Below are 112,669 nucleotides of genomic sequence, written 5' to 3'. Positions count from 1 at the left end.
ATCAGACCGATCCTCATCGGGCGTCACCGACTGCCGCTGGAACCTGCGCCGGGAGATGTGCCGCCCCGGCCATGCTCCCGGACGCGGACGCGGATGCGGACGCCGGCGCAGACGCGGATCCGGGCAGGGCCGCGAGTGACGTCGGCCGCTCGGTTCTCCCGGCATGAGCCAGGGCAAGGATCGCTCGCGCCACCCGTGCTGTCGCATCGGGCACCTGACGAAAGCTCGGGAAGTCGTTCACATCGACGACCACCGGGCCGTCCGGTCCCAAGAGGACATCCACGCCGTACAGATCGAGCCCGTAGACACTCCCGGCCTCGGCCACGAGACCGGCCACCTCCGCGCTGAGCGGCACCCGCTGTTCGCGGGCCGACAGCTCGGGGTGCAGGGGTGAGGCGCGTTGGGTGGCGAACAGCTCGCCGCCGACGCTGTACACCTTCAGGTCCACGCCGGAATTGGGCACGTACGGCTGGGCCAGCAGCACTCCCTCCCCGGCCAGTTCACCGCGCAGATACGGCAGCGCCTCCGGCGAAGGCACCAGGCGTACGGCCCGTCCCGCGCTTCCGTCGGCCGGCTTGACCACGAGCGGGAACTCCGCGTCGGGTATTTCCGCCAACGCCTCCGGACGTGCCGCCGCGTAGGTGACGGGCACGGGCAGGCCCCGGCTGCGGCCCACGGCCGCCGCGCGAGCCTTGTCCCGGACACCACGGATCGCCCGGGCGTCGTTGATCGTGGCCAACCCGACCGAGGCCGCCGATTCGAGCAGGGCCAGCCCTGGGCCGTCGGAGACCGTCTTGAGGACCCAGGCGTCGTGGCTGCCCGCCTGGATGTCCTCCGAGACCCGTACCAGCGAGCTGCCGGGCCGCAGCACGTCCACCCGGTGTCCCCAGGCTCTGAGCTGGCGAATGACCTCAACGGGCATCCCGTCGTGACGGTACTGCTCCTCCACCAGAAAACAGAGCCTCATCGGTTTCCGCCCCTCTGCCTGACCCCGAACGCCCGGAAAGCTGTCCGGCATGCTGCTGACATCCGAACTGCATGATCCAACCCATCGCCTGGCGGCCCGTCACCGCCCCGGAGGCGGGGCCGTGCCGGCACCCTGGCGATGGTCCCGGTTCTTCGGCCGCTCCGGAGTGCTTCGGCAGCGGACCGCGGACGCGGGGAGGGAGCAGAGGTTACGCGTGTACGTGTGCCCGTCAGTGTGCTGCCGCCAGTACTTCGCGGGCCAGGCGGACCAGTGCGGGGATCGCCGGGTGGGTGGGAATGTCGCGGTGCCACGCAAGGAACAGCGGCACCGGAGGGGCGTCCGTCAGCGGGCGGTAGACGATCGCGGGGTGCGTGTGCAGGCCGGGTGTCGCGGATGTGCTGATGCCCACGGCCCGGCCTGCGGCGATGGTGGTCAGCCACTCGTCCGTGTTGATCACTTCGATCGTCGTCCTGGGCCGCGCTGCAGCGGGCCAAAGGTCCAGGGTGGTGGTGCCCGCGACGGTGTTGAGGGCGATCGGCCACGGCGCGAGGTCTGCGAGCGTAAGGGTGCTGCGGTTCGCCAGGTCGCAGCCCTCGGGGAGCACCGCCACCCGGTCTTCCTCCGCGAGCAACTCGGTGGCCATTCCCCGCACCGGCAGCTGTCCGCGCAGCAGCGCGGCGTCGACTCTGCCCTGGGCGAGCCCGGCCGTCCGGTCGTCGACGCGGCGCAGTTCGAGCGGCACATCGGGGTGCTCCTGGTCCCAGCGGCGCAGCAGCGGAACGGTTTGGCTGCCGAGCGCGGCCCAGGGGTGGCCGAGACGCAGCGGCAGAGTCGTCAGCGAACGGGGATCCAGCGCTGTGTCCACGGCGGCGAGCGCGGCGGCGGCCTTGTCGCGGAAGGTGCGGCCTGCCGCTGTCAGCTCCAGGTGATGTGTGGAGCGGTCGACCAGCCGCACCCCGAGATGGGTTTCGAGCTGACGCAGCGTACGGGAGAGGGCGGGCTGGCCGGTGTGCAGCCGTGCTGCGGCGCGGGTGATGGTGCCTTCCTCGGCGATGGCGAGGAAGGCCCGCAGATGGCGCAGCTCCATAGTCATGCCCGAAAAGCATAACGGCAGGATGTTCGGCATTTCACACGCCGAGGACAGGTCCGTAGCGTGAGGGCATGACAAACGTGAGTTCCGGGGAGCAGACCCCGGGTGCCGGGTCCGCGACGGTAGGGAGCTCAGCCGCGGCCGGTCGTCTCCCTTCCGGTACCGCGCCTGCCGGTGTGGGCAGCTTCGGCGGTATCGGGCTGGTGCTGGCCGGCGCCTTCTCGGTGCAGTTCGGGTCCGCTGTCGCTGCTCTGCTCTTCCCCTACGCCGGAGCGCTGGGTGTGGTGGCGCTGCGGGTGACGATCGCGGCCGTGCTGCTGCTGGCCGTCTGCCGCCCCCGGCTCCGCGGCCACAGCCGCTCCGACTGGGCGGTGGTGGTCGCCTTCGGACTGGCGCTCGGCGGCATGAACATCCTCTTCTACCAGGCCGTCGACCGGATCCCGCTGGGCCCGGCGGTGACCTTGGAGGTACTCGGCCCGCTCCTGCTGTCCGTCGTCGCCGCGCGCCGGGCGATGAGTCTGGTGTGGGCCGGACTCGCGTTCGCCGGGGTCCTCCTGCTGGGGCAGGGCGGCTTCGACGCGCTAAGCCCCGCGGGCGCCGGATTCGCGCTGGGGGCAGGGGCGATGTGGGCGGCCTACATCGTCTTCAACTCCCGGACAGGAGCCCGCTTTCCCCGGCTGGACGGGCTGGCCCTGGCGATGGCCGTGGCCGCCCTCGTGAGCCTGCCGCTGGGTGTCGGCGCGGCGGGCAGCACGCTGCTCGAGCCGAAGGTGCTGGGGCTCGGGCTGGCCGTGGCGCTGCTGTCGTCCGGAGTGCCGTACACGCTGGAACTGCTGGCCCTGCGACGGCTGCCGGCGGCGACTTTCGCGGTGCTGATGAGCCTGGCTCCGGCCATCGCGGCGCTGGCCGGGTTCCTGGTACTGGGGCAGACGCTGTCGGCCGTGCAGTGCCTGGCGATTGCCCTGGTGGTGGGGGCGAGCGCGGGCGCCGTACGCACCGGAAGAGCGAGCCGGAACTGACGGGGCGCCCCAGGCGCGGGGCAACACACCCGCACCCCGCGGACGTCGGGCAGGGGCACCAACTCACCGGCAGGTCAAGATCCTCTAGAGTGCTCTCGATTTCGTACGTTGATCGGAGCACGACATGCCGCGCCTCGCCCTCACCCTCTCCGCTGTCGCAGCCGCAGCCCTCGCACTCTCGGGGTGTGCGCAGGACTTCGACCAGGGCCCCAAGGGGCGGGTCACCGAAAAGGCCAAGGACGGGAAGAAGTTCTACCTCGTGGTCGACCCGGCCAAGGGAGGCGGACCGCAGAAGTTCCGGGTCAGCAAGTACGACTACCACGACTGCAATCGGGGCGCGAAGTACCCCAAGTGTGTTGACGACTAGGGCCGCGGGTCTTGGCCGGCCCTCGCTGTTGTTCCGGTGAGGGTGCCCCTGACCGTCGCTTGCGGGCTGCGGGTTGTTTGTGGCTCGGGGAGGGGGGACCTCCCGGCCGGAGGCTGGGGGAGCAGTTCCCCGCGCCCCTTCGGGGCGCGTCCCCCTGCTGTGCTTGGGTAATCTGCTCCCCGTCGACCGTCGTCGGGCCCGCGGGATGCCGGGTGGCCGCGCGCGCCATACGCTCGCCATATGTCCGATTTCATCTCTGCAGGCGCGTCAGCGGAGGACCTTCCCGCACCGGCCGAGGGCCTGCTGCTCACGCACTTCCTCACAGTCGGCGACGTCCCCCGGTCGCGGGCGTTCTACGCGGATGTGCTGGGCGGGCAGGTGGTCCTGGACGAGAACCCCTGCATCATCAAGGTCGCCAACAGCTGGATCATCATGAACCCCGGTGGCGGGCCCACCGACGACAAACCCGATGTCCTCCTGCGCACACCGGAGGACCCCCATACCGTCTCCAGCTTCCTGAACGTACGGGTGGCGAACATCCACGAGTTCTACGCGGCGGCCCGCGACAGGGGAGCCGAGTTCCTCACCCCGCCCATCGACCGGCGCGCCGAGCTGCGCTGCTACATGCGCGACCCGGACGGCTACCTCATCGAAGTAGGACAGGCCACGGGCCTACTGGAGGGCATCCTGGCGCGCACCGGCACCGAACCTGACCGCTGAACGGCGCCTCACCAGAGAGGTATCCCTCACATCCGGCGCGGCATGGTGGCCCGCTTGGTGCATGGGCCCCGGGCTTGCTCGGTCAATGCAGCGTTACGCTGGGTGATGCTTCGGGTGGCGTCTGATGGCGGTCGGGGGGATGCTCAGGGGAGGGGGTCTTGTTCGCTGCGGTGAAAGGGCGCGCAATGCCGATCTGCACGACGCGAGACGGTGTCGAGATCTTCTACAAGGACTGGGGGCGTGGCCGTCCCGTGCTGTTCAGCCACGGCTGGCCGCTCAACGGTGACGCGTGGCAGGACCAGCTGAAGGCGGTCGCTGACGCCGGATACCGCGGGATCGCGCACGACCGACGCGGTCACGGCCGTTCGACGCCGGTGTACGACGGTTACGACTTCGACACCTTCGCCGACGACCTGAACGACCTGATCACGAGTCTCGACCTGCGGGACGTGACGCTCGTGGCGCACTCGATGGGCGGTGGCGAACTCGCCCGCTACATCGGCCGCCACGGCACCGGGCGGATCCGCTCCGCCGTCCTGCTGTCCGCGATCCCGCCGCTGATGCTGCAGGGTCCGGACAACCCGGAGGGTGTCCCGCAGTCCGTCTTCGACGACCTCAAGGCGGGCATCATCGAGGAGCGTTCGCAGTTCTGGAAGGACACCGCGGTCGGCTTCTTCTCCGCCAACCGTGACGGCAGCAAGGCCACCCAGGGCAACAAGGACGCCTTCTGGTACATGGCCATGGCGCAGACCATCGAGGGCGGTGTCGACTGTGTCGACGCGTTCGGTACGACGGACTTCCATGAGGACCTCAAGAAGTTCGACGTCCCAACACTCATCGTGCACGGCGACGACGACCAGGTGGTGCCGATCGACGCCACAGGGCGCAAGTCCGCCGACCTCATCGCGGACGCCGAGCTGAAGGTCTATGAAGGTGGTTCGCACGGCATCGCCCTGGTGCCAGGTGACAAAGAGCGCTTCAACAAGGACCTTCTGGAGTTTCTCGAGAAGTGACCTGCGTGTGCGCCGTCCGACACGGTCGCGGCGCATGGAGTCGGCCTGTTCGAGGTCGGCGACGATGCTCTGGACGGGAACCGCCGGGCAAGCGGATCACCACGTCGTGCAGCTCGCCGATGCCCCGGGCGGCGCCCTCCGGGCGAATCAGCGGGACGGTGTCGGCGACCAGACGCCCGCAGCGGTTCCGTCGCGGACGTGCTGCTCGTAGGCGAGGACCTTGTTGTGAATGACCTCCAGGTCTGCGTTCAGCTCGGAGATCTTGGCGCGCACGGCCTGTTCGTGCTCCCGTAGCAGCGCGAGGCGGTCCGCTTCATTGCCCGGGCCCGACCGGACGAGCCGGGCGAACTCCTTCAGCATGGCGATGGGCATGCCCGAGGCGCGGAGCCGGTTGCACAGCAGCAGCCACTCCACGTCTGCGCGTTCGTAAACCCGCCGTCCGCCGCTGGAACGGGGGATCGGGCGGAGGAAGAGGCCCTCGCGTTCGAAGAACCGCAGGGCGTGCACGCTGAGTCCGGTCGCTTCGGCGACCTCCCCGATCGACAGCTCACCGGCCTGTTTGCTCATGCACCGACAGTACCTTGACCTGGAGCGCAGTCTAGAAACTAGCGTCCCGGGCATGACATCACAGCAACACAAGTCCGGCACCGGATTCGGCGCACACAGCACGGCGGACGACGTCCTCGCGGGGGTCGACCTGTCCGGCAGGACCGCCCTGGTCACCGGCGGCTACTCCGGTCTCGGGCTGGAGACCACGCGGGCCCTCGTCCGGGCGGGAGCACACGTGATCGTCCCCGCGCGCAGGCCCGCCGCGGCGGAGGAGGCGCTGCGCGGCGTGCCCCGGGCGGAGGTGCAGGAACTCGACCTGGCGGATCTGGAAAGCGTCCGGGCGTTCTCGTCCGGCTTCCTGGACACCGGCCGTACCCTCGATCTCCTCATCAACGGCGCCGGCATCATGGCCTGTCCGGAGACCCGCGTCGGTCCCGGCTGGGAGGCGCACTTCGCGATCAACCACCTCGGCCACTTCGCTCTCGTCAACCGCCTTCGCCCGGCACTGACGGAAGGAGCCCGGGTGGTCTCGGTGGCCTCGTCCGGCCACTTCCTCTCCGACGTACGCTGGCACGACCTCCACTTCCGTGACGGCTACGACCGTTGGCCGGCCTACGCGCAGTCCAAGACCGCGAACGCGCTCTTCGCCGTACATCTCGACAAGCTCGGTGCCGACAGCGGGCTGCACGCCTTCGCGGTCCACCCGGGCAGCATCCTGACGCCACTGCAACGGCACATCCCCTACGACGAGCAGCGGGCCCAGGGCTGGATCACCCCGGACGGCACACCGGCAGCCGGATTCAAGACGCCGGCGCAGGGCGCGGCGACGGCCGTATGGGCGGCGACCTCACCGCTGCTCGACGGCCACGGTGGGGCGTACTGCCAGGACTGCGCCATTGCCGAACCCGCCCGCACCGACGACATGCTCGTCGGCGGTGTCAAGCCCTGGGCCGTCGACCCCGACGCGGCATCCCGGCTCTGGCAACTCTCCAGCGAACTCACCGATCTGGATCTGTTCTCCTGACCGCAGGCCGCTTCGCATACTGATCCGCATGGCCACCTACGACACGCTGGGCGCCACATACGCCCGAACGCGGAAGCCCGACCCGAGGATCGCCGCGCGGATCCACAGAGCACTCGGAGACGCCACGGACGTGATCAACATCGGCGCCGGCACCGGCTCGTACGAACCGTCGCGGACGGTGCTCGCTGTCGAACCCAGCCAGGTCATGCTCGCCCAGCGGCCGGCGGGATCCGCACCCGCCGTGCAGGCGGTCGCGGAGCACCTTCCACTGCGGGACAACGCCGCCGACGCGGTGATGGCACTGCTGACCATCCATCACTGGTCCGACCTGGCCGCCGGAATCAGTGAGCTGCGCCGGGTCGCCCGCCGCCGCATCGTCGTCCTGACATGGGATCAGCAGCTCTTCCGCGAGCGGTTCTGGCTCGTACGGGACTACCTGCCGGAAGCGGCCGCGTTCGACGACACCCGCGCCGTCCCGACGGATCAACTGGCCGACCTGCTCGGCGGTGCGCGGCAGGAACCGGTCCCGGTCCCGCACGACTGCACCGACGGATTCGGCGCCGCGTACTGGCGCCGCCCCCGCGCGTACCTCGACCCCGAGGTACGCGCGGGGATCTCCATGCTCAGCCAGTCCGGCGAAGACGTCATCGCGCCCGGCCTGACCCGGCTCGCGGACGACCTGACGACCGGCCATGGGGGTACCTCCCTGCTCGAAGAGCTTGGGGGAACACCCGCCACGCCGAGATGCTCAGGCTGGAAGAAGCCGACCTCGGTTACCGGCTGCTGGTGACCGACCTTTGACCCCACGCAGCCGACAGCCCCTCACGGCGAGGAGACGGCCATCGCGTGGACGCCGAGTACGACAGCGACGACAAGGCACGCGGCAGCGAGGCCGGCGGCCGTACGCTGCACCGCGGGACGCCGTCGCGGCAGTACGAGACTCAAAACCGTACCGCTCCACGCGCCGGCCACCGTCCACGGAAGCCACGTCTCGGCCCGCTCGTTCACCCGGTAACAGTGCTCGGCCCGCGGTCCGGCTTCGCCGAAGTGGAAGAGGCAGTCGCTCCCGAAATTCTCGGTCCCCAGCCCCACGAATCCCCACCATGCGGTGACGAGAACGGCAGCCAGCAGCGCGCCGCCACGGATCAAGCAGCTTCCTCGGTCATCCGACGCAGCAGACACGCCCATATCCGATCCCCCTGGCGACGAACTGTCCCGCTGACAGTACCGGTCAGGCATGCGCCGGTTGCCAGGTCAGGCCGTTCGAGGCGGTTCCGCGGGCCGTCCGCCGAGCGGCGCGGAGCCTCCCGCCCAGCCGCCACGAGGTGGCGGGCGGCGGGCGTTCCACCCCGGGGCCCTTTCGGGCCGGGGAAGCGCGTCACATTCTGCTCGTGCATCACGCCTACCCCTCAAGTACCCCTGGCCGATAGCCTGTTCGGCCTGCCGCTACTGTCGTGCTCGGGAGGCTGAGGGCCAGTGATCGTGCTCGGTTACAACGGATTCACCAGGGGTGCGGAGCTTTTCGGACGTCTCTTCGGGGCGACCGGTGTCGGCCGTAACCTCCTGGTGGGGCACGACGCCGCGGCAGCTCTGGTGATCGACGGCGAGCTCGTCGCGGCGGTCGAGGAGGAGAGGCTGAGCCGGGTCAAGAAGACCTCCGATTTCCCGGAGCACGCGATCAAGTGGTGCCTGAACTCCGCGGGTGTCGACCTCGACCAGGTGGATGTCTTCGCTTTCCCATGGCGCTTCTCGGAGGTCGTGGGCGAGGAGATGATCGCGCAGATATGCGACAGCGATCTGCCGGTCACGGCGAAGTTCGACTCCCTGCGGCGCACGGGCGAGCTCTACACCGACATGCTCAGCCGTGACGCGGTGTACAGCGACTTCGTCCAGCGCACCGGCTACGAGCTGGACCCCAACAAGCTCGCGCTGGTGCCCCACCACCTGGCCCATCTGATGTGCGGCGCCTACCTGGCGGGCGGGGACGACGCCGCGTTCCTGGTGAGCGACGGCCGGGCGGAGACCCTGTCCTCCGTCATGGGCGAGCTGCGGAACGGCGTGGTTCGGCTTTTCGACGAGAGCACCGTCGACATGGCCAACTCGCTCGGGGTGGCCTACGGGAGGATCACCCGCTATCTGGGCTTCGTTCCCAACAACGACGAGTACAAGGTGATGGGCCTCGCCGCGTACGCCCCGCCGCCGCAGCACAACCCCCTGCTCGAACGCGTCGTGCGGCTGCACGAGAACGGCTCGTACACCATCTCCATCCCTCCGGACCCGGAGTCCTACTACGCGCTGTTCGACAGCCTGTTCGGCGGCGACAGCAAGAAGCGCGAGGAGTTCGACTTCCGGGTCAGGGTCGCCGGACTGGCACAGCACATGGTCGAGGCTGTCACCGCTCACCAGCTCCGGACGCTGACCGCGGCCTCCAGCCTGGACACCCTGCTCTTCGAGGGCGGACTGGCGCTCAACTGCGTGGCGAACACCAAGATGCTGGAGAGGTCGTCGTTCACCGGCATGGAGGTCAGCTTCGGGGCCAGCGACCCCGGTGTCGCCATCGGCGCCGCCGTGTACACCGCCGGTCTCCGGAACCGGCCCGCCGACGCGGTCACCACTCCCTACCTGGGGCCCTCGTACGACGACGGTCAAGTGCTGGACACCTTGGCGGAGTACGCGGACCGCGTCGAGTGGCAGGAGGAGCCCGACGCGGCTGCGGTTGCCGAGAGGACGGCGGAGCTGCTGGCAGAGAAGAATGTCGTGGGCTGGTTCCAGGGCCGCGCCGAGTTCGGACCACGCGCCCTGGGGAACCGCAGCATCCTCGCCAACCCGGCCTTCCCCGACATCAAGGACATCATCAACCTCCGTGTGAAACATCGGGAGCCCTTCCGTCCGTTCGCGCCCGTTGTCCTCGAATCCGAGGCTCCACGTGTCTTCGAGATGGGGAAGAAGACCTCGTCCCCCTATATGACGTTCGTCTTCCCGGTGCGGAAGGAGTACCGGGAGCGGATCCCCGGCGCCTGTCACGTGGACGGCACCGCCCGGATCCAGACTGTCGACGAGGGACGGAACCCCGCCCTGGCAGAGCTGTTGCGCGCCTTCACGGCGCGGACGGATGTGCCCTGTCTGCTCAACACGTCCTTCAATGTGGCCGGCGAGCCCATCGTCTGCTCGCCGCGGGACGCGCTGGAGTGCTTCCTTGCCACGGAGATCGACTACCTGGTCATGGACCGGTTCGTGGTCACCAAGAAGGGCGGCTGAGCCGACGCCCAACGGGCTCCGCCGCGGCCCGACAGGGCGCGGGTGGGAGGGCCGGGGGACGCTCTCAGGTGTGGCTGAAAAATGAGGTAAGGTTCGCCTAAGTAACGTCCCCTGAGCTCCGGAGCACTTGATGTCGATACGCCCGAGCGGCAGCAGAAAGCGTGCTGTCACAGCCGTCGCTCTCTCCCTTGCCGCCGCGCTGACCCTGTCGGCCTGCGGCTCGTCCGACGGCGACTCAGGCGGCGGAAAGGGCAGTGCGAAGGAGAAGGTGGCGCAGGGCGGCGAGGACTTCGCCGGCGCCGCCAAGAAGACGGCCTCGTTCGGTACGGACGCCAAGCCGGGCGAGTTCCCGCGTACCGTCACCCACGCCATGGGCAAGACGGAGCTCAAGAAGCAGCCCAAGCGTGTGGTCGTGCTGGACGTCGGCGAATTCGACAACGCCGTCTCGCTCGGCTTCAAGCCCGTCGGCCTCGCTCCCACCGAGGGCGACAACGGGATCCCCAGCTACCTCAAGAAGAAGGCGGGCCACCCGAAGAACGTCGGCACCATCAACAACCTCAACCTCGAGGCCATCGCCAAGCTCAAGCCCGATCTGATCCTCGGCAGTCAGCTCCGTGCCGCCGACAAGTACAAGCAACTGGCGGCCATCGCGCCGACGGTCTTCTCCATCCGCCCCGGCTTCACCTGGAAGGAGAACTTCCTCCTGAACGCCGCGGCTCTCGACCGTACGAAGCAGGCGAAGGCCCAGCTCGGCGCGTACGAGAAGAAGGCGAAGAAGCTCGGCGACGATCTGGGGGACGACAAGCCCACCGTCTCGATGGTCCGCTATATGCCGGGCATGATCCGGCTGTACGCGAAGGCGTCGTTCATCGGCACCATCCTCCAGGACGTCGGCGTGCCCCGGCCCAAGAACCAGCAGGTCAATGATCTCGCCACAGAGATCAGCTCCGAGCGGATGGACGAGGCCGACGCGGACTGGATCTTCACCGGTTCCTACGGCGACCCGAAGGCGACGGACCGCGCCAAGGCGCAGGACAGCCCGCTGTGGAAGAACCTGCGCGCCGTCAAGGACGGGCACGCGAAGGATGTGAACGACGAGACCTGGTATCTGGGGCTTGGTGTGACCGCTGCCAATGTTGTTCTCGACGACCTGCGTAATTACCTCGCCAAGTAGCGGTTGAGGGAGTGCCCCTGTCTGGCGTTTGCGGGGCGCGGGTTCACCCGGGTTCCGGCTCCAGCCAGACGTAGCCCGCGAAGTCTCCGGTGGGGCCCTCTCGGCGGTAGGAGAAGAGTTCGGGGGACTCGACGGTGCAGCGTTGGTCGTGGCGGATGTCCTGGACTCCGGAGGCGAGGAGTTGGGCTCGTATGGCGGCCCGCAGGTCGATGGAGGGGGTGCCGGTGCGGGTGACCGCTCGGGCGGCCGGCCAGTCGGCCGCCATCTCCTCCCGTAGTTCGAGGGGCACTTCGTAGCAGTGCCCGCACACCGTGGGTCCGACGAGTGCTGTCATCCGTGCCGGATCGGCCCCGCAACGGACCATCGCCCACACGGTCTCGGCCACGACGCCCGCCTTCGTACCGGTCCGGCCGGCGTGGGCGCACCCCACTACCGCGGCGACCGGATCGGCGAGCAGTACCGGGCCGCAGTCGGCGACGAGGACGGCAAGCGCGAGTCCGGGCCTGTCCGTGCACATGCCGTCCGTCGGCGGCGGGTCGCTCCCGAACGGCTCGCTCACCCGCCGTACGTCCGCGCCGTGCACCTGCCGCATGAAGACGACCCGGTCGGGGTCGAGACCGAAGGCGGTCGCGGTACGCGCGCGGTTGGCACGGATGACGTCGTCGCAAGCAGGGCCGAGCTGTCGCATCTGATCAGGGGGGAGCCACAGTCCACTGTGCCGGTCGGTGAAGGCCATACGTGTCCGGCCGACGGCCAGCACGTCTCCGCCCTCGCGGCCCGCACGGTTCTGATCGCGTAGAGGCACGCGGTGCAGTTTGCCACGACGCCGATGCGCCCGGGCGGACGGCAGTTCGCAGGCCGCGAGCACCGAGGGGGCCGGGAACGTCGGCCCCTGCCGTGCCTACGGAGCTGCCGTCGCCTCGGCGTGCTTCTTGACGAGTTCGTAGGACTGGACGCGGTCACGGAGGTCGAAGACGGGTGTCGTCAGCATGAGTTCGTCCGCGCCTGTCTCGTCGGCCAGTTGTGTGAGCCGGTCCAGGACGGCTTCGGGCGTTCCCGAGGCCTGCTGGGCGCGGAAGGCGTCGAGTGCTTGTCGTTCCTGCGCGGTGAATGTGTGGGCGGCCGCCTGTGCAGGCGTGGGGAAGGGGATCTCGCTCGCCCCTTTGAGGAGCCCCGCCTTGATGACGTCCATGGGACCGGTTCGCCAGGCGGCTTCCTCTTCCGTCTCGGCGCATACGGTCTCCACGCACACCAGCACGCGGGGCTGCGGGCACCAGCGGGACGGGGTGAACGCCGCTCGGTAGCGTTCCAGGGCTGCGTGGGTGTTGTCGGGGCGGATGTGGTGGGCGAGGGCGATCTGCAGGCCGAGTTCAGCGGCGAGGGTGGCGCCCGCGGTGCTGGAGGCCAGGAGCCATGGCTCGGGAAGCGGGCCGAACGCGACCTCGTCGACGAGGAAGGACAGGATCGCGGCGATGTCCTCCCGGTACTCCGCGTCCGTCGTCGGTCCGGCTCCGCGGCGCAGTGCCCGTGCCGTGGCCTCGTCGAAGGTGCCGGGGCCGCGGCCGATGCCCAGGTCGACGCGGTCGGGGTGCAGGGCGGCCAGCGTGCCGAACTGCTCCGCGAGCATGAGGGGCGCGTGGTTGGGGGCCAGCACCCCGCCCGAGCCGAGGCGGATGGCCGTGGTCGAGGCCGCGGCATGCGCGGTGAGCACGACAGGTGGGAACGCGCCGATCGCGGGGGAGTGGTGGTGCTCGGCGTACCAGATCCTGTGGTAGCCCAGCCGTTCCAGTTCCTGTGCGAAGGCGGCGGTGTCCCGCAGGGTGTCCACGGGACGGGTCCCGTTCTGGACCACCGCGACTTCGAGCGCCGAAAGACGTATATCCACCATGTCGCCAGCATAGAGATCATGTGTTCGGCGAGGGGAAACATTGATCTTTTTCGCGCTACGCGACCAGGATCGCTCCCCGCTACACGACCGGGACCGCCCGCCCGGCGAGCCGGAGGGCGGCCGCCGGACAGCGAGCCTCTCAGCGGCCCGGCGGACTCCCATGGTTCGGGCGGCGACGGGGATACCGTCCGAGTCAGATCGGTTCGTCGGCGAGATATGGCGGAGCCGGGTCGTACTGGATGTAGCGGCGCACGGCGCGTGCGTGGTCGCGTCCGTGCAGCCGGCCGACGAGCCAGAGCGCGCTGTCGATTCCGGCCGAAACACCCTGGCTGGTGACGAGGTTCCCGTCCACGACGTAGCGGGCGTCGCGTACGACCGTCACGTCGCCGCGTGCCTCCAGGGTGTCCTCGTAGTTCCAGTGGGTGGCCACGCGACGGCCGCGTGCCGGACCCGCGGCGTGCAGCAGGTTCGACCCGGTGCACACTCCGAGCACCCAGTCGGTCTGCTCCGCGGTCTTGCCGATCCAGCCGGTCACCACCGGATTGTGCGGCTGGACCTCGCGGGCGCCCCGGCCGCCCGGCACCAGGAGCACGTCCAGCGCCGGATGGTCGTCCAGGGTGTGGTCGGGTACGACCCGCATGCCCTTGTTGCAGCGCACGGGGTCGCGCCGTTCGGCGACGAGCACTGCCGTGTCGGCCCAGTCGCGGAGCATGGCGGAAGCGGTGAAGACTTCCCAGGGGCCGACGAAGTCCAGTTCCTCGGCCTCGTCGAAGACCAGCAGTCCATAGGTGGTCATGCGGATTCGCGTTCCTTTTCGCTGAGGGATTCTCTGACGGGGTGTTCCGTGCTCGCTGGGGCAGTTGCACCGGCGAGCGGCCCGGTGGAGCGGAAGCGGGCCCGGTAGTCGGACGGCGGCACACCGAGCCTGCGGTGGAAGATGCGGCGCAGCGTCTCCGCGCTGGTGAAGCCGTAGCGGCGTGCGATGGACCCGAGCGGCTCGTCGCCCTCCGTGAGGGCACGCTGCGCGGCCTCGAAGCGCACCTGCTCCACGTAGGTCGCGGGTGGTACGCCGAGTTCCGCGGTGAAGCGGCGCTGGAGATGACGCGGGCTCAGCCCCGCGTGCGCGGCGAGCTCCGCGATGCCGTGCCGGGCACCGGGATCGGAGTGGATCGCCGCGACGGCGGCCCGCATCGGGTCCGTCGACGGCTGACGCGACCACAGGGCGACGCTGAACTGCGACTGGCCACCTGGACGACGCAGGAACAGCACCAGCTCCCGGGCCACCGCATGCGCGACGTCCCTGCCGAGATCGTCCTCGACCAGGGCGAGCGCCAGATCCATCCCGGCGGTCACGCCGGCCGACGTCCACACCCGACCGTCCCGGATGAAGATGGGGTCGCAGTCGACCCGTACCTCGGGATGCTCCCGGGCCAGCTGACGCTCGCGCGACCAGTGCGTGGTGACGCGGCGCCCGTCGAGCAGCCCCGCCGCCGCCAGCAGGAACACCCCGCTGCACACCGAGGCGACCCGCCGGGCGCCGGCCGCCGCGGCGGCGATCCAGCTGACCAGCGCCTCGTCGTGCCGTGCCTGGTCGACTCCCTTGCCGCCGACGACCATGAGCGTGTCCGTATTGCCGGGATCCAGCTGCGCCACGCTGTGTGTGGCGTGCAGGAGCATCCCGCTGCTCGACTCCACCGGTCCCGCGCGGGTCGCCACGACCTCGCACGAGAAGTCGCCGCCCAGGTTCGTCGCGTACTGGAACACCTCGTGCGGTCCGGTGAGATCGAGTGCTTGGAAACGATCGAAGATCACGAAGATGATGCGGCGCTGAGTCACCCCTTCACGGTCGCCCGCGCTGCGGAATGGCGTCAACGACACGCATCCCACAGTTCACGCCATCACCGCGGCTACGGCCGGAAGGTAGCCTGGCCTGCATCATGCAGCTGAGTGCGGCCTCCCTTCTGCCTGTCAACGCGACGCTCGCCGGGTTGCTCGTCGCTCTTCTCCTCGCGGCGGCCGGTGCGGCTGCCCTCTTCCACCTCTCCCCGGACGCTCTGCGCACCCGCCGAGCGCGGCAGATCCTGCTCGCCGGTGTGCGGGGCGCGGTCCAACTGGCGGCCGTCTCGGGGATCATCGTCTGGGTGGCCCGGTCGCAGGCAGCCACCGCGGGCTTTCTGATTCTGATGCTGGGCGTGGCCGTACGGACTGCCGGGCGCCGTATCACGCGGGACCGGACGTGGTGGACGACGGCCCTGCCCCTCGTGGCGAGCGTGCTTCCGGTCATGGTCGCGCTCCTGGCCACCGGCCTGGTCCCGCCCGAGGGCATCGTTCTCATCCCGGTCACCGGCATCCTCATCGGCGGAGCGCTGAGCGCGACAGTGCTGGCGGGCCGCCGGGCCCTGGACGAACTGCGACTGCGGCACGGGGAAGTGGAATCGGGTCTCGCGCTGGGCTTCACGGAGAGGGACGCCCGGATGGAAATAGCGCGGCCCGCCGCTTCCGAGGCGTTGATCCCCGGCCTCGATCAGACCCGCACGGTGGGACTGGTGACACTTCCGGGAGCCTTCGTCGGGATGCTCCTCGGCGGCGCCGGCCCTCTTGCCGCTGGAGCCGTCCAACTGTTCGTCCTCATCGCGCTGTTGGCCGTCCAGGCCGTGGCGGTGGCACTCACCGTCGAACTCGTTGCCCGCGAACACCTGCGCCCTCTCAGGGAGATGCCGGAGCGGCAGTGAGGCAGTCGCTTTTCTCCCACCCGCGCATCCATGACGCCTGACCAGCGGCGTGTAGCGCGTACTTGGAGCCGGAGCCGCCGCCGTACCGCCCGGTCGGTGTGGCACTATCATCGACATGCCCGGATTCATGACGCCCGACCAGCTCGCCGCCCGCAAGACACGTGCTCTGGACGCGGCCGTCGCCGCGGGACGCGAACTGGGGCTCACGGTGACCGACGCGACTGTGCTCTACGACGCGTTCTCCGTCGTCGTGCACCTCGCTCCGGCACCAGTGGTGGTCCGGGTGCCCACCGTTCTGCCGCCGTACGCCGACCCCGACACCCAGGCGGCGCGACAGCGGGTGGAGCTGGATGTGGTGGGCTGGCTCGCGGAACAGGGACACCCGGTGATCCCGCCGAGTCCCCTCGTGCCGCGGGAACCTGTGCAGCAGGACGGTTTCTCGATGACGTTCTGGCAGTTCGTCGAGCTGGACAAGAGCGCCGAGCCCGATTTCGCGCAGAACTGCCGCCTGGTCGCCGCCCTGCACGCCGCGCTCCGCGAGTACCCGGGTGATCTGCCGTTCCTGTCGGCGGCCGAACCACGGTTCGTCACCGAGGGGCTTGCCGCTCTCGAAGGGCATCCCGAACTCATCGAACCGGCTGATCTCGACCGTGCGCGCCGGGAGTGGGAAATCCTGGAACCCGTTGTCAGCTCGCGCGCGGGATTCGAGGCGACGTTCCCCGGAATCGACTTCCAGCCGATCCACGGCGACGCCCCGGCAGCCAACATCGTCACCACCGTGGACGGTGAGCTGTACTCCGACTTCGAGCTGGCCACGCTCGGACCGGTCGAGTGGGACGTGGCGGCCCTCGGCCCCGAGTGCGAAGCCGCCTACAACTCCGCCGCGCAGCGCCAGGGCATGCGGCAGCTGGACGAGGGAGTGCTGCGCGTCGTCAACGCCGTGGGCATGTCCCGCGCGGTGGCGTGCCTCGCGCTCGCCCCGCAGCTGCCCATGCTGGTCGAGGCACTGAAGCCGGCCATCGACCAGTGGCGGACGATGCCGTTCGCCGGTGGCCTGAGCGACTGAACACTCGTACGTCGAGTCGCGAGCGGGCCCGCACCTGAGACCCGGCTGGCGGCGACAGAACGTGACTGCTGATCGTCCTGCCGCTACGGGTGCGTCCGGAGTGTGTGGCGAAGCGTAGGCACACGCTGGTGGCGGGCGCTGGGCGCGCCAAGCCAAGTCGGTCACTTTACGTAATCGGAAGGCCGCACGCAGTCGCCCTCTGCTGAGCGGCGGCCGCCCACGCGCACATCGCCGAGAAAGCGTAGAATGTGGCGTATGTCCGCTATGTCCAGCAGGGCGGAAAACGTCTTCGTGCTGGGACTCGACGAGCGCAATCGTGAACTCCTGCACGATCTCCCGCATCTCGTCGGGTACCGCTTCCATGCGCTGCTCGGGCGGGAAGAGCTGATGCATGGCGAACCGGTGCCGCTGCACGACCTGCTGCAGAAGGCGGAGAGCAGGCTGGAGGCCTTCGACGGGCCGATCGACGCGATCGTGGGCTACTGGGACTTCCCGGTGAGCTCGATGGTGCCGATCCTGTGCCGACGCCGCGGCCTGCCGTCCCCACCGCTGGAAGCGGTCCTCAAGTGCGAGGACAAGTACTGGAGCCGGCTGGAGCAGCAGAAGGTCTGCAACGCGCACCCGCCCTTCGCCCTGGTGGATCTCGACAACCCGAAGCCGCCGCCGGGGATGGACTTCCCGATGTGGCTCAAGCCCGTGAAGTCCTACTCCTCCGAGCTGGCGTTCAAAGCGGACGATCCCGAGCAGTTCGCCGACGCGGCCGGGCGGATCCGGAAGCGCATCAGCCGGGTCGGTGAAGCGTTCGACTGCGTGCTGTCGATGGTGGACCTTCCACCGGAGGTGGCGGAGGCCGGCGGCCAGGCATGCCTGGCCGAGGAGGAGATCCGCGGCCACGAGATCACGGTGGAGGGCTACTGCCGGAACGGCAGGGTCCATGTGTACGGGGTGATCGACTCCCTGCTGTACCCCGGCGCGTCGAGTTTCCTGCGGTACCAGTACCCGTCGTCGGCGCCGGCCGAGGTCACCGAGCGGATGATCGACGTCGCCGACCGGGTCGTGCGGCAGATCGGCCTGAACAATTCGACGTTCAACATCGAGTACTTCTGGGATCAGGAACGGGACCGGATCAACATCGTCGAGGTCAATCCGCGACTGTCCCAGTCGCACGCACCTCTGTTCGAGTACGTCGACGGCCTGCCCAACTACCAGTGCATGGTCAGCCTCGCACTCGGCCGTGACCCCCAGCTGCCGTTCCGCCAGGGCCCGTACAGGGTCGCCGCGAAGTGGTTCCTGCGGCGGTTCTCCGACGCGTACGTACGACGGTGCCCGAACCGGGACGAGATCGAACGGGTGCGGCGCGAGGTACCCGACACGATCGTCGACATCGTCGCCAAGGAGGGCAGGCGGCTGTCCGGCCTGCCCTCTCAGGACAGCTACAGCTACGAGCTGGCGGCCCTCTACCTCGGGGCCGACGACGAGACCGAGCTCAACGAGAAGTACCAGCGCTGCCTCGAACTGCTGCCGTTCGAACTCGACGAGTAGGAGGGTCGCATGCGGACTGCGGGAATCAAGGAGGTCAGCTCCTCACCCCACGCCATCAGGGAAGAGGAGCACGTCTGGATCCCGGCCCGGGACGGTACCCGGCTCGCCGCACGCATCTGGCGACCACTCGCCTCCGACGCCGAACCGGTCCCGGCGATCCTGGAGTTCATCCCCTACCGCAAGCGCGATCTGACCGCCCTGCGCGACTCCATCAACCACCCCTACATCGCCGGGCACGGTTACGCCTGCGTACGGGCGGATCTGCGGGGCAGCGGCGACTCCGAGGGCCTGCTCGCCGACGAGTACCTCGAACAGGAGCTCCGCGACGGCGAGGACGTCCTCGCCTGGATGGCCAAGCAGCCCTGGTGCAACGGCCGCACCGGAATGATGGGGATCTCCTGGGGCGGCTTCAACGGTCTCCAGCTCGCCGCGCGTCGCCCCCCGGGGCTGGGCGCGGTCGCCGCGCTCTGTTTCAGCGACGACCGCTACGCCGACGACGTGCACTACATGGGCGGGTGTCTGCTCAGCGACAACCTCTCGTGGGCCTCGACCATGTTCGCCTACACCTCGTGCCCGCCGGACCCCCAGGTGGTCGGCTCCCAGTGGCGGGACATGTGGTACGAGCGGCTCGACGGGATGAGCCCGTGGCTGGCCGAGTGGCTGAACCACCAGTCACGCGACGAGTACTGGGAGCACGGCTCCGTCTGCGAGGACTACTCCGCCATCGCATGCCCGGTGCTCGCCGTCAGCGGCTGGGCCGACGGCTACTCCAACGCCGTCTTCCGGCTGATGGAGCGGCTCAAGGCCCCCCGCAGAGGGCTGATCGGCCCGTGGTCGCACAAGTACCCGCACCTCGGCGTGCCCGGCCCCGCCATCGGCTTCCTCCAGGAGCTCGTGCGCTGGTGGGACCACTGGCTCAAGGACGCGGACAACGGCGTGATGGACGAGCCGATGCTGTGCACATGGATGCAGGAGAGCATGCCGCCGTGCACCTCCTACGAGCAGCGTCCCGGGCGCTGGGTGGGGGAACCCAAGTGGCTCTCGCCGCACGTCGAACGGGTCCGGCACCCACTGGGCGACCACCGGATCGGACGGCCCGGTGAGCAACTGACCTCACCGCCGCTGAGTGTGGAGTCGCCGCTGTCGGTGGGCCAGTTCGCCGGGAAGTGGTGCTCCTACAACGCGCCTCCCGACCTGCCCTACGACCAGCGCGAGGAGGACGGCGGTTCGCTGGTCTTCGAGAGCGCGCCGCTGACCGAGCGCTGCGAGATCCTCGGCGGGCCGGTGCTCCATGTGACGCTGGAAGTGGACCGCCCACTGGCGATGATCGCTGTCCGGCTCTCCGACGTCGCACCGGACGGACGTGCGACGCGCGCGACGTACGGGCTGCTCAATCTCACTCACCGGAACGGGCATGACGAGCCCAAGGCCCTCGAACCCGGTGAGCGCTACCGGGTAAGTGTCCAGCTCAACGGTGTGGCGCAGGCCTTCCCCGCGGGCCACCGGATCCGGATCGCACTGTCGACCTCGTACTGGCCGCTGGCGTGGCCGCCACCGGAGCCGGTGCGGCTGACCGTCCATCCGACAGAGAGCGAACTCGAACTGCCCATCCGCTCGATCGACGACCCCGACGAGCTGCCGGCCCCGCAGTTCGAAGAACCCGAAGGCGCGCCACCGCTGTCGAGCACGGTGATCCGGCCGGGTGAGGGGCGCTGGACGGTCTCGCGTGATCTCGTCGACTACGAGTCGGCGCTGGAAGTCGTCAAGGACCTCGGCGTCATGTACATGGAGGACATCGATCTGCGGGTGACCCGCCGCGCCTACGAGCGCTACAGCTGGACCGGAGACGACTTCGGATCCGTACGCGGCGATATCGAGTGGGTCATGGGCTTCGCCCGCGACGGCTGGGACGTGCATACCAAGACCCGCACCGTGCTGACCTCCGACGCGTCGAACTTCTATCTGCACGCCACCCTGGACGCCTACGAGGACAACCGCCGGGTACGGTCCCGCAACTGGGAATGGACCATTCCGCGGGGCTACGTCTGAGAGGTCGCGCGGCGGTGCCGGCGTTCACGTTCGCGGCGGCTGTCTCGTACGGCCCGTTCGTCGGCGGGTCCGGAGCCGAAGGCGGGCACGACTGTCCCGGCCGGCAACCCTTGTCACAGTGCGTGCTTGATCATGCTGCAGATGTGCCGGTCACTTGCCGGTGGAGCTGACCGCGTCGCGGGCGCGGTCGAGGACGGAGGCGAAGGGGCCCATCGTCCACTGGAGAGCGGGGGAGCCGGCTGCTGTGGGGTGGGGGTGGGTGGGTGCGGTCTTCTCCACGGCCAGGAGGCGCTTGCCCATTTTGGTGCGGTCCTCCTGGCTGAGCCTGGTGCGCAGGGCGGGGAACTCTTCCTGCTCCTCGTGCTCGGCGTGGTCGCTGACGGACTGTTCGAAGTCGGCCAGCATGTCGGCGAACTTCTCGCTGCCGAACTCCAGCTTTTCCAGTTCGGCCAGCACCTTGTTCGCTTCCTTCTCCTCCTCGTTACGGGCCGCGGCCTCCCGCTCACCGGCGGCCTTCTTCGCCGCGGGCCGAACGATCATCTCCTCCGCCGTCTCATGCACCGCCAGCAGCGCCCGCAGCTCACGGAAACGCTCTTCCCGCTCGTCGGCAGGGCCGCTGCGCACGGCCTGGAACAGGTCCCGGATCCTGGCGTGCTGCTTGAGCAGAACGCCGACCACGTCGTCGGAAGGCATGCTCTCGGCCTCGGCACGCTCCTGCTCCGCACTACTCACTGCAACCTCCTGGGAAGATCAAGGGACGGCTCGGTCACGGCCCCGCCGGTGGGCCGCTGGGCCACCAGGCCGGCCGGGGCCGGTCCCACGGCGGGATGAAGGCCTGCGGGGAGCGGGTATCCCCCTCGCCTCTGGCTCAACCCGCTCCGGATGAAACTCCCGCCACTGGCGGGGCGAGGTCACCCGGGTGCCGCTGAGGACCCAGGTCCGGGCCCTCAGCGGCAGGCTCCGGGGACACAAAGGGGTGAGCGGCCTGCTCGTCGCAAGCGTGCCACCCAGTCCACAGAAAGAAGGCAGGCCAATGCCTGCCAGGGGCTCAGCCGGACTGTCCGCCTCCGCTGGTCTGGCCGCCCTTCTGGCCCGCCTTGGAAGCCCGCTGGGGGTCGTTGGCGAAGTTGCCCCCGCTTTCGTGTCCGCCCTTCTGGCCGGCTTGGGAGGCGCGCTGGGGATCGTTGGCGAAGTTGCCTCCGCTGGTCTGGCCGCCCTTCTGGCCTGCCTCGGAAGCCCGCTGGGGGTCGTTGGCGAAGTTGCCCCCGCTTTCGTGTCCGCCCTTCTGGCCGGCTTCGGACGCCCGCTGCCGGTCGTTCTCGAAGTTGCCGGGGTTCTCAGCCATGGCCGAGTCCTCCTCACTGATCCAGGTCGATCTGATCTTTCGAGGCGGCGGGTACCCGAGATGCTGGGCCGAAACAGGTCAATTGGGTAAATTCCATCAGCCCTGGCGCATGCGGGTCCCCCCCGCTGCGCAGCCCTCTGTGACGCCCTCCGGCTACGGCCGACCCGTCGGTCAGCCGGTGCCGCGGCTCGCCTCCAGCCGGCGGATGGCACGCTCCAGATCGGCGATGCGGTCGGCGAGTTCGGGGGCGCCGGGGATGTCGCGGCCGCGCAGCATCACCTCGACCCGGACGAGCTGTTCGGTGATGTGCGCCAGTTGCTCGGCGATGCTCTCCGCTGGGCTCTCCACCGGATGTCCGGCCCTGGGGGACGTGTGCTCGGCGGCCAGCAGACGCCGCAACTGCTCCGACTGGTCGGCGAGTTGCCGCTTCTTGCGGTCCAGGTCCAGAAACACGTTGACCTTCGTACGCAGCACCCAGGGGTCGATGGGCTTGGAGAGGAAGTCGGCGGCGCCCAGGGCGTAGCCGCGGTAGGCGTAGTCCCGGTCCACGTCGGTGCCGGTGAGCAGGATGATGGGGACGTCCTTGGTCTGGTCGAGACGCTTGATGTTGCCCGCCGTCTCGAAGCCGTCCATCCCCGGCATCAGCACATCGAGCAGTACGAGCGCGAAGTCCTGGCGGAGCAGCGCCTTCAGCGCCTCCTCGCCCGAGCGGGCGGTCACCAGCTGCTGCTCCAGCGGCCCGAGCACGGCTTGGAGGGCGATGAGGTTCTCCTCCATGTCGTCGACGATGAGGATGCTCGACTTCTCCGTCGGCGTGGTCATGGCGTCCGTCCCGGCGGCTCGGTGTCGGAGTCGGCGTCGGCCCCTGTTCTGGAGTGCGCGCCGGGCGTGCTGAGCAGGTCGTACATGGCCTGCAACAGCTCGTCGAGGTCGACCGGCTTGGTGATGTACACGTCCGCGCCGCTGTCCAGCGCCTTCTGGCTGTCGCCGGACATCGCCTTGGCGGTGAGCGCGATGACGGGCAGTCCGGCCAGCCGGGGAGTGCGCCGGATGCTCTGAATCGCCTCGTAGCCGTTCATCTCGGGCATCATGATGTCCATCAGGACCAGCGACACCTCGGGGGAACGGTCCAGGACCTCGAGCCCCTCGCGGCCGTTCTCGGCGTACTTCACGGAGATACCGACGCGGCCCAGTACGTGCGTCAGGGCGAATACGTTGCGGATGTCGTCGTCCACGATGAGCACGGTCTTCCCCGTCAGGACCTGCCCCTGCGGCCCGCCGAGCCACTGTTTCAGCTGCGTCGTCTCAGGCCAGGCGCCCTCATGCCCCTCGTCCCGCAGGGACTCACTCCGGGGGGCGGGGGAAGGCGGAGCGGCGGCGGGCGCGAAGGGCTCCGGCCCCCTCGCGGCAGTCGGCTCAGCCGGTGCAGCCGGCCGTTCGGGAGTGGCCGGTTCCGATGGCGGTGCGGCCGCGGGGCCGGGTGGTGCCGCGGGACCGGGTGGGGGCGCGGAGCCGGGTGGTGCCGCGGGGCCGGGTGGGGTCGCAGGACCGGGTGGGGCCGCGGGCCCGGGTTGCCCGGCCGTGGCCGTCCGGGAGGGCTCCGGTCCTTCCCGCTCGGGCAGTGCCGCGGGCGGAGACGGTTCCGGTGTGACGGCGCCGCCCTCGGGGAGGTCCACGCTGGGCGTCGTCGTCGCGGGCACCGGCGCGGGGGAGGGGGCGCTGCCGGGGTAGACCGACGGAATGTAGAGCGTGAACCGGGAGCCCACGCCCTCCGTGCTCTCGACGTCGATACGGCCGCCGAGCAGCCCGGCGATCTCGCGGCTGATGGACAGCCCGAGGCCGGTGCCGCCGTACCTGCGGTTGGTGGTGCCGTCGGACTGCTGGAACGCTTCGAAGATGACCGAGAGCTTCTCCGGCGGGATACCGCTTCCGGTGTCCTTCACGGAGAAGGCGAGAACGGACTCGGCATCGCGCAGCGTCGGTTCGCTGAACTCCACGCCGGTGGCGCGCTCCACGCGCAGCTCCACACCGCCGGAGGAGGTGAACTTCACGGCGTTGGACAGCAGATTGCGCAGCACCTGCTGGATGCGCTGCTCGTCGGAGTACAGCTCGCGCGGCACGTTCTCGCCCACCACGATGTCGAAGGCCAGTCCGCGATCGACGGTCACAGGCCGGAACGTCGCGTGCACATAGTCCAGCAGCTTGGTCAGCGGCAGCTTCCTGGGCCGCACATCCATCCGTCCTGCTTCGACCTTCGACAGGTCGAGGATGTCGTTGATCAGCTGCAGCAGGTCGGCACCGGAACGGTAGATCGTCGTCGCGAAGTCCACCTCCTGCTCGGAGAGCCGCCCGTCGGGGTTGTCCGCGAGCAGCCGCGCCAGGATGAGCAGCGAGTTCAGCGGTGTGCGCAGCTCGTGCGACATGTTCGCCAGGAACTCCGACTTGTACTGGGAGGAGGTGGCCAGCAGTGCGGCCTTCTCCTCCAGCTCCGCGTTGGTGCGTTGCAGTTCGTCCGAGCGCTGTCGCAGCTCCGAGGTGAGCCGCTGGGATTCCGCGAGCAGTACTTCCGTACGGGCGTTGGCCAGGATGGTGTTGATCGAGACGCCGATGGTGTGGGCGAACTGGTCGATGAACGTCAGATGGATGTCGTTGAACTTGCTGAACGAGGCCACCTCGATCACACCGAGCGGCCTGTCCTCGAAGAGGATCGGCAGGATCAGGATGTGTGCCGCGGGTGCGGAGCCGAGCCCGGATTCCAGCCGTACGTAGTCCGGCGGGGCGTCCTCGATGAGGATGCGCTTCTTCTCGGCGACTGCCTGCGCCACCAGGCCGTGCAGGGGCGAGTTGGTGTGCGGGCCGGTGTCGTCGCGTTCGCTGGTGCCGTAGCCGGCGATGAACTCCAGGTTCCCGTCCGGTTTCTCGCCCGGTCTTCCGCCGGGTTCCCCGCCGGAGTCGACCAGGAAGAACGCTCCGGCCTGCGCGTTCACCAGCGGCGTCAGCTCGCGCAGGATCAGGTCGGCGACTTGCGCCAGGTCGCGCTGGCCCTGCATCAGTCCGGCGATACGGGTCAGATTGGACTCCAGCCAGTCCTTGGTGCGGGTGGTTTCGCGCAGGTTGGCCACCATCACATTGATGTTGTCCTTCAGCTCGGCCACCTCGCCGCGCGCGTCCACCTGGATCGAGCGGGACATGTCGCCCTGCGTGACGGCGCTGGCGACCTCGGCGATGGCGCGGACCTGCGTGGTGAGGTTGAGGGCGAGTTGGTTGACGCTGGTGGTCAGCCCCTTCCAGGTGCCGGAGACGCCCTCGACGCGGGCCTGTCCGCCGAGCTGCCCCTCGCTGCCGACCTCTCGTGCGACACGGGTCACCTCCGAAGCGAAGGAAGACAGGGTGTCGACCATGGTGTTGAGGGTGGTCTTCAGCTCCAGGAACTCGCCGCGTGCGTCGACGTCGATCTTCTTGGAGAGGTCTCCGTTGGCGACAGCGGTGGCGACCTGGGCGATGTTGCGGACCTGGGAAGTGAGGTTCGTCGTCATGAAGTTGACGTTGTCGGTGAGGTCCTTCCAGAGGCCGGAGACCCCGTGGACCTCGGCCCGGCCGCCGAGATTGCCCTCGGTGCCCACCTCACGGGCGACGCGGGTGACCTCGTCGGAGAAGGCCCGCAGCCGGCTGACCATGGCGTTGACGGTGTCCTTCAGTTCGAGGATCTCGCCGCGTGCGTCGACGTCGATCTTCTTGGAGAGGTCCCCGTTGGCGACGGCCGTGGTCACCTGGGCGATGCTGCGCACCTGCGATGTCAGGTTCAGCGCCATGGAGTTGACGCTGTCGGTGAGGTCCTTCCATACGCCGGAGACGCCGCGGACCTGTGCTTGTCCGCCGAGGTTGCCTTCGGTGCCGACTTCGCGGGCGACACGTGTGACTTCGTCGGCGAAGCCGGAGAGCTGGTCCACCATCGTGTTGAGGGTGGTCTTCAGCTGAAGGATCTCGCCTTTCGCGTCGACGGTGATCTTCTGGCTGAGGTCGCCTCGGGCGACGGCGGTGGCGACTTGGGCGATGTTGCGGACCTGGGATGTCAGGTTGGACGCCATGAGGTTGACGTTGTCGGTCAGGTTCCGCCAGACACCCGAGACGCCGCGGACCTGTGCTTGTCCGCCGAGGTTGCCTTCGGTGCCGACTTCGCGGGCGACGCGGGTGACTTCGTCGGCGAACGCGGAGAGCTGGTCGACCGTCGTGTTCACGGCGCTCATCAGCTGGCGGATCTCGCCTTTCGCGTCGACGGTGATCTTCTGGCTGAGGTCGCCCTGGGCGACGGCGGTGGCGACTTGGGCGATGTTGCGGACCTGGGATGTCAGGTTGGACGCCATCAGATTGACGTTGTCGGTCAGGTTCCCCCACACGCCGGACAGCCCGCGCACCTCTGCCTGCCCGCCGAGGTTGCCCTCGGTGCCGACTTCGCGGGCGACGCGGGTGACTTCGTCCGCGAACGCGGAGAGCTGGTCGACCATCGTGTTCACGGTGAGCTTCAGGTCCAGCAGCTCGCCGGAGGTCTCGACCATGACCTTCTGGGTCAGGTCTCCATTGGCGACCGCGGTCGTCACACCAGCGATGTCACGAACCTGGCTGGTGAGCCGTTCCGCCATGGTGTTGATGGCCTCGGTCACCCGCCGCCAGTCGCCGGAGAGCTCCCCCACGTCCGCACGTCCGCCGAGGTTGCCCTCGGTGCCGACCTCCCGGGCGACACGTGTGACTTCCCCGGTGAACATGGACAGCTGGTCCATGAGGCGGTGCAGCCCCCTGTCCAGACGCCCGAGGTCGCCGTGGAGCCAGTGCTGGGAGGGAGACAGCTCCACGTGATGGGCCAAGTCCCCGTCGGCAATCGATTCCAGTACGTGAGTGGTCCTGGTCACCGGGCTCGCGAGGGCCTCGATCAGCTGATTGGTCTCGTCGACGTTGGTGGCCCAGGCGCCCTGGCCCGGGCTGGCGGTGAGCCGCTCGTCCAGCCGGCCGTTCCTGGCGACCTCGCGGCGGATCCGCTTCAGCTCGGAGGCCAGGTGTTCATTACGGGCGGCGATCTGATTGAACGCTCCGGAGATCTCCCCCAGAATGCCCTGGCTGTCGGCCCCCAAGCGCGCCGAGAAGTCCCCGTCGCTCAGCGACCTCATCGCTCCCAGCAGTGGACGGAGATCCCTCTCCCGCACAGCCTGGCCCTGAGGGTCCTCCATGGCATTCCATCCTAAGCGTCCTAATATGTACACTCTTGTCCTATTCTAAAGGGCTTAGCGCTGGTCATTCGAGTCAGGAGAGGCTTGTGCGACTGCCGTCCGCCGGCCTGAGCGATCCCGTGTCGCGGAGGGCCCTCCCCACGAGTCAGCTCGCGCCCTCCGCCGCGCGTGCGCTCGTCCGCTCGGCGATCGACAAGCAGGCCCGGTCCAGCAGGACGCCGAGTCGGCTGATCCAGCGGCTCACCGAGGACGCGGAGCTCCTCGTCAGCGAACTCGTCACCAACGCGCTCGTGCACGCCGGAACCCGGATCGAGGTCGCCTGCGGCGTGGAGAAGCAGCCGAGGCCCGCGCAGGGCGCCGCCCCGGGCGACGGCGAGGCGGCCGCGGACGTGCCGGAGGCGATCGTCGCCGTGCGGGTCGAGGTGACCGACGCGCAGCCCGCGGGCCGCGTCGTCGACGACTCGTCGGGCGCCCGCGTCGGTGGACGGGGTCTCGGCCTCCAGATCGTCGGATCGCTGGCCGAGTCCTGGGGCGTGGCCTACCGGCGTACCGAGAAAGTCGTCTGGTTCCGTATCGCCATCGCCGAGATGGCGCCCCGACCCTCGGGAACGCTCAGCGAGGGCATGCACCGCGAGCTGGAGGCCGCGGAGGTCTTCTCAGCCTCCAGACAGGAGGACCGCCGCCGCACGGCCGAGTGGACCGATCGGGGCAGCGCCTTCCTGGCCGAGGCCAGCGAGCTCCTCGCCGGACAGCTTGACGAGGACATGGTCGCCGCGCTGGCGGGTCAGCTGCTGGTCCCACGGCTGGCCGACTGGTGCGCGGTGTGGCTGACCACGGATGCCGGCGGGATGCGACTCTCCCGCGTCTGGCACTCCGATGAGCGGAAGGTCTCCGCGCTGCGCTTCGCCCTCGAACCCGATCCGCCGCCGATGGGGCTGCGGACCGTCGGCATCCCCTGGCCCTGGCCCGGGGAGGCCGAGGGCTCCGGACAGAGCGGTTCCGCGCTGGCCTTCTCCCTGGTCGCGGGCGGCACCTGTGTGGGCTCGCTGGTGATCGGCAGATCCGGTACGACGGAGATGACGGGCCCGGTCGCCCGGACGGTGGAGGACGTCGCGCGCCGGGTGGCACAGGCAGTCCTCACGGCCCGCCAGTACACCCGTCAGACCACCATCAGCCGGGCGCTCCAGCGCAGGCAGCTGCCGCTGTCACTCGCCGACCTCCCGGGCGTGGAGTCGGCGATCGTCTATGAGCCGCACGCCATGGGCCAGACCGTGGGCGGCGACTTCTACGACCTCTTCCCCCTCGGTCACAGCCGCTGGTCCTTCCTGCTCGGTGACGTTCAGGGCAAGGATCCGGAGGCGATGTCGGTCACCGGGCTCACCCGCCACCTGGTGCGGCTGCTCGCCCGGGAGGGGCACGGCGTCGAATCCGTGCTCGGCAAGCTGAACGCCGCGATGGTCGAGGAGGGTGCGGAGGCCGTGGCCGTGGCCGGAGAGAGCGCCCAGCCGCGCTTTCTGAGCCTTGTCTACGGAGAGCTGGAGCCCGATGAGCGGACGGGCGGGGCGCACTGCACCGTTGCCAGCGCCGGGCATCCGCCTCCGTTGAAGCTGTCCACGGACGGCGAGGTGGTAGCGGTGGCGGAGCCGCAGCTGCTGCTCGGTATCGACGACGACCCCGGCTTCGTGGCCTACCCCTTCGATCTCGCGCCGGGGCAGTCGTTGCTGTGTGTGACCGACGGGGTGACGGAACGCCGCAACGGATCGCGGCAGTTGGACGACGACAACGGGTTGGCGGAGATTCTCTCCGACTGCGTCGGCCTGGGTGCCGCGGCGGTGGCGGAACGGGTGCGTCAGGCCACGCACGATTTCGGCCCCGAACCGCTCGATGACGATCTGGCGATCCTCGTCCTGCACGCGGTGGCCGGCTGACCCGGGCCGGGCCCGCACCGGCTCCTCGCTGCCGGCCCTGCGGAACTGCACCGCATCCGACCCACCGGCCCCACGGAACGCCACCGCAACCGATCCACCGCGTCGGCGGCGGCGTCACTTCACCAGGTGCCTCGGGGGTACCTCAGGGAGTGCCGCCGCCGTATCGAACGCGTTCGCGAACCTGTCGAATGCCTTCCGTACGTGGTCGGTCATGGCCTGCTCGGCTTCCTCCGGGGCGCACCCGTTGATCGCCGCGCTGATCCTCCGGTGCTCGGTCACGGTGTTGGCGGTGTCGATGTCTTCGGGGTAGAGCCGGAAGGTGTGCAGATGGCAGTGCGTCTGCGTGTACGCCTGCTCCGCCACCGGATTGCCGGTGGCCTTGAGGATCGCCGCGTGGAACGCGGCATCGTGTGCCACGAGCTGCTGGCGTATGTCCCGGTGGGACTCCTCCCCTCCGGGCTCGTTCTCCGTGGCTGCCAGGACGCGTTCGAAGGAGTCCAGCTCCCGGTCGAGCAGTGGGCCGGGGTTGCTCAGCCGGTCGACCGCCGCCGCGCGCGCCGCCCATGGTTCGACCAGCAGGCGGAACTCGAACAGTGCGCGCAGGCCGTCCAGGTCGAGCAGCGGGGTGGTGCTGTAGCCCCGTCCCGGCTCGTAGGTGATCAGGTTGTCGCCCTCGAGCCGCTGGAGTGCCTCGCGTACCGGCGTCTGTGAGACCCCGAGGTCGCGGGAGAGGGCGACGATGTTGATCCGGGTGTCGGGCGGGAGCTCGCCGTCCATGATCAAGGAGCGCAGCGTCGTATAGACCCCGTTCGCAGCGGGCTTGGCCGCGTTCTTGCGTGGCACGCACACCTCGTCGGTCGAGCCGGTGGATACCTCTGTCACGTGATCGTAACTCCAGGTTGCAGCCGTCCGTATGGGACCGGGTATTGACAGCACCTCTATATGATCCCCAGGATCCTATAGAGCTCGGCCGAATGCTATACACATCAACGCCGATGTGAGGACATCCCATGGCTGCAACCCCCGTTCACCAGGACGCCGCGGTACGCCCGCCGCGGACCGCCACCCGCACTCGGTGGATCATCATCTGGCTCGCGTTCGCCGGGCTGACGATCAACTACCTCGACCGTTCCAGCCTCAGCGTCGCGCTGCCCTTCATGGGGGAGGAATTCCATCTCTCCGGCACCCAGAAGGGCCTCGTCTTCGCCGCATTCTTCTGGGCGTACGACTTCTTCCAGCTCGCGGCCGGCTGGTACGTCGACAAGGTCGGCCCCCGCCGGTCGTTCACCATCGCGGCCATCTGCTGGTCGGCCTTCACCATGGCGACCTCGCTGGCCAGGGGGTTCTGGAGCCTGATCACCGCACGGTTCCTCCTCGGCGTCGGGGAGGCTCCGGCCCCGAGCACGTCGGCGAAGGTCGTGGCCACCTGGTTCCCCCGGCGGGAGCGAGCGTTCGCCACCAGCATCTGGGACTCGGGTTCGCGCGTCGGAGCCGTCATCGCACTGCCCGTCGTGACGCTGCTCGTGGCGGTGACCTCCTGGCACATGGTCTTCGTCGTGATCGGCTGCGTCGGCCTTCTCTGGGCCCTGGCGTGGTGGAAGGTCTACCGCGACCCCGGGGAGCACCCGTGGGCCAACGAGGCGGAGGTCGAGTACATCCGGTCCGGGGGCGCCCGCGACGAGGCGAACGACGATGTCGAGGCCGCCGCCCTGCCCTGGAAGGCCCTGTTCCGGTACCGCACCGTGCTCAGCATGATGTTCGGCTTCTTCTGCCTGAACAGCGTGATCTACTTCTTCATCACCTTCTTCCCCGACTACTTGGTCAGCGAGCGCGGCTTCGACCTGCTGCAACTCGGCTTCTTCGGGGCGATTCCCGGCATCTGCGCCGTCGTGTGCGGATGGCTCGGCGGGCTGACCGCCGACCGGGCCGTCCGCCGCGGCCACTCGGTCGACCGCGTACGCAAGGTGACCATTGTCGGCGGCCTCCTCAGCGGCTCGGTGATCATGTTCGCCGCCGTCGTGCCGGAGGCATGGATGGCGCTCGCGCTGCTGTCCGTCGCCTACTCCGGGCTGACGGTCGCCGGAACCGGCATCTGGTCCCTCCCGGCCGATGTCGCACCCAGCTCACGGCACGTCGGGACGATCGGCGGGATGCAGAACTTCGCCTCCAACTTCGCCGGGATTTTGACCCCGATCCTCGTCGGGTACCTCGTCGACCGGACCGGCTCCTACATCGCCGCGCTCGGGGTGATCGGCGGCCTCGCCCTGCTGGGGGCGCTCAACTACCTCTTCGTACTGGGCAAGGTCCAGCCCCTCACCGTCCGTACGCGCTGACGCGCTGCTCCGCGCGCCCCCGGCGTACGGCTCACCGCCACCCGAGAACACCACCAGCGCTCCTCCGACCGAAGGAAATCGATGCCTCAGATCACTGCCGTGGACGTCCTCGACGTCCGGTTCCCCACCTCGTTGACGGGCGATGGATCCGACGCGATGAACAAGGACGGCGACTACTCGGCGACGTACGTCGTGCTGCACACCGACGACCCCCAACTGGCCGGATACGGATTCACCTTCACCATCGGCCGGGGCAACGACCTGTGCGTGGCCGCGGCCCGGCAGCGGGCGCGGCCGCTGGTGGGCAGGAGCGTCGAGGAGCTCACCTCCGACCTGGGCGGCATCTACCGTGAGCTCCAGTCGGACTCCCAACTGCGCTGGCTCGGCCCAGACAAGGGGGTGATCCACCTCGCGCTCGCGGCGGTGATGAACGCGGTCTGGGACCTCGCCGCCCGCCGCGCCGGCGTGCCCCTGTGGCAGTTGCTCGCCCGGATGACGCCCACCGAACTGGTCGACGCCGCCGATATGCGCTATCTGTCGGACGTCCTCACCCGCGACGAGGCCATCGACCTGCTCGCCCGGCTGGCGGACACCCGGGAGGAGCGCACAGCGCAGCTGGAGAAGGCCGGCTATCCCTCCTACACCACCTCCGCCGGCTGGCTCGGCTACTCCGACGACAAGCTCAGGGCCCTGTGCGAGGAAGCGGTGAGCCAGGGATACCGCCATGTGAAGCTGAAGGTCGGCGCGGACCTGGACGACGACATCCGGCGGTGTGCCATCGCCCGGGAGATCCTCGGCGACGACGCCCATCTGATGATCGACGCCAACCAGGTCTGGGACGTCCCCCAGGCCATCGAGTGGGTCAGCGCCCTCGCCAGGTTCCGGCCCCTGTGGATCGAGGAACCCACCAGCCCCGACGACGTACTCGGACACGCTCGGGTGCGCGAGGCGGTGGCCCCTGTCGGGGTGGCGACCGGAGAACACGGCATGAACCGGGTGCTGTTCAAACAGCTCTTCCAGGCCGGGGCCATCGACTACTGCCAGGTGGACGCCTGCCGCCTCGGCAGCATCAACGAGATCCTCCCCGTCCTGTTCATGGCGGCCAAGTACGGCGTACCGGTGTGCCCGCACGCCGGTGGCGTGGGGCTGTGCGAACTGGTCCAGCATCTGTCGGTGTTCGACTACGTGGCCGTCTCGGGCAGCCTCGAAGGGCGGGTCACGGAGTTCGTCGACCACCTGCACGAGCACTTCGTCGATCCCTGCGTCGTCCGCGACGGGGCGTATGTGCTGCCCCGGCAGCCCGGCTACAGCGCGCAGATGCATGACGCGTCGCTGGCCGAATTCTCGTTCCCGGACGGCTCGTACTGGGCCGGACGGTGACAACTGTCGATCACGAATTCCCAGCGGGACAGCGCGTGAGTTCCCAGCCGGGACAGCACGAGTCCCCAGTGCCGCAGCGCGAGTTCCCGGTGGGACGGCACGAGTTCCCAGTGGGACGGCACACGAGACGAAAGCAGCGCACCATGCATGCAGCCACGTACGTCGGCAACGGAACCCTCACCGTCGCGGAGGCCGAACCGGCGCCGCCCCCGGCGGGCCATGTGCAGATCGAGGTGGCTTACACCGGGATCTGCGGCACGGACCTTCATATCCTGCACGGCGCCATGGACGGACGCGTGACCCTCCCGGCCGTGATCGGACACGAGATGTCGGGGCGGATCGCCGCCCTCGGCCAGGGAGTCGAGGGCTGGGCGGTCGGCGCGCCGGTCGGTGTCATGCCGCTCGACTGGTGCGGTACGTGCCCCGCCTGCGCCGCGGGCCACCAGCACATCTGCCAGAACCTCAACTTCATCGGGATCGACTCGCCGGGATCGCTCCAGACCCGCTGGAACGTACCCGCAGAGGTGCTGGTCGGTCTGCCCGAATCCCTGCGGCTCGACCACGCGGCACTCCTCGAACCCGTGGCCGTGGCAGTGCACGACGTACGGCGCGCGGCACTCCGGCCCGGTGAGAAGGCCGTCGTCATCGGCGGCGGCCCCATAGGGCTCCTCATCGCGGTCGTGGCCAGACACACCGGGGCGCAGGTGGTCATCGCGGAGCCGGACGCGGTACGGCGGGCGACTGCCGCCGGGCTCGGCTTCGACGTGCTCGACCCCGGGGACGGCGACCAGGCCGGGTGGGTCGAGGAGTGGACGGCAGGCGCCGGCGCCGACGCGGTGTTCGAGGTCTCCGGCTCCCCGGCAGCCGTGCTCGGCGCGGCCTCCCTGGTCCGGGTCAGAGGCCGGCTGGTCATCGTCGCGATCCACCCCCAGCCGGTGCCCCTGGATCTGAAGCGGATCTTCTGGCGGGAGCTGACGGTGCTGGGCGCCCGGGTCTACCAGCGGGACGACTTCGAGACGGCCGTGTCCCTGCTCGACAGCGGGGAGATCCCGGCCGATCGGCTCATCACCGGTCAGGTGCCGCTGGCCCAGGTGGCGGACGCGTTCCACCAACTGTCCGAGGGCAACGGCATGAAGGTGCTCATCGACTGCGGGGGAGAGAGCTGATGACGACCAGTCCCTTCGATCTGTCGGGCAAGCTCGCGGTCGTGACCGGTGCCAGGCGCGGCATCGGCAAGGCGATCGCCGAAGCCCTCGCCGCGGCGGGAGCCGACGTCATCGGGGTGAGTGCCTCGTTGGAACCGCACGGCAGTGCGGTGGGCAAGGCCGTCGAAGCCCACGGGAGGACGTTCACCGCGCGCCGGGCCGACTTCGCCGACCGCACCGCCGTCCGCGCACTCGGCGCGGAACTCGCCACCCATGGCCGCCCGGTGGAGATCCTGGTGAACAACGCCGGAGCTATCGAACGGGCACCGGCGGCCGAGCACCCGGACGACCTGTGGGATCACGTCGTCGAGGTGGATCTCAACGCCCAGTTCGTACTCAGCCGCGAGGTGGGCAAGTCCATGATCGACCGAGGTGTCCGGGGAAGGATCATCTTCATCGCCTCCCTGCTGAGCTTCCAGGGCGGGGTGTACGTCCCCGGTTACGCGGCGGCGAAGTCCGGTGTCGCCGGGCTGACGAAGGCGCTGGCCAACGAGTGGGCACCCCACGGGATCGGTGTCAACGCCATCGCCCCCGGCTACATCGCCACCGACAACACCCAGGCGCTCCGCGACGACACCGACCGTTCCCGCTCCATCCTCGAACGCATCCCGGCCGGTCGCTGGGGACAGGCGGAGGACATCGGCGGAGCAGCGGTCTTCCTCGCCTCCGCCGCGTCCAACTATGTGTCAGGAGCCGTACTCCCGGTCGACGGAGGATGGCTGGCCCGCTGACCCCTGCGGGGCGCTGCCGCCGCCCTCGGAGTTCGCGTCCGGGCCACGCCTCCTTCGGCGCCGCCCGGCGACCTGCGGGCGGCGGCCCCTATCCGGGGGGCTGCACGACGTTCCGGTCGTGGTGAGTCCGTAGGTAGGAGGGTGGCGCTCTCCGGGTGGCGCTGGATACGACGGGCTCGGGTGGGGTGGCGGAGCTGGCGGCTGCCGAAGCGGTGGTATTCGCGGACCAGTTGGAGGGGCATGCCGCGGTGATTCGGTCGCTGGCGGAGCGGATGTCGGGTTCGGCTGCGTCGGGGGGAGGCGCCGTGGTTGGGTCGTCGGTGTCTGCGGAAGGGGCGGTCCAGCGTGGGTGAGGTTGTGTCGGGCGAGGAGTATGTCGCGGAGATCGACGCGGCGGTGTATGCGGATCCGAAGCGTGCGGCGCGGCTGCGGGAACTGCACGAGGCTGCGGAGTCGACGATGTCGGTCGATGAAATGCGTGCGATTTCCGCGGAGTTGGCTGAGCTTCAGCGCGAGGGCTTGGCGGAATTGAACGAACGCCGGGCGGGCGCCGGGCTGCCCGTGTGGAATCCGCAGCCGCCGCAGGTGTGAGCGAACGGTGATGACGGCCGGGCCCGCGCGTGGGTCCGGCCGTTTTCATGTGGCCGGGTCGGCGGTGGGGATGTCGTCGATGGTGGGCGGATTGTCTCGCCGGTAGCGGCGTTCGTTCTCTTGCCAGAGGGCGGTGAAGAACGGGGCGAGTTGGTCGGGCGGATCGTCACAAGGGCAGACGAGGGCGTGGGGAATGCGGCAGAGCGTGCCGACGGGTAGGGGCCGGTCGCCGATGTTGATGGCTTTGCCGTCATCGGCGATGACCCAGCGGTGTCCGACGGGGGTGATGTGCCAGGGCAGGGCCATGCCGGGTTCGAGGAGTACCCACCGGTGGTAGCCGGTTTCGTACCGGTCTTGGAGCGTGTCGCAGTGGCGGCAGCGGGGTTCCGCAGGCGGGGGTGGTGCGGCGGCGCCTTCATCGAGGGCTTGCTGGTTCTCGCAGCTTGTCAGGAGGGCGTTCCAGCAGGGGGTGCAGTGTGGTCCGAACGGGCTGCCGCGATCGCGAACGGTGGAGTGGAGTTGTCGGCACGCTTGGCAACGGATGACGGTGTCGAGTTCGCCCATGTGTGTGAGGTTCGGATATCGGCGGGGTGTGCCGATAGGGCGCGTGTCGGTCGCATCGGGGGCGTTTGCCGGGGTGCTGTGAGCTGGTGTTTTGTCCCGGTGATCGAGTGCCGTACCAGCAGTCCCGATGGGCCTGTCCCGACGGCCCCACGCAAGGCATGCCCGGCTGTGCGGATTGCGGTCGGGGCCGCCGGCGCAGCCCTTGCGGGGTGGTTCAGCACCGGTCGGTACGTTGGCGGTCATGACGACGGGAGATATGCGGAGCGGGCGTTGTGCGGTTTGCGGCCGGGGTGAGGTTTATGCGGCTGAGGTGCACGGTCAGTTGGGACTTCGGGAGCCGGGCGGGTTTTACGCCGGCCAGAACTCCTTCACGGCTCTGATCTGTGCAGTCTGCGGCTATACGCAGTGGCACACGCATCTGAATGACGGCTGGCGCGATTGGCTGCGCAGGAAGGCCCACCGAGTTCAGCCGGAGACGCCGGAGTGACACCCCGGCCGGCCCGGGTCAACGGGAGCACGCGCCCCGTCAGGGGCGCGGGGAACGGCGCGAACGGCCACAACTCACCCGCAGCCCGCAAGCGTCGGGCAGGGGCACCCCCTCACCGGAACAACGGAGAGGGCCACGCCCTAGCTGCGCGCGACGTCCTTGAGGAACACGATCCCGTCGTACCCACCCAAGTGGGCCGGATCCAGCGGAGCGTACCCGTAGTAGGGGGACAGACGGCGGGCGGGCCGCGTGGCGCCGAGGGCGGCGTCCAGTCGCGGGGCGTCGACGACGTAACGGTCCTCCGGCAGCGCGTACAGGAGCCCTTCGATGGTGTCCGGCGGCGGGGTGTCCACTCCGTGGTGGCGGATCGTGCCGAGAGCTGTGGCCAGGAAGGCGTACTCCTCGCCCAGGTGGGCGCTCACGATCGCGCCGGCGCTCCACCACTTCAGCAGCGGCTGGTCCCACATGCGCATCTTGCTCTTGTCCCGCTGGAGATGGGCGTTATGGGCGTGGACCAGTGCCGGGCCCTGTGCGGCGACGGCGAGGAGGTTGTCGGCCATCATCTGATCCCGCAGGCCGACCAGCCGCGTCATACGGCTCGGTGAGGTGTCGGCCATCCAGAAGTGGTAGCGCAGCAGGCCGGTTGCGGTGCGCCCGTACAGGCGCGCCCGGTTCCAGTCGTCGCGCGAGGTCGCCGTGACCAAATGCGGGGTCTGTGCGTCCAGCAGTGCCACCAGATCGTCGGCGAGCAGCCGCAGTTGACCGGCCTCGGCCGTCTGCCCCACGGACTGGGACGGGTCCATCATGGCCGCGGAATTGGTCCACCGGTCGTCGGCGCCGAGCAGGTGGTCGAGGGTTTCCGCGGTGCAGGGGAGCAGGTCCGTGTCCACCCGGGCTGCGAGGTAGCCGTGGAGTGCGGTGAGGGCCTGCCGGGGGCTCGCGGCGCCGGTGATCTCCAGCGGGCCGTCGAAACCGGCGAAGCGGAGCCGTTCGGAAGCGGGCCGGCCGTCGTTGTACGCCCGCATCCAGCGCACGAGTTCGCGGTTGGCCGCGGACGCGCCGAACCCGTGGCTGAATCCGTGCTCCATGACCTCGTCGAGAGTGCCCGTGCCCGAGGTGACGTAGTCGTCCACGACCAGGCCCGCCATGCAGTCGCTCTCGATCGCGATCGTCCGGTAGCCCTCCTGTTCCACGAGTTGCCGGAAGAGCTCGTTGCACAGGCCGAGCAGAGCGTCCTCGCCGTGCGTGGGCTCGCCCAGGGCGAGCAGCCGCGGCCGGGCCCGGAGCAGCCTCATGACGGCGGCAGCCTCGACGGCATGGGTGGTGGCCTTGATGTCAGCATCCATGGCTTCAACGGTATCGTTGAACTTTCGATTGAAACTTGCCCGCGATATCCTCAGCCCCGTGGGGCGAAACCTTCAAAACGGCAGACAGCTCAGGCCGATCGACCTGGCGCGCGGGCACGGTCTGTCCACGCAGGCCGTCAGAAACTACGAGGAGGCCGGCATCCTTCCGGCCGCCGGTCGCACACCCCACGGCTACCGCATCTACACCCAGCTGCACGCGCGGGCCCTGCGCGCCTTCCTCGCCCTCATGTCCGGCCACGGCCACCGGACGGCGACGTCGATCATGCGGGCCGTGCACCAGGGCGCGGCCGAGGAGGCGTTCCGCCTCATCGACGAGAGCCACGCCCAACTCCTCGACGACCGCCGGACCCTCCAGGCCGTGGAGAGCGCCCTCCGCGATCTGGAGCCCACCACGGCGCCCGAGCCCGGTGGGCGATCCGAGCCGGGCGCGGTGTCCGGGTCCGGGTCCGGCGGCACATTTATCGGGCCGCTGGCGGGGAAGCTCGGCATCCGGCCCGCGACGCTGCGCAAATGGGAACGCGCCGGGCTGGTACGCCCGCGCCGCGACCCACGGACCGGGTACCGCGTCTACGACGAGGCCGATGTACGGGACGCGCGGCTGACCCACCAGCTCAGGCGGGGCGGCTATCTGCTGGAGCAGATCGCCCCGCTGATCGCCCAAGTGCGGGCGGCCGGTGGCCTGGAGCCGCTGGAGGCCGCACTGGGCGACTGGCACGGTCGGCTGTCCGCCCGTGGTCGGGCGATGCTGACCGGGGCCGCCGAGCTTGAGGCGTACCTCCGCGAGCGCGAATGAGGCCTTGCCGCCCCATGGTCGTAGCGGCCTGTCAACTCCCTTGCTGCGGAGGGGTATTCGATGCGCCGTGGGAGCCCGGCATCCACAGCAGGGCCGTTACGGTGCCGACCAGCACCAGGGCGCCGCTGATGGCGAAGGCGAGGGCGTACCGGGAGACGCCGCCGTGGGCTTCCGCGATGGTGGAGAGCACGGGGCGACGCCCAGCGCCGTGGCGGGTTGTGTTGAGCAGGCCGGAGGCGAGGCCGGTCAGTGAGGCGTCGACGACGCTGGTGGCGCAGACCGTGATCGGCGTGAACGCGAGACCCGCACCGAGCCCGAAGACCAGCGAGGGCGCGGCGATGTCGGACAGGAAGGCGCTGTCCGGTCCGACGCGGGCCAGCAGCAGGAACCCGGCCGCCGTCACCGCCGTCCCCAGTACGGCAGTACGCCGGGCGCCCCAGCGTGAGGTGAGCCGTCCCGCCAGGTGTGCGCCGATCATCACGGCGAACGCCGAGGGCAGGAAGCCGAATCCGGCGCGGCTCGCGCTGTAGTGCAGCACCTGCTGGAGATAGAGGGCGAGCAGCACCGGGCTGGCGAGATAGGCGACACCCAGGCAGAAGACGACGACATTGGCGCTGGTCACCGAGCGGTACGCGAAGACCCGCAGCGGCACCAGGGGTTCCCGCGCCCAGCGCGCCTGATGGGTGAGGAACAGGACGAGCAGTACCACTGCCGCGACCAGCCCGGCCTGCGCCGCCGTCCGGGTGGCGGGTTCCCGTACGGCGACGATGCCGTGGACGAGCGCGGCCAGCCCGGCAGTCACCAGCAGGGCGCCGGCTATGTCCAGCCGCGTCTCGCGACCCCACCGGCACTCGCGTGCGTTCCCGACGATGCAGGAGGCGGTCGTCTCCGCCTTCATTGCCGCAGGAGCTCCCGCGAAATGGCCCTGCACAGCTGGTACGTCTTCGGCACCTCGCTGGTCACCTGGCTCGGTGCCCAGGAGCAGCGGCTGCTCGACGATGCGCCCGTACGCTTCGATCTCTTCCTGGACAGCCTGCTGCGCGGCCTGCCCGTCACCGACCCACCGGCCTACGGGGCACGTCCGAACGGGCCGTAGAGCGGCGCGAGTCCGCGCCGGGCCGTTGCCGTGGAACTGCGGGGACATGGCGACCGGAGCGGCCGATTCACGGGTGCGAGACTGAGCCCCATGTTCGTACAGTTCCTCGCGGCGACCGGTGTGCTCGCCGTACTGACCATGGTCCCCGGCCCCGACATGGCCGTGGCCACGAAACGGGCCATCGCCTCCGGTTGGCAGGACGGCCTGCGAACTGTCGGCGGTATCACCGCGGGGCTGCTGATATGGGGCGCGCTCACCGTGGCGGGCCTGGCCGCCGTCCTCGCCGCGTCCGCCACGGCCTACACCGTCGTCAAGCTGGCCGGAGCGGTCTACCTGCTCTTCCTCGGCGTCCAGACACTGTGGCACAGCCGCCGCAACCGCCCTGGCCCCTCGACTGTGCGCCTGCCGTCCCCGTCCGGCAGCCCGTGGCGCACCGGATTGGTCGGCAACATCTTCAATCCGAAGATCGGCGTCTTCTACACCGGCCTGCTGCCCACACTCGCCCCGTCCGGACTCTCCCCACGCGTCGGCATGGCACTGCTGGTCCTGCTGCACGCGGCCCTCACCTTCCTCTGGCTCGGCAGCTACGTGATGCTGCTCGCCAAGGCCCGCGCCTTCTTCGAAAGACCCGCCGTACGCCGCGCCATGGACCGTGTCACCGGGGTCGTCCTGATCGGCTTCGGCGTACAGGTCGCCACGACCAAGCCCTGACCGCCCAAGCGCGCCCCGTAAGGGGCGCGGGGAACTGCGCGAGCAACCAATACGTGACCCGCAGTCCGCAAGCGACAGACAGGGGCACCCCCTCACCGGAACAACCGCGAGGGCCAAGGTCCCCGGGTCCTAGCCCAACGGCAACATCGCAACCGCCACCACAGCCAGCAGCCCAACGTACGTCCAGGCGTAGGCCCGATCCGGAATCCGCGGCGGCCGCCGCCGCAGCACCGCAATCACCGGCAAGGCCCCAAGAAGCAACGCCGCGGCGGCGCATGGATCGACGAGCCCGATCAACCGCACGTGCGCCTCCGCGGCAGCCGGGACCGCGGCGGCGCTGAGGGAGACGGCGGCGGCCGGCACCGCGATGACGAGCGTGAGGGGGTTCGCCAACGCGGTCGCCACACCCATCGTGTGCCCGGCCCGCCGCATCGCGGGAACCGTCATCACGCTGCCTCCCACTCCGAGGAAGGCCGCGATCGCACCGACCGGCGCACCGAGCACGACCGGCAGCGGCCGTGCCGCTCCGGAAGCCGCCGCGAGCGGTGTGTGCGGATGGAGGAATCCGGGACGCAACAGCAGGTCGGTGATGGTGAGAGCGACGTAGGCGATGAACGCCCAGCGGGCCAGTGCGGCCGGGGCGGCCCGCGTGGCGAGCGCACCGGCCGAGGCGCCGGCCGCCAGCAGGAGGAGCAGCGTGCCGCTGCCGCGCAGGGCGCCGAGCACCCGCCGTGGTGTGACGGCCGTCGCGAACCCCGCGTTCACCACCATCACCCAGGCCGAGGTGGCCGTCGCCACCCGCACCGCGTCCCCGCCGAGCGCGGCGTCCGCCCACGCCACGACCGGGACGGTGACGAACCCGCCGCCGAACCCGAACAGCACCGTCGTCACCCCGGTGAGGAGCCCGATCCCCGTCAACGCCAGAACATCCACGCAGCCACCCCACCAGCCGATACGGCCTTCTCGCATGCGAAGGTCGGCACCATTCCTTCGCATCTCGGCCAGTAGCGTGTGCGGGTGAAGAACGTGGCCCTGGACAGCGTCGACCACGTGGACCGAACCGTCCTGCCGATCGGCACCGACTACCCGCCCGGCCACGTACTCGACTGGCATCAGCACCGGCGCGCGCAGTTCCTCTACGGCGCCACCGGCGTCATGGTCGTCGACACCGACGAGGGCACCTGGACCGTTCCGCCCGAGCGCGCCGTCCTGATCCCGGCCGCCACCCGGCACCGGGTCCGCATGCTGGGGGTGAGCACCCGGAGCCTGTACATCGAGCCGGACGCCGTCCCCTGGTGGCCGGCCACCTGCACGGTCGTGGACGTTCCGCCGCTACTGCGTGAACTGCTCCTGAGCGCCGTCGAATTCGAGGCGGACTACAGCCTGTCCGGGCGCGAGGGACATATCGCCGCGCTGCTCCTGCACGAGATCGCCGCGCGCACCCCCCTCCCCTTCCATGTCGCGATTCCCGCCTCCGCCGAACTCGCGACGCTCTGCCGTGAGTACCTGACCGCCCCGGACGCCGGAGTCACCAACGCGGCATGGGCCGCAAGGACAGCCATGAGCGAACGGGCCTTCACCCGGCGCTTCCGTGCGGAGACCGGTGACAGCCCTGCCGTCTGGCGGGCCCGGGCCCGGCTGCTCGCCGCCGTACCGCTGCTGCGCTCCGCGTCGGTCAGCGAGGTCGCAGGACACCTCGGCTACGCTTCGCCCGCCGCGTTCACCGCAGCCTTCACGCGTGCCTTCGGGGTGCCGCCGTCCCGCTTCGCCGCGAGCCGCGCGGGTGGTGGGCCCGCCCACGGCAACCGCATCTGAAGGCTCCCGCCACGGAGCGGGGCCCGGCCCCGTGCGGGCTCCCGCCCGGCTGTCGGAGGCGGTCCGTATGGGGGACGATGATGGCTGCCACCGCGCAGCACGCGATCGAGGCACTGCGTGAGCTGGAACGGCGTCTGCCCGATGTCTTCACGCTCGAGCCCGGTGCCACGGACGCCGAACTGACCGCCGCCGAACCATCGCTGCCCGACGACATACGGGCCATCCTGCGTGCCACGACGGGGATTCGGATCGGGAAGGACAGGTGGGATGGGATGGATGGGATGGACGGGATGGACGGGATGGACGGGATGGACGACGAGCTCGTGCTCGACCCGCGGCGCAACGCCATCGGCAGCGAGTGGTCGTGGGGGCCCGGCGAGACGGCCCGGGTCATCCTCCAACTCGCCACCGGCGACACCTTCTTCGTCGACCGGGACCCAGCGACCGGCGCCTGGGGCGCGGTGTTCTCCCAGTCCGCGGACTTCTTCGACACCTGGGTCTACTGTGCGCGCTCCCTGCCCCGGTTCCTCGTCGACTACGCCCGCGACGCCCTGGCCAACGCGGAATCCGAGGCGGACGACTTCGCCGTTCGCTTCCCCTGCGAGTCGGTGTGGGACCAGCACGTGGAAGTCACCGGCACCCCGGTCGTCGAGCTGCGCGGTACGGCCGATCCCGACCTCGCCGCGGCGATATCCGGCCTGCCGGACGACGCGGTCCTCGCCGATCTGCGCGGCCTGGAGCCGCCGGTGATGATGGCCATGAAGGGCGAAGGAGACTTTCAGCGCCACGGCACGGAGCGGCTGTTCGCCGTCGCCTTCCCCGACAGCTGACGATGCGGGGTGCGACGGCCGTGGCTGTCCGCACCACGCGGAACCCGGTTCGGCGCCGTCACCGGGACCTGCCTGGACGGGAGGGCGATCACTCAGGGGCCCGATTGCTCGCCCGGTCACCCGTCATGAGGCGGGAAGCTCCCGCGACCGGCGAGGCATTCAGCCCGCCCACCGTCCACCGCCCTCCGCGCGGTGGGCCCACAGTGTGCGGGCCGTGCCCGGTCTCCGTCCACCGAGTTGCTCACGCGGCAGTTTCCACTTTCGCTGCGGCGTCGCGGAGCAGTCCCGGGCACAGTCGGCGATGGACGGCGGACAACGGGGGCCAGACCGCGCGGCCCAGCCGTCGGTCGTAGCGCAGGAACGTCCCCAGTGACACCTGGCCTTCGGTGACGCGGACGAGCAGGTTGCCGGTCAGGAACCAGGAAGCGGCCTCCAGCCGGATCCAGTTGTCGCCGCGTTCGGCGATCCGCCATCCGGCCACGGTGTGCGGCGATCGCCCTCGGCTGAGGCGGATGCCGAGGAGGACCCGCCAGATCAGTTTCTCCGCGGCGGTGGGAACATCGCCGAACATCGCGCGGGCCCATTGCTCCGGTGTCGCGTCCAGGTCGGTGTGGAGGGTGAAGACGTCGACGTAGTCGATGTGGGGCAGCGAGCTGAGAGCGCGGACGGCCTCGGGGACTTCGCGCGTTCCTACCGCGCCGACAACGGTGGCCGCGCTGCCGGTGGGCCGGGTGCGGTCGCGATCCCGCCACGCGTCTTCCCACTCCCGGGTGAGGGCCGGGAAGACGATGAGACGTCGGAACGGCGTGATAGCAGCCATGTACAGCCTTCCGGCCAGGCCGTTAGGCCTGACGAGGACTGCCATCCGCAGCTCGTATCCGCCGCCGGTGACCGGTATCCAGCCCAGATGCATCACCGTATGGACCGTCTTGCTCGCCAGTTCGAGGGCGTGCTCGTCATGGGTCTCGTACACCGACTCGAACGGTGCGAGCGCCGTGTCCGAGCCGCGCGGGGCTTCCTGGAGATCGGACGGCAGGCGGTCGCGCAGCGACCGCACCCGCGCCCCGACGCCTGCCTTGGGCTTGTCCCACCCCAGGAGAGCGCCGAGCTTCCAGCGCACCGCGAACAGCAGCCTCAGCAGCAGGGGTTCCTTCGCGGTCGCGGCGGCTGCCTGGACCGCGGCGAGCACCTTGAGGAGATCGTCCCGCCCCGCGCCGGGTGTGCGGATGGCCCATACGTCCTCGAGCCGGAAGTCGGGGGTGAGGTCGTGAATGCGCCACGGGTGGTCGCGATGGGCTGTGTCAGGGAGACGCGGCATGATCGCACCCCTTCTGTATACGTAGGCGTATATCCGCATCCTAGCTGCTTCTATACGGCTCCGTATAGACCTGGCTGGTGGGGCAGGCCGCGAGCGTCGGGCAGGGGCACCCCCTCCCGGAAAACGAGGAGGCGCCCTCGCGTTGCGGGCTCACGGGACGCTTCGCGGTGGCGTCGGACTGGGCCCGGGCCTCGGTGCCGGATTGGCCGGCGGGATCGGCGCAGGGGGCGTGGGGTCGGTCTCCCAGGGGCGCAGGGGTACGGCGGCGTTGAGGAATTCCCGGTTGTGCATGGCCCATTTCGGCATCGGATTCTCGGGTCTGAGCTTTCCCCAGTCGTTGTCTCTCTGCCTCTTCTCCAGGGCCTTTTCCCACTGTTCCAGGTCGCTTCCCTGGTAGAGCTGGGTGAGCATCGGCACGTCGTAGCGGATGTTGTAGTGCCCTCGCCCTTTGTCCTCCGTGACCTTGGAATACGCACCCATGATCGCGGCGATGTACCGGATCGACCCCTCGTCGCTGCTGAGCAGCGACTCCCGTTCCGTGACGCTCCTGCGCGGCAGGTATCCCCGTTCCTCGACCTGGTTGACGAGGGGGAAATCGACGTGCACCTTTCCCGGGCCGAAGGACGCCTGCTTCACAATGCGGCCGATCCCCGAGCCGGCGAGCGACCTGGCCGGAATTCCCTTGACGTTCTTCATCGCTTCCCATGCGATCGCGGCTGCGATTGCCTGCGGGGAGACGTTCCATTTCCGCGCTTCCGCGAGGATGGTCTCCCTGTGCGCGGCCATCCAGCTCAGCACCGCGTCCTCCTGGGGAGAGAACGGTGTGCCGTCGGGGCGCTGCCGCCCGGCGCGGGGCAGGAGGTTGGCGTCCCACAGCTCGATGGACAGCTCCACCGGATCGGTGGGAGGCGGCTGCCCCGGCTGCGGCGTGGGCGTGGCGGCTTCGGGCAGCTCCCAGTAGATGCTCCCGGGCGTGCACAGCTTGGCGCCGCTGCGCTGCCGCTGCATCGCGTGCACCCGGCTCTGGCGCGTTTGCAGCTCTGTCGCCTGGCTACGGACCCGGCTGGCGAGTTCGCGGAGCCGCAGCGCGGAGGAGGTGTCGATGTCCAGCCTGACCAGCTCCTGCCACAGGTCCCCGGCAAGTTGTTCGAGCAAGAACGCGGCCCGGCCGTGCCTGCTCACCAACTCGTCGAAGAGCGGCTGCTTGACTCCGGAGAAATTGGGATTGCCCACCGGGTAGCTCATGACTTCCTCGGCATGGAGTCGAGCTTCGCCTTGGCGTCCTGGACCGCTTTGGCTAGTTGGGCCCGTAATTCGCGTTCGTCAGCACGTACCGCGTCGTGGAACCGCCGGGCGACCGGCCCCACCCAGGCATCGTCGTCCATGGCCCGGCGGGACGCGTCCAGCGCGTGCCAGCAGTCGTCCGAAAGCTGCTGAATACGCGCCACCGTGCGCTGTGCCTCGCGGTATGCGTAGTCGTCTGTCATGTGTGCTCCCCCCTGTTCAGCACGCTACGTCCGCCGCGTCCCCCGCGTCATCCCGTGCTGGTTTGAGGTGGGGGCCAACTTTGGCGGTACACGGCAGGCCCACGTGATCAGCGTTTCGGCGTACGGGAGGAGTCGTGCGCAGCGGGTCGCGGAGGTGTCCGGGACAGGGCCGGGGCAAGCCTGTGAGCAGCCCGGACAGCGGTGCGCTGTCCGGGACAGCCCCATGTCGTTGCGGCGGGGAAGCCGGTGCCAGGACGCTGTGTGCCGACCGGGGCTCGAGCGATCACCGTTTCCGCAGCCAGGCGCGACCCGAGCAGGTCACCCACGTCGGCCTTCGCCCTGACAGCCCCGGGCGGTCGTTCATCGGCCTGCCGACGCAGAGCCACTCTCATTCAGGAGGAATCAATGGGCCGCAGATGTGTTCCACCGCTCCTCGCCGGGCTCATGGTGCTGGGGCTGGGCGGGACAACGGCGCTTCCGGCCGCCGCCGCGTCAACCGCTTCGCCGGCGAAGACGCCGTGCAAGGCCGAACACCTCAAGCGTTATCCGGGTGACTCGACCCCTCCCCGCTGGCGATTCGGCGAGTTGGACTACAGCGTCACCGTCTGCCCGTCGCAGAACCCTTCGGACTGGTCCGTGGGCGCGAAGTGGGAGACGAACAAGGTCGGGCAGGCGAACGGGATCTTCGTCGACTCGGCCAAGTTGCAGGCGCTGCAGACGGATGAGGACGCACAGACCAAGTCCGCGACATACGACGGCGATTTCGTGGTGAAGACCTGTATTCCCCTCGTGGAATGGCCCTGCGGCAGAACGTACCGCGAGCACGTCTTCTTCACCGTGACGGTCACCAAGGCCACCGGGGCCGTGCGGGTGAGCCGGATTTCCCACTCGATCCTGCCGCCCGGCCTCTCGCTGTACGACACGCCATAGCCACCGCCTGGTCCGAGCCACAGAAGGGAAACCCATGAGAACCGTCCGATTGGCCACGCTGGGCACGGTCCTGTGCGCGCTGCTCGGCGCCGGGGTCACCACCAGCCAGGCATCCACGGCGGGAGCCGCAGCTCCGCGATGTGAGCGGGAGCAGGTCACGTGGTACCCGGGGACGCTCCTCGGCCGCTACCGGTACGGGCAGTGGGACATGAATGTCCTGGTCTGCCCGGACAAGGCCCCGGAGGATTGGAAGACGAGCTCCGATGTCGAGATCAATGCGACCGGGAGCAACCTCGGCATCGTCCTCAAGCAGAACTCGTTGAACATCACCGAGACCGGCGAGAACCAGTGGAACCGTTACGCCCGTTACGAGGGGCACTTCCAGACCCGCACGTGTGTGCCGAAGGTGGGGTGGCCGTGCCGGGAGGCGAAGAACTGGAAGGCGTGGTTCACCATTACCGTCGACAAGAGCACAGGGAAGGTCAACACCCATCTGCAAGGCGCGCAGACACCCGGCCACACCTGGGCGCTGTTCCGCACACCGTGAATCACCAATTCAGCACACCGTGACTCACCAATGCGGAACGCACGGCTGATCCCCGCTGCCGCTGAAGACAGCGAGTACTGATGACCGCCTCGGCCTCGACCCCGTATGAACGGCCCCGTCAGCAAGTCGACGGCATACAGGGTCGAGGCCAGGAGACATGGTGCTCCCGGATGTCTACTCCGCTCACGGAGCCGACACCGCTCATGCTGCGCGAACCCCGGCTCACTCGCCGGTGGACCCGATTCTGAGGCGGTTTCCGTCCGGATCCCGAAGCTCGAACTCACGCCCCCACGGCGCTTCTTCGGGCCGGGCACCGAACTCCGCAGCGACGGCACCGATGTCGGTCACTCTCAGATACACCAGCGTGTCCGGCCGGGCGTCCCCCTCGTGCTCGGACAGGAACAGCCGTACGTGACCACGGGCGACCTCGGCGAACACGGGGAAGCCGGGCTCAAAACGGTGCTCCCATTGCTGAATGAACCCCAGACGCGCGTACCACTCGATCGCGGCCGCGGCGTCTTCCACACGCAGAATCGGAATGACCTCTTCGTCCATGAGGCGATCCTGCACCAAGGGTCTGACAGCCGCCGCTCCACCGCGCTGCCGAACCCGGCGGCCGAGGCGTCCGGCCCTGCTAGCGGCCCAGCCCGCGAGGAAGCACACGGCACCGTCTCTCCGCACCTGCCGTGGAGTTGGGTGATACCACGCACCGTGATCTTGGGTGATACTGGCGTGCGCACCAGGATTGTGGATGTGTACGGGGGAGATGCGGGTGAAGCCGCTGGCTGCTGCCGATCCGCGGCGGATCGGGCCGTTTCGGCTGGTCGGGGTGCTCGGGGGCGGGGGTATGGGCCGCGTCTATCTGGGCCGCTCGGACGAGGGCCGGGTGGTCGCGGTGAAGGCGGCGCGCGCCGAACTCGCCGACGACGCGCACTTCCGCCTCCGCTTCGCCCGCGAGGTGGCGGCCGCACGGCAAGTGGGAGGGCCCTTCATCACGCCCGTCGTGGCGGCGGAGCCGGACGGTGCGGTGCCGTGGATGGCCACGGCCTATGTGCCCGGGATCTCCCTGACGGACGCCGTGCTCACACACGGGGCGCTGCCGGAGCGCGCCGTGCGGCAGCTGGCCGCCGGCCTCGTGGAGGCGCTGACCGCGATCCATGCGGTGGGCATGGTGCACCGCGACCTCAAGCCGTCCAACGTGCTGCTGACCGCCGAGGGTCCGCGCGTCATCGACTTCGGTATCGCACGCTCCGCCGTGGGCACAGCACTCACCCGCACGGGCATGATCATCGGAACCCCGGGCTTCATGGCACCCGAACAGGTGAGCTCGGCGGGCCCCGAAGTGTCAGCGGCGGCAGATGTGTTCGCGCTCGGCGGCGTGCTCACGTACGCGGCAACGGGACACGGCCCGTTCGGCAGTGCCGAGCCGCAGATCCTGATGTACCGGACGGTGCACGAGGAGCCGCGTCTGGAGCGGGTGCCCGACGGGCTGCGGGAGTCGGCCGCCGCGTGCCTCGCCAAGAACCCGGAGGAGCGGCCCGCTCTGGCATGGCTGCGCGACCGGCTGGGCCCGGCAGGCTCCTACGAGGAATGGCTGCCCGCCCCCGTCGCGCATAGCCTGCTCGAACTCGCCGGGCGCATCATGGAGTCGGGCAGGCCGAAGGACGCGACCGTGGATCTGTGGGCCGGTGCCGAGGCCGGTGAGCCGGCGCCCGCGCCCCATGCCCCGCCCTCGCCGCACTCGGCCCCCACACAGGACGCGGAGGACGAGGACCCGGTCATCGAGCCGCAGCCGGAGCGGCGAAGCCTCTCCCGGCGCCGTGTGGTGATCGCCCTCTCCGGCGCAGGGGCGGCGACAGCAGGCGGGCTCGCCTGGGCGCTGCGCCCCCGCGAGAACGGAAACGACAAGGAAGGGCGGCCCAACCCGCTCGGGGTGAAGGCCAGGGAGAAACTGTCCGTCGTCGCTTTCAAGAAGGGTGCGGGCGGTTTCGGCGACGCCTATCTCAAAGACGCGGAGAAGCGCTACCGGCGCGCCTTCGAAGGCGCCGAAGTCACCCATCACGCAACCGAGACCGTCGCCGACGCAGTGCTGGCCCGGCTCAAGTCCGCCGACCCACCGGATCTGGTGCAGAACTCGGGCGCCTCGCCGCTGAATCTCCACGCCCTCGCACAGGACGGCCAGTTGACCGACCTCAAGCCGCTGCTCGACGCGCCGTCGCTGGATATGCCGGGCAGAACCGTACGGGAAGTCCTCCGCCCCGGCACCATTACGGCGGAGGGCTTCGGCGGCTCCACGGTGTACGTACTGCGGTATGCCAGCGTGGTGCTCGGCATCTGGTATATACCGGAGCTCTTCGAGGAGTTCGGCTGGGAGTACCCCCACAGCTGGGACGCCATGCTGGAGATCTGCGCCGACGCGAAGCGGCAGGACCTCGCCGGATGGACGTTCGCCGGAAGTTCCCCCTTCTACCTCCTCTACCTCGTCCTCCCGCTCATCGGAAAGGCAGGCGGGCGCGACGCGCTGGAGGCCATCGACAACCTGGAGAGCGGCGCCTGGCGTACCGAGGTGGTGCGCGACGTCTTCGAGGCGGTGTACGAGCTGGGCGCGAAAGGATATGTGCATCCGCGCAGCCCACGCTGGGACCACAGGGCGTCACAGGCGGCATGGCTCGACGGGAAAGCCCTCTTCCTCCCCAACGGTTCCTGGCTGGAAGAGGAGATGGCCTCGGCCCCAGGCGCCTACGACGCTATGGCAGTCGGCCCCACCCCCGCGCTGACCGCCTCGGACGCGCTGCCGTACAGCACGCTGTGGCATCTGCCGTCCGAGCCCTTCTTCGTCCCACGGAAGGCACAGAACCCGGCGGGCGGGATGGAGCTGTTGCGGATCATGCTCAGCCGTACCTCGGCCCGCCGCTTCACCGAACTGACAGGAAGCCTCACAAGTGTTGCGGACGCCGAGCGGTCGCAGGACCTGCCGGCCGGTGCCGCCTCGGCCGCCCGCGCCCTCGCACGGGCCGGACGCGATGTCATCGATCCCCGGTTCCCCGACTGGCATCCGGCGCTGGCGCGGGACAAGGTCGGCCCGGTGCTGGGCGAGCTGATGATGGCCGAGATCCGTCCCGCCGAGGCCGTCAACCGGATCCAGGGCCACGCCGATGCGGAGGCCAAAGGCAACAAGGCGGCCGGGCCCCGCCACTGAGTTGCCCTGGTCGTGCCCTCGACGGCGCCCGGCCCTGCGCTGGGGAGGCCCCCTGGGGCGATGAACCGGCCAGTAGACTCGACGGCTGTGGCGGACACCCAGTATGAAGACCTTTTGCGGCTGACACTCACGTCAGGGACGGCCAAAGCCGACCGGACGGGCACCGGCACCCGAAGCATCTTCGGCCACCAACTACGCTACGACCTCTCGCGGGGGTTCCCGCTGGTCACCACCAAAAAGGTGCATCTCAAGTCCATCGTGTACGAGCTGCTGTGGTTCCTGCGCGGCGACTCGAACGTCGGCTGGCTGCAGGAGCACGGCGTCACCATCTGGGACGAATGGGCCGACGAGAACGGCGAACTCGGCCCGGTTTACGGCGCACAATGGCGCTCCTGGCCCACCCCCGACGGCAGGCACATCGACCAGATCAGCGAAGTCCTCGACACGCTGCGCCGGGACCCGGACTCCCGCCGGATGATCGTCTCCGCCTGGAACGTCGCCGAGCTGAGCAAAATGGCACTCCCGCCGTGTCACGCCTTCTTCCAGTTCTACGTCGCCGAAGGCAAGCTCTCCTGCCAGCTGTACCAGCGCAGCGCGGACCTGTTTCTCGGAGTCCCGTTCAACATCGCGAGCTACGCCCTGCTCACGCACATGGTGGCGCAGCAGGTCGGTCTCGAACCGGGCGACTTCATCTGGACTGGCGGCGACTGTCACATCTACGACAATCACGTCGAGCAGGTGACCGAGCAGCTCTCGCGCACCCCGTTCGAGTTCCCCAGGCTGCGGCTGCGCGAAGCCGACTCGCTTTTCGACTACGCCTACGCCGATGTGGAAGTGCTCGACTACCGGCACCACCCGGCCATCAAAGCCCAGGTCGCGGTGTGAACGTCGGGCTGATCTGGGCGCAGACCCTCAATGGCGTCATCGGCGCGGGCAATGCGATCCCGTGGCGACTCCCGGAGGACATGGCGCATTTCAAGGCAACCACCCTCGGTCATCCAGTGGTGATGGGGCGCAAGACCTGGGATTCGCTGCCTCCGCGATTCCGCCCGCTGTCCGGCAGGCGCAACATCGTGGTGACTCGCGATCCCAAATGGGTGGCCGAAGGCGCGGAAGGTGCCGGGTCCATCACCGAGGCTCTTGAACTGGCAGCCGAGCCGCTGCACCCAGCAGCCCCTACTGCGGCATGGGTGATCGGCGGCGGTGAGATCTACCGTGCTGCCCTGGGATACGCCACGACGCTCTCCGTGACTGAAATCGACTCGACAGTGCACGGCGACACCTACGCCCCCACACCGGACCCGACGTGGAAAGTCACCGAGGACAACGGCTGGCAGTCCTCGACGTCCGGGCTGCGCTACCGCATCCGCACATACACCCGGTGACAGTTGGCCCACCCTGATGCACCCCCGAAACAGGCACGAGTAGTCGTCTCGGTCTCGCGGGCCCGGGGGACCGTGCCGCTCAGGGTGAGCGGCGGGGCCGGGAGGAGTGTCAGTGGCGGCCTGTTCAATGTGGGTCATGGAGATGGACACACAACGGCGTGGACTGTTCTGGGATGTGCTGGCGGGGCGGGTGCAGCCGCCGCCTGCCGCGGTGCTATTGGGGTGGGAGCTGGTCGGAGTCGATCCGGAGCAGGGCACCATCGAGGTCGCATTCGAGGCGGGTGCGCAGTTCGCGAACCCCGTTGGTGTGATCCAGGGCGGGTTTCTGGCCGCCATGCTCGATGACACCCTGGGCCCTGCGCTGGTCGCGACGTTGCCCGAGGAGCAGTTCGCACCCACTCTCGATCTTCATGTTCAGTTCCTGCGTCCCGCACGCCCCGGACGGCTGCTGGGCCGGGGGCGAATCGTGCAGCGCGGCAAGGACGTGTGTTTCCTCGCCGGTGAGCTGATAGGGCCCGACGACAAACCGGTCGCCATGGCGACCGCGACCGCACGCATCCAGACCGTCCGTCGATGACCGCAGTCGGGAGAAGGCCGCATAACAGGTGGTGCGCCGGCCGAGCGCGGTGACGCCGGAGGACGGCAGCTTACGGGGAAGAGTCGGCAGCCGTGGTTCAGGGAGCGCCGTAAAGCTCGGCCAGTTCCGCGATGGCGCGGGCCATCTCCGCGTGGGCCTCGGGCGGGTCGAGGACCTGGATGTCGGCGCCGAACTGCAACAGATGGCGAACCGCCTTCGCGACGGGGTAGGCGAACTCCACCCGCAGCCACTCATCGGTGCCCGGCTCCGGGACGGGTGGCCCGGTGAAGTAGTAGCCCGCGATGCGGGTCACCATGTCCAGGCGTTCGCGGTGGATCCGGACGGTGATCCTGACACCTTCCTCGCGGTCTTCCACTTCGCGGCGCAGGTCCTGCCAGACCTGGGGCAGCTCCATGCCGGGTCGCCGGCGCGCTTCGGCCTCGAGCACGCTGACCTGCGAAAGCCGGTCGGTGCGGAAGAGCCGCGGAGTGCGCTTGTGGTCGGCGACCAGATACCAGGTGCCTGCCTTCGACACCAGACCGTACGGATCGAGGGTGTAGGTGCGCAGGGTGGTCCGGCCGCTGTGGCGGTAGCGGACACGGAGCCTGCGGTCGGTGAGGGCCGCGGCGTACAGGGCCTCCAGATCCGTCTCCGGGCGGGGCGCTGAATGCCAGCGGTCCGGTTCGACGAGGATGCGGCGGCTGGTGAGCTCGGCCGCCGGGCGGTGCGGGGCGGGCAGCGCGGCCATCACCTTGCGCAGCGCGGAGCCGAGCGCGTGGTCGAGCCCCAGCGCCGAGTGGGCGCTCTGCGACGCCAGCACGAACAGCGCCCGCGCCTCGTCGGTGGTCAACCCCGTCACATCGGTGCGGAACCCGTTCACGAGCCCGATGCCGCCGTCCTTGCCCCGCTCCGCGTACACCGGGATACCGGCCGCCGACAGTGCTTCGACGTCGCGGTAGATGGTCCGCTGCGAGACCTCCAGGCGCTCGGCGAGCTCCTTGGCCGGGACGAGGGCACGGTGCTGGAGCAGCAGAACGATGGAGAGCAGCCGGTCGAATTTCACCTCCGCAGAATATGACGGCGGATGTCATATAAGCCCAGCAAGATCGCTCCCGTTGGCACCGACGAAGGAGCAGAACTGTGGAGCGTCACGACATCGAGGCCTTGGCCGCCCGTATCGAGGGACCCGTGCTGTTGCCCGGCCAGGAGGGCTTCGAGGACGAGCGGACCGGCTTCAATCTGGCCGTGCGGCACTGTCCGGAGGTGATCGTCGGAGCCGCACGGGCCGAGGACGTGGTCGCGGCCGTCGCCTTCGCCGCGGAACACGGAATGCCGGTGGCCGTACAGAACACTGGGCACGGCTTCTCGGTGGCCGCCGAGGACGGACTGCTGGTCACCACCCGGCGCATGGCCGCTGTCCGGATCGACCCGGAGACCCGCAGCGCGTACGTCGGGGCCGGTGCCCGTATCGAGCAGGTCGTCACCGAGGCGGCGCGGCACGGCCTGGCTCCGTTGAACGGCTCAGCGCCGCACGTGGGCGTCGTCTCCTACATCCTCGGCGGCGGGCTGGCGCTGCTCGGCCGCAGCCACGGCTGGGCGGCCGACCGGGTGCTCGCCATGGACGTGGTGACCGCGGACGGGCGGCTGCGCCACGTCACCCCGGACACTGAACCGGAGCTGTACGGGGCGCTGCTGGGCGGGCGGGACAACTTCGGCACCGTGACAGACATGGAGTTCGGCCTGGTCCCGGTGGTCCGGCTGTACGGCGGCGGGCTCTTCTTCGACGTCGAGCAGACCCCCGGCATCCTGGACGCCTACCGGGAGTGGGCCGCCACCGTGCCCGAGGCGATGAACTCCTCGGTGGCGCTGATTCCCTTCCCGGACGACCCGCAGGTGCCCGAGCCGCTGCGCGGACGTCACGTCTGTCACGTACGGATCGCCTTCACCGGTTCCGCCGAGGCCGGCGAACGGCTGGTCGAGCCGCTCCGCCAGGCCGGCCCCCGGCTGCTGGAGAGCCTGCGCGACATGCCTTACCAGCAGAGCGCCGACATCCACGACGACCCGCCGGTCCCGATGCCGTGGGCCGCCGACGACGCCTTCCTCACGGACCTGGGCGGCGACGCGGTCCGTACGATCATGGAGCACGCCGGCCCCGGTGCGGCGCTGCCCGCCATCGTGGAGCTGCGCCACCTGGGGGGTGCGCTGGCCCGTCCGCCCGCGTACCCGAACGCCGTCGGCCACCGTGACGCGCGCTTCATGCTGGCGGTCCTCGTCCCCTTGACGGGTGTCTCCGCAGCCGAGGCAAACGCCTTCCTGGCGCTCCTGTTCAAAGAGCTGGAGCCCTGGACCAGCGGCCGGTTCCTCAACTTCATGGGCCACGGCGACACCGCCGACCCGGACCGGACGCGCACCGCCTACACCGAGGACGACCACCAGCGGCTGACCGCGCTGAAGGCCGAGTACGACCCCCAGAACCTCTTCCGTCTCAACTACAACATCCCGCCGCACACAGCTCCCACAGTCTGACGGCATCACCTGCTCGCAGCCCCCGATGACTTGGCGCCCTCCGACGACTTGGAGCCCTCGACGACTTGGAGCCCTCAATGACTTGGAGCCCTCGACATGACCTGGAGACCTCGATGACCTCGCCCTCCGCGGGCCTCGCCGCGACGACACACCGCCCCTCCGCATACGCTCCGCTGCGCCGGATCCTCGCCATGGATGCCGCCGGAATGCTCGTGTTCGGGCTGGCCTACCTCCTCGCCTCCGGCCCTCTGGCCCGGCTGCTGGGGGTCGGCGACCAGTTGGTGCTCACCGCCGGCGGTCTGATGCTGACGATCGGCGTGTACGTCGCTGTGCTGTCCAGCCGCGCTCAGCCGCCCACGGCCTCGGTGAGGCTCGTGATCGCGATCGGTGCCGCGTGGGTGGCGGCGAGCGTCGCCGCCATCCTCCTCGACTGGTCGGACCCCAACACGATCGGCACGGCATGGATCGCCCTCCAGGCCGTTCCCGTATCTGTGTTCGCCCTCCTTCAACGCTCCGCACTGCGCCGCATCAGCACCTGACCACCACCCACCATGTCCGGCCCCCGCACGAAGCCGATCGGGGCCTGCGGCACCAGCCAATTCCAGGAGTTGTCATGACCACCGAGAGTCAGTCGGCCAATGCGCCGACCTCGTCCGTCACATTCATCAATGTCTTCGAAGTACCCGCCGACCAGCTGGACGCGTTCGTCGCCCAATGGGAGCAGCGCGCCGCCCTCATGGCCGGCAAGCCCGGGTTTCTCGATTCCCGGCTGCACCGGGCCCGTTCGGACGAGACCCGGTTCCAGCTCGTCAACGTGTCCCACTGGGAGAGCCAGGAGGCGTGGCAGGCCGCCACCGCCGACCCCGAGTTCCAGCAGCGCACCCGAGCCGCGCGCCAGGACGCGCCGACACCGATCACGTCCAGCACCGGCCTGTACGACGTCGCCGCCGAGTTCTTCGCCGCCACGGCGGAACCGGGGCGGTCGAGCTGACCGCCCACCGTGCCGGCCGTCGCCCCACAGGCGGCCGGCACGGGCTGGACAATCCCAACCGACAGCGTGACTTTTGGCGGATCCCATCAAGCGCTGTCCGGGAAATGGCAGCTGATTTCTGCTGAGGGCACGCTATTTGCGGCGGCCGATGCTGAATTCGAGATCACGTTATCGACTGCCGGTGAAGGAGTCATGTCGGCCGGATTTCCGTCTCCTTTCCTGTCGCACCGGCCGTTCCCGAGCGTCACATTCCAGCCGTACCGCGTTGCTCCGGCCCGGAATGGGACGGCGGCGGGACCGGAGCGGTTCCCGGTCGACGCTGCGGCGGGCGGCTGAACCGCGCAACCCTGCTGAGCACTTCGTTGAACTGCGAAGATCTCGTCCTGCGCAGGCCACTTGGGCGGAATCGGATGAACGGGTAAAACCTGGCTTCCCGGGAAGACGATCGTCGCTTTCCCGCCTCGCCGCCCACCGTGTCAACCGCGTCTACGCGCGGTGAAGTGCTCTTGCTCAAGGGCGAATAGGTCTGGTTAAACTCAGCCTTCATGCATCACACCCCCCACGGCACGACGCAGAACAGGCAAGGCAATCGCCCGATATTTATTGAACGTTCAGGTAAACGAAGGAGGGTGCTCCGGACTATTGCCGTGACACTCGGAACTGCCTGCGGCGCGTATCTGATGTTCGTCGCGGTCGTCCTCGCCGGGATCTGGCAGCCCGCCGGACAGCAGCAGCCTCCCCGCACCGGCGACGCCGTCCCCACCGGCCCCGCACAGCAGGGCAGCGCCCCACACGGCGGCACCGATCTCAGCGAGACCGGACGGGACGCCGCCGCACGGCACGGCGCCGACCGAGCCGAAGGCACTCGGCGCGACACCGGCGCCGGGGCCGAACGGCGCGGGTCCGGCTCCCGGCCTCCCTCCCGTCTCCCGGCCCCCGCCGCGTCCGCGCATCCGGCCACCCGCGGATGAGCCCCCGGCACGCACTGCGCCGTCCCCCACGCGGTCACTGGGTGCTGTTGCTACTCGTCCTCACGGTCGTCATCGTCACGCTCCTCTTCGAGGGCTGGACCACGCACGAAGTCGACGCCGCCCGCACCAAACGTCCCTGCGCCGAGCCCATTCCGCGCAGTGCCGACACCGGGCGGCCGGTCCTGAGATTCACCGGCGACGGCGTGGAGACGGCCGCCATGCCCCCGCGTACGGCGGCCCTCACCTTCAACGGCGGTCCGGACCCCGTCTGGACCCCGCGGCTGCTCGATCTGCTGGCCGCGCACCGCGCCCACGCCACGTTCTTCGTCTACGGCAAGCAGGCCGCGCGGTACCCCGAACTGATGCGGCGGATCCGTGCGGACGGACACGAGATCGGCTCCTACACCTACACCGGCGGTGACCTGGGGGCCGCGTCGCGGTTGCGCGCCCGTACGGAGCTGTCGTTGACGCAGACGGCGCTGGCCGGCACGGCAGGCGTACGCACCCGGCTGCTGCGGCTCCCGCACACCACGGCGGCGGACACACTGTGCGGCCCGGAATGGCCCGCGGCCCGGCGCGCGGCCCGGCAGGGGTATCTGATCGTCGCCGCCGACCGGAAGAGCCGAAAGCCCGCCGACGGCGTCGTACGCCAGTACAGCCATACCGATCTCGGCTACCGCGAGGCGCGGGCGCTGCTGCGCGACCGGCGCGTGGAGAGGTTCACCACCGTCTCCGCAGGACTCGGGCAGCTCGCCTTCACCACGCCCGCGCCGCTCGTCGAACGCGTGAAGGGAGCGGGCCTGATCCGGGCCCAGGAACTCGGCCGGATCTTCTCCCGGGCGATGGCCTGGGCACTGGTCGTGGCGGGCGTGCTCGGCCTGCTGCGGCTGGCGATGCTGGCCTGGTTCGCCCGCGTCCACGTACGCCGCCGCGGCCGGTCGCGGCCCGGCGCGCCGCGGTTGCGCGAGGTGACCGGCCCGGTGACCGTACTTGTCCCCGCGTACAACGAGGAGGCCGGTATCGGCGCCACCGTGCACTCGCTGCTCGCCTCCACCTACCAGAACCTGCAGATCATCGTCGTCGACGACGGCTCGACGGACGGCACGGCAGCGGTCGTGGAAGGCATCACCGACCCGCGCGTCACCCTCGTGCGCAGGACCAACACCGGTAAGCCGGGCGCGCTCAACACCGGCCTCGCGCACGCGCGGCACGACATCGTGGTGATGGTCGACGCCGACACCGTCTTCGAACCGGACGCGCTCCACCACCTCGTCCAGCCGCTCGCCCACCCCGCGATCGGGGCCGTCAGCGGGAACACGAAGGTCGGCAACCGCCGCCACCTGCTGGGCAAGTGGCAGCACCTGGAGTACGTGCTGGGCTTCAACCTGGACCGGCGCATGTTCGAGGTGCTGGAGTGCATGCCCACCGTCCCCGGCGCCATCGGCGCGTTCCGGCGCGACGCGCTGATGGGCGTCGGCGGCGTCAGCGAGGCCACCCTCGCCGAGGACACCGACCTGACGATGGCGCTGTGGCGCGCCGGATGGCGGGTCGTCTACGAGGAGTCCGCCGTCGCCTGGACGGAAGTACCGGACAACCTGCGCCAGTTGTGGCGGCAGCGCTACCGCTGGTGCTACGGCACCCTCCAGTCGATGTGGAAGCACCGGCACGCCGTACGCGAGGTCGGACCGGCCGGTCGGTTCGGCCGCCGAGGGCTGAGCTATCTGGCGCTCTTCCAGGTCGTGCTGCCGCTGTTCGCCCCGGTCGTGGACGTCTTCGCGCTGTACGGAGTGTGCTTCCGCGACCCGACAGAGGCGGTCGCCGTCTGGCTGGGTTTCCTCGCCGTGCAGATGGCCACCGCCGGATACGCGCTGTGGCTGGACGGGGAACGGCTCCGCGCCTTGTGGTCCCTCCCGCTCCAGCTGTTCGTCTACCGGCAGTTGCTGTACCTGGTCGTCATCCACTCGGTGATGACGGCCCTGCTCGGCTCACGCCTCAAATGGCACCGCATGCACCGCACCGGCACCGCCGATCCGTACCAGGTGGAGGCGGCCGCCGAGCGCGGCCTGCTGCTCCAAGGACCGAGGGGAGAACTGCGATGACCCGTCCGCTCGACGTCCCCGGGGTCCCCGACACGCCCGACGTGCGAGACGCCCCCGACCTGCCGGACGCGTCCGGTGGGATCCCGAGTGGGCCGAGGGCCGCGGCCTTCGCGCCCGGCCGTGCCGACCCGGCCGTGCTCCGCGACCGGCGGGAGGTGTACGGCTGGCGGGGCACCGCGCTGGTGCGCATGCGCACACCCGGGCACAGACGCGCCCGTCCCCGGCGCCGGCACCGCGTGCTGCGGCTGTCGCTCGCGCTCCTGGTCACCCTGCTGGCCACCGCGTGCGGCACCTACGCCTGGGCGGAGACCGAATTGAACCGGGACGTGAAGCTCGGCGCCTTCGGCGGGCGGCACCCGGCGGGGGAGGGGACCAACTACCTGATCGTCGGCTCCGACAGCCGCGAGGGCCTCTCCGACGCCGACGTGCGGGATCTGCACGCGGGTGGTGGCGGAGGGCGCCGGACGGACTCGATGATCATCCTGCACAAGGGTGCGCACGGCACGGTGATGGTCAGTCTGCCGCGCGACTCCTGGGTCACCATCCCCGGCTTCCACAACCCGGCGACCGGCAAGCACGTCCCCGCTGCCAAGAACAAGCTGAACGCCGCCTTCGCGTACGGCGGCCCGGAGCTGCTCGCCCGTACGGTCGAGCACAACACCGGCCTGCGGATCGACCACTACGCGGAGATCGGCTTCGCCGGCTTCGTAAAGATCGTCGACGCGGTGGGCGGGGTCCGGCTGTGTCTCGAACGGGACATCAAGGACGAGAAGTCCGGAGCCGACCTGCGGCGCGGCTGCCAGACGCTGGACGGCCGGGAGGCGCTCGCCTTCGTCCGGCAGCGCCATCAGGAGGCCGAGGGCGACCTCGGCCGCTCCCGCAACCAGCAGCGCTTCCTCTCGGCGCTGGCGCACAAGGCCGCCAGACCGGGCACCGTCCTCGACCCGTCGCAGCTCTACCCGGCGCTCCACGCGGGCCTCGAGACGCTGGTGGTCGACCAGGACATGGATCTGCGGCGGCTGGCCGAGATGTTCCGTTCCGTGCAGGGCGCGGGCGGCCGCAAACCGCAGCGTGTCAACGTGCCGGTCGACGCGGTCGGACTCCCCACCTCCAAGGGCAACGTCATCCGCTGGGACGCCGAGCGCTCCGCGCGGCTGTTCCAGCAGCTCCGTCAGGACCACCCGGTGACCGTCACCGGCGGACGCCGCAGCTGACCGGACCCGGGTGTGCCGCCCGCGCACGGCGGCACACCCGGACGGAACGCTGCTGGTCCGTCGCACTGTGCAGGGCCGCGGCGTGCTCTTTGAGGTCATGACGTCGACTTTGGGGTCATGACGTCGACCGCGTCTTGGCGCGCCTGTTGAAGGCCAGCCCGGGCGATCGCCCCCGACTCGAGCAGTCGCCTCATCGGAGTGCCGTGACTGGCGAGGTTGCCGCGCAGCACGTCAGCCGTGTCCGGCGCCGACCGCTGACACGGCAGCTCTCGCCTCGCTGCTCGGTACGCCCAGAACCAGACTGCTCCGCCTCCTCGCGGAGCCGCTGGCGACAACGGAGATCGCCCAAGGTGACCCCGAGTGCCGTGTCCCAGCACCTTCGCGTGCTGTACGACACGGGCCTGGTCACCCGGGCACGCCACGGCCGCGGGCCCTCTACCGCCGCAGCCCGCCGGCGACCAACTGACCGACCATCATCCGGCCGCGTAGAAGCTCGCCCGTTCCAGCAGCTTTCGGAGCCCGTCATCCCCGGGAGCCAACCACCCGCGTTCCTATCGGTCGTCGGGAGTGAGCGGTTGGCGTGATCCGAAGGTCGCGGTGTCCTCGAAAACGGCTTCGAGCTGTGTCGACTCGACGATCTCGGCCAGTCTGGCGGCCGAATCCGGGTGGACCAGGGAGGCGAGCACCTTGGGAAAGTCCTGCGGGGTGGCGTCCACCTCGAAGATCGAGATGATCTGCCGCTCGTCGGTGAGGCTGTGGCTGATGCTCACCCCTGAGGGATAGGAGTCCGGGGTCAGACCAGGGGGAAGCCAGGCTTGGATGAACTCCTCATCAGTGACGCCGGGCTTCAAGGTACGGACAAACACGGCGCGCAGCATGCGCTGTCTCCTCTTGGTCGGCTGATGGTCGGCAGGTGCCCTGCCAGGCGATTCACAGTACGTGTCTACGGTGATCGTGAGTGTCGGGGCTCATGAAGCTCAGCGAGCTGTAAGGCGGATACGGCGTAGCGAGGGCAGGCGCGAGTGTTTCCGTTGCTGAGCAGTGCTGAAGCAGCGGCACAGTGCCCTGGATGAAACCGGGGACCCCGGGTGGAGTGGTGGCAAGAGAAATCGTCAATTTTTGGGGATCAAGCGTTCTATAGACTCCCCGGATGACCAGCGATCTTCTCCGCCTCACCGTCCTGGGGAGTGCGACGCCCTATGCGAGCGTGGACAACCCGTGCTCCGGATACCTGGTGTCCAGCGGCGGCACTCGGGTCTGGGTGGATGCGGGCAGCGGAACGCTGGCGCAGCTGCAGCGTTATGTCCGGCTCGACGAGGTGGACGCGATCTGGATCTCGCACCTGCATGCCGATCACAGCGCTGATCTGCTCACCGCCTATTACGCGGCGCTCTTCGCGGATATTCAGCTTGCCGTGCCTATCCCGCTGTACGGACCGCCTGGAATCGCTGACCGGCTGGCTCATTTCCTCACCAACAGCTCGACACGCAGCCCGGTCGAGCGCGCCTTCGCCGTCCATGAGCTGGATGACGGGCATCAGGCGCGCGTCGGCGCACTCACCATGACCAGCCGGGCAGTGGCGCACGGCATGCCGGCCTTCGCTGTGCGCATCGAGGCCGAGGGCCGATCGCTGGTCTACTCCGGGGACACAGCACCGTGCGCGAACCTCACGCGGCTGGCCGACGGCTGCGACGCGCTGCTGTGCGAGGCCGAGAGCGCCCAGCCGCCGACCGAGGGCGAACAGGTGCACCACACACCCGAAGACGCCGGCGACACGGCCGCCGCGGCCCGAGCAGGCCGGCTGATCGTCACCCACGTCGGCCGCTTCCTCACCCCACAACAGGCGGTGACCCGCGCCTCCACCCGGTTCGCCGGCCCCGTCGACTACGCCGCACCCGGCGCCACCTTCCCGATCGGCTAGCGCGGACCAGATGAAGATGCCAGCGGTGTGGCGTGCGGCGAGGTGGATGGTGGCGGCCTTGTCGCAGCCGGTGGCCGGACCGCGCCACTGCTTGCGGGGTTGATGGACCGCTCGACGGTGTTGCGCTGCTCGTAGGCGTCGCGGTCGAAGGCGGGCGGTGTGCCGCCGACTCGGCCACGGCGCTTGCGGTGGGGGCTGGTTCGCGGGCTGAGGAATCATTGCCCGGATGCCGCGACGTCGCCGATGCTCGCGGACAGCACACGGCGAGTAGGCCTTGTCCGGGGTCGCCTCAGGGTTCCAGTCTGCGTAGGCGTTCGGCGTCGGTGGTGCGGGGGCAGTTGAGGCAGGGTTGGGCGGGGCCGATGGTGTAGTAGAGGCAGCAGCCCAGTCGGGTGCGGGTGGGGTAGGTGCGGCCGGAGTCGCCGGTGAGGTGTCGGAAGGCCGCGCCGCCGGGGAAGGGCGGGACGGGGCCGGGCAGCAGTTCGGTCGCGGCCCGGATGGCGTTCTCCTCCTCGCCGAGCATACGGCCGAGGTACCAGATGCCGGAGATCAGGTCATCCTCGACCATGCCCCACAACGCCCGTGGCCCGCGTCGTACTTCGGGGGCGATTGCGGTGAGCAGCGGGCGCAGGTGGTCGGCGACGGCGGACCGCAGTTCGGCGCGGAGCGCTTCCGCGTCGACCAGCGTCCGTGCCCCGGGGAGTCCGTCGCGCGCTGCCTCGTCGTCCGCGAGGCACGAGAACACCTGGCCCGGGGTGACCTCCACAGCTCCGGTCTCCAGATCGACCTGGATGTCGCCGGGCCGGATGCGCGGCACGCGGCGCTCCAGATACCAGGCGCCGCTCATGAGGAGGGCGACGGACCACGCGTAGCCGTGCAGCGCGCGCGACGCGGCCACGTCCCTGCGGGCGGTGTGCGCTTCGCGTCGCTGGATGCGGGCCGACTCCGCCTGGACGAAGCGGTCCAGGGCAGCGGGGTCCTGTCCCAATGCCGCACCGCTGACCTGCTGTTGGGGGTTGGCGCGGGAGGCCGTGGGTTCGGCGCCGTCCGCAGCGGCGACCCGTGCGCTCAGTGCCTCACAGGTGGCGGTGACTCGCTCGTACAGCTCGGTGAGGACGTCGGAGGCTGAAGCGGGGCGGGGGAGGTGCGGTATGCGCCGGGAGGCCCGGGTCGTGCTCATCGGAGAGGTCCTTCGTGGTGCATGGGAGGCATGGGACGGCGGTGGGCAGGGGGAAAGGTGAGGCTCACCTTAGTGGCAGTGGATGCTGGTTGGACGGGCCGTTGCGGAGGGGGGCAGGGCTCTGTGGTGCAATTGCCTATGCCGCATAGTGCAGTTGCCTGGTTAGGCTTGCCTAACTTAACCTCTCCGCTGTGTTCATGGCCAACGAGGCCGCGCCCCCCGGCGCGTCGCCTTCCCCCTGCGTACGGCGGTGCGGCCTGCTCCTGCTGATCGGGCTTGTCGCTCTGGCGCTGTGCGCCGCGCCGAGCCTTTCGCCGGGCGCTCGTTCTGTTCCGCTGCCCACCGTTGTCGAGGCCGTCTTCACCGACGGGCGTGGCCACGACGCCCTCTTGACGACGGGGCCACTGCTGCCGCGTATCGTCGAGGGCCTTGCCGCCGTGGGCCTTGTCGCCATGGCCGCGCTGGGCGGCGCGGGACCGGTCGCCCGGCGGAGCACCCGGACCGCGCTCGCCCAGTCAGTCAGCACGGAGCAGCAGACCGATGCCGCGATGAACACGTACGCATCGTGGGCCGACCATGCGCGAGCCGACATGGCTCACGCCGCCGAGACGTAACCCGGCGCCAGGGCGTCGCGCCGGGACCGTCATCACCGCGCTGCCGCACGGCCGTCCCAGCGCTCCCTCGTCTTCCGTGCGGCTCCCTCGTCCTCCGTCCTCCGTACGTACGTCAACCGTCACCCCCGGCAGAATCGGAACGGCTCACTGCCCATGCGGCTCTATCTGCTCGCCCTGAACCCCACCCCGTCGGTCTCGGACGGCTTCCTCCCCGCAGCTCGACGGCTCGGCCTCCAGGTCACTCTGCTGACCGACCAGCCCGAGGCGCACATGCGCTCCGGGGCCGGCACCGGGGACGACGGGGTGGAGGTTCTTGGGTGCGACGTACGGGACTTCCATGCGCTCATCACCCGCATCTCCGCCCACCACGCACCGGACGCGGTCTTCACCAACAGCGACCACCTCCAGACCCAGGCAGCCCTCACCGCCGACTACTTCGGCCTGCCCGCCAAGGACTGGCGTACCGCCCTGCGCACCAAGGACAAGGCGCAGCTGCGTCGCCACCTCGCAGCCACCGGCGCCGACGCCGTCCGGGCAGCCGAACTCACCGCCGCGCAGGACCCGGAGGAGCTGCGCGCGCTTTCCGTCCCGTACCCGTGCGTGCTCAAACCGCGAGAGGGTGTGGCCAGCGAGGACGTCGTGCTGGCGGAGGGGCCGGAGGAACTGGTGCGGTACGCACGGGAGATCAGGGCCCGGCGTGCGGGTGCTCCGCTGGTGGTGGAGGAGTACCTCAGGGGAGAGCTCTACACCCTGGAGACCCTGGGCGACGGCCGCGTCCGGCATCTGTTGGGCGGCTTCCACAGCGAACTCTCCCCGCCGCCCGCCTTCATCGAGAAGCGGCATCGCTATATCGCCGCCCACCCCGAGCACGTCACCCGGCAGGTTCTGGCGCAGCTCGACGCGCTCGGCGTCGGCTTCGGCGCCTGCCACACGGAGTTCGTCGTCTCCGCCGGCCGGGCCCGCATCATCGAGGTCAACTACCGTGCCATCGGCGACCAGTGCGACCTGCTGCTGGCGCAGCTGCTGGACATACCCTTGTTCGAACACATCCTGCGCACCCACCTCGGCGAGCCCCTCCCCGACGACTTGAGGGCCCGTACCGGCGGCCGCGCCCGGGTCGCCTTCCCCTTGGCGGACCGCGCCGGAACGCTGACCTCCGCGCCGGACGCCTGTGATCTGCAGACGGACGGGATACAGCTCGCCTACCGGCCCGTACGCACAGTGGGGGAGCGGCACCAGCTGTACGGCACCAACCGCGACTTCCTCGGCGTCGTCCGCGCCTTCGGTCCGGACGGTACGGACCAGCAGTCCGTCGACCGGGCCGTGGCGGACTTCCTCGCGGAGCAGCACTGGGAGATCACCCCGTGACCGCGAAGGACCCGCTCGCAATCCCTGTGACCACCTGCCAGGACGAGCTGGCGCTGCGCGTCCTGGACGCCCTGCTGCGTGAGAACGTGGCGGGCATGCGCACCCGCAGCCGTGCCGAACAGCGCGCGGACGGCACCTGGCTGCGCCTGGACGGTGGTCCCGGCGAGGGCGAGGCAGTCGGCGCGCTGCTCCTGCCCGTCACCGAGGACGGCTTCCAGTGCGCGTGGCGTGCCCGGCTGCCGCTGCTGCTGCACGAGCCGTACGGCGTCCAACCAGCCCGCGAACTCACCGCACCCGACGAGATAGTCGGGGCTTTCCGTGCGCTGGCCGACCCGCAGGACCATGCCGGGTTCGACGACTTCGCCGAGGAGTGCAGGCAGACCCTTTCCACCATGCGGCTGCACGCGGCCACCCGCGCGGAGACGGCGGGCATCCTCGCCGCCCGCTACGGCGCCGACCCGGCCGACTGGACAGGACCGGCCGCAGCGCTCGGCCACGACACCCTCGCCGCTCGCCACGACCACCCCGTCTACCCGGCAGCACGCGGCCGCTCCGGGCTCGGCGAGGCGCAATTACGCGCCTACGCCCCCGAGTTCCACCCCCGCTTCCCGCTGCGCTGGCTCCTCCTGCCCCGGGACCAGCTCGTCCTGCCCGCAGGCGAGGCAGCGCTGCCCAAGTGCTGGCCGACCCCGGCCGCGCTGGGCCGGTCCGACCTGGACGGCGAACACTTGGCCCTCCCCGTGCACCCGCTCAGCATCGGCACCCCGCTGCGCGACGCGCTGCGTGCGGTCGGCCTCCAGGGCCGGGCGCAGCTGGCGGAACCGGGGCATCTGGAGGCCGTACCGACGCTGTCGATGCGTACGGTCGCCCTCGCCGACGAGCCCACCTGGCACCTCAAACTGCCGCTCGCCACCTCTACCCTGGGCCTGCGCAACCGGCGCACCATCAAGCCCGGAACACTCGCCGACGGCGCCGCCTGCCAACGTCTGCTGGAGACGGTCATCGCCCGCGAGCCCCGTTTCCGGGACACGGTGCTGCTGGCCGACGAACGCGGCTACGCGCACGCGAGCCACGAACTTCTCGCGGTGCTGTGCCGCCGCTACCCGCCCGGCTTGGACGGCTCCGTCGTCCTGCCGATGGCGGCGCTGCTCAGCGAAGCGCCGGGCGGCGGGCTCGTCCTCGACCGGCTCACCGACCGCTTCTACGGTGGTGACCCGGCCGCCCTGCTCGACACCGTCCTCCGCCTGCTCCTCGACTGGCAGACCACGCTCTTCGGCTACGGCATCGCACTGGAATCCCACCAGCAGAACGTCTCTCTCGTCCTCGACCGGTACGGGGACGGCGGCACCCGGCTGCGGCTGCTGCTCAAGGACAACGACGGCCCTCGCATCAACGCCGCGCGCATGAGCGCTGCGCTGGGCGCGGATGCCCCCGGCCGGGACGTTTTCCAGGACCCGCGGATATTCACCGAGGACGACGGGCCGGTCATCGACCTGTTCACCACCATCACCCTCCATCTGTGCGCCGGCGCCTACGCCTTCGGCCTCGCCCGACAGGGCCGCGCCCCGCTGGAGCGGCTGCTGAGCCCGATCCGGGACCGGCTCGCCGAGTGCGTCGAAGCGCTCGGTACCCGGCCGGGCGAACCGGGCGCGGTGCTGCGGGAACGCGTGCTGGACGCGCCCGGGCTGCCGGTCAAGGCGATGGTCTCGGCAGGCACCCTCTTCACCAAGGAACGCTCGGGCGCCGCCGACATCAACAAGCACTACACCTCAGGGCCCAACTACCTGCTGCCCACAGTCAGGACGGAACGCCCGCAGTGAGCGTCCCGGCACCCCGTACCCGCACATTCCGCACCCGCAGGAGCAGTTGATGCAGCCGACTACCTCGCTCGGCACCGAACCCGATACCGACAACGACCCCGACAGTTCCCCGTCAGCCACCCCCACCCGGCTGCCCACGCCGGACGAGGCCGTCACCCACACCCTCCTCAACTGCCTGCTGCGCGAGGTTTCCGGCCCCGAACACCAGACTGCCGTCGTCGACGGGCGGCTGCTGCTGAGACTGCCCCGCCTTGGCGTGCTGCTCCGCGTCGCGCTGCGCCGCACCTCACTGCTGGGTGCCCACCGCTTCACCGGGCCCGTCACCGAGCAGCACGGCGACGGCGGCTGGACGGAGGTCGGCTGGCGGCGCCTCGCCGAGTACGCACACGAAGAGCTGTTCCTCCGCACCGGCGTACGCAACGAGGAGTTCCCCGAGCAGCTCGCCTCCAGCCACGAGGGCGTCGCCGCGGCACTCGCCGGCCGTACCCGAAAATCCGCCGCGCAGGCCACCGCGGACGACACACCGGCCCGCTACCTCGCCTCCGAGCAGTCCCTCCTCCTCGGTCACCGCTTCCACCCCACCCCCAAGGCCCGTACCGGCGCCCCGTCGTCCTGGGCCACCTACGCACCGGAGGCGGGCGCCACCTTTCCGCTGCGTCACTTGGCCGTACGCGAGCACCTGCTGGCGGAGGAGACCGCCGTCAGTGGTGCGGCGGCGCCGCTGGACCGGCTGGCCGACTCCGTACCCGAGGGCTACAGACTGCTGCCCGCACACCCATGGCAGTACGAGATGCTGCGCGAGCACCCCCGGCTGCGCGCGGCCCTGGACGGCGGCGACATCCTCGACCTGGGCGAGGGCAACCGGCCGTTCGCCGCCACCGCTTCCGTACGGACGCTGTACGACGGCGAGACATTCCTGAAGTTCAGCCTCAACGTCCGCATCACCAACTGCCTCCGCAAGAACAGCAGTTACGAGCTGTCCGGCGCCGTCGCCCTCACCCGCCACCTGGAGCCCGTACTGCGCGAGCTGGCCGACCGCTTCCCCGGCGCCGCCGTACTGCGCGAGCCCGCCTACCGCAGCCTCGCTCTGCCCGGACCCGACGGCACGCCCGACCGCGGTCTGCTCGAAGGCTTCGGCGTGATCGTCCGCGACGGCCTGGCCCCGTACCTGCTGCTCGGCACCACACCCTTGCTCGCCGCCGCCGTCGCCGACGAGTACCCGACAGGACCGGGCCACGTCTCCCGGCTGCTGGACGGCGCGGGCCCGCAGGCCGTACGGGAGTGGTGGGCGGCCTACCTGCGGCTGCTCGTCCCGCCCGTGCTCGCCGCCTACTTCGACCACGGGCTCGTCCTCGAACCCCACCTCCAGAACGTCCTGCTCTGCGTCGACGCCGACGGCATGCCCGCGCAGGTGCTCTTCCGCGATCTGGAGGGCGCCAAGCTCCTCCCCGAGCACCACGCGCGGACACTGGCCGCGCTGCCCACCGAAGTGGCGCGGCCGATGACGTACGACGCCCAGCGCGGCTGGGACCGGGTCGTCTACTGCCTGCTGGTCAACCACATCGCCGAACTGCTCGCCGCGCTCGCCGATCTGCACCCCGCACAGGAGGCGGCGCTGTGGGCGCAGGTCCGCGAGACGCTGCACGACCACGCCGAGCGCCACGGCCGCACCCCGCGGCTCAACGCACTGCTCGCCGGGGTGCCGTTGCCCGCCAAGGCCAACCTCCTCACCCGCTGGGAACGCAAGGCCGACCGCGACGCCGGCTACGTCCGACTGCCCTCACCGCTGGCCGCGGACGTACTCGCCGACGCGGCCGCTCGCACCACCCCCTGGAGCCCCCGATGACCGACCGGAGCCCCCAGCCCGCCGTCCCGCCCTCCATACGGCGCCGCCTCGCCGGCCTCTCCGGTGCGGAGCTCCCCGCCTACCTCTACGACCTGGCCGCCCTGCGCCGGCACGCCGCCTCCATACGCGCCGCTCTGCCCGAGCGCGTCGAGCTGTACTACGCCGCCAAGGCCAACCCCGAGGCCGCCATCCTCGCCGCCCTCGCCCCCTGGATGGACGGCTTCGAGGTCTCCTCGGGCGGCGAACTCGCCCACGTCCACCAGGCCGTCCCCCAGTCCCCGCTCGCGTTCGGCGGCCCCGGCAAGACGCCGGCCGAGCTGGGAGCGGCGCTGGAGACCGACCGCGTCGAGCGCATCCACGTGGAGAGCGAACACGAACTGCACATGCTCGGCGAGCTGGCCTCCCGCACGGAGGGAGAGCGGGAAGTCCCCGTGCTGCTGCGCGCCAACCTGCCGGTGTCCGGGCGGGAACTGGAAGGCAGCGCGCTGGCGATGGGCGGGCGGCCCACACCGTTCGGTCTCGACCCCGCCCAACTGGAACGCTGCCTCGGACTGCTCGCCGAGTGCCGCTATCGACGGCTGCGGCTGCGCGGTATCCACGCCCACCTCGCCAGCGGTCTGGACGCCGCCGACCAGGTGGCCGTCGCCGAGCAGATCGTGGACCGCACGGTCGAGCTGGCCCGCCGCCACCGCACGGTATTTCCCGAACGTCTTGAGGTGAACGTCGGCGGCGGCATGGCCGTCGACTACACCGACCCCGCGGCGCGCTTCGACTGGGCCGCCTACGGCGCCGGACTCGCCCGCATCCTCGACGCCCACCCCGGCCTGACGCTGCGCGTGGAGCCGGGCCGCGCCATCACCGCGTACTGCGGCTGGTACGCCACCGAGGTGCTGGACGTGAAGCCCAGCCACGGCGAGTGGTTCGCCGTGGTGCGCGGCGGCACCCACCACTTGCGGACGCCCGCCGCCAAGCAGCACGACCAGCCCCTGGCCGTACTGCCGGTCGAGAACTGGCCGCACCCCTGGCCGCGCCCCGTGGCCGAGTGCGGGCCCATCACCTTCGCCGGTCAGTTGTGCACCCCCAAGGACGTCCTCGCCCGGCAGGTGCCCGTGGCCCGGCTCCGCCCCGGTGACCTGGTGGTGTTCGCACTGGCCGGGGCGTACGCCTGGAACATCTCCCACCACGACTTCCTGATGCACCCCCGGCCCGCCTTCCACTTCCTCGACGACTCCGAGGGCCCTGTCCGCCACCCGCAAGTGCGCGGCGACTGCCCAACCCGTACGGCCTCCGGGGCGCAGGGCTGACCGAGCGCACGGAGGAGTTGCGGTGCTCAAAGGGCGTAATGTCGGCGTGCTCGCGCGTCATCGGCTCCCGCCCCACATAAGGCTTTCTCAAGGCCCGCGACCGGGCCCGTGTCGCTGAGTGCTTCGGAGGTCCGTGATGTTCGGGAAGGCCCTTGTCTGTGCCGCTGTGGTCATGGCGACGTCTGCCGGTTCGGCCCTGGCGGCCCAGCCGACCCGCTCCCAAGGCGTCCCGTGCACCCCGCAAACGGGGTTCGCCCACTGCCAGCAAACGGTGTCCAAAACAGCCGCCCACTTCCGGGCCGCCCTGGGAGGCGGCGGCGGTGCGTTGTGACGCACACGCGCCGGAAGCGTGCGCCGGTTCCCCGATACGGGAGCGCTGCGGAAGCCCGAGAACGCCCTCGTATCCGTGAAGTGACTCGGCCCAGGAAATCCCGCGAGCCGCGATGAGTCCTGCGGCGTCCGGTGGTCGTACTGTCGAACCCGTCACCGAGGAGGACTTCCGATGCGCAGCGTGACCTATTCGATGGGCGTCTCACTTGACGGCTACATCGTCGGACCGGACGGCAACTTCGACTGGACGGCACCCGACGACGAGGTCTTTCGCTTCTGGATCGACGAGATCCGAGACGTCGGCGTCCACGTGTTGGGACGGCGGCTGTACGAGACGATGCTGTACTGGGAGACCGCCGACCAGGATCCCTCGCTCGACGCCGCCGAGCTCGAATGGACCGCGCTCTGGAAACCGCTCCCAAAGGTGGTGTTCTCCACCACGCTGTCGGCGGTGCAGGGCAATGCCCGCCTGGCCTCCGGCGGTCTGGCGGAGGAGATCGAGCGGCTGCGAGCCGAGCCTGGGGAGGGCGACATCGCGATCGGCGGCGCGACGCTTGCCGCCGAGGCGGCCGCGTCGGGTCTGATCGATGAGTACCGGGCCATGGTCTACCCGGTGCTGGTCGGCGGTGGCATTCCGTTCTTTCCCCAGCGCGAGCGCCGGGTGGATCTCGAACTCGTCGAGACCCGCACCTTCAGTTCGAGGGTCGTCTACCTTCGCTACCGCGTGATGCGCTAGTCGGCTCTTCGCCGAGCCCTATGAGGTGCCCGGCGGATCTTGCGCGGCCCTCGCTGTTGTTCCGGTGAGGGAGTGCCCCTGTCCGGCACTTGCGGTCTGCGGGTGCGCCCCCACGCGTCGTACGGAGCCGGCGAGGCAGTAGGTGGCCAGCAGGGCGAGTACACCCAGGGTGACGCCGGCCCAGCTGAGGCGGGTCACCGATACGGTCAGCGGCAGCCAGGTGGTCATCAGTCCGACGGCGACGGCGGGTGCTCCGGACCCGAGGTAGAAGAGGAGATACAGCGCGGCACCGACCCCGGCCCGGTGTCTGGCCGGTGTGCGCGCGTCCACCGCGCGGGCGGCACCGCTGAAGGCCAGCCCGTGCCCGAGCCCGGCGAGCAGCGCGGAGCCGAGTGTGGCCGGGAGTGAGGCGGCCCCGGTGGCGGCGAGCAGCAGCAGGCTTCCGGTGAGCGCGGCGACGCCGAGTTGCTGGGCGGTCTGTGCGGCGCAGCGTGCGCCGACGAGTTGTGCAAGCAGGGACCATGCCAGCACCCCGCCCAGTACGGCTCCGGACAGGGCCGGGTTGTCGCTGTGCAGGGACCGCCCGAGGAGTGCCGGCACGAGCGCGAGGTAGATGCCGACGACGGCCCAGGCGAGGAACCCGTTGAGCCCCGCGATCAGGAACAGCGTCCGGAGAGCGGGTGGGATGTGCGGCCGGGCGGGGCGCCACCGCCGCTGCGCCCTGCTGTTGACGGCCGGTTCGGGCACGGTCCGCTGCAGCCGGTGCCACACCCACGTCAGCAGGGCGAGATGCAGCAGATAGGGGGTGACCAGCGGCCCGGGGGCGTAGCGGGCGAGCACGCCGGAGACGGCCGGTCCCGCGGCGGTTCCTGCTGCGAAGGCCAGGCTCGCGAGCAGCGGTCCGCCGACGCGAGCGGCGGGACTGCGGTGCCAGGTGATCAGCGCCTGGGCCGCCCCGGTCGCAGCGCCCAGCGCCAGCGCGTGGCCGGTGCGCCCGGCGAACAGCCAGGCCGGGCTTGTGGCGAGGACGAAGCAGCCGGAGCCGGCAGCGGCGAGCAGCACACTCAGGCGCAGCACCGGTCGGTGGCCGACGAGGTCAGCGGCCGGCCCGCACAGCAGCAGTGCCGGGCCGCTGACCAGAGCGAACGTGGCGAAGAGCAGCGTCATGACCAGGTCGTCGTAGCCGAAGAGACGCTGATAGTCGCGATACAGCGGGCTGGGCAGATACGCGCCCGCGGTCAGCACCACCACAAGGAGAGCGGCGGTCCGCACCGCCCGGCGGTCGGCGCGCCCCTCCGGCCTGCCACGCCACCAGCGCCGTGCGGCCGGGGCGGACGTCAGGGGCGGCGGGAACGAGTACGCGCTCCGCTGTGAACAAGCACGCTGATCAGTCACGTTGGCCAGTCTGCGGGCAACGAAAGACGAGGGGAATCAAACAATTCCGGGCCTGACCGTGCAAACTCATTGCATGATCGACCACCGGCTCCGGATCCTTCAAATGGTCGCCGAACACGGCACGGTGACCGCCGCGGCACAGGCATTGCACTACACGCCCTCTGCCGTCTCCTACCAGCTACGGCAGCTCGCGGCCGAGGTCGGCGTGGAGCTGGTGGTGCAGCAGGGCCGGGGTATCCGCCTGACGAACGCGGCCCGCCTTCTGTTGCGTCATGCGGAGCGCCTTCAGGAACAGTGGGAACTCGCCCGTGCCGAGCTGGCCGCTGCCGCTACCGAACCCACCGGGCAGGTCACCCTGTGCGGCTTCTCCACCGCCGCCAGCCGACTGCTGCCACCCGCTGCCGCCGGCCTGCGCGACGCCCACCCGCATCTGACGGTCCGCATCATCGAAGCCGAACCCGACCGCTGCTTCGACCTGCTGCTCTCCGAAGAGGCGGACCTCGCGCTGCTGGTCGTCACGGCGGACTCGCCGCCCATGACGGACCACCGCTTCGACCAGCAGCCGCTGCTGGACGATCCACTGGACCTGGTCGTTCCGCAGGACCATCCCCTGACCCGGCAGAAACGGGTCACGCTGGCCGACGCCGCGCGGGAATCGTGGATCGTGGGCAACCCGGGCACGACCTATCACCAGTTGGTCCTCGCATCCTGTATGAGCGCCGGCTTCACCCCCCACATCGCCCACTATGCGGACGAGTGGGACACCGGCACCGCACTGGTCGCGCACGGATTTGGGGTGATCCTCGTACCGCGGCTGGCGCGACTGCGCGAGGAGCCGCCGGTGGCCCGCATCCCGCTGCACGGGGAACCGGCCCCGGCCCGCCGCATCATGGCCGTCACCCGCCTCGGCGCCCGGGAGATACCCACCCTCACCCACGCCGTCGAGACCATCACCGCAACCGCTGCCCAACTGCTCCCGAAGCACTGACAGGAGGCAGCAGTGCGGGCAAATGCACTGGCAAGGGCTCGGTTTCGGTCACCGAGTCACCTGCCGGGGCCGTCCATGGGCGGCGTGGGGTGCGGGGGCCACGGGGCCGGGTTTTCCGGCGTGCTCTGGGGCGTGTCGGCCGCCGTCGTGTGGGCCCAGTCGCGCGCCGGGCGGCGTCCGACGTACTTGCCGAAGAGCAGTGCAGCCGCGGTAGCGGCGAGCACGCCGGGCACCATCTCGTAGACGCCGGTCTCCAGCGGCCCGAGGAGCGGGTCGATCTTCTTCCACAGGAGCACCGTGAGGGCACCGGCGAGCATGCCGGCCTTCGCCCCGGCCGCCGTCATCCGCGGCCAGAACAGCGACAGCAGGATCACCGGACCGAAGGCGGCCCCGAATCCCGCCCAGGCGTACGCGACGATGTCGAGCACGGCGCCGCCGCTCAGCGCGATCGCGTAGGCGATCAACGCCACGGCCAGCACGCTCAGCCGCCCGATCAGCAGCAGCAACGTGTCGGAGGCCCGGCGATTGAGGAACGCCCGGTAGAGGTCCTCGGTGAGGGACGTGGCCGAGACCAGCAGCTGGCTGTCCACCGTCGACTTGATCGCGGCCAGCACGGCCACCAGCAGGACCCCCGCGACCCAGGGGGAGGTCTCGTGTGCGGACAGCGCGATGAAGACCGTCTCCGGGTTGCCGAGCGGCTTGTCCAGCGCGGCGATCCCGGCGAGACCGATGAGGGACGCGCCCGCCAGGACGACGATCACCCAGCCCACGCCCAGCCAGCGGGCCAGCGGTATCTCCCGTGGGCTGCGGATACTCATGAAGCGGGTCAGTATGTGGGGCTGGCCGAAGTAGCCGAGCCCCCAGGCGAGCAGCGAGATCAGGGCAACGGCACCGAGCGGCTCTCCCGCCGTCCACTTCTTGTCGGCGAACGATGCCTCGGCTCCTGGGTCGAGCAGCGCCGGGGCCTTGGCGGTGAGCTCACTGTGCAGTACGTCGAATCCGCCGAGCTGCCAGATGGCGATCGCGGGGAGGGCGATCGCCGCGAGGAACATCAGCGTGCCCTGTATGGAGTGGCTGACGCTCAGGGCCCGGAAGCCGCCCAGAATCGTGTAGATCACGATCACCACGGCGAAGACGCTGAGTCCCAGCTCGAAGCCGGCGCCGAAAATCTCGTCGGCGAGGAGACCACACGCGATCAGCCCGCTGGAGACGTACACGGTGAAGAAGACGACGGTGACGGTGGCCGAGAGGAGCCGGAGCACCCTGCTCCGGTCCTCGAACCGCTCCTCCAGGTACGCGGGCAGGGTCACGGCACCGACCCGCTCGGTATAGACACGCAAGCGGGGCGCGACAAGACGCCAATTGAGATAGGTGCCGATGATCAGGCCGACGGCGATCCAAGTGGCTCCGATTCCGGCCATGTACACGGCCCCCGGCAGGCCGAGGAACAGCCAACCGGACATATCGGCGGCTCCGGCGGACAGGGCGGCCACCGGGGCGGAGAGTCGACGGCTGCCGACGGTGAAGTCATCGAATGTGGCCGTTTCTTCGTGCGTGATAACGCCGACCATGACCATTGCGATCAGAAAGACTCCGAAAGTGATCATGACTGGAACGGTCAGGGCGATCATGTATTACTCCGTGTGAAGCGGAAGCGACCGTTGGCACATGCCGGGTAGGTGGCCACATTTTCGGGTTGGGGAGGCTGGAGGTGTCGGGCGGCTGGAGCTTAGAAAGGCGCAGCGCCTACTGGCGAGAGAATCCGACGCCGGACCTGCTGATCGGTTCCGGATTGTGATGATGCGCAGCTCGGAACCCCTGTCGCGGTAGCACCCGCCGGCCTGGCAGCCGCCCCTGAAAATGATCACGCGTCATGGTCTGCGGTGCGGCTGCATTCCGGCACAGAGTGGGTTGAGCACTGTCGAACCGATGGGGATGCGGCGAGAAGTGGCTCCATTACCCGATATCGGGGAAAACCATCGCCGGAGCGCGCCGCATTGCCGACGAGCAATTCCGACCGGGCACGTACGCGCGGGCATGCTCCCGGCGGTGTGGCGGAACTGCGGATACTCAGCTCCACCAGATGGAGAATGTGGTGGGAAGGAGTTGGAGAGCGTCCAGCTGGTTCGCGAGTTCGGGTGCGGACAGCTCGATCCGCCGGCCGTCCACCAGCGGTGCGGAGGTGTAGATCTTGCGCAGCGAGAAGTCCCAGCCAGAAGACTCCTCAGGAGCAGCGCCGACGACGACCTTCAACCGGTGCAGCTCGTACCGGAGCATGGCGCTCTCCGTACGCGTACCGGCGAAGGAGTCGAACGTCGACCACAGCTCGGGATCGGTCATCCGCGCGAGCCGGGCCGGAGCTACTGCGGCGGAGTCGAGAAGTCGGCCGGCCAGGCGGCGGACCACCGAGACCGGTCCCACGTTGTCCCAGGAAGTGTGCAAGCGTGCTTCCGCGCAGATCAGACCGACAAGGCACGCGGCGGTCGCACGGTCGGCCGATACGGCAGCATCCCTGAGCTCCAGTCCGTCCAGCAAGACGGCTGGACCGGTGTCAAGTAGCCCTGCCGCACGCCCACTGCGCACATAGGAGTCGAGGTGGTCGAGACTCAGCAAGCCGGACCGGTTGCGCAACGGCGAAGAGGACCGCTCGCCCAGGGCGGCGACCACGGCCGCAGCACTGATCCCGTGTTTCTTCAGCACCGTATGGACCGGGTCGGCCTGCAACAAGTCCAAGCCGATGGCGTGATGGTCAAGACCGGAGACGCCTTCGAAGGTGTGGCTCAGTGGCAGGTGGCCGATGTCGTGCAGCAATGCGGCGACGCGTAGCAGTTCGTCCTCCGGCCGGAAATGCGCGACCAGCGCGAGCACACCGAGGGTGTGCTCAAGCCTGGAGTACGACTGCAGAGTGCTGATCGTCGAGGCGCCGCCGTGCGCGACGAAATGCAGGCGCCGAAGTGGTTCGGTACGCAGTAGGTCGACTTCAACTGGCCGCAGGCGGACGGATATTCGCCAGAGCGGATCTGTGAACGTCTTGTCGAGGCCGACAACATTGGTGGGGACGGGCGATGCGGCGGCGTTGGTGTTGTCGTGCGGCGAGTTGTGATCATTCTGACTGTCCACCAGATCACTCTAGGGCGCGGAAAATTGGGCTCGGCATCCCAGTTGCAACTCGCCCCTTAATTACGGGAGGAGGTCGAAGCCCGCTTTCGTCAGCAGACCACCTTGCTGTCGTTGAACGTGCAAATGCTTGCGAGGAGTGCACGACGATTTCGATCACTTCGGAGGCGTCTCCCAGTTGGGAGAGATCGGCGCCGCGCAGCGGATTCGGCGGCTTCTACGTGGCCGACAGTGCGGCGACCAGCTCATCCAGGCTGTCGCACCGCCAGTCGAAGGTGTCGGTGCTCTTGGGGGGATCGCCGCCCGGTCGCTGAACGTAGGCGGTACGCATTCCCACTGCCTGAGCTCCACGAAGGTCCCAGGCGTGGGCGGCGACCTTCAACACGCGCTCTGCTGGACAGCCTGCCGCGTCGAGGGCGAGCTGGTAGATCGCCGGTGCGGGCTTGTAGGCATGGGCGTCCTCGCCGGACAAGGCCTGGTGCCAACGCAGTCCGGTGTATGCGTTGAGCCGGAGCAGAGTCGCGCGACTGGCGTTGGAGAGCCCCAGCACAGGGAATCGCCGCGCGAGGCGTGCGAGTCCGGCGAGGGAGTCGTCCCAGGGCTTCAGGCGCTGACCCGCGGTAGCCAGTCGCTCGATGGCCGCCGGGTCGGTGAGCCCGGCGCAGTCGGCTACGCGTTCAGCTGCCTCGCGATCGATGACCCCGGTGGCGGCGAATGCCCGGCTCCCTTCCTCGATGCGCTGCTGCTCGTGCTCGACATGCTGTTGCCACACGGTGAGCAACTGGTCGACAGCCGCTTCGTCGGAGGCGGGCACCGCGTCGCGAATGGCCGCTCGAAGTCCGCCCGGCTCGTCGACCATCGTTCCGAGGATGTCGAAGACGACGACCTCGATGTCGCATGCCTCGGCCATGCGGGCTCCTCTTCCTGGCGTGGTCGGGGGCGACGTACCAGGGGTTGGCCCCGTTGCGCTCGGTCGCGTCACCGGTTGAACAGGTGACGATTGTTGCCCGATCTCGCGTCACCGGTCAAGATGGTGACGTGAGATTCGCATTCGTGAGCGGCAACCCGGCTCTGGACCTGGTCGGTACGGTGGGTTCCCGTCGAGACAAGCCCGTCGACCTCCTGGCCGCCCCTGCCGATCTCGAGCAGTGGGTCCTCGAATGCGACGAGCTTCCCGACCAGGTGACCGCCGACGCCGCGACCTTCACATCCGCCCTGCGACTCCGCGAAGCGATCTACCAGCTGGCCCTCGATCGCATGCTGGAGCGTCGCTTTACGTCGGCCAGCCTGGACATCGTCAACGACGCCGCTGCCGGACCGCTGCCCACGGTCACACTCAGTGACGCGGGCTTGCGGCTGTCAGGAGATCTCCGCTCCGCGCTGGCCCATGTCGCCCGCAGCGGGATCGCCATGCTCGCCGACCGCCACGCGTGCCTGAAGGAGTGCGGTCGTCCGGGCTGCACCCGCCTCTACCTCGACCGCTCCCGCGGTACCCGCCGCACGTGGTGCGGCATGGACGCCTGCGGCAATCGCGTAAAAGCCGCGGCCTACCGAGCCCGCAGACAAGCCGCCGAACAGGGCCGCGAGCTCAGGTAGAGCCCGGCATCGCCGGCCCGTAGAGCCGACCCCGGGGATGGGTGCTGCGCTTGCCCACCCTGCGCCCTGGGGGTACCTCCCGGCCGGAGGCTGGGGGAGCAGACTGCCCAAGCGCAGCTGGGCGGATGCGGACGCGCCCCGTAAGGGGCGCGGGGAACTGCGCGACCAGCCACTACGCGCCCGCAGACCGCAAGCGACAGACAGGGGCACCCCCTCACCGGAACAAAGGTTGGCACTCAGTGCGATTGTCGAGCCCCGCGCCCCCTGGAACCCTCGCTTCCATGCGACTGACGACCGGGGCCGTAGCGGCCATAGCGACCGTGCTTGCGATCGGGGCTTGCTCGAACGAGACGAAGAAGTCCGAACCGGAGCGCCGGACCGAACCGAGTACGAAGCCCGCTGCGAGCTCGTCGAGTCCGGTGGCGCAGTTGCGGTTGCAGTACAAGGACGCGTCGCTCACGTTGGGCGGCGGCAAAGCAGACGAAGAGTTCGGCTCCAGCTGTGACACCACCTCCGCCTCCCTGGACGGCACCGCTCCCAAGATCCTGGAGGGAGGCTTCGCCGTGGAATCGGAACCGGACGTGTCGGTCGATCCGTGCGGGCGCAGGGGAAGCGAACCAGAAGTGATCTTTTCGCCCTCGGCCGGTCTGGCTTTCCGGAGCACAGGCCAGCAGGACGGGCGAAGCTGCAACGCCGTCATGAAGGGCGGCAAGGCTGCCGAGCTCACGGACCCCATCCCGTTCTCAAAGCTCAGGGTCGGGCAGAAGTTCTGCAATACGCACCCCTACGACTCGCAGGAACGTGTCGAGTTGCTGCGCGTACAGGACATCTCGGCCAAGGGCCGGAAGGTGACGTTCACGGTGACCGCCTGGGAGCAGAACGAGTGAACGCCTCCGTCCGGATATGAGCGGTCAACCGGGCCGGCCCGGCCCGCACAGCGGGGCCGGGTGTGGCGGGGTGAGCCGCGGGTGGACGGTCTCGACCCTCCCGTCGTCGAATCCGAACTCGTGGGAGAGATAGGAGAGCGCCGCTTGGACGGCGCGCGTCATGGCGTCGTGGTCGGCGGCGGCGCCCCACAGCAGGTCGAGGTGGGTGGTGCCGGTGCCGCCAGGCAGCCGGCCGCCCGGCCGTACGTAGGGGCGGTGGCCGTGGACGCCGGGCACGGCGCGTGCCTCTTTGGCGCCGTGCAGGGCGCGCAGGGTGCACGGCTGCACGGGGGCGAGGGAGTTGTACTGGTAGTGCACCTCGGACGGCGTGGGCAAGGGGCCCGGCAGTTCCTGGCCGAGGGCGAGCCGGCCTGCCCAGCCGACCAGATCCACCACGCAGGCGCGGCGTGACAGTTCGTTGAGGTGGCCGCCGAGCCGGCCGTTGACCTCGATCAGCCGTGGCCCCGCGGGGCCGAGCTTGATCTCGGTGTGGCAGATCCCGGTGGTGACGCCGAGAGCGGTGACGGCGGCGACAGCCAGCTCGCAGACCGCACGGTGCTCTCCCTCCGACAGCGTGGCGGGCCAGAACTGGCCCGTCTCGCGGAAGGGGTGGACCAGCGGATGCTTGCCGGTGACGGCCAGCGGCACCGTCCCCGCGGGCGTCGTGGCGGTCTCCACCGAGACGTAGTCGCCGTGCGGCAGACTCGGCCGCCCCGTCAGATACTCCTCGACGACCCAGCCGTGCGGATCGGCGGGGAAGAGCGCCGCCGCCAGCCGCGCCGCTTCCGCGCGGTCCGGCACCGTGCGCACCGCCGTGCTGCCCTGTCCGCGGGGCGGTTTGACGACCGCGGGCAGCCCCAGGTCGTCCAGCGCGGCGAACCACGCGTCCTCGTCGTGCACCTGATGGCTGCGCACCTGGTCGAGTCCGGCGCGGCGCAGTCGCGTGCGCTGTTCCGCCTTGTCGGTGAGTGCCGCCGCGGTTTCCGGGGAGTGGAACGGCAGCCCGAGCCGTGCTGCGAGATCCGCGGTGGAGCGCAGCTCGCTCTCCGCGAAGGTGAGGACGGCCCGCGGGTGTTCGGCCGCCAGGGCCCGGGCGTCGGCCTGCGGATCGCCCGTCATCCGCAGCGTCCGTCCGCACTGGGCGAGGACACCTTCCGTACGGGCGCTGTGGGCGGACGGACGCACCAGGAAGACGAGCGGGGCCAGCGGGGAGAGCCCTACCGCCAGCTCTCCGGCCGAGGCTGAGCCGTGGTCGTAGACGACGGTGAGCGGGCCGACGGCGCCGCTCACCGCGAACTGCTCGCCGTGGCCGGGGCCGGGGTTGCCGCCGGGGCGGGTGGCCGGCCGGACGGTTCGGCCGCGGCGGAGCGCAGGCCCTCCTCCACCAGTCCGACGAGCTCACGGAGCCGGTGCTCGGGTACGGCCTGCTGGTCGTAGGAGGCCAGCAGGCCGGTGCCGAAGCCGGGGAAGTCGAGCGTGTAGTCCAGGGAGACCGGGTGACTGGCCTTGTCGGCGTGGTACCACTCGTCCACCCGGAGGGTGCCCAGCCCGTCGAGCTGCCGGTAGACGCGGAAGTCGGTGAAGTTGAACGCGACGTCGAAGGGCGGGCGGCCTGTCTGCTCCTCGATCCGGGCCAGTGGGTAGTGGCGGTAGCGGGTCGCCGCGATCTCGGCGTCGCGTGCGGCGCGGGCGCGTTCCGTCCACGTCCCGGCGGCGGTCGGCAGCCGGAGCGGCATTGTGTTGAGGAAGAGCCCGACCGATAGCTCGGCCCCGGGCTGTTCGGGGCGGCCGTTGAGCACCACACCCGTCACCATGCCGTCCGGATGCCCGGACCAATGGGCCAGCGCCCAGGAGTGGACAGCCAGCAGCAGGCTTTTGAGGGGCGTGGCCGCCTGCGCGGCGGAGCTCCGCAGACCGGCGCTCAGTGCGTCGTCGAAGGGCAGGCTCAGCCGGGCCGACGCGTCACCCGGTGTCTCCCGGGCCCGGTCCGGCAGCACCTGGGGGCCCTCGGCGTGCTGCCGCCAGAACCGTGCCGCTTCGGCGGAGGAGACAGCGTCGCGTTCGGCGGCCACGAAGAGCTCGTGCGCGTCGGGGGGCGGCGTCGGCAGTGCGGGGTCGGTGCCGGTGACGGCGGCGTCGTAGAGCCGGAGCAGGTCCGTGACGACGGTCGCGAAGCTCCAGCCGTCCATCAGCGCGTGATGCATGGCGACGGTGAGCCGGAAGCTCTCGGCCGCTGCGGCTGCGGCTGCGACGTGACAGCGGAACAGCGGCGGAGTCTCCCAGTCGAAGGCCGTGCCCAGCTGCCGGGCTCGCCAGGCTTCGGCCGCGGCGGCGCAGGCCGCGTCCTCAGCGCCGGTGCCGGCGTGCGGGCCGGCCGCATACTCGACCTCCAGCGGCAGCGCGAGATCCGGGTGCACAAGCTGCACCGGTTCGGGATCGGCCGCCAGGTCGAACGAGCTGCGCAGCGCGGGATGCCGGTCCAGCAGCGCGGTCAGTGCCGTACGGAACCGGGCTTCGTCGAAGGGGCCGTGTACGCGCACGCCGATGAGGTCGTTGTACAGGCTGGGGTCCTCGCTCATCTCGCACTGGTAGACCAGCCCGATCTGGAGAGCCGACGCCGGGCGCCGGACGATGCCGGACGGTGCCGTGGCGGAGCCGTCCGCTTCCGCGGGGCCGGGCGTGCCCGCTTCCGCGGGGCCGGGCGGCGCGGGCGGGGACGGCTCGGCGATGCCGGCCGACTCCTGAGCCGTCAACTCGCTCACATTTGCGGCGAGTTCCTGCGCCGAGGGGTGCATCAGCAAATCCAGCAGCCGTATGCCGACGCCCTGTTCGTTGGCCCGCGCGACGATGCGCACGGCGATGAGCGAGTCGCCGCCGACGGCGTAGAAGTCGTCGTCCTCCGTGACGGACTCGTCGCCCAGCTCCTCCCGTATGAGAGCGAGGAGGAGGCCGGTGGTCTCCTCCTCGTCGAGCGAAGCGCCGTCACCGGGCGGCGTCTGCGGCGTCTGCGGCATGGTGCTCCTTCCGGGATGGGGCGGGGGACGGCAGGCCGGTTGTTCCGAGCGCCTCATGGACGGCCCGGAAGAGGTCACGCCGCTGTTCGCGGAGGTAGAAGTGGCCGCCGGGGAACGTACGCACCCGGCACTCCAGCGCGGTGTGCGTGGCCCAGTCGGCGAGTTCGTCGGGCGAGACCGTGTCGTCCCGGCCGGCGCAGACCAGCAGCGGTACGGGCAGCTCCCGATCGCCGTAACCGCGTCGGTAACGGTCGAGGAGCAGCAGGTCGTTGCGGACCGTCGGGAGGAACAGGGCGCGCAGTTGCGGATCCTCCAGGACCTCACGGTGGGTGCCGCCCATCCGCAGCAGCCCGGCGACGAGCTCCTCGTCGCTACTGTGCGCGGTGAGCTGCCCGGCTGCCGGACGGCGAGGGGCGCCGCCGCGGCGTGACGAGACGACCAGCAGCGCGGGCACGGGCGCGTTGTGGCGGTGGAGCCAGGCGGTCAGTTCGGCGGCGAGGACCGCACCCATGCTGTGGCCGAACAGCACGGTGCGGCCGACCGAGGCGTCGGCGATCTGTGCGCCGAGCATCGGCACGAGCCGTTCGGCATCGGGTACGGGCGCCATGCCGATCAGATCCTCCCGGCCCGGGAGCTGGACGGGCTGCACGTCCAGCGCGGGGTCGGCGCCCACCCAGCGATGGTAGGTGGAGGCGCCGCCGCCGGCGTGCGGCAGACAGAAGACAGTGGCCTCGGCGCCGTGCTGCCGGCCGGTCCAGTACGGCAGAAAGCGCGGGGAAGCGGCCACCGGTCAGCCGTACCGGCGCATCGTGGCCGCCACCTGGCGGGCGCCGGCCGCCGCACTGTCGGCGAGCGCGGAGCCGAGCCGCTCGCGGATCGGGTCCGGCTTCTCCTGGCTCAGTTTGAACATGCCCTCCGCCTGCGTGATGTGGAAGGTGAAGGCGCCGACGGCGGGCACGATCTTCTCGAAGTACGGGAGGGAGTCGGTCATGTCCCAGCCGGTGCCGAGGTGTTCCTCGTACGTCCGCACTGTGGTGCGGATCACCTCCAGGGTCGGTTCCCCGCGCTCCAGCAGGTGGAGGGTGCCGTGCGCGTGGACGGAGACGAAGTTCCAGGTGGGGGCCGCCGGACTGACGCCGTAGTGGGTGGGGCTGATGTAGGAGTTGGGGCCGAAGAAGACCAGCAGCGCCCGCTGCCCGTCGCGCAGCGCCGCCCAGTGCGGGTTCTGCCGGTTGAGGTGCCCGGCCAGCACCGCGCCGACCAGTCCGGTCTCGCCGGTGCCGGTGGGCAGGGTGTCCCCCCAGGGGATGACGGGGCAGTGCGTCGCCAGCGGTTCCTGCTGCTGGGCGCCGTCGGTGACCAGCAGGGCCAGGCCTTGGGCGCGGACGACGTCGCGGGCCCAACCGGGGTCTGCCGGCCGGTAGTCGGCGGGTACGTACATGGTGACTGGCTCCTGGTCAGCGGGCGGCGTGGGGGCCGGTGGTGATCGAGGTGAGGATCTCGCCGGCACGGACGGCGACGTTCGACAGCAGTGAGGCGGAGAGGCCGTGGGTGTGCTCCACGCCGCCTTGGAGGTAGATGCCCGCCGTGACGTCGGCCGAGGTCTCCACGCGGTACTCCCGGCCGACGCGCAGCCGGCCCGCGCTGTCGCGTTTGCACAGGTCGGCCGTCGGGCCCAGCAGCGTCGCGGCATCCATGGGGTGGTAGCCCGTGGCGAACACCGCGATGTCGGCGTCCAGTTGGTCCCTGGCGCCCTCCAGCAGCCGGTCGATGTGCAGGCGCACCCGGTCGGGGCCGGAGTCGGCGGCCACCACGCGGCACATCGGCTCGAAGTGCAGCCGTCTGTCGCCGCGCACCGACTCCTGGTAGGAGCGCCGGTACAGCTCGTTGATCAAGTCGAGATCGACGACGGAGTAGTTGGTGTTGCTGTGCTGCTCGTAGAAGCGCTCCCGGACGGCGGGCACGGCGTCGTAGAAGTGGTCGACGGCGACCGGGTCGAAGACGCGGTTGGCGAAGGGCGAATCGTCGGAAGGGCTGTACCCGTAGCGGGGCAGCAGGGCGTGGATGCGGCTCTCCGGGAAGCGGCTGTGCAGATGGGCGGTGACCTCGGCGGCACTCTGGCCCGCGCCCACCACCGCGAAGGTGCCGATGCCCGGCTTCCCGAGTTCCGCCAGCCGGGGCAGCAACTCCGCGCTGTGCCACACCCGGTCCGAGGACGTCACACCCGCCGGCATCCGCGGCACCAGACCGGTGCCGACGACGATGTTGCGGGTGCGCACCGTGCGTTCGGCCCCGTCCGGGTGGCGGGCGACGACGTCGAAGGCGGTCACGGTCTGCTGCTCGGTGACCGGATGGACCGCCACCACCTCGGTGCCGTAGCGCACCAGGTGGGCCACCCGGGCTGCTGCCCACTCCAGGTAGTCGTGGAACTCGACCCGTGAGGGGAAGAACTCCTTGTGGTTGATGAAGTCGACCAGCCGTCCCCTGTCGTCCAGATACGACAGGAAGCTGAAGCCGCTGCGGGGGTTGCGGATGGTCGCCAGGTCCTTGAGGAAGCTGACCTGCATGGTGGCGTCGTCGAGCAGCATCCCGGGGTGCCAGGAGAGTGCGGGGCGCTTCTCCAGGAACAGCGCGCGCGGCTTCGTCCCCTCGAACTCCTCCAGCGCGACGGCGAGCGCCAGATTGGCCGGCCCGAAGCCGACCCCGACCAGGTCGTGCACCACGGGTGCTGTGCCGTGCGTCGGTTTCACGCTCGCTCCTCTTCTGTGTACCGGCTCGCGCCACGGCGCAGGCCCGTCGACGCGTGGGGGTGAGCCGTGCCGCGTGGCGCCGCGGCGGGTGCCCGGGTCGTGGTCATTCGCCGGCCACCGCCCAGTCGTCGAGCAGGCCGCTCAACTGGTCGGGGGACAGGACGGGGATCCGGGACACTCGGGTGTCGGGCTGTGCTGCGGCGGCTTCCAGGAAGTGTGTGTAGTAGCCGCAGAAAGACTCGGCGGTCTGCTCCTCGAACAGGTCACGCGCGTACAGCAGCCGCCCGGTGACGCCGCCGTCCGAGGCCGTACCCAAGTGGAGTTCGGCGTCGAAGCGGGTGCGCGTGCGGCCCTCGGTCAGGTAGGAGACCGTGATCTGGGGCAGCGCCAGTGGGGGAGCGGTGCCACCGGGGCCGCCGTCCGCCAGGTCGAACCACACCTGCACAAGCGGGTTGCGGCTCAGGTCACGCGGCGGGTCGACGGCCTTGACGATGCGGTCGAAGGGCACGTGCTGGTCGTCGTAGGCGGCCAGGACCTGCTCCCGCACGCGGTCCACGAGTTCGGTGAACGGGGGGTCGCCGCGCAGGTCACCCAGGATCGGCAGGGAGTTGACGAAGAAGCCGATCAGCCCTTCCTGAGCGACCCGGCTGCGGCCGTTGAACGGACAGCCGACTAGCACCGCCTCCTGCGCGGCCAGTCGGCCCAGCAGTCCGTGGAAGGCGGCGAGGAAGACCACGAAGGGGGTGGTGCCGTGTTCGCTGCTGAGCGCGCGCAGTTTCGCGCACACGTCGGGGGCCACCCGCACCGGCGCCTGCCCCGCGCGGTAGCTGGGCTGCGCGGGCCGCTCGTGGTCGGCGGGCAGTTCCAGCACCGGCGGGACACCCCGCAGCCGCTCCCGCCATGCTCCGGCCCGCCGGTCGAGATCCGCCGACCCGGCCGAGCGGGCCTGCTCCCGCGCGAAGTCCGCGTACTGTGCGGCCGGCGGTGCGAGACCGGGCTCTGATCCGGCCACGAACGCGCGGTGGGCGGCCGAGACTTCGCGGCTGAGGATGTCGAGCGAGTCGCGGTCGAAGAGAATGTGGTGGACAGTCAGGCCCAGTACGTGGTCCTGCTCCGCCAGCTTCGCCAGCCACAGCCGCAGCAGCGGCCCGCGTTCCAGGTCGAACGCGGTGTCGGAGTACTGCTCGGCGAGGCGGCGCGCCTCTGCCGCCGGATCCTGACTCGCCGTCACGTCGTGCGTCGCCGGGCGGATGTCCTCCGCGCGGAAAGCCGTCCGCAGCCGGGGCTCGCCTTCCTCGGTGACGGTCACCTGGGTGCGCAGTACCTCGTGCCGGTGCAGGACATACGTCAGAGCCCGCTCCAGCGCGGGAACGTCCAGCGGGCCCTGGAGGCGGTAGGCGGCCGAGACGTTGTACGCCAGGCTGCCCTTGGTGAGCCGGTCGATGAACCACAGCCGGTGCTGGGCCGGGGCGAGCGGCACCGCCTCGTCGGACGGCTCGGGTAAGGAGTCCGGGGTCGCCGTTCCGCGGGCGGCGAGTCGTCTTCTGAGAAGTTCCCTTCCGGCATCGGACAGGTTTTGCCCGGCTCCGTCCACCACAGCAGAAAACCTCCGGGAGAGGGATCTGAGGCCGCTTCGGAAGAACGCCTCAATGTTTCGGTGCAGCACGTTCGGTGAAAAACTACTACGCTGGCATACGCCCGGGCAAGAGGGAATCACAAGGGCTCGACCATCGATCAGCCAGTGGCTATGCTCCACACCTCGGAGGTGAACGGAATGACTTTTATGGAAGAGCAGGAAAAAGAGGGGGCACCCTCCTTCCAGGTCGTGGTCAACGACGAGGAGCAGTACTCGATCTGGCCTGCTGAGCGGGGTGTTCCCGCAGGCTGGCGCAGTGTGGGGGTCGAAGGGGACAAGGCTTCCTGCCTGGCGCACATTGAGCGCGTATGGACCGACATAACGCCGCTGAGCGTACGGCGCGACCTTTCCCGGAACAGTAATTGAGCACGCCGGGAATCCCGCCGGAGAACTCCGGCGGGATTCCCGGCGAGGTGTTTCGGTAATGTGCCGGCCGAGTCGCTGTGAGTTTCTGCGTCCACCGCTTTCGGGCTGCCGGGCAGATTTCCTCCCGGCTATCGGTTGAGCTCCTGCTCTATTTCCTCCTCCGTCATTTGTGAGATCTCCTCGACGACGCGCCGCTCGATGACCGCGCACTGATCGGCCACCGTCCGGTGGTCGAAGACCGCGCGCACCGGGAACGCCACACCGAACGACTCCCGGATCCGGGAAGCGAGCCTGGAGGCCGCCATGGAGGTGCCGCCCGCCAGGAAGAAGTCCGAGGTGACGCCGAGCCGGGCGGCCGGGAAGACCTCCCGCCACAGCCGCAGCACTTCCTCCTCCAGCGGTCCTCGCGGCTCGGCGAGTTCCGTTTCCCCCTCCCGCGGAGCCGGCAGCCGCGCCCGGTCCACCTTGCCGCTGGGGGTGAGCGGCAAGGCGTCGAGCGTCAGCCACACCTCGGGCACCAGATACGGCGGCAGCCAGGCGCGCAACTGAGCGCGCAGTCCGGCACTGTCCGGCGGCTCCGCCTCAGGGACCACGTACGCGGTCAGCAGGGTGTTCCCCGCGGGCCCGGGAGCCGCCGTGACCACGGCCTCGCGGACGCCGGAACACCGCAGCAGCGCCTGCTCGATCTCACCGGGCTCGATGCGGTAGCCGTTCACCTTCAGCTGGGCGTCGCGCCGGCCGAGGAAGTCGAGCGTCCCATCCGGCCGCCAGCACACCACATCACCGGTGCGGTACATACGCGCGCCGGGTACGTCGGCGAACGGGTCCGGCACGAAGCGTTCGGCGGTGAGCGCGGACCTGCCCGGATACCCCCGGGCGAGCCCCGCACCGCCCAGACACAGCTCTCCCGGCGCGCCCGGCGGCGCCAACTGGAGGTGCTCGTCGACCACATACGCCCGCACCCCGGCGATGGGGCGGCCGATCGAGTTGTCGTCCCAGGGGGCGCGCAGCCCGTCGGTGGCGGTTGCCACCACCGTGTTCTCGGTGGGGCCGTAGTGATTGAGGACCGGAACGCCCGGGTCGTCGCACTCCCGTGGGCGGAACAGATCGCCTCCGGTCAGCAGCCGGGTCAACTCCGTCTTCTCACCGAGCGGCTGCCGGATCAGCTGTTCGGCCAGTGGCGTGGGCGCGAAGACGCTGTCGGTACGGGTGACGGCCAAGTGCCGGACGAGGGCATCGGGGTCGCGCACCACCTCCTCGGGACAGATCTCCAGACGGGCGCCGCCGGCCAGCGCGGGCCATATCTCCCAGGCGGCGGCATCGAAGGACACACCGGCGACCTGGGTCACGACCGAGCCCCCGGGCCGTACCGGATAGCGCTCCAGATGCCATGCCACCAGATGCGACAGCCCCGCGTGCGTGACAGCCACCGGCTTGGGGCGGCCGGTGGAGCCGGAGGTGTAGACGAGATACGCCAGATGGTGCGGCGCCGACCCAGGGCGCGACGCCGGTCCAGGGTGCGGCGCCGGACGGAGCCGGCCCTCGGGTGCCGGGTACGGCATCGAGGTCACGTCGAGCACCCGCGGTTCGCCCACCCGACGGCTCGCACCCGCCGTCCCCGCGCCCCGGGCAGTGTGTTCGCCCTCCTGCTGCAGCTGTGCGCGCATGGCCGCGTCCGTCAGCAGCAAGCGGGCACCCGAGTCGGCGAGAAGGTAGCCGATGCGCTCCGGCGGCTGGTCCGGGTCGATCAACAGATAGCCGCAGCCAGCCAGCATTGCCCCCAGCGCCGCTGACACCAGCTCCGCACCCCGTGGCAGACAGACCGCCACCACGTCCTCGGGCCCGCACCCGTGCGCCGTCACCCGGGCCGCGAGCGCGGTGGCCCTGGCATGCAGGGTGGCGTAGTCCCACGTGTGGGTGGAGTCCGCGACGGCGACAGCCGCGGGGTGCTCGGCCACCCGGCGGGCGAACAGCGCGGCCACCGTCTGCCCCGCCTCGCCCTCACCCGGCTCCTGTACGGGGCCGGTGCCGCGCGCCACCATCGCGGCCTGCTCGCGGGGGGAGAGCAACGGCAGGCAGGACATCGGCAGTTCGGGGCGGGCGGCGGCGGCCGCGAGCAACTGCTGGTAGTGAGCGGCGAAGGTACGCATCCGGGGCGCGTCGAACAGATCGGTGGAGTACAGCAGCCGCCCGCGCAGTTCGGTACCGACAGGGCTCAGATGCAGCTCGGTGTCGAACCGGGTGACCGTCTCCGGGTACTCCACCCTCATGGTCGGCGCCCCGGGCAGCTCCAGCAACTGCCCGCCCAGCGTCTCGTCGGTGACGTCGAACCAGTGCTGAACCAGAGGGTTGCGCTCCAGGCCGCGGGCCGCCCCCAGCTCGTCGACGAGCACATCGAAGGGCAGCTCCTGGTGGTCCATCGCGTCCCACACGGCGTCCCGCACCCGCGCGGTGAGGGTGGCCAGCGAGGGTGTGCCGCGCAGATCGCCGCAGAGGGCCACGGTATGGGTGAAGAAACCGATCGCTTCCTCGGCTTCCGGCTCGCCGCGCCCCGCGAACGGCACGCCGCACAGCACCTGCCGGGCATCGCAGTACCGTCCCAGCAGCTCCTGATACACCGCCAGCGTCACGGCGAACAGCGAGGCGTGCTGCTCCCGGGCCACCCGGCGCAGCGCCTCGGTGCTGTCCGCGGGCACGGTGAAGTCGAGCTGCGCACCATGGCCGGTCGGCTGGGCGGGACGCGGCCGGTCGGCGGGCAGCGCCAGCACCGTCGGCGCCTCGGCCAACCGCGACCGCCAGTAACGCAGCAGCCGCTCACGCTCCGCCCCGTCGAGGGCGCGCCGCTGCGCACGGGCGTAGCCGAAGTAGTCGAACGGCGGCTCGACGGGCAGCGCCGGAGCCCCCGCCCGGGTCCGGGCCGCGTACGCAGCGGAGAGTTCGCGCTCGAACACGGGGCGGGAGAGACCGTCGAACGCGATGTGGTGGATATGGACGTGGAAGAGCCAGTCGCCGTCCGCCAGCCGCAGCAGCACCGCCCGCAGGGGCGGGGCCGAACGCAGGTCGAGGGGGCGCGACAGCCGCTGCCGTACCAGCTGCTCCGCCGTGTACGAGGGCGCCGCGTCAGCGGACAGGTCGCGCCGCTCGAGGTGCAGCGCGGTGGCCGGCTCGACCACCGCGCGGGGCTCACCGCCGTCGGCGGTGAAGCGGCAGCGGAGGACGGGATGCCGCGCCGCCACGTCACGCAGTGCGCCCTCCAGCGCCGCCCCGTCCAGCCGGCCCTCGACACGGTAGGTGAGCGGGGTGAGGTAGCTGACCTGGCCGGGCAGCAGCTGGTCGAGGAACCACAGCCGCTGCTGGGCGAACGAGAGCGGCTGTCCGGGTGGCAGCGCCGTCACGGCCTGACCCGCCCGGAGTCCGCCGCGGCAGCCGGAGTCCTGGCCTCCGCCCCCTCTTCGGCCGGCACGACGCCCTCTTCGGCCGGCGCCGCTCCTTCCCCGGAGCGCAACCGGCGTACGTCCCGGGCCAGTTGCGCCGGTGTGGCGCGCTCGAAGACGGCGCGCAACGGCAGTTCGACGCCGCAGGCCTTGCCGACCCGGTGCACCAGTTGAGTGATCAGCAGGGAGTGGCCCCCGAGGCGGAAGAAGCTCTCCTCGACGCTGACCTGCTCCTTGCCGAGGATGTCGGAGAAGATCCTCGCGATCGCCGCCTCGTCCTCGTCCCGGGGTGCGACGAACGACGCTCTGGCGGTGTCCACCTCGGGCAGCCGGTTGCGGTCCACCTTCCCCGTCGCGGTCAGCGGCAGCTCCGGCAGGGAGATGTACGCCTGGGGCACCATGTACGAGGGCAGCAGCCGGGCCAGATGATCGCGCAGCTCGTCGGCGTGCGGGGCAGGGCCCTCGCTGCTGGTGTACGCCGCGAGCAGGGCGTCCTCTCCCTCGCCCGTCTTGACGACGACGGCCTGCGAGACATCCGGGTGCTCGCGCAGCAGCGTCTCGATCTCCCCGGGCTCGATGCGGTAGCCGTGCAGCTTGATCTGGAAGTCGGCGCGCCCCAGATACTCCAGCACCCCGTGAGGCCGCCAGCGGCCCCGGTCCCCGGTGCGGTACATCCGGCTGCCCGGGGCCTTGCTGTACGGGTCGGGCAGGAACGCCACAGCGGTCTGCGCGGGGTTGCCGAGGTAGCCCCGCGCCGGGGGACCACCGCCGACGTAGATCTCGCCCGGCACACCGGGCGGGACCGGCCGCAGATCGGTGTCGAGCACATAGATGCGGGAGTCCACGATGGGACGGCCCACCGCGGGGCGCTCCGGCCAGGCGTCGGCGGGCGCGGTCAGCCGGGGCGCCGTGACGACGTTGAGCTCCGTCGAGCCGTAATGGTTGTCCAGCAGCACATCCGGCAGCCGGTCGCACAACTGCCGGACGGCGGGGGAGATCACCAGCTGCTCGCCGGTGGTGATCAGCTCGCGCAGGGAGCCGCAGCGGTCCGGGGCGTCGGCCACCTGCGCCGCGAGCCCGTTCAGGGCCAGCACCGGCAGCAGCACCTTGGTGACCTGGTGCCGGTCGATGACGTCGGCCAGGGCGGCGATGTCATGGCGTTCGTGTTCGGTTGCCACGACGACGCAGCCGCCGAGCCACCAGGTGGACAGCAGTTCCAGGAAACCGACATCGGAGGTGAGGGGGAAGAACTGCAGCGCAACGGGCTGTTCCGCGTACCGCCGGCGACACCAGTCCAGCAGCGTGATCTGCGGAGCCGCATGCATGGCGATGCCCTTGGGCCGGCCGGTGGAACCCGAGGTGTACAGCACATACATCAGGTTCTCGGGGCCACTCCCGGTCAGCGGCTGCTCGCCGTCGCCGGGGCCGTCGTCCGTCAGGTCGGTCTCGACGGGCAGGGAGACAACCTGCGGCCCCCAGCCGCCCTCGGCGCGGGCGTCCTCGACGGACTTCTCAGTCACCACCAACCGGACCCCGGCATCGGCGAGTTGCGCGCGCGTACGCTCCGGTGGCTGGTCGGGGTCGACCGGCAGACAGGCGGCGCCGGACTTGAGCACGCCGAGCACCGCGACCGACTGGGCCGCCGAGCGTCGCAGCGCGATACCCACCAGGCTCTCCGGCCCGGCGCCCGCTGCCCGCAGCCGGCGGCCGAGCTGGTCGGCCGCCCGATCCAGCCTGCGGTAGCTGAGGGTCTGCGGCCCGCAGACGACCGCGGGTGCTTCAGGGGTGCGCGCGACCCACTCGGCGAAGCCGTCGAGCGGGGTGCGCGCGGTGCGGGAGGGGGCGACTGCTGCGTCATGCGCTGGTGTCATGAGTGGTCTCCGCGAAGGCCGTACGGGACGAATGGGGGAACGGAGCAGGGGAGCGGTGGGGGAGCCCGGTCACCGGGCCCGGGCCGCCCGGAAGGTGACGGGCAGCGCGCGGGGGCCGCGCAGCATGGGGCCGTACGTCCACACGACGCGGTCGGCGGGGATGGCGAGCGCGAGGTCCTGCAGCCGGGTGAACAGCGCGTCCAGCGCGATCTCCCCCTCCAGCCGGGCCAGATGGGCGCCCAGACACAGATGGGCACCGTGCCCGAAGGCCAGGTTGCCGCGCAGTGGACGGTCGACCCGGAACTCCTCCGGGTCGGACACGTACTCAGGGTCCCGGTTGGCGGCGGCCACACACAGCAGCACCGCGTCGCCCTTGCTGATGTGGACGTCGCCGAGGGTGAGGTCCTCGGTGGCGTACCGGTAGACGGATGCCTGGACGGGGGAGTCGTAGCGCAGGATCTCGTTGACGACGTTCGCCCAGCCGACCTCGCCCGACAGCACGGCCCGCAACTGGTCGGGGTGCTGGAGCAGCCGGTAGACCGCCGCACCCAGGAACTGCACGGTCGTCACATGGCCGGCGCCCAGCACGGAGAGGATCATGGCGGCCAGTTCGTTCTCGTCGCGCAGCTGGCCGGTCTCGAAGCCTTTCAGCAGGGCGGCGGCGACATCGTTGCCCGGGTTGGCGCGCTTGTAGCCGGCCAGGCGCTGGGTGTACTCCAGCAGCCCGTGCAGCGCGTCCAGGTCCAGCGGGTCGGTCAGACCCGCCTTGTAGAACATCTCCATGCACCGAGCCGGGGGCTCGCGCTGTTCCTCGGGGATACCCAGCACCTTGTGGATGATCGCCACGGGCACCGGCAGCGAGAATGACTCCACCAGATCGCAGCTGCCCGCGTCGGCGAACGCGTCGATGGCCTCGCCGGTGATCCGCGCCATCATGGGCCGCATGGCGTCCACCGCCCCGGCGCTGAACGCGCCGGCCACCAGCCTGCGCAGCCGGGTGTGCTCCGGCCGGTCGAGGTCGAGCAGGCCGCGGGCCGGATCCCACTCGCCGCTCCCGAACGGAGCGGGCGGCGCAGCCGAGTTGCGGTCGTCGTTGCTCAGCCGCGGATCGGCCAGCCAGCGCCTGACCAGCTCGTAGGAGGTGACCAGCCAGGTACGGCCCGTGCGGTGCGGGGTGTAGACCTCGCTGACGGGGGCGTTCTCGCGCAGCCAGGCGTAGTTGGCGTACGGGTCGGGGTCGCCGCCCTCCTTGAGCGCTCCCGATACGTAGTCGCTGGTGCCGGCCTCGGTCATGCGTGCTCCTCGATGTCGGTGACCGGCGAGGGCGCCGGCGAGTCCGCGGCCGACATGGTCCCGGCGAGCGCCGCGCACAACGGCTCCGGCGCGTCGAGGAACGCGAAGTGGCCGCCGGGCAATAGGGTTTCGCGGTAGCGGCCCGGTTCCGGGTACGCGTCCCAGCCGGCCATCTGCTCGGGCCGTATCTCGTGGTCGTCCTGCCAGGAGAGGGCATGGACGGTGCAGGGCAGCCGCACCGGGCCGGGCAGCCGGTAGGCACGGTTGGCGGCCAGATCGGCCTCCAGCACCCTCATGCCCAGGTCGATCATGTCGGGCTGCGGCCGGCCGCCCATCGCGACCACCATCTCCCGCAGCTCCTCGCGCAACTGGTCCTGCCGCAGCTCCAGGAACCGCCCGTACGGTCCCAGATGCGGGGCGACCTGGGAGGAGACGAACAGCCACGCCGGAGTGGGCAGCCCGTGCTCGGCCAGGAACAGGGCCGTGGCGAAACCGGGCAGGGCACCGCCGCAGTGCCCGAAGAAGCCGAACGGCCGGTCCAGATACGGCAGCAGCGCCTCCGCCAGCCGCTCGGCCAGCTCCGGGTAGGTGCCGTAGTGCGGCTCCCGAATCCGGTTCTCCCGGCCGGGGAGCTGGATACGGCACACCTCGGCCGGACCGATCTGCTCGGGCCAGCGGTTGTACATCGAGGCGCCGACCCCGGAGTAGGGCAGCAGGAACAGCCGCGCCCCTGCCGCACTGCCGGGCCGGCGCAGCAGCCAGCGGCCGGCGCCTTTCACCTCAGCCATCGCACACCTCCGAACGACGGAACATGGCGCGGAGAACCACGAAGAACGGTCACGGCACGACCTCCCGACGGGGCTCGGCCGCCCTTGCTGCGTCGAGCCGTTCGGCAGCCCCCGGCCGCAGCCGTGCCGTGACCGGCAGATGCTTGATGCCGGCGACGAAGTTCGAGGCCAGATGCTCGACGGGCCCGGCCTGCTCGAACTCGGCCACGTGCCGCACGACTTCCTCGAAGAGGATGCGCAGCGCGATACGGGCCAGCGGCGCGCCCACGCAGTAGTGCGGTCCGAAACCGAAGGCCACGTGCCGGTTCGGGGAGCGGGCGACGTCGAACGTGAACGGGTCGGCGAAGACCCGCCGGTCGCGGTTGGCCGACCCCAGCCAGGCCACCACGGCCTCCCCGGCGCCGAGGCGTACCCCGCTCAGCTCCGTCTCCCGCTTGGTGTACCGCATGAAATGGTTGGCCGGTGAGGACCAGCGCAACCCCTCCTCGACGGCGCGGGCGACCACCCCGGGATCGAGGGTGAGCCGCGCGTACTGTGCGGGCTCCTCGACGAAGGCCAGCACGGTCCCGGCCACCGCATGCGGGGTCGTGACGTTGGCACCGAGCAGCAGGCTGTAGCAGTTGTAGACGATCTCGTCCTGGCGCAGCCGCCGTTCGCCGACCGTCATGCCGCGCAGAAAACCGACGAGGGAGTCGTCGGCCGAGTCCCGGGTCGTGTGCAGATGGTCGGCGAAGTACTCGAACAGCTCGTGGTGCGCGGCGACCAGGGTGCCGCGCCCCTCGCTGAACTCCGCGTCGTCGGGTGCGATCGCCATCGTCGTCAGCTGTGTGAGCCTGGGCCAGTCCCGCTCGGGCAGCCCCATCAGCGTGCCGGTGAACGCCATCGGGAAGGCGGCGGACGCCTCGGCGATGTCCCATGCGACGCCGTCGGCGAGCGGGGCGATGAGCCGGTGCACCATCCGCCGGATACGCGGCTCCCAGCGGCGCAGGCTGCGCGCCGACAGGGCTTTGGACAACGGCTCGCGCATCGCCGTATGGGTCGGTGGGTCGCTGGCGGCCATCATCTTGCCGCCCGCCGGATCGTCGACGGCCAGGGTGGACAGCAGGGTTCCGCGTTCGGACGTGAAGCGGGTGTGGTCCCGCAGCACATCGTTGACATCGTGGTAGCGGGTGACCGACCAGAAGGAGCGGCCGTCCGGAAGCGTCTGCCGCCATACCGGGTTCCGCTCCCGCAGGGCGAGCCAGACCGCGTGCGGATCGCCGGTCGCGTACAGCTGCGGATCGGCCAGATCGACGGCCGCGGGATCGAGGTCGGGAACGGAGCGGGGCCGGGTGATCCTCATCGGCCCACCCCCTCGCGCGGGCCGTCCCCGCGCTGCTCAGCGGGGAGGCGATCCTCCAGATAGGCGGCCAGTTCGGCGACGGTGGGGTGCTCGTAGAAGGCGCGCGCCGTGACCAGCACATCGTGGGTCTCGGCGATCTCCGCAGTGATCTGAGTGGCCATCAGGGAATGGCCGCCCAGCTCGAAGAAGTCGTCGTCCACACCTATCTCCTCGTACTGGAGGGTGTCGGCCCATACCCGGGTCAGCCAGTGCTCCAGCCCGGTGCCCGGCGCGCGGAAGTCGGCGTCGCACTCGGGTCTGCGGCGGCTGCGCCGCTTGGCGAGGGTGCCCCGGTCGACCTTGCCGGTTCCGGTCAACGGCAGGGCCTCGAGCTGCTGGAGGACGGTCGGCACCAGATAGCCGGGCAGCCGTTCGGCGAGCCATCTGCGCAGCCGGGGCACGCGGATGCGTTCCTCGCCGACCATGAAGGCCGCCAGCCGTCTGCCGGCGCCGCCATCGCCCTGTACCACGACGGCGCAGTCGGCGATCTCGGCGTGGCGGCGCAGCACCGTCTCCACCTCTCCCGGCTCCACCCGGAAGCCGCGGATCTTGACCTGCGCGTCGGACCGCCCGAGGAACTCCAGCTCTCCGCCGGGCAGTTTCCTGGCCAGATCCCCGGTGCGGTACAGCCGCGCGCCGGGGACGCCCGAGAACGGATCGGGCACGAACCGCTCCGCGGTGAGCGCCGGGTCCCGGGCATAACCGTGTGCGAGCCCGAGCCCTCCCGCGTACACCTCTCCCGGTTCACCGTCAGGCACGGGTGTCAGCGCGGCATCCAGCAGATGCACCCGGGTGCCCCGTACAGGGCTGCCGATGGGCACGCTGGTGCCCTCCACGGGCTCCGTCATCACATGGCAGCAGGTGAAGGTGGTGTTCTCGGTCGGACCGTAGCCGTTGACCAGCCGCAGCCCGGGAAGCGCGGCGAGCACCCGGTTGACATGCGTGGGGGAGAGCACGTCCCCACCCGCCAGCAGGTGACGCAGCCCCACCAGGCCGCCCGGCCGGCGTTCGGCGACCTGGTGGAAGAGACCGGCGGTGAGCCACATCGCCGTCACCCCCTGCGCCGTGGCGAACTCGACGACTCCCTCCGGCTCCGGACGCGGTTCCGGGTACGGCACCAGTCGGGCACCGTTGAGCAGCGGCGCCCAGATCTCCAGCGTCGAGGCGTCGAAGGCGACGGGCGCGAGCTGCAGGACGGCGTCCGTACCGCCGAGAGGGAGGAAGCCGTTGCCGCGGGCGATCCGCACCACGGCGCCGTGCGGCACGGTCACGCCCTTGGGAGTCCCGGTGGAACCCGAGGTGAACGCGGTGTAGGCGGGCGCCTGGGCCGGCACGGGCTGCGGCTCGGCGACCGGCAGCCCGGCACAGCCCTCCCCGGCGGGGTCGAGCACTGCGACGTCTGCCTCGGGGAAGTGCCGCTGCTCCCCGGGACCGGCCAGCACCAGCCGGGCGCCGGCCGCCCCGAGCATCGCCGCGGCCCGCTCGGTGGGCTCGCTCTGCTCGATCGCGACGTACTGCGCACCGCACTTGAGGACAGCCAGCAGCGCGGTGATCAACGTCGTGCCGCGGGGCATGGTGACGGCCACCGCGTCCCCGGGCCGTACGCCGCGGTCGCGCAGGTGGTGGGCGAGCCGGCCGGAGGCCAGGTCCAGCTCCTGGTAGCTGACGGAGACGTCACGGGTGCCGACCGCCGGTGCGGTGGGGGTGGCCGCCGCCTGCCGCGCGAAGAGGCTGTGCACCGATTCCGTGCCCTCACCGGCGCCTTGGTGCGTGTGCTGGTGCTCGGTCACGATGGCGTCCCTTCAACAGCGGTCTGGTGTTTCCCCGACAGGTCATGAACGGGCCCGGTCCGCGCTCCGGCGCCGGGCGCGGTCTCCGTCCCCGTTCCGGTTCCGACCGCGACCCAGGTGGCGGCTGCCCATGCCAGGAGAGCGCCGGAGACGTCGTACAGGGCGGTGACGTTCTCGCTCGTGCGCTCTTCGCGGCGGGTGACGCGTCCGACCACCACGCAGCTGTCCCCCGTCCTCGGCGGTGCGTCGATACGGGCGGTCATCCGGTGCAGCACCATCGGCCGGCGCACCGGGTCGTCGGCCCAGCCTCCGGGGCAGTCCAGCGCCGCCCAGACGAGTTCGGCCGGTACGGGTCGCCCGGGACCCTCGGCGGGTTCGACCCGGGGACGCCAGGGAGAAGCCACCGTGTCGGTCTCTCCGCGGACGGGACCAGGACGCAGGCCGAGGCCGTCGGGACGGTCGTGACCGCACACGAAGCAGTCCGGGAACGGATGCCCCCGCACCCCCTCGAAGCGTTCGGCCGCCTCCTGGGCGCGGGCGTAAGGCACCCAGGCGGGCGGGCGGGGAGGCGGCCGCCGAGTCGCGGTGACGACGGCGACCAGCCGCTCCTGCTCGTAGAGCACACACCGGCGACCGGCCGGGCGCAGCTCCAGCGCCGTATCAAGTGGTGGCGGCGCATGGAGAGTCACCACCACATCGGGACCCAGCCGCGGCTCGGCAAGCGCCGCGAGCAGACCGCACACCAGCCCGCCCTGCGCGGAGTCGGCAGGGCCGTTGTACCGGCTCGGAACGACGAGCCGCGAGGTGGCGCTGCGCTCAGCGCCCGGCATCGGTACGGCCCCCGGAAGTTTCCGCACGAGTGGCGCTTTCTGCGGCCACCGGTTCGGTTGTCATCGGCCCCGGAGTCATCGGCTCGGCCGTTACCGGGTCGGTTGTCACCGACTCCGGCGTCATCGGCTCGGTCGTCACCGGCTCCGGCGTCATCGGCCCCGGCGTCGTTCCGGCGTGGTGCCCGGACCGGTTGCCCGCCTCGTCGACTGCCTCGTCGATCGCTGCGGCGAACAGCGCGACCGTCGGCGCCGAGAACACCGTTCTGGCCGGGAGACGCACCCCGAATCGGCGCCTGATCCGCGCGATCATCCGCATGGTGAGCAGGGACTGGCCGCCCAGCTCGAAGTAGTCGGCGGCCCGGCCGAGCGGTCCGGTTCCCAGCAGGTCCTGCCACAGCTCGGCGACGGCACGTTCGGTGCCGGTCAGCGGCGGGTCGGAAGCCGGCGCCCCGGGCGCGGAAGGTTCCTGCCGCGCGGGTGCGTAGCGGCTGTCCGCCAGAGCCAGCCGGTCGATCTTGCCGCTCCGTAACCGGGGCAGGGCGTCGTGCTCGTGATAGGCGCTCGGCAGTGCCGCGGGCGGCAGCCGGTCCAGCAGGAAGCCGCGCAGCCCGGCCTCGGAGGGCAGGCCACGCGCCGCGTCGGCGGCGACCACATGGGCCACCAGCCGCGCCTCGCCTCCCTCGTCGGGCACGCTCACCACCACGGCCTGCGCCACTGCCGGGTGCCGCAGCAGGGCGTGTTCCGTCTCGGAGGGCTCCACTCGGACCCCGCGGATCTTCACTTGGTGGTCGACCCGGCCGAGGAACTCGTAGACGCCGTCACCGCGGTCGCGGACCAGATCCCCGGTGCGGTAGAGACGCTGTCCCGGGTGTGCCGGGTCGTCGTCCGGTACGAACCGCTCCGCGGTCTGCGCGGGATCGCCGTACCCCCACGCCAGGCACCTGCCACCGAGGAGGAGTTCCCCGGTACCGCCGCTCGGCACGGGGCGGCCCCGCTCGTCGCGCACCACGGCGCGTACCCCGGCGATGGGCCGCCCGATGGGCACCGCTTCGGCTGCCGCGTCCTGGGGTGTCAGCTCGTGGTTGAGGACGTCGATGCAGGTCTCGGTCGGCCCGTACTGGTTGATGACGCGGGCCCCGGTCGAGGCGAAGATCTGGGCGGCCAGCTCCCCGGGCAGCCGCTCGCCCGCGACGAGCAGATAGCTGAGCCCGGCCAGGCCCGCTCCCGCACCGGCGGCGAGGAACTCCCGCAGGAGGGAGGGGACGAAGTGCATCACGGTGACCCTGTGCTCCCGGGCCAGCTCGGCCAGGCGCTGCGGTTCGGCCTCCGCGCCCTCGGGGGCGACCAGCAGGGTGGCGCCGTAGCACAGCGGCGCGAGGACGACCCACATCTGGCAGTCGAACACCAGCGACCCCGCGTAGAGCACGGTGTCCTCGGGCCCTATGGGGTAGAGGGACTGGCCCCAGGAGAAGCGATTGCGCACCGCCGAGTGCGGTACATGGACGGCCTTCGGCCGGCCGGAGGAGCCGGAGGTGTGCAGCACGTACGCGAGGCGGTCGGACCGTGCTCCGGTGCTGCGGGGCCGCGGGACGTGGTCGGCAGGTCCGGACTCCTTCAGGGGCGGGGCCGGCGCAGCGGGTTCCGGCAGATCGAGCGATAACGCCCCGGGAAAGAGTGAGTCGGCGTCCTTCTCCGCGAGCACCAGCCGCGGCGCCAACCGTGCGATCGCCTCCCGGGTGGTGCCGGCCGCCTGCTGGGCCGGAAACGGCGCGACCGCGCCCCCGGCCGCGAGGATCCCCGCAACGGCGAGCACCTGCTGCACCGAACGGCCCGAACACAGGGCGACGACGTCCCCCTCCACCAGCCCATGCGCGTGCAGTGCGGCGGCCCTGCGCTCGGCCTCCGCGACGAGCCGCGCATAGCTGATCTCCTCGACCCCGTCGCAGAGCGCGACCAAGTCCGGATGCTGTGCGGCGGTGTTCACCACCGCCTGCCACACATCGTCGTGCCGCTCGCCATCCGGGGGATTCATGTCACACCTCCACGACGTCAGCGGAATGCGGACTTCATCCTTGTGAGATGGCAGCCCACTACCCCGCGAAAGAGCAAGTGGAATACACAGCTGAAATGACGTGGAATTCGGGGAGCGCGAAATGCGAACTCCCCCGGCTCGGATCCTCAGTAGCGGTCCAGACCGGAACTGCATCAGAAAACCGCGACCTTCGGCGGCCTGTCAAGCGGTCGTTCCCGCTGTCATATGCGAGCCCGACGCCCGATCCGAAGTCGTGCCCAACGGCTACGGCCGCCAAACCAGGAATATGCGCGTCCGCTTAGAGGGCCTGAAGCGGAACCCGAGCGGCCCCCGCCTCATGCGGCAAGGGCCGCTACCGAGGATTCCCCGCAGCTGTTGCCAAGGTCTCCCCGCGCCGCTCTCGCGAAGCCCATGAACCCCGTGATATAAGAACGTTCGGTCTGCACACACCTCGCGCGGCACCCCCCACCGAAGGAGCGACCGCACACATGGCGAGCCGCCCCAACCACCCCCTGCGCGGCGCCTTACGAAATCTGGCTGTGCTGCGGGAACGCAACTTCCGCACTTTTTTCGCCGGCTACACCACCTCGATGCTCGGCAGCGCCATGGCGACGGTCGCACTCTCCTTCGCCGTGCTGGAGGCCACCGGCTCCCTCTCCGACCTGAGCTTCGTCATGGCAGCACGTATCGTGCCGCTCGTCGTCTTCCTGCTGGGCGGCGGCGTGCTCGGGGACCGGCTGCCGCGCCGTCTGATCATGCTGTGCTCCGACTGGCTGCGCGCGCTGACCCAGGGGGCGCTGGCGGTCCTGCTGATGACCGACTCGGCGCGGCTGTGGCAACTCCTCGTACTGGCTGCGCTGGGCGGCGTCGGCGAGGCGTTCTTCAAACCGTCCTTCGACGGGCTGGTGCCGCATGTGGTCTCTCCCGCCCGGCTGCCCGACGCCAACACCCTGATCGGGCTCGGCAACTCGGTGGCCGGAGTCGCGGGACCGGCGCTCGCCGGCGTGCTGGTCACCTTCATCTCACCGGCAGCAGTGCTGCTGGTCGACGCGGGCACCTACGCGCTGTGCGGACTCTTCCTGCTGCGCCTGCGGGTACCGGAGTCGCGGACCGCCGCCGGCCCCGGCGTCCTGCGTGAACTCCGCGACGGCTGGGGCATGTTCACCAAGTACCGGTGGCTGTGGACCGTCACGCTCCAGTTCACCATGTTCAACTTCCTGGTGTGGGCACCGTATCTGGTGCTCGGACCGGCCGCCGCCAAGGAGACCTACAGCGGGGCCGGCTCATGGGGCACCATCGTGGCGGTCTACGGCCTCGGCTCCATCCTCGGTGCGCTCCTGCTGCTCGGCAGGCGACCCACGCGCCCACTGCTGGTCACCACGCTGGTCACGGTGCTGTGGGCGGCGCCTTCCGGCGCGCTGGCCGCCCAGGCTCCGCTGGTCATGGTCTGCGCCGGCGCACTCGCCGCAGGCGTCGCCAACTCGGTGTTCAACGCGCTGTGGATGACCACCATCCAGCAGCATGTGCCGCACGAAGCTCTCTCCCGCGTCATGTCCTACGTGTCTTTCGGCGCCTACTCCATCGGCCCGATCGGGTTGGCGCTGGCCGGACCGCTGGCGGAGCGGACCAGCATCTCGGCGGTACTGGCCTTCGGCGTCTGCTGGCAGGTCGCGGCCAACGCCTTCATCCTGTGCCTGCCGTCGGTACGCGGCGTCCGCCTGGCACGGCAGCCGGGCGACGTTCCCACCGAGGCGTCGGACGGCGAGGACGAGCAGCCGCGCGTGGTCACATAGGGCCGGTCCGGCGCCCCAGTTGGACCCGCCCCCGTACCAGAACAGGGGAAGATCACCGGCGACGGTCTAGAGCAGCTGCGTGCCGCCGTCGACAGCGAGTATCTGCCCGGTGATATAGGGGGAGTTGATCAGGTCCAGGCAGGCCCTCGCCACATCCTCCGGCTGCCCGACGCGCCGCAACGGGATCACCTCCGAGGCCCGGTCGATCCGCTCCTGCTTGTCCTCGAAGGCGTCGAACCACGGCGTGTCCGTCATCCCAGGAGCGACGGCGTTGACCCGCACATCGGGCCCCAACGCCTTGGCGAGAATACGGGTCATGTGATTCACCGCCGCCTTGCTCACGGCGTACGGAACGGAACTCCCACCCGGCCGTATGCCGGAAATCGAGGAGATGTTGATGACGCATCCTCCACCGCTCGCCTGGCGGAGGTGCTTTTCGGCGGCGGTCACCATGTTCCACACCCCCAGGACATTGACGTCGAACAACCGGCGCCACACCCCGGGATCGGCGGCCTGCAGATCGTCCATCGGAATATGCGCGGTGATCCCCGCGCAGTTCACCAGGACATCCAGCCTGCCGAACGCCTTCTCCGTTTCCGTCACCAGTCGACGCGCGGCATTCTCGTCGGCCACGTCGGCGCCGATATAGACGGCCCCCGGAAGCTCCGCCGCCAACGCCTCGCCCGCCTCGGCCGAGGAGCTCGAATTGACGACGACGCGCATGCCACGTTCCGCCAGCAAGCGGGCAGTTCCGGCGCCGATACCGGAGGAGGAACCAGTGACCACCGCGACGCGATTTTCCTTTTCCACCGTTCCGGGCTCCCTCATTCTCGTACGCATCCGCAGAACGCCTGCCGAATATGCGCTGGGACCCTAGCAGCCGCATGGCAACCAAAGGGAGAGAAAATGAGCCACGCCGAGCGACAACCAGCCGCGAGCCGCTGCGGCTCAGCTGCCCGCGCCTGGGCAGGTGTGCGCCGTGTCTGATGGATTGCAGTCGTTGCCGGTCCGCGGCATGGTGGTCGGCCCGCGAGACGGCCCGGACGGAGAAGTCTCCACGGGAGGGGCCTCCACTGCCCTTGGCCACAGGGCGGTCTCGCTGGTCGCCTTGCGCAGCGCGGGCTCATCGACAGGGGTGGGCCACACCGGGAGCAGGTGCTCCTCAAGCGGATCGTCGTCGGGGTTCGATCTCCCGCCGGCACCGGTCTGACCTCTCTCAAGCCCCCGAAATCAAGGACTTGGGGCAAGCAGGCCTTCTCCGAAGCCGAACCCGGCCCCTAGCGGCAGCAGTTGCCGGCTGATGTCGTTTGACGAACGGCCGCGGTCAGCCACCCCGCGGCCGCTGTCTGGGGCCTGTGGTCACCCGGCACGCCGGGTGACCACCCCCGCTCAGCCCCTACCTGGCCTCAAGTCGCGAAATAGCGCGACCAGCCGCTGCACTTGGCCTTCTTCGTCCACGAGGTGCAGACCTTCACCCGGATCGACCGGTCCTCGGGATAGTGCCCTGCCACGACCCGGTGCTTCTTGCCCTTGCTGCTGAACTTCTTCTTCGAGTGGCCTTTGACATGGACGATCGCCTTTGTCCAGCGATTGTTGTTGTACCTGTCGAGGATGTTGATCTCATCGCCCTTGTCGTAGTACGTCACTTGCGTCACATTCCGCTTGGAACTGCGGCAGAACGCGGCGGGCTCGACCGTCACGGTCTCGCATGTGGTCTTCCTCAATTGCGGTGCACCGTCGCCTGAATCGGCAACCGCGGGGACCGCGACGAGTGCGGGAGCTATGAGCATGCCCGCGCAGGCCGCCGCGATTCGGTTGCTGCGTACGTTCATGGGTGGTGTCTCCTGTCAGCGGGACTCCCGAAGCGTTTTCTTGCCGCTTCGCACTCAGGTCACATCCCATTTGCTCCAACCGGAGCACTTGGCCTTCTTGCTGAAGGAGGTACACACCTTGATGCGCACCATCCTGTTCTCCTTGAAGTTGGCGTCGACGACCCGCAAACTCTTGCCCTTGCTGCTGTACTTCCGGACCTTGTAGCCCTCGACTTTGAGCTTCACCTTCGTGGACCGCCCATTGCGGTAGCGGTCCACGATACCGATGTCGTCCCCGTCGGTATCGAACCAGGCGAACGTCCGGTTCTTCTTGGAGGAGGCGCATCCGGCGGTGATGTCCGAGACCGCATGGGTGTAGCATTTCGTCTTCTTCGCTTCGGCGAGGCTCACCGAAGCGGTGCGCCGGGGTGTGGGCGTGTCGGCGGAGGCTGTTCCCACTGAGGCGGCGAGCCCACCTGCGGTGATGGCCAGGGCACAGGCGGCTGCGACAGCCTTCTCGCGTGCGTGCATATGGTGCTTCACGTGGTCCCCCAGCCGCTCCAGCCGGAGCACTTGGCATTCTTGCTGAATGAGGTGCACACCTTGATGCGGACCTTCTTGCCCTCGGTGTAGCGGTTTCCGATGACCCTGTGCTGCTGGCCCTTGCTGGAGAAGTACGCCTTTCCGCTCCCCTTGACGTGGAGCACCACCTTCGTCGACCGACCGTTCCGGTACCGGTCGAGGATGTCGACCTTATCCCCCTTGTCGAGGTAGGCCCCCTGAGTGCGGCCCTTCGAAGGCGATTCGCACCTCGCATACGGAGCCCGGAATTCTTCGCATACGGTCGATGCCTTCCGCACCGCCAATTCGGAGGCGCCCCCGGCGTAGGCAGCAGTGGCGCCCGCGGTCAGACCGCCACTCGCGATCAGTACGGCGCCAGCGCAAGCCGCCGCATCTCGTAATGTGCGCATTCAGTTGTTCCCCCTTGTCGTGCCGCAGGTCGAGGTCGGCACACACCCCCCACGTCCTCGTATTTCGCAACGGACGCGGCATGAACAGGATCCATGGCCCCCCGGAAATGAGCCAGGAGTTTCGGGCAGGCCCGAAACTCCCCGAACGGCTCCGCGTTTCCCCCTCTCGGAAGAACGACGTACGCGCTGTTCGCAGCAAGGGGGGAGTGCCTCAGGGGTTGTTCTGCGCCTCCAGAACAAACCCGCAGCACCAGTGATACCGATAACCCGTGCGAAACCCTCGCCCGGCGCCTGTCCTCGCTGCGCGCGCGTTCAGCAGCCAGCCGCTGTCTGCGTGCTCGCGATGTGCCCGTACGTCGCCAGCGCTGCGTGCTCAGCCGGGGAGGGTCTGGGCGACACGCCACAGGCGCCGGGGGAGTCCGCCTTCCTCAAAGGCGTCGACCTCCTCCAGGGTCCAGCCCTCGGCGACCAGGGCGTGGATCTCTTCGGTGGACAGCGTCATGCAGAGCAGCATGTGCGCGAACACGGCGTCCACCGAAGTGGCCGAGAGCGGCAGGGGCTCGCGGACATCGTGAACCGCCGTCGTGACCCGCCGCGCTACGGCTTGGGCTTCAGCGGCCTCGCGCAGCAGTTCCAGACCCACCGGGCTGAAGTCGGAGCGACCCGCGCCGTCACCGAGGCCGACGCTTCCGCGGCGATCAGCGCCCAGCGGCAAGGCGTCGAGAGCTCCCGATGGCGCCGTTCGCGGATGAGCTGGGCGTGCCGGGTGCGGGTGCGCTACCGGGGTCCTTGGTGGGCAGGGCTTATCGGGGACGAGGGCTCCCACTGACTGCCATCGTGCCTGTTCAGCGCCTGCGCTGCCTGGTGTCGGGCCTGTTCGGCTACCACGCGGGCATCCGTCACGACGTCGCCGCGTTCACGCACCAGGCTCTCGTAGATGGGCAGATGATCGCTTCCGGTTGCGTCAGGTGTCATAGCGGCTGGTCCTTCGTGGTGTTGTACTTCCGGCCGCCCGGTCGGACCGTGAAATCCATGATGCGGAGGCGAAAACGTGTATTCACCTCGCGTTCTTTCAGCTGTCTTCTCTGCGCGCCGCAGTCACCCGCTCCCCGGTACCGGGGTGCCGCCCGGTACCGGAGGAGGCGGTCATCCGGGCGGCTGAGAATGCGGTCATGCGCGGTTGAGCCGCGCACCGATACCATGGCCGATCACCAGATAAATCAAAGCGGGCAGGCCGTAATTGAGGAGAACACGAAGACCCTCTGTGTCCATGGTGAAAATATCCTGTGACCACCACGCCAGCCAGTCGGCCGTGCCGTGCACGAACTCCACGAAGACATTGGACTGGTTGGCCCCGAGCAGGTAGAGCAGGATCCACAGAACCAGGAAACCGGCGGCGATGTCAGCGATGGTCTGGACGGTCAGGGCTGCTCGCCGGGCGGTGCCCTGGCTTCTCTCGTAGCGGTGCGGACGCCCCGCCGGCTGGTCGTAGGCGCGGTGTCCGGACATCGGATCGGTGTTGCTCACTGGAATCCAATCTGAACGCATTCATGGGGAAGTCGCGGTATGGCGGGACCTCCTGGATCTCCCGGGAGAGGCTCCTGTCACGTCACGAACACGGCCGGCCGTGGCGCGGGCCCGTGTACGTCTGCGCCGTGCAAGGCCGCCGCGTTACACGGCCCCAGGATGTCGGAATTTGGCACGTATTCCGCAACATTCCTCAATAGGTGAGCGAGCGATTTCCCATTGCGGACGGCCGGTTACTCGCTCCTGGGAAAAGTAATTGCCCTTGCTGCTCGGCCATTTGACGCCCGGACGAGGCTCCGGGCCGGAGCCGGAGCCCTCCGGCATGGTCCCCTCTCGTACGACACGACCGCACCCCTGCACACGGCGCATGTCAGCGGCGCCGCTCGTGGGCGCGTCAGGCGCCGCCCGTGCTGTCCGGCCGGGGCGGTCGGCCCACCTGCGGTCGGCAGGTCTCCGACTCGACTGCCTGGAGCCTGTGCCGCAAATGCGCCCGTTCAGGTTCGGTGCCGGCCAGGTCGAGTGCTTGCCGGTAGGCGGCTGCGGCCTCGGATAGCCGGCCGAGCCGGTGCAGGAGGTCAGCGCGGGCGGCCGGGTAGGGGTGGTAGCCGCGCAGCAGCGGCTCGTCGGCCAGGGCGTCGAGCAGTGCGAGGCCCGCGTCGGGGCCGTCGCGCATCGCCACGGCCGCGGCGCGGTTCACGGCGACGACGGGGGAGGGGTCGAGTGCGAGCAGTACGTCGTAGAGCGCCACGATCTGCGGCCAGTCGGTGGCCGCCAGGTCCGTGGCCTCGTCGTGCAGGGCGGCGATCGCGGCCTGCACTCCGTAGCGGCCGGGCGGGCCGCCGGTCAGCGCGACGGGTACCAGGGCGAGGCCCTCGGCGATCAGCGGGTGGTCCCAGCGGCCGCGGTCCTGGTCCTCCAGCAGTACGAGTTCGCCGTCCGGGCCGGTACGGGCGTCGCGCCGGGCGTGGATCAGGAGCATCAGGGCGAGCAGCCCGGTGGCCTCCCGCTCGGCGGGTAGCAGCCGGTGCAGGATCCGCGCCAGCCGGATGGCTTCCTCGGCGAGGCCGGGCCGCTGGAGCCGGGGTCCGGAGCTGGCCGTGTACCCCTCGGTGAAGAGGGAGTAGATGACCTGGAGGACCCCCTCCAGGCGCTCGGGCAGCTCGTCGGCGCCGGGCACCCGGAACGGGATCCGTGCCTGGCGGATCTTCTTCTTCGCCCGTACGATCCGCTGGGCCATCGTCGCGGGCGGTACCAGGAAGGCCCGCGCGACCTCGGGTGTCGTCAGCCCGGCCAAGCAGCGCAGCATCAGCGCGCTGCGGGCCTCGGCCGAAAGGGCAGGGTGGGCGCAGGTGAAGAACAGCTGCAACCGCTCATCGGGCAGCTCACTTCCCCCACCCGCGTCCGGGGGCGGGGCAGGAGCGGCCCGGTCCGCTTCCACCTGAAGGACGGCGAGCCGGGCTGCGTACGCGTGATCCCGCCGCAGCCGGTCGACGGCCTTGCGGCGTGCCGTGGTCAGCAGCCAGGCACCGGGCCGCTTCGGCACGCCGTCGGCCGGCCAGTGCACCAGCGCCGCCTCAAGGGCCTCCGAGGCGACCTCTTCCGCCAGGTCGAGGTCGCCGAAGCGGCTGACGAGGGAGGCGAGGAGCCGCCCGTGTTCCTCCCGGAACACCGACTCCACCAGCGAGGTAACGGGTTGTGTGGCGTCGGCGGCGTCCACGGCTCCCTCGTCCATCGCTCTCAGGCCCCGAAATCGGCGACCGGCCGCACCACGACCGACCCGCTGCCGCGTGCGCCGGGGCAGCGGGCAGCCCATTCGAGGGCGGCATCCAGGTCCGGCACGTCGATCACATAGAAGCCGCCGAGCACCTCGCGCGTCTCGGCGAACGGCCCGTCGGTGACGTTACGCTCACCGTCCGCGCCGACCCGGACCGTGGTGGCCGTGACCAGGTCCGCCAGCGACTCCCCTGAGACGTAGATGCCCGCGTCCCGCACGCTCTTGTCGTACGCCATCCAGTCCTCGACGCTGCACTCGGCGGCCCCGCCGTTGGCGTCGATGGCACCACTGTGGATCAGCAACATGTACTTCATCGTCCGGCTCCTCCTCAGATCCTGATGTTCCTCGCACGGCGAGCCGCCGTACACCATGACGACGAACGGGATGCCGCCGGATCGACAGCGCCGGACAAAAAGTTTCCGCGAGGGGTACGGCCCGGCGGCAGAGGTCACCTCGGGTACGGCTCCGCTGAGGGGGCAGGGCGGCCCGGCGGCGGGGCAACGGCGGCGCCCCCGCAGCGGGCGGGTCAGTGGTCGAAGACCTCGCCGAAGTGCAGGCCGGTGTTGTTCGTGAAGCCGAAGTCGGCGCCGTTGAAGGAGGTGATGCGGTCGGTCGTCAGTCCGGATGAGGCGCCGCGCAGGACCCAGACCGCGCCCGCGCCGGCAACCGTCCCGATGTCCTCACCGTCGGCGGCGGCGAACAGATCGGCCTTGCCGTTGCTGTTGATGTCGGCGAGGTGCACGCCGCTGCCGAAGCCGTCGCCGTCCTCACCGACACCGGGAACGCCGGTCGTCTGCTGGTGGAAGGTCTGCGCGCCGGTGGTGGCGACGCCGTCGGCAGAGCCTTTGAGGAGCACGACCGTGCCGGCGTGGCTGCCGCGTACGACCTCGTCGGGAACGCCGACGGCGATGTCCGCATAGCCGTCACCGGTCACATCACGTACGGAGACATCGGCGCCGAAGCCGTCGCCGTTCTCACCGGTACCGGGCACGCCGGGGCTGTTCTGGTCGTAGATGACGGGCTCCCGGCCCGTGCTGAGGCCGCCAGGGGCGCCCCACCAGACGGTGACCGAGCCCGCTTCCCGGCCGCCCACCGGTTCGCCGGTGACCAGATCGATCCGGCCGTCCTTGTTGAGATCCCCGATCGCGGCGGACCGTGTCTCCGTGCCGCCGTCGGACAGGACACGGTGCTGGTAGCCGATGTCGCCCGGGCCGCCGCGGAAGGTGGCCAGATAATCGCCGTCCCCGCGCTTCCCGTACAGCACGAAATCGCTGCTGTCGGCGCCCGCGAAACGCCCTGCGGCGACACCGTCCAACTGGACGTCCTCAGGGAGGAAGTCGTCCTCCAGCGGAAGCGCCACGTCGCTGCCGTCGCCCTTGGGCGTCGCCTCCGAGTACCACCAGAAGTGGCGTCCGCTGACGACCTGGAGCTGCGCGGTGCCGTCCCCGTCGAGGTCGCTGAAGGAGGCACCCTGGCCGAAGTTCCGGTCATCGGCCGTGGGCGCACCGAGCGCGATACCGCCGCCCGTGAGGCCCTTCGCGCCGCCCCAGACGATCGTCAGGCTGCCGTCGGGCTTCCCGTCGACCTTCTCGAAGGGCGCGCCGACTATCAGGTCGGCGTACCCGTCGTGATTGACGTCGCCGCTGGTGACGTTCTCCCCGAACTGGTCGCCCGCCTCGGCCGTGCCCGGGACGCCCGCGGTGTCCTGGGTGATACGCACCGAACGGGCGGGGGAGACCCCCGACTCCGATCCGTACGTCACGACTACAGCGCCGGCGTTGCCGGCGGCTCTGGGCACACCGACGGCCACATCGGTGTAGCCGTCGCCGTTGAAGTCCTCACGCTGCTTCGAGGGCTCGGCGGCGGCCGGACCGGCCACCGCGAGAGGAACCACGAGGCCGCCGGCGGCCAGAGCCGTCAGGGTCGCTGCTGTGACAAGCGCGCGGGTACGCATACGGTGTCCTCTTCGCTCTCTTCTTGAAGCCGCAGTGCGATCGGCTGAGTGCTGATTCCGGCACTCAGACCGCCCGGACACCCGAATAGTTGTGCACACAGGGGCAGTTGGGTCCCGTGTGCCGTCCCGCACCCCCCGATTCGGCAGCATCCTTGTACGGGCGAGCAGGCACCCCCTCGAACTGCTGCTGCAGCCGCTTGGGATACGGCGGGGCCGCGCTGACGATCGGCGGCAGGTACGGCCCGATGAACTCCCCTCCCTCGCCCACCGGTTGCACGCGTGCCACGCCAGCTCACCTACCGCTCCAAACCTCACCGCTGAGCCCTCCAAATTGATTACGACTCCATACGCGTCCTGGAAGCTGTGTCGGTCTGCGGCGACGCATCCTCGCGGCGCCTGGTGCGCCGGGCTCCGGCCAGCCAGAGACCGGCCGCGACCAGGAGGATCAGCAAGGGCGAGGGGCCGTCGACCACGAAGCCGACGACGACCCACGTCACCATGGCCCACGGGATGAACAGCGGCGGCGTCATACCGCGCCGGTCCAGCCACAGCACGGTCAGGCCGATCAGCAGAAGCGGCGGTCCGAAACTGAACACCGAATACCACCATGCGACGGTGGCGTCGCTCATCTCGGGGTAGTCACCCATGTTCCAGCCCCCGAACCATGTTCCGGCGTGGTCCGGGGCTGCTTCGATGAGGCTGCCCAGCGTGTGCCCCGTTCCGGCGAGGGCGATGATCCAACCTGCCCACTTGACCATCTGATGTCTCCGTTCTCACTGGGGAGTCGGCCGGGCGGACGATCAGGTACCGGAACGGGCGGTTCCGCGCCGTGTACAGCCATCCGAGCAAGCCGTTCCGCCGATTCCTCGACGCGGTCGGGAGCGGGGCAGTGGGAGCCGATGGAACCGCAGCCATGGCCCGCTCTGGTTATACAGTGGTGTACAAGGTCGAGGCTAGACTGGTTATACAGCTGTGTACAACCAGCCGAAATGCGAGGTGGATCACACGATGGGCAGGCTGCGCACTCCGCGCGGGATGTGGATCGAAGAGGGACTGCGGGCGCTGGCCACAGGCGGCGTGGACGCGGTGCGCGTCGAGCCCCTGGCCAAGGCGCTGGGCGTCACCAGGGGCGGGTTCTACGGCTATTTCGCCAACCGTGACGCGCTGCTGACGGAAATGCTCGACGCCTGGGAGCGAGAGAGCGTCGACGATGTCCTCGACCGAATCGAGCACGAGAGTGGCGACGTTCTCGACAAGGTCCGGTTGGCCGGGCAACTCACCTTCTCCAGCGATCGCCTGCTGCCCATTGACCTGGCCATCCGCGACTGGGCCCGGCGCGACCAGGCGGTCGCCGACCGGCTGCGCCGCGTGGACAACCGGCGCATGCAACTGCTACGCGACGCACTCAGCACCCTCTTCACAGACCCCGACGAGGTCGAGGCCCGCAGCCTGCTCGCCTTCTGCATGGCCATCGGCAGCCACTTCCTCGCCGCCGACCACCCCGACCGCACCCACGCCCAAGTTCGCGCCCGCGCCAGCGAGTTGATCTTCAACCGAACGTCCGACAAGGGCGCCCCCACGGACCCGCCGACGAGCTAGGCGCTCTGTCCAGCGAGGCTGCGTACGGTGCCAGCCGCCGAACGCCTACGGCACCTCCCACCACGGCCCGCGGGTGCCGGACCGCCGAGGCACCCCTCGAACTGCTGCCGCAGCCGCTCGGGATACGGGTCGTACCTGCCGGTCGGTGGCAGGTGCGACCCGTTGAACTCCCACGCCCTGTCTGTCAGTTGCACGACGCGGTCCCGCCGACAGATCCACCGCTCCAAACCCCACCGCGAGGGCGAACCCCACAAAGTGATCACAGCTCAACACGCCCCTCAGGGCCCCAACCACCGGGGCTGGGAAACCGGCACGGCGTAGCCCGGCGCGAAGAGGGCGCTGATCCGGGAGGGGCACACCTGGTCAGCCGCCCGGTGCCTCCGGACTACAGCGCCACTGGAACCGTCTGCTCCTCCTCGACCGCCCCCTGACCAACAGCTGAAGCTCACGGCTCCCGAGCCTTGGCTCGCACGCCGGCCGCAAAGCACCGGCCGGGAACTGGCGAACGCGGTCATGCGCTCTCAGCCGCCTCGGCCTGTTCGTCGTACTCGGACGGCATCCGCATTTCGGTCGAGGGTGACAGCTGACGTGCTCTGCGGCTCGGATCAATCACCCATACCGGCCGGTCGGTTGGTCCCAAGACCGACCACCGGCCGATGTCACCTCGCGATGGCTGATGACGGAGGGCAACGGGAGTGGGGGTGACGTTCCCCTGATCCTTGCTGCGATCCGGCAGCGCTCATGGCATCGCCGCTTCAATGCTGACTGACTGATGTGTCGTGAGCCGACCGGTCTCGGCGGGTTGTGATGTCGC

At 70.0% G+C, this 112,669-nt stretch carries 104 protein-coding genes (1 of these 104 only partly in view); 50 read left to right on the top strand and 54 right to left on the bottom strand.

The window, feature by feature from the left end:
- The 3 genes from ACQEU8_RS01725 to ACQEU8_RS01715 form a co-directional block, all read right to left on the bottom strand.
- Positions 1-17: the start of an ATP-grasp domain-containing protein gene (locus tag ACQEU8_RS01725; protein ID WP_433096004.1), read on the bottom strand. The gene continues 799 nt to the left of window position 1, outside the view; the window shows 17 of its 816 coding nt (coding positions 1-17); the start codon lies at positions 15-17; its stop codon lies off the left edge, out of view.
- Positions 14-967: an ATP-grasp domain-containing protein gene (locus tag ACQEU8_RS01720; protein ID WP_433096002.1), complete on the bottom strand. Its 954-nt coding sequence runs from the start codon at positions 965-967 to the stop codon at positions 14-16. The genes ACQEU8_RS01725 and ACQEU8_RS01720 overlap by 4 nt, the downstream gene beginning before the upstream one ends.
- 229 nt (positions 968-1,196) lie before the next feature.
- Positions 1,197-2,060: a LysR family transcriptional regulator gene (locus ACQEU8_RS01715; RefSeq protein WP_433096000.1), complete on the bottom strand. Its 864-nt coding sequence runs from the start codon at positions 2,058-2,060 to the stop codon at positions 1,197-1,199.
- Positions 2,061-2,128: 68 nt separating this feature from the next.
- Here ACQEU8_RS01715 and ACQEU8_RS01710 point away from each other — a divergent pair, with 68 nt between their 5' ends.
- From ACQEU8_RS01710 to ACQEU8_RS01695, 4 genes are all read left to right on the top strand, one after another.
- A complete protein-coding gene (locus tag ACQEU8_RS01710) occupies positions 2,129-3,076 on the top strand; it encodes an EamA family transporter (RefSeq protein WP_433095998.1) in 948 nt (315 codons plus the stop codon).
- Between the two features lie 124 nt (positions 3,077-3,200).
- A complete protein-coding gene (locus tag ACQEU8_RS01705; protein ID WP_433095996.1) occupies positions 3,201-3,443 on the top strand; it encodes a hypothetical protein in 243 nt (80 codons plus the stop codon).
- 240 nt (positions 3,444-3,683) lie between these two features.
- Entirely contained in the window at positions 3,684-4,163 is a 480-nt protein-coding gene (locus ACQEU8_RS01700) for a VOC family protein (protein ID WP_433095994.1), read from the top strand.
- Positions 4,164-4,348: 185 nt separating this feature from the next.
- Positions 4,349-5,176 carry an alpha/beta fold hydrolase gene (locus ACQEU8_RS01695; RefSeq protein WP_433095992.1) on the top strand — a complete coding sequence of 276 codons (828 nt, stop codon included), beginning with the start codon at positions 4,349-4,351 and terminating at the stop codon, positions 5,174-5,176.
- 147 nt (positions 5,177-5,323) lie between these two features.
- On the opposite strand, the gene ACQEU8_RS01690 is transcribed toward ACQEU8_RS01695, so the two are convergent.
- Positions 5,324-5,743 (bottom strand): MerR family transcriptional regulator, encoded by a 420-nt coding sequence (locus tag ACQEU8_RS01690; protein WP_433095990.1) that lies wholly within the window; start codon positions 5,741-5,743, stop codon positions 5,324-5,326.
- 52 nt (positions 5,744-5,795) lie between these two features.
- On the opposite strand from ACQEU8_RS01690, the gene ACQEU8_RS01685 reads away from it, so the two are divergent.
- Positions 5,796-6,749, top strand: coding sequence for an SDR family NAD(P)-dependent oxidoreductase (locus tag ACQEU8_RS01685; protein ID WP_433095988.1), 954 nt, complete (start codon positions 5,796-5,798; stop codon positions 6,747-6,749).
- A gap of 28 nt (positions 6,750-6,777) precedes the next feature.
- Positions 6,778-7,539: a class I SAM-dependent methyltransferase gene (locus tag ACQEU8_RS01680; RefSeq protein ID WP_433095986.1), complete on the top strand. Its 762-nt coding sequence runs from the start codon at positions 6,778-6,780 to the stop codon at positions 7,537-7,539.
- Positions 7,540-7,571: 32 nt separating this feature from the next.
- Here ACQEU8_RS01680 and ACQEU8_RS01675 read toward each other — a convergent pair whose 3' ends face one another.
- Positions 7,572-7,898: a hypothetical protein gene (locus tag ACQEU8_RS01675; RefSeq protein ID WP_433095984.1), complete on the bottom strand. Its 327-nt coding sequence runs from the start codon at positions 7,896-7,898 to the stop codon at positions 7,572-7,574.
- A gap of 327 nt (positions 7,899-8,225) precedes the next feature.
- On the opposite strand from ACQEU8_RS01675, the gene ACQEU8_RS01670 reads away from it, so the two are divergent.
- Positions 8,226-10,007 (top strand): carbamoyltransferase family protein, encoded by a 1,782-nt coding sequence (locus tag ACQEU8_RS01670; protein ID WP_433095982.1) that lies wholly within the window; start codon positions 8,226-8,228, stop codon positions 10,005-10,007.
- A 130-nt stretch (positions 10,008-10,137) separates the two neighbouring features.
- Positions 10,138-11,181: an ABC transporter substrate-binding protein gene (locus tag ACQEU8_RS01665; protein WP_433095980.1), complete on the top strand. Its 1,044-nt coding sequence runs from the start codon at positions 10,138-10,140 to the stop codon at positions 11,179-11,181.
- Positions 11,182-11,224: 43 nt separating this feature from the next.
- On the opposite strand, the gene pgeF is transcribed toward ACQEU8_RS01665, so the two are convergent.
- The 4 genes from pgeF to ACQEU8_RS01645 all read right to left on the bottom strand — a co-directional run bounded on the left by pgeF (position 11,225) and on the right by ACQEU8_RS01645 (position 14,905).
- The gene (pgeF, locus tag ACQEU8_RS01660; RefSeq protein WP_433102081.1) at positions 11,225-11,917 is read right to left on the bottom strand and encodes a peptidoglycan editing factor PgeF; all 693 of its coding nucleotides are present in this window, start codon (positions 11,915-11,917) and stop codon (positions 11,225-11,227) included.
- Positions 11,918-12,082: 165 nt separating this feature from the next.
- Entirely contained in the window at positions 12,083-13,069 is a 987-nt protein-coding gene (locus ACQEU8_RS01655; RefSeq protein WP_433095978.1) for an LLM class flavin-dependent oxidoreductase, read from the bottom strand.
- Between the two features lie 193 nt (positions 13,070-13,262).
- The gene (locus ACQEU8_RS01650; RefSeq protein ID WP_433095976.1) at positions 13,263-13,865 is read right to left on the bottom strand and encodes a DJ-1/PfpI family protein; all 603 of its coding nucleotides are present in this window, start codon (positions 13,863-13,865) and stop codon (positions 13,263-13,265) included.
- Positions 13,862-14,905 (bottom strand): GlxA family transcriptional regulator, encoded by a 1,044-nt coding sequence (locus tag ACQEU8_RS01645; RefSeq protein ID WP_433095974.1) that lies wholly within the window; start codon positions 14,903-14,905, stop codon positions 13,862-13,864. Before ACQEU8_RS01645 ends, ACQEU8_RS01650 begins: the two co-directional genes overlap by 4 nt.
- A gap of 101 nt (positions 14,906-15,006) precedes the next feature.
- Between ACQEU8_RS01645 and ACQEU8_RS01640 the strand changes: the two genes are divergently transcribed.
- The 4 genes from ACQEU8_RS01640 (at position 15,007) to ACQEU8_RS01625 (ending at position 20,458) form a co-directional block, all read left to right on the top strand.
- Positions 15,007-15,801 (top strand): ABC transporter permease, encoded by a 795-nt coding sequence (locus ACQEU8_RS01640; RefSeq protein ID WP_433095972.1) that lies wholly within the window; start codon positions 15,007-15,009, stop codon positions 15,799-15,801.
- Positions 15,802-15,916: 115 nt separating this feature from the next.
- A complete protein-coding gene (locus ACQEU8_RS01635) occupies positions 15,917-16,867 on the top strand; it encodes a phosphotransferase family protein (RefSeq protein WP_433095970.1) in 951 nt (316 codons plus the stop codon).
- A 255-nt stretch (positions 16,868-17,122) separates the two neighbouring features.
- Positions 17,123-18,409 (top strand): ATP-grasp domain-containing protein, encoded by a 1,287-nt coding sequence (locus ACQEU8_RS01630; protein WP_433095968.1) that lies wholly within the window; start codon positions 17,123-17,125, stop codon positions 18,407-18,409.
- 9 nt (positions 18,410-18,418) lie between these two features.
- Complete coding sequence (locus ACQEU8_RS01625; protein WP_433095966.1) at positions 18,419-20,458, top strand: CocE/NonD family hydrolase; 2,040 nt, start codon at positions 18,419-18,421, stop codon at positions 20,456-20,458.
- Between the two features lie 150 nt (positions 20,459-20,608).
- On the opposite strand, the gene ACQEU8_RS01620 is transcribed toward ACQEU8_RS01625, so the two are convergent.
- The 4 genes from ACQEU8_RS01620 to ACQEU8_RS01605 all read right to left on the bottom strand — a co-directional run bounded on the left by ACQEU8_RS01620 (position 20,609) and on the right by ACQEU8_RS01605 (position 27,025).
- Positions 20,609-21,190, bottom strand: a complete 582-nt coding sequence (locus ACQEU8_RS01620) for a hemerythrin domain-containing protein (RefSeq protein ID WP_433095964.1) — start codon at positions 21,188-21,190, stop codon at positions 20,609-20,611.
- A gap of 316 nt (positions 21,191-21,506) precedes the next feature.
- Positions 21,507-21,803: a general stress protein gene (locus ACQEU8_RS01615; protein ID WP_433095962.1), complete on the bottom strand. Its 297-nt coding sequence runs from the start codon at positions 21,801-21,803 to the stop codon at positions 21,507-21,509.
- 171 nt (positions 21,804-21,974) lie between these two features.
- A complete protein-coding gene (locus tag ACQEU8_RS01610; RefSeq protein ID WP_433095960.1) occupies positions 21,975-22,625 on the bottom strand; it encodes a response regulator in 651 nt (216 codons plus the stop codon).
- A complete protein-coding gene (locus ACQEU8_RS01605; protein WP_433095958.1) occupies positions 22,622-27,025 on the bottom strand; it encodes a HAMP domain-containing protein in 4,404 nt (1,467 codons plus the stop codon). Before ACQEU8_RS01605 ends, ACQEU8_RS01610 begins: the two co-directional genes overlap by 4 nt.
- An 86-nt stretch (positions 27,026-27,111) precedes the next feature.
- On the opposite strand from ACQEU8_RS01605, the gene ACQEU8_RS01600 reads away from it, so the two are divergent.
- The gene (locus ACQEU8_RS01600; RefSeq protein WP_433095956.1) at positions 27,112-28,953 is read left to right on the top strand and encodes a SpoIIE family protein phosphatase; all 1,842 of its coding nucleotides are present in this window, start codon (positions 27,112-27,114) and stop codon (positions 28,951-28,953) included.
- 114 nt (positions 28,954-29,067) lie between these two features.
- Here ACQEU8_RS01600 and ACQEU8_RS01595 read toward each other — a convergent pair whose 3' ends face one another.
- Positions 29,068-29,835: a GntR family transcriptional regulator gene (locus tag ACQEU8_RS01595; RefSeq protein WP_433095954.1), complete on the bottom strand. Its 768-nt coding sequence runs from the start codon at positions 29,833-29,835 to the stop codon at positions 29,068-29,070.
- Between the two features lie 128 nt (positions 29,836-29,963).
- Between ACQEU8_RS01595 and ACQEU8_RS01590 the strand changes: the two genes are divergently transcribed.
- The 5 genes from ACQEU8_RS01590 to ACQEU8_RS01570 all read left to right on the top strand — a co-directional run bounded on the left by ACQEU8_RS01590 (position 29,964) and on the right by ACQEU8_RS01570 (position 35,193).
- Positions 29,964-31,286, top strand: coding sequence for an MFS transporter (locus tag ACQEU8_RS01590; RefSeq protein WP_433095952.1), 1,323 nt, complete (start codon positions 29,964-29,966; stop codon positions 31,284-31,286).
- A gap of 81 nt (positions 31,287-31,367) precedes the next feature.
- Entirely contained in the window at positions 31,368-32,666 is a 1,299-nt protein-coding gene (locus tag ACQEU8_RS01585) for an L-fuconate dehydratase (RefSeq protein WP_433095950.1), read from the top strand.
- Between the two features lie 143 nt (positions 32,667-32,809).
- A complete protein-coding gene (locus tag ACQEU8_RS01580) occupies positions 32,810-33,832 on the top strand; it encodes a zinc-dependent alcohol dehydrogenase (RefSeq protein WP_433095948.1) in 1,023 nt (340 codons plus the stop codon).
- A complete protein-coding gene (locus tag ACQEU8_RS01575; protein WP_433095946.1) occupies positions 33,832-34,602 on the top strand; it encodes an SDR family oxidoreductase in 771 nt (256 codons plus the stop codon). Before ACQEU8_RS01580 ends, ACQEU8_RS01575 begins: the two co-directional genes overlap by 1 nt.
- Positions 34,603-34,947: 345 nt before the next feature.
- Entirely contained in the window at positions 34,948-35,193 is a 246-nt protein-coding gene (locus ACQEU8_RS01570; protein ID WP_433095944.1) for a hypothetical protein, read from the top strand.
- Between the two features lie 45 nt (positions 35,194-35,238).
- Here the strand turns inward: ACQEU8_RS01570 and ACQEU8_RS01565 are convergent, their stop codons facing one another.
- Both ACQEU8_RS01565 and ACQEU8_RS01560 read right to left on the bottom strand, forming a co-directional pair.
- Positions 35,239-35,757: a DUF6083 domain-containing protein gene (locus tag ACQEU8_RS01565; protein WP_433095942.1), complete on the bottom strand. Its 519-nt coding sequence runs from the start codon at positions 35,755-35,757 to the stop codon at positions 35,239-35,241.
- Between the two features lie 627 nt (positions 35,758-36,384).
- Entirely contained in the window at positions 36,385-37,590 is a 1,206-nt protein-coding gene (locus tag ACQEU8_RS01560) for an erythromycin esterase family protein (protein WP_433095940.1), read from the bottom strand.
- Positions 37,591-37,648: 58 nt separating this feature from the next.
- Here ACQEU8_RS01560 and ACQEU8_RS01555 point away from each other — a divergent pair, with 58 nt between their 5' ends.
- A complete protein-coding gene (locus ACQEU8_RS01555) occupies positions 37,649-38,404 on the top strand; it encodes a TioE family transcriptional regulator (protein WP_433095939.1) in 756 nt (251 codons plus the stop codon).
- A gap of 31 nt (positions 38,405-38,435) precedes the next feature.
- On the opposite strand, the gene ACQEU8_RS01550 is transcribed toward ACQEU8_RS01555, so the two are convergent.
- Entirely contained in the window at positions 38,436-39,302 is an 867-nt protein-coding gene (locus ACQEU8_RS01550; RefSeq protein ID WP_433095937.1) for an MFS transporter, read from the bottom strand.
- A 21-nt stretch (positions 39,303-39,323) separates the two neighbouring features.
- Between ACQEU8_RS01550 and ACQEU8_RS01545 the strand changes: the two genes are divergently transcribed.
- Positions 39,324-39,500, top strand: a complete 177-nt coding sequence (locus ACQEU8_RS01545) for a hypothetical protein (protein WP_433095935.1) — start codon at positions 39,324-39,326, stop codon at positions 39,498-39,500.
- 90 nt (positions 39,501-39,590) lie between these two features.
- A complete protein-coding gene (locus tag ACQEU8_RS01540) occupies positions 39,591-40,211 on the top strand; it encodes a LysE family translocator (RefSeq protein ID WP_433095933.1) in 621 nt (206 codons plus the stop codon).
- 129 nt (positions 40,212-40,340) lie between these two features.
- On the opposite strand, the gene ACQEU8_RS01535 is transcribed toward ACQEU8_RS01540, so the two are convergent.
- Complete coding sequence (locus tag ACQEU8_RS01535) at positions 40,341-41,144, bottom strand: TSUP family transporter (RefSeq protein WP_433102079.1); 804 nt, start codon at positions 41,142-41,144, stop codon at positions 40,341-40,343.
- An 84-nt stretch (positions 41,145-41,228) separates the two neighbouring features.
- Here ACQEU8_RS01535 and ACQEU8_RS01530 point away from each other — a divergent pair, with 84 nt between their 5' ends.
- Both ACQEU8_RS01530 and ACQEU8_RS01525 read left to right on the top strand, forming a co-directional pair.
- Complete coding sequence (locus tag ACQEU8_RS01530) at positions 41,229-42,026, top strand: AraC family transcriptional regulator (RefSeq protein ID WP_433095931.1); 798 nt, start codon at positions 41,229-41,231, stop codon at positions 42,024-42,026.
- A gap of 77 nt (positions 42,027-42,103) precedes the next feature.
- On the top strand, positions 42,104-42,856 hold the full coding sequence (locus ACQEU8_RS01525) for a hypothetical protein (RefSeq protein ID WP_433095929.1): 753 nt from the start codon (positions 42,104-42,106) through the stop codon (positions 42,854-42,856).
- Positions 42,857-43,097: 241 nt separating this feature from the next.
- Here the strand turns inward: ACQEU8_RS01525 and ACQEU8_RS01520 are convergent, their stop codons facing one another.
- The 3 genes from ACQEU8_RS01520 to ACQEU8_RS01510 all read right to left on the bottom strand — a co-directional run bounded on the left by ACQEU8_RS01520 (position 43,098) and on the right by ACQEU8_RS01510 (position 45,661).
- The gene (locus ACQEU8_RS01520) at positions 43,098-44,174 is read right to left on the bottom strand and encodes a DUF2867 domain-containing protein (RefSeq protein WP_433095927.1); all 1,077 of its coding nucleotides are present in this window, start codon (positions 44,172-44,174) and stop codon (positions 43,098-43,100) included.
- 150 nt (positions 44,175-44,324) lie between these two features.
- On the bottom strand, positions 44,325-45,419 hold the full coding sequence (locus ACQEU8_RS01515) for a hypothetical protein (RefSeq protein WP_433095925.1): 1,095 nt from the start codon (positions 45,417-45,419) through the stop codon (positions 44,325-44,327).
- Entirely contained in the window at positions 45,416-45,661 is a 246-nt protein-coding gene (locus tag ACQEU8_RS01510; RefSeq protein ID WP_433095923.1) for a hypothetical protein, read from the bottom strand. The genes ACQEU8_RS01515 and ACQEU8_RS01510 overlap by 4 nt, the downstream gene beginning before the upstream one ends.
- A gap of 444 nt (positions 45,662-46,105) precedes the next feature.
- Here ACQEU8_RS01510 and ACQEU8_RS01505 point away from each other — a divergent pair, with 444 nt between their 5' ends.
- Both ACQEU8_RS01505 and ACQEU8_RS01500 read left to right on the top strand, forming a co-directional pair.
- Positions 46,106-46,591 carry a hypothetical protein gene (locus ACQEU8_RS01505; RefSeq protein ID WP_433095921.1) on the top strand — a complete coding sequence of 162 codons (486 nt, stop codon included), beginning with the start codon at positions 46,106-46,108 and terminating at the stop codon, positions 46,589-46,591.
- A 34-nt stretch (positions 46,592-46,625) separates the two neighbouring features.
- Positions 46,626-47,138 carry a hypothetical protein gene (locus ACQEU8_RS01500; RefSeq protein ID WP_433095919.1) on the top strand — a complete coding sequence of 171 codons (513 nt, stop codon included), beginning with the start codon at positions 46,626-46,628 and terminating at the stop codon, positions 47,136-47,138.
- 222 nt (positions 47,139-47,360) lie between these two features.
- Here the strand turns inward: ACQEU8_RS01500 and ACQEU8_RS01495 are convergent, their stop codons facing one another.
- Positions 47,361-47,693 carry a glyoxalase superfamily protein gene (locus tag ACQEU8_RS01495; protein ID WP_433095917.1) on the bottom strand — a complete coding sequence of 111 codons (333 nt, stop codon included), beginning with the start codon at positions 47,691-47,693 and terminating at the stop codon, positions 47,361-47,363.
- Positions 47,694-47,889: 196 nt separating this feature from the next.
- Here ACQEU8_RS01495 and ngcE point away from each other — a divergent pair, with 196 nt between their 5' ends.
- The 4 genes from ngcE to ACQEU8_RS01475 all read left to right on the top strand — a co-directional run bounded on the left by ngcE (position 47,890) and on the right by ACQEU8_RS01475 (position 52,299).
- On the top strand, positions 47,890-50,337 hold the full coding sequence (ngcE, locus tag ACQEU8_RS01490) for an N-acetylglucosamine/diacetylchitobiose ABC transporter substrate-binding protein (RefSeq protein WP_433095915.1): 2,448 nt from the start codon (positions 47,890-47,892) through the stop codon (positions 50,335-50,337).
- Positions 50,338-50,424: 87 nt separating this feature from the next.
- A complete protein-coding gene (locus ACQEU8_RS01485) occupies positions 50,425-51,222 on the top strand; it encodes a thymidylate synthase (RefSeq protein WP_433095913.1) in 798 nt (265 codons plus the stop codon).
- The gene (locus tag ACQEU8_RS01480; protein ID WP_433095911.1) at positions 51,219-51,722 is read left to right on the top strand and encodes a dihydrofolate reductase; all 504 of its coding nucleotides are present in this window, start codon (positions 51,219-51,221) and stop codon (positions 51,720-51,722) included. The genes ACQEU8_RS01485 and ACQEU8_RS01480 overlap by 4 nt, the downstream gene beginning before the upstream one ends.
- Before the next feature lie 136 nt (positions 51,723-51,858).
- Entirely contained in the window at positions 51,859-52,299 is a 441-nt protein-coding gene (locus ACQEU8_RS01475) for a PaaI family thioesterase (RefSeq protein WP_433095909.1), read from the top strand.
- 97 nt (positions 52,300-52,396) lie between these two features.
- On the opposite strand, the gene ACQEU8_RS01470 is transcribed toward ACQEU8_RS01475, so the two are convergent.
- Complete coding sequence (locus ACQEU8_RS01470; protein ID WP_433095907.1) at positions 52,397-53,362, bottom strand: helix-turn-helix transcriptional regulator; 966 nt, start codon at positions 53,360-53,362, stop codon at positions 52,397-52,399.
- Between the two features lie 77 nt (positions 53,363-53,439).
- Here ACQEU8_RS01470 and ACQEU8_RS01465 point away from each other — a divergent pair, with 77 nt between their 5' ends.
- From ACQEU8_RS01465 to ACQEU8_RS01430, 8 genes are all read left to right on the top strand, one after another.
- Complete coding sequence (locus ACQEU8_RS01465; protein ID WP_433095905.1) at positions 53,440-54,825, top strand: FAD-binding oxidoreductase; 1,386 nt, start codon at positions 53,440-53,442, stop codon at positions 54,823-54,825.
- A 77-nt stretch (positions 54,826-54,902) separates the two neighbouring features.
- Entirely contained in the window at positions 54,903-55,364 is a 462-nt protein-coding gene (locus ACQEU8_RS01460; protein WP_433095903.1) for a hypothetical protein, read from the top strand.
- A gap of 74 nt (positions 55,365-55,438) precedes the next feature.
- Positions 55,439-55,816, top strand: a complete 378-nt coding sequence (locus ACQEU8_RS01455) for an antibiotic biosynthesis monooxygenase family protein (RefSeq protein WP_433095901.1) — start codon at positions 55,439-55,441, stop codon at positions 55,814-55,816.
- 66 nt (positions 55,817-55,882) lie between these two features.
- Positions 55,883-56,152, top strand: a complete 270-nt coding sequence (locus ACQEU8_RS01450; RefSeq protein ID WP_433095899.1) for a hypothetical protein — start codon at positions 55,883-55,885, stop codon at positions 56,150-56,152.
- A 311-nt stretch (positions 56,153-56,463) separates the two neighbouring features.
- Positions 56,464-56,787: a hypothetical protein gene (locus tag ACQEU8_RS01445; RefSeq protein WP_433095897.1), complete on the top strand. Its 324-nt coding sequence runs from the start codon at positions 56,464-56,466 to the stop codon at positions 56,785-56,787.
- Positions 56,784-58,886: a bifunctional polysaccharide deacetylase/glycosyltransferase family 2 protein gene (locus tag ACQEU8_RS01440; RefSeq protein ID WP_433095895.1), complete on the top strand. Its 2,103-nt coding sequence runs from the start codon at positions 56,784-56,786 to the stop codon at positions 58,884-58,886. Before ACQEU8_RS01445 ends, ACQEU8_RS01440 begins: the two co-directional genes overlap by 4 nt.
- Positions 58,883-60,100, top strand: coding sequence for an LCP family protein (locus ACQEU8_RS01435; protein ID WP_433095893.1), 1,218 nt, complete (start codon positions 58,883-58,885; stop codon positions 60,098-60,100). The genes ACQEU8_RS01440 and ACQEU8_RS01435 overlap by 4 nt, the downstream gene beginning before the upstream one ends.
- A gap of 203 nt (positions 60,101-60,303) precedes the next feature.
- On the top strand, positions 60,304-60,684 hold the full coding sequence (locus ACQEU8_RS01430; protein WP_433095891.1) for an ArsR/SmtB family transcription factor: 381 nt from the start codon (positions 60,304-60,306) through the stop codon (positions 60,682-60,684).
- On the opposite strand, the gene ACQEU8_RS01425 is transcribed toward ACQEU8_RS01430, so the two are convergent.
- The gene (locus tag ACQEU8_RS01425; RefSeq protein ID WP_433095889.1) at positions 60,652-60,978 is read right to left on the bottom strand and encodes a hypothetical protein; all 327 of its coding nucleotides are present in this window, start codon (positions 60,976-60,978) and stop codon (positions 60,652-60,654) included. The two genes, ACQEU8_RS01430 and ACQEU8_RS01425, sit on opposite strands and share 33 nt — an antisense overlap.
- 272 nt (positions 60,979-61,250) lie before the next feature.
- On the opposite strand from ACQEU8_RS01425, the gene ACQEU8_RS01420 reads away from it, so the two are divergent.
- Complete coding sequence (locus tag ACQEU8_RS01420; protein WP_433095887.1) at positions 61,251-62,021, top strand: MBL fold metallo-hydrolase; 771 nt, start codon at positions 61,251-61,253, stop codon at positions 62,019-62,021.
- Positions 62,022-62,310: 289 nt separating this feature from the next.
- Here ACQEU8_RS01420 and ACQEU8_RS01415 read toward each other — a convergent pair whose 3' ends face one another.
- Positions 62,311-63,201, bottom strand: coding sequence for an iron-sulfur protein (locus ACQEU8_RS01415; protein WP_433095885.1), 891 nt, complete (start codon positions 63,199-63,201; stop codon positions 62,311-62,313).
- Between the two features lie 191 nt (positions 63,202-63,392).
- On the opposite strand from ACQEU8_RS01415, the gene ACQEU8_RS01410 reads away from it, so the two are divergent.
- The 6 genes from ACQEU8_RS01410 (at position 63,393) to ACQEU8_RS01385 (ending at position 71,219) form a co-directional block, all read left to right on the top strand.
- On the top strand, positions 63,393-63,815 hold the full coding sequence (locus ACQEU8_RS01410; protein ID WP_433095883.1) for a hypothetical protein: 423 nt from the start codon (positions 63,393-63,395) through the stop codon (positions 63,813-63,815).
- A gap of 153 nt (positions 63,816-63,968) precedes the next feature.
- Entirely contained in the window at positions 63,969-65,183 is a 1,215-nt protein-coding gene (locus tag ACQEU8_RS01405) for an ATP-grasp domain-containing protein (protein ID WP_433095881.1), read from the top strand.
- A complete protein-coding gene (locus ACQEU8_RS01400; RefSeq protein ID WP_433095879.1) occupies positions 65,180-67,003 on the top strand; it encodes an IucA/IucC family protein in 1,824 nt (607 codons plus the stop codon). Before ACQEU8_RS01405 ends, ACQEU8_RS01400 begins: the two co-directional genes overlap by 4 nt.
- Positions 67,004-67,052: 49 nt before the next feature.
- Entirely contained in the window at positions 67,053-68,849 is a 1,797-nt protein-coding gene (locus tag ACQEU8_RS01395; RefSeq protein ID WP_433095877.1) for an IucA/IucC family protein, read from the top strand.
- Positions 68,846-70,153 (top strand): type III PLP-dependent enzyme, encoded by a 1,308-nt coding sequence (locus ACQEU8_RS01390; protein WP_433095876.1) that lies wholly within the window; start codon positions 68,846-68,848, stop codon positions 70,151-70,153. Before ACQEU8_RS01395 ends, ACQEU8_RS01390 begins: the two co-directional genes overlap by 4 nt.
- Before the next feature lie 502 nt (positions 70,154-70,655).
- Positions 70,656-71,219 (top strand): dihydrofolate reductase family protein, encoded by a 564-nt coding sequence (locus ACQEU8_RS01385; protein WP_433095874.1) that lies wholly within the window; start codon positions 70,656-70,658, stop codon positions 71,217-71,219.
- Positions 71,220-71,237: 18 nt separating this feature from the next.
- On the opposite strand, the gene ACQEU8_RS01380 is transcribed toward ACQEU8_RS01385, so the two are convergent.
- Positions 71,238-72,614 (bottom strand): MFS transporter, encoded by a 1,377-nt coding sequence (locus ACQEU8_RS01380; protein WP_433095872.1) that lies wholly within the window; start codon positions 72,612-72,614, stop codon positions 71,238-71,240.
- Positions 72,615-72,687: 73 nt separating this feature from the next.
- Here ACQEU8_RS01380 and ACQEU8_RS01375 point away from each other — a divergent pair, with 73 nt between their 5' ends.
- Positions 72,688-73,602 (top strand): LysR family transcriptional regulator, encoded by a 915-nt coding sequence (locus tag ACQEU8_RS01375; protein WP_433095870.1) that lies wholly within the window; start codon positions 72,688-72,690, stop codon positions 73,600-73,602.
- A 56-nt stretch (positions 73,603-73,658) separates the two neighbouring features.
- On the opposite strand, the gene putP is transcribed toward ACQEU8_RS01375, so the two are convergent.
- The 3 genes from putP to ACQEU8_RS01360 all read right to left on the bottom strand — a co-directional run bounded on the left by putP (position 73,659) and on the right by ACQEU8_RS01360 (position 77,629).
- Positions 73,659-75,209 carry a sodium/proline symporter PutP gene (gene putP / locus ACQEU8_RS01370; RefSeq protein WP_433095868.1) on the bottom strand — a complete coding sequence of 517 codons (1,551 nt, stop codon included), beginning with the start codon at positions 75,207-75,209 and terminating at the stop codon, positions 73,659-73,661.
- Between the two features lie 463 nt (positions 75,210-75,672).
- Positions 75,673-76,722, bottom strand: a complete 1,050-nt coding sequence (locus ACQEU8_RS01365) for an HD domain-containing protein (RefSeq protein ID WP_433095866.1) — start codon at positions 76,720-76,722, stop codon at positions 75,673-75,675.
- 214 nt (positions 76,723-76,936) lie between these two features.
- Positions 76,937-77,629: a haloacid dehalogenase type II gene (locus tag ACQEU8_RS01360; protein ID WP_433095864.1), complete on the bottom strand. Its 693-nt coding sequence runs from the start codon at positions 77,627-77,629 to the stop codon at positions 76,937-76,939.
- A gap of 128 nt (positions 77,630-77,757) precedes the next feature.
- Between ACQEU8_RS01360 and ACQEU8_RS01355 the strand changes: the two genes are divergently transcribed.
- A complete protein-coding gene (locus ACQEU8_RS01355) occupies positions 77,758-78,315 on the top strand; it encodes a CGNR zinc finger domain-containing protein (RefSeq protein WP_433095862.1) in 558 nt (185 codons plus the stop codon).
- Positions 78,316-78,749: 434 nt separating this feature from the next.
- Positions 78,750-79,202, top strand: coding sequence for a hypothetical protein (locus ACQEU8_RS01350; RefSeq protein ID WP_433095860.1), 453 nt, complete (start codon positions 78,750-78,752; stop codon positions 79,200-79,202).
- A gap of 24 nt (positions 79,203-79,226) precedes the next feature.
- Here the strand turns inward: ACQEU8_RS01350 and ACQEU8_RS01345 are convergent, their stop codons facing one another.
- From ACQEU8_RS01345 to ACQEU8_RS01320, 6 genes are all read right to left on the bottom strand, one after another.
- Positions 79,227-80,531: an ATP-grasp domain-containing protein gene (locus ACQEU8_RS01345; RefSeq protein ID WP_433095858.1), complete on the bottom strand. Its 1,305-nt coding sequence runs from the start codon at positions 80,529-80,531 to the stop codon at positions 79,227-79,229.
- Positions 80,528-82,255 (bottom strand): condensation domain-containing protein, encoded by a 1,728-nt coding sequence (locus tag ACQEU8_RS01340; RefSeq protein WP_433095856.1) that lies wholly within the window; start codon positions 82,253-82,255, stop codon positions 80,528-80,530. The genes ACQEU8_RS01345 and ACQEU8_RS01340 overlap by 4 nt, the downstream gene beginning before the upstream one ends.
- Positions 82,224-83,042 carry a thioesterase II family protein gene (locus ACQEU8_RS01335; protein ID WP_433095854.1) on the bottom strand — a complete coding sequence of 273 codons (819 nt, stop codon included), beginning with the start codon at positions 83,040-83,042 and terminating at the stop codon, positions 82,224-82,226. The genes ACQEU8_RS01340 and ACQEU8_RS01335 overlap by 32 nt, the downstream gene beginning before the upstream one ends.
- Positions 83,043-83,045: 3 nt before the next feature.
- Positions 83,046-83,696 (bottom strand): FMN-binding negative transcriptional regulator, encoded by a 651-nt coding sequence (locus tag ACQEU8_RS01330; protein WP_433095852.1) that lies wholly within the window; start codon positions 83,694-83,696, stop codon positions 83,046-83,048.
- Positions 83,697-83,712: 16 nt separating this feature from the next.
- Complete coding sequence (locus ACQEU8_RS01325; protein WP_433095850.1) at positions 83,713-85,005, bottom strand: lysine N(6)-hydroxylase/L-ornithine N(5)-oxygenase family protein; 1,293 nt, start codon at positions 85,003-85,005, stop codon at positions 83,713-83,715.
- Between the two features lie 103 nt (positions 85,006-85,108).
- Complete coding sequence (locus tag ACQEU8_RS01320; RefSeq protein WP_433095848.1) at positions 85,109-86,485, bottom strand: condensation domain-containing protein; 1,377 nt, start codon at positions 86,483-86,485, stop codon at positions 85,109-85,111.
- 294 nt (positions 86,486-86,779) lie between these two features.
- On the opposite strand from ACQEU8_RS01320, the gene ACQEU8_RS01315 reads away from it, so the two are divergent.
- The gene (locus ACQEU8_RS01315; RefSeq protein WP_433095846.1) at positions 86,780-87,007 is read left to right on the top strand and encodes an MbtH family protein; all 228 of its coding nucleotides are present in this window, start codon (positions 86,780-86,782) and stop codon (positions 87,005-87,007) included.
- Positions 87,008-87,135: 128 nt separating this feature from the next.
- Here ACQEU8_RS01315 and ACQEU8_RS01310 read toward each other — a convergent pair whose 3' ends face one another.
- The 8 genes from ACQEU8_RS01310 to ACQEU8_RS01275 all read right to left on the bottom strand — a co-directional run bounded on the left by ACQEU8_RS01310 (position 87,136) and on the right by ACQEU8_RS01275 (position 100,426).
- Positions 87,136-90,402: a non-ribosomal peptide synthetase gene (locus ACQEU8_RS01310; protein ID WP_433095844.1), complete on the bottom strand. Its 3,267-nt coding sequence runs from the start codon at positions 90,400-90,402 to the stop codon at positions 87,136-87,138.
- Positions 90,399-92,312: a non-ribosomal peptide synthetase gene (locus tag ACQEU8_RS01305; RefSeq protein WP_433095842.1), complete on the bottom strand. Its 1,914-nt coding sequence runs from the start codon at positions 92,310-92,312 to the stop codon at positions 90,399-90,401. Before ACQEU8_RS01305 ends, ACQEU8_RS01310 begins: the two co-directional genes overlap by 4 nt.
- Before the next feature lie 69 nt (positions 92,313-92,381).
- Positions 92,382-93,605: a cytochrome P450 family protein gene (locus ACQEU8_RS01300; RefSeq protein WP_433095840.1), complete on the bottom strand. Its 1,224-nt coding sequence runs from the start codon at positions 93,603-93,605 to the stop codon at positions 92,382-92,384.
- Positions 93,602-94,393, bottom strand: coding sequence for a thioesterase II family protein (locus tag ACQEU8_RS01295; RefSeq protein WP_433095838.1), 792 nt, complete (start codon positions 94,391-94,393; stop codon positions 93,602-93,604). The genes ACQEU8_RS01300 and ACQEU8_RS01295 overlap by 4 nt, the downstream gene beginning before the upstream one ends.
- A 49-nt stretch (positions 94,394-94,442) precedes the next feature.
- Entirely contained in the window at positions 94,443-95,735 is a 1,293-nt protein-coding gene (locus tag ACQEU8_RS01290; RefSeq protein WP_433095836.1) for a cytochrome P450, read from the bottom strand.
- Positions 95,732-97,564: an amino acid adenylation domain-containing protein gene (locus tag ACQEU8_RS01285; RefSeq protein ID WP_433095834.1), complete on the bottom strand. Its 1,833-nt coding sequence runs from the start codon at positions 97,562-97,564 to the stop codon at positions 95,732-95,734. Before ACQEU8_RS01285 ends, ACQEU8_RS01290 begins: the two co-directional genes overlap by 4 nt.
- Positions 97,561-98,394, bottom strand: a complete 834-nt coding sequence (locus tag ACQEU8_RS01280; protein WP_433095832.1) for a hypothetical protein — start codon at positions 98,392-98,394, stop codon at positions 97,561-97,563. Before ACQEU8_RS01280 ends, ACQEU8_RS01285 begins: the two co-directional genes overlap by 4 nt.
- Entirely contained in the window at positions 98,381-100,426 is a 2,046-nt protein-coding gene (locus ACQEU8_RS01275) for an amino acid adenylation domain-containing protein (protein ID WP_433095830.1), read from the bottom strand. The genes ACQEU8_RS01280 and ACQEU8_RS01275 overlap by 14 nt, the downstream gene beginning before the upstream one ends.
- 488 nt (positions 100,427-100,914) lie before the next feature.
- On the opposite strand from ACQEU8_RS01275, the gene ACQEU8_RS01270 reads away from it, so the two are divergent.
- A complete protein-coding gene (locus ACQEU8_RS01270; protein ID WP_433095828.1) occupies positions 100,915-102,219 on the top strand; it encodes an MFS transporter in 1,305 nt (434 codons plus the stop codon).
- Positions 102,220-102,285: 66 nt separating this feature from the next.
- Here the strand turns inward: ACQEU8_RS01270 and ACQEU8_RS01265 are convergent, their stop codons facing one another.
- The 11 genes from ACQEU8_RS01265 to ACQEU8_RS01215 all read right to left on the bottom strand — a co-directional run bounded on the left by ACQEU8_RS01265 (position 102,286) and on the right by ACQEU8_RS01215 (position 111,014).
- Complete coding sequence (locus tag ACQEU8_RS01265; RefSeq protein WP_433095826.1) at positions 102,286-103,047, bottom strand: SDR family NAD(P)-dependent oxidoreductase; 762 nt, start codon at positions 103,045-103,047, stop codon at positions 102,286-102,288.
- 578 nt (positions 103,048-103,625) lie between these two features.
- On the bottom strand, positions 103,626-104,051 hold the full coding sequence (locus tag ACQEU8_RS01260) for a hypothetical protein (protein WP_433095824.1): 426 nt from the start codon (positions 104,049-104,051) through the stop codon (positions 103,626-103,628).
- Positions 104,052-104,105: 54 nt separating this feature from the next.
- On the bottom strand, positions 104,106-104,561 hold the full coding sequence (locus ACQEU8_RS01255; protein ID WP_433095822.1) for a hypothetical protein: 456 nt from the start codon (positions 104,559-104,561) through the stop codon (positions 104,106-104,108).
- Between the two features lie 8 nt (positions 104,562-104,569).
- Entirely contained in the window at positions 104,570-104,737 is a 168-nt protein-coding gene (locus ACQEU8_RS01250) for a hypothetical protein (protein ID WP_433095820.1), read from the bottom strand.
- 637 nt (positions 104,738-105,374) lie between these two features.
- Positions 105,375-105,716, bottom strand: coding sequence for a class I SAM-dependent methyltransferase (locus ACQEU8_RS01245; protein ID WP_433095817.1), 342 nt, complete (start codon positions 105,714-105,716; stop codon positions 105,375-105,377).
- A gap of 455 nt (positions 105,717-106,171) precedes the next feature.
- Positions 106,172-106,528, bottom strand: a complete 357-nt coding sequence (locus ACQEU8_RS01240; RefSeq protein WP_433095815.1) for a hypothetical protein — start codon at positions 106,526-106,528, stop codon at positions 106,172-106,174.
- A 394-nt stretch (positions 106,529-106,922) separates the two neighbouring features.
- Complete coding sequence (locus tag ACQEU8_RS01235) at positions 106,923-108,260, bottom strand: RNA polymerase sigma factor (RefSeq protein ID WP_433095813.1); 1,338 nt, start codon at positions 108,258-108,260, stop codon at positions 106,923-106,925.
- Positions 108,261-108,265: 5 nt separating this feature from the next.
- The gene (locus ACQEU8_RS01230) at positions 108,266-108,616 is read right to left on the bottom strand and encodes a YciI family protein (RefSeq protein WP_433095811.1); all 351 of its coding nucleotides are present in this window, start codon (positions 108,614-108,616) and stop codon (positions 108,266-108,268) included.
- Positions 108,617-108,828: 212 nt separating this feature from the next.
- Entirely contained in the window at positions 108,829-110,256 is a 1,428-nt protein-coding gene (locus tag ACQEU8_RS01225) for an FG-GAP and VCBS repeat-containing protein (RefSeq protein ID WP_433095809.1), read from the bottom strand.
- 64 nt (positions 110,257-110,320) lie between these two features.
- On the bottom strand, positions 110,321-110,542 hold the full coding sequence (locus ACQEU8_RS01220) for a hypothetical protein (RefSeq protein WP_433095807.1): 222 nt from the start codon (positions 110,540-110,542) through the stop codon (positions 110,321-110,323).
- 49 nt (positions 110,543-110,591) lie between these two features.
- Entirely contained in the window at positions 110,592-111,014 is a 423-nt protein-coding gene (locus ACQEU8_RS01215; RefSeq protein ID WP_433095805.1) for a DUF6463 family protein, read from the bottom strand.
- A gap of 250 nt (positions 111,015-111,264) precedes the next feature.
- On the opposite strand from ACQEU8_RS01215, the gene ACQEU8_RS01210 reads away from it, so the two are divergent.
- Positions 111,265-111,855 carry a TetR/AcrR family transcriptional regulator gene (locus ACQEU8_RS01210; protein ID WP_433095803.1) on the top strand — a complete coding sequence of 197 codons (591 nt, stop codon included), beginning with the start codon at positions 111,265-111,267 and terminating at the stop codon, positions 111,853-111,855.
- The last annotated feature ends 814 nt before the right edge of the window (positions 111,856-112,669 follow it).

This window comes from Streptomyces sp. CA-250714, from assembly GCF_050936705.1.
GTDB lineage: Bacteria > Actinomycetota > Actinomycetes > Streptomycetales > Streptomycetaceae > Streptomyces.
This window is presented reverse-complemented; position numbering and strand designations above follow the sequence as displayed.

What these genes read in the sequence shown, in the direction of transcription:
- ACQEU8_RS01720 (WP_433096002.1), bottom strand. Translation starts at nt 967, where the DNA reads ATGAGGCTCTGTTTTCTGGTGGAGGAGCAGTACCGTCACGACGGGATG.
- ACQEU8_RS01715 (WP_433096000.1), bottom strand. Translation starts at nt 2,060, where the DNA reads ATGACTATGGAGCTGCGCCATCTGCGGGCCTTCCTCGCCATCGCCGAG.
- ACQEU8_RS01710 (WP_433095998.1), top strand. Translation starts at nt 2,129, where the DNA reads ATGACAAACGTGAGTTCCGGGGAGCAGACCCCGGGTGCCGGGTCCGCG.
- ACQEU8_RS01705 (WP_433095996.1), top strand. Translation starts at nt 3,201, where the DNA reads ATGCCGCGCCTCGCCCTCACCCTCTCCGCTGTCGCAGCCGCAGCCCTC.
- ACQEU8_RS01700 (WP_433095994.1), top strand. Translation starts at nt 3,684, where the DNA reads ATGTCCGATTTCATCTCTGCAGGCGCGTCAGCGGAGGACCTTCCCGCA.
- ACQEU8_RS01695 (WP_433095992.1), top strand. Translation starts at nt 4,349, where the DNA reads ATGCCGATCTGCACGACGCGAGACGGTGTCGAGATCTTCTACAAGGAC.
- ACQEU8_RS01690 (WP_433095990.1), bottom strand. Translation starts at nt 5,743, where the DNA reads ATGAGCAAACAGGCCGGTGAGCTGTCGATCGGGGAGGTCGCCGAAGCG.
- ACQEU8_RS01685 (WP_433095988.1), top strand. Translation starts at nt 5,796, where the DNA reads ATGACATCACAGCAACACAAGTCCGGCACCGGATTCGGCGCACACAGC.
- ACQEU8_RS01680 (WP_433095986.1), top strand. Translation starts at nt 6,778, where the DNA reads ATGGCCACCTACGACACGCTGGGCGCCACATACGCCCGAACGCGGAAG.
- ACQEU8_RS01665 (WP_433095980.1), top strand. Translation starts at nt 10,138, where the DNA reads ATGTCGATACGCCCGAGCGGCAGCAGAAAGCGTGCTGTCACAGCCGTC.
- pgeF (WP_433102081.1), bottom strand. Translation starts at nt 11,917, where the DNA reads ATGGCCTTCACCGACCGGCACAGTGGACTGTGGCTCCCCCCTGATCAG.
- ACQEU8_RS01655 (WP_433095978.1), bottom strand. Translation starts at nt 13,069, where the DNA reads ATGGTGGATATACGTCTTTCGGCGCTCGAAGTCGCGGTGGTCCAGAAC.
- ACQEU8_RS01650 (WP_433095976.1), bottom strand. Translation starts at nt 13,865, where the DNA reads ATGACCACCTATGGACTGCTGGTCTTCGACGAGGCCGAGGAACTGGAC.
- ACQEU8_RS01640 (WP_433095972.1), top strand. Translation starts at nt 15,007, where the DNA reads ATGCAGCTGAGTGCGGCCTCCCTTCTGCCTGTCAACGCGACGCTCGCC.
- ACQEU8_RS01635 (WP_433095970.1), top strand. Translation starts at nt 15,917, where the DNA reads ATGCCCGGATTCATGACGCCCGACCAGCTCGCCGCCCGCAAGACACGT.
- ACQEU8_RS01630 (WP_433095968.1), top strand. Translation starts at nt 17,123, where the DNA reads ATGTCCGCTATGTCCAGCAGGGCGGAAAACGTCTTCGTGCTGGGACTC.
- ACQEU8_RS01625 (WP_433095966.1), top strand. Translation starts at nt 18,419, where the DNA reads ATGCGGACTGCGGGAATCAAGGAGGTCAGCTCCTCACCCCACGCCATC.
- ACQEU8_RS01615 (WP_433095962.1), bottom strand. Translation starts at nt 21,803, where the DNA reads ATGGCTGAGAACCCCGGCAACTTCGAGAACGACCGGCAGCGGGCGTCC.
- ACQEU8_RS01610 (WP_433095960.1), bottom strand. Translation starts at nt 22,625, where the DNA reads ATGACCACGCCGACGGAGAAGTCGAGCATCCTCATCGTCGACGACATG.
- ACQEU8_RS01605 (WP_433095958.1), bottom strand. Translation starts at nt 27,025, where the DNA reads ATGGAGGACCCTCAGGGCCAGGCTGTGCGGGAGAGGGATCTCCGTCCA.
- ACQEU8_RS01590 (WP_433095952.1), top strand. Translation starts at nt 29,964, where the DNA reads ATGGCTGCAACCCCCGTTCACCAGGACGCCGCGGTACGCCCGCCGCGG.
- ACQEU8_RS01585 (WP_433095950.1), top strand. Translation starts at nt 31,368, where the DNA reads ATGCCTCAGATCACTGCCGTGGACGTCCTCGACGTCCGGTTCCCCACC.
- ACQEU8_RS01580 (WP_433095948.1), top strand. Translation starts at nt 32,810, where the DNA reads ATGCATGCAGCCACGTACGTCGGCAACGGAACCCTCACCGTCGCGGAG.
- ACQEU8_RS01575 (WP_433095946.1), top strand. Translation starts at nt 33,832, where the DNA reads ATGACGACCAGTCCCTTCGATCTGTCGGGCAAGCTCGCGGTCGTGACC.
- ACQEU8_RS01565 (WP_433095942.1), bottom strand. Translation starts at nt 35,757, where the DNA reads ATGGGCGAACTCGACACCGTCATCCGTTGCCAAGCGTGCCGACAACTC.
- ACQEU8_RS01560 (WP_433095940.1), bottom strand. Translation starts at nt 37,590, where the DNA reads ATGGATGCTGACATCAAGGCCACCACCCATGCCGTCGAGGCTGCCGCC.
- ACQEU8_RS01550 (WP_433095937.1), bottom strand. Translation starts at nt 39,302, where the DNA reads ATGAAGGCGGAGACGACCGCCTCCTGCATCGTCGGGAACGCACGCGAG.
- ACQEU8_RS01545 (WP_433095935.1), top strand. Translation starts at nt 39,324, where the DNA reads ATGGCCCTGCACAGCTGGTACGTCTTCGGCACCTCGCTGGTCACCTGG.
- ACQEU8_RS01540 (WP_433095933.1), top strand. Translation starts at nt 39,591, where the DNA reads ATGTTCGTACAGTTCCTCGCGGCGACCGGTGTGCTCGCCGTACTGACC.
- ACQEU8_RS01525 (WP_433095929.1), top strand. Translation starts at nt 42,104, where the DNA reads ATGATGGCTGCCACCGCGCAGCACGCGATCGAGGCACTGCGTGAGCTG.
- ACQEU8_RS01520 (WP_433095927.1), bottom strand. Translation starts at nt 44,174, where the DNA reads ATGCCGCGTCTCCCTGACACAGCCCATCGCGACCACCCGTGGCGCATT.
- ACQEU8_RS01515 (WP_433095925.1), bottom strand. Translation starts at nt 45,419, where the DNA reads ATGAGCTACCCGGTGGGCAATCCCAATTTCTCCGGAGTCAAGCAGCCG.
- ACQEU8_RS01510 (WP_433095923.1), bottom strand. Translation starts at nt 45,661, where the DNA reads ATGACAGACGACTACGCATACCGCGAGGCACAGCGCACGGTGGCGCGT.
- ACQEU8_RS01505 (WP_433095921.1), top strand. Translation starts at nt 46,106, where the DNA reads ATGGTGCTGGGGCTGGGCGGGACAACGGCGCTTCCGGCCGCCGCCGCG.
- ACQEU8_RS01500 (WP_433095919.1), top strand. Translation starts at nt 46,626, where the DNA reads ATGAGAACCGTCCGATTGGCCACGCTGGGCACGGTCCTGTGCGCGCTG.
- ACQEU8_RS01495 (WP_433095917.1), bottom strand. Translation starts at nt 47,693, where the DNA reads ATGGACGAAGAGGTCATTCCGATTCTGCGTGTGGAAGACGCCGCGGCC.
- ngcE (WP_433095915.1), top strand. Translation starts at nt 47,890, where the DNA reads ATGTGTACGGGGGAGATGCGGGTGAAGCCGCTGGCTGCTGCCGATCCG.
- ACQEU8_RS01475 (WP_433095909.1), top strand. Translation starts at nt 51,859, where the DNA reads ATGGAGATGGACACACAACGGCGTGGACTGTTCTGGGATGTGCTGGCG.
- ACQEU8_RS01460 (WP_433095903.1), top strand. Translation starts at nt 54,903, where the DNA reads ATGACTTGGAGCCCTCGACATGACCTGGAGACCTCGATGACCTCGCCC.
- ACQEU8_RS01455 (WP_433095901.1), top strand. Translation starts at nt 55,439, where the DNA reads ATGACCACCGAGAGTCAGTCGGCCAATGCGCCGACCTCGTCCGTCACA.
- ACQEU8_RS01440 (WP_433095895.1), top strand. Translation starts at nt 56,784, where the DNA reads ATGAGCCCCCGGCACGCACTGCGCCGTCCCCCACGCGGTCACTGGGTG.
- ACQEU8_RS01435 (WP_433095893.1), top strand. Translation starts at nt 58,883, where the DNA reads ATGACCCGTCCGCTCGACGTCCCCGGGGTCCCCGACACGCCCGACGTG.
- ACQEU8_RS01425 (WP_433095889.1), bottom strand. Translation starts at nt 60,978, where the DNA reads ATGCTGCGCGCCGTGTTTGTCCGTACCTTGAAGCCCGGCGTCACTGAT.
- ACQEU8_RS01420 (WP_433095887.1), top strand. Translation starts at nt 61,251, where the DNA reads ATGACCAGCGATCTTCTCCGCCTCACCGTCCTGGGGAGTGCGACGCCC.
- ACQEU8_RS01415 (WP_433095885.1), bottom strand. Translation starts at nt 63,201, where the DNA reads ATGAGCACGACCCGGGCCTCCCGGCGCATACCGCACCTCCCCCGCCCC.
- ACQEU8_RS01405 (WP_433095881.1), top strand. Translation starts at nt 63,969, where the DNA reads ATGCGGCTCTATCTGCTCGCCCTGAACCCCACCCCGTCGGTCTCGGAC.
- ACQEU8_RS01395 (WP_433095877.1), top strand. Translation starts at nt 67,053, where the DNA reads ATGCAGCCGACTACCTCGCTCGGCACCGAACCCGATACCGACAACGAC.
- ACQEU8_RS01390 (WP_433095876.1), top strand. Translation starts at nt 68,846, where the DNA reads ATGACCGACCGGAGCCCCCAGCCCGCCGTCCCGCCCTCCATACGGCGC.
- ACQEU8_RS01385 (WP_433095874.1), top strand. Translation starts at nt 70,656, where the DNA reads ATGCGCAGCGTGACCTATTCGATGGGCGTCTCACTTGACGGCTACATC.
- ACQEU8_RS01375 (WP_433095870.1), top strand. Translation starts at nt 72,688, where the DNA reads ATGATCGACCACCGGCTCCGGATCCTTCAAATGGTCGCCGAACACGGC.
- putP (WP_433095868.1), bottom strand. Translation starts at nt 75,209, where the DNA reads ATGATCACTTTCGGAGTCTTTCTGATCGCAATGGTCATGGTCGGCGTT.
- ACQEU8_RS01360 (WP_433095864.1), bottom strand. Translation starts at nt 77,629, where the DNA reads ATGGCCGAGGCATGCGACATCGAGGTCGTCGTCTTCGACATCCTCGGA.
- ACQEU8_RS01340 (WP_433095856.1), bottom strand. Translation starts at nt 82,255, where the DNA reads ATGCCGCAGACGCCGCAGACGCCGCCCGGTGACGGCGCTTCGCTCGAC.
- ACQEU8_RS01330 (WP_433095852.1), bottom strand. Translation starts at nt 83,696, where the DNA reads ATGTACGTACCCGCCGACTACCGGCCGGCAGACCCCGGTTGGGCCCGC.
- ACQEU8_RS01315 (WP_433095846.1), top strand. Translation starts at nt 86,780, where the DNA reads ATGACTTTTATGGAAGAGCAGGAAAAAGAGGGGGCACCCTCCTTCCAG.
- ACQEU8_RS01305 (WP_433095842.1), bottom strand. Translation starts at nt 92,312, where the DNA reads ATGACACCAGCGCATGACGCAGCAGTCGCCCCCTCCCGCACCGCGCGC.
- ACQEU8_RS01300 (WP_433095840.1), bottom strand. Translation starts at nt 93,605, where the DNA reads ATGACCGAGGCCGGCACCAGCGACTACGTATCGGGAGCGCTCAAGGAG.
- ACQEU8_RS01295 (WP_433095838.1), bottom strand. Translation starts at nt 94,393, where the DNA reads ATGGCTGAGGTGAAAGGCGCCGGCCGCTGGCTGCTGCGCCGGCCCGGC.
- ACQEU8_RS01290 (WP_433095836.1), bottom strand. Translation starts at nt 95,735, where the DNA reads ATGAGGATCACCCGGCCCCGCTCCGTTCCCGACCTCGATCCCGCGGCC.
- ACQEU8_RS01280 (WP_433095832.1), bottom strand. Translation starts at nt 98,394, where the DNA reads ATGCCGGGCGCTGAGCGCAGCGCCACCTCGCGGCTCGTCGTTCCGAGC.
- ACQEU8_RS01275 (WP_433095830.1), bottom strand. Translation starts at nt 100,426, where the DNA reads ATGAATCCCCCGGATGGCGAGCGGCACGACGATGTGTGGCAGGCGGTG.
- ACQEU8_RS01270 (WP_433095828.1), top strand. Translation starts at nt 100,915, where the DNA reads ATGGCGAGCCGCCCCAACCACCCCCTGCGCGGCGCCTTACGAAATCTG.
- ACQEU8_RS01265 (WP_433095826.1), bottom strand. Translation starts at nt 103,047, where the DNA reads ATGAGGGAGCCCGGAACGGTGGAAAAGGAAAATCGCGTCGCGGTGGTC.
- ACQEU8_RS01260 (WP_433095824.1), bottom strand. Translation starts at nt 104,051, where the DNA reads ATGAACGTACGCAGCAACCGAATCGCGGCGGCCTGCGCGGGCATGCTC.
- ACQEU8_RS01255 (WP_433095822.1), bottom strand. Translation starts at nt 104,561, where the DNA reads ATGCACGCACGCGAGAAGGCTGTCGCAGCCGCCTGTGCCCTGGCCATC.
- ACQEU8_RS01235 (WP_433095813.1), bottom strand. Translation starts at nt 108,260, where the DNA reads ATGGACGAGGGAGCCGTGGACGCCGCCGACGCCACACAACCCGTTACC.
- ACQEU8_RS01230 (WP_433095811.1), bottom strand. Translation starts at nt 108,616, where the DNA reads ATGAAGTACATGTTGCTGATCCACAGTGGTGCCATCGACGCCAACGGC.
- ACQEU8_RS01225 (WP_433095809.1), bottom strand. Translation starts at nt 110,256, where the DNA reads ATGCGTACCCGCGCGCTTGTCACAGCAGCGACCCTGACGGCTCTGGCC.
- ACQEU8_RS01215 (WP_433095805.1), bottom strand. Translation starts at nt 111,014, where the DNA reads ATGGTCAAGTGGGCAGGTTGGATCATCGCCCTCGCCGGAACGGGGCAC.
- ACQEU8_RS01210 (WP_433095803.1), top strand. Translation starts at nt 111,265, where the DNA reads ATGGGCAGGCTGCGCACTCCGCGCGGGATGTGGATCGAAGAGGGACTG.